The organism is Trichococcus sp., assembly GCF_055118575.1.
Genome location: NZ_JBSQPW010000002.1, coordinates 1 through 115,343, shown reverse-complemented (window position 1 = coordinate 115,343; position 115,343 = coordinate 1). Strand labels below are relative to the sequence as shown.

The following is a 115,343-nucleotide window of genomic DNA, read 5'->3' as shown; positions in this document are numbered from 1 at the left end:
TCTTCGTCCATAGGCAAAGAATTTTCGACTTTCGTCAAGCCTTCCGCCAAATAGATTGTGATTTTTTCATCTAAATAAGCCGGTGTCGGATAAAAAACCGTCAATTCAGACCATTTTTCTGCGCGATAATCGGTCTCTTCCTCCAGCTCACGGATCGCTGCCAGCAAAGGTTCCGCATCGGAAGTCTCCAATTTGCCAGCCGGTATTTCGACAACGGTCCGATCCAATGGTTTCCGGAACTGTCTGACCATGACCATTTTCCCGTCGGAAGTAAATGGTATCATCGCTACCGCACCTGGATGCCTGATCATCTCTCTGACTGAAGTTTTTCCGTTAGGAAGCAGCACTTCTTCCCTAACTAAATGCAACAAGACACCGTCGAATATTTTTTCGCTTTTCAATGTTTTTTCTTCAAATTCCATTTTATGTTCCTCCCAATCTACTGTCCTGATCATGTATTATCATAACCTATCTTTTCCACTATTTACAATAGCCGCAAAAGATTCAGCCAGAACGGCTATCGGCAGTGAAAATCATCCTTTCGGCCGATAGGTGCTCAATATGCTTTTATGCTAGAATAATAGCATAAGCGCAGACAAAGTGAACAGCACGTTATCAGAGGAGGAAAAATTTATGTGGAGCAACATCAAGGATATTTTGAAATATACGTTTTCCAGCGTAGTTTGCCTGATTGCATTGGTGGTATTCTTTTTCATATTCGGATTCGATTTCTGGACTTCGATCGGGATGACCATCGGCTTGGGCATCTTTTTGTACTACGTCCAAAGCGGTGGATGGATGCAGTGGACGAACAAGCCTAAGAATCAAAGGGGCACATTCGGAAAAGTCAGCGCCGACAAAGAAGCTTTCTACCAGTCCAAAGGGATGACCAAGGAACAGATCGCCTATTTCCGCAGCACGATGAATCAAGCCAAAACGACAATCCAGGACGTCGAAACCAACCTGCAGCAACGCTCAAAACTGAAGGCTATTGCGGCACGGAACGATACGGTGGATATCCTGAAGGACTTCTTCAAAAATATCGTCAATCAGCCCAACCGTCTGCACGAAGTTGATAAGTTTCTGTACACGAATCTGCCCACCCTCAAAGAGCTGACGGAAAAATACATCGCCATCGATGGCCACGTTTCCAAAACGAAAGAAACATACGCAGCCCTGGAAAACTGTGCCAAAACGATTGATGACATGAGCCGCCTTATCGGCGAAGATTACGTCCGCTTCATGTCCAATGATATCGAGGATATGGATATCGAGTTGGAGCTTGCAAAGCAAGTTTTGAAAAGGGATAATGAAGGAAAGAACAAAGAAAATGCTTTGGACGAAGAGATATAGGGGGAATACTGATGGACGAATTTGATGCTACCGGACAAAACAAACAAACTGTCAGCAAGGATGTCAATCAAGAATTGGACGATTTGCTGGCCAATCCTTTTTCGGATCCATTTGCGCAACCAGCAGTGGTCGTTGAAACTGCCAACACTGCGCCCGAGGTGATCAATCCGGATCGGCTGATCGACCGTTTACCGGAAGAAAGGCAAAAACAAGCTTTGGCATTAGCCAATCAAATCGATGAAACCAACATGCAGGCAATCATCAGCTACGGTGCTGCCGCTCAAAAACAACTGGGAGAATTTTCCCATTCGATGTTGGATCATGTTCAGAATCAGGACACTGGCGAAATCGGCGATTCCTTGAACGATCTGATGTATCGCCTCAATGAGGCCAAACCGGAAGACCTCCGTGCGGAAGACAACAACGTCTTCCGCAAAATCTTCGGAAAGGTAAAACAATCCGCTTACGAAATGACGGCAAAGTACCAGAAGATCGGCGCCCAAATCGATAAAATCGCGATAAAACTGGATAAGGAAAAGAATGGCCTGCTCAATGACAATGTCACACTGGAACAGCTTTACCAAAAAAACAAGGATTATTTTGAGGCGCTGAACATCTACATCGCTGCCGGTGAAGTGAAAATGGAGGACCTCCAGAAAAACGCGATCCCGAAAGCGATTCAGGCTGCTGAGGTTTCCCAAAGTCAAATGGATGTGCAGATCGTCAACGATCTGAAACAGTTCCTTGACCGTCTCGAAAAACGCACCCACGATCTGCGCTTGACCAGACAGATGACGATCCAACAAGCGCCGCAGATCCGTTTGATCCAAAATACGAACCAGGCGTTGGCCGAAAAAATCCAGTCCTCGATTCACACTGCCATCCCGTTATGGAAAAATCAAGTGGCCATCGCCCTTACGCTTCTCCGCCAAAAAGATGCAGTAACTGCACAAAGGCAAGTATCCCAGACCACGAATGATCTGATGCGCAAAAATTCCGAAATGCTGAAAATATCAGCCATCGAAACCGCTAAAGAAAATGAACGGGGTGTGATCGATATCGAAACACTCAAACAGACGCAACAGGATCTGATCGAAACATTGGAAGAAACGCTTAAAATCCAACAGGAAGGCCGAATCAAACGAAAAGAGGCCGAAAAAGAACTGTCTCTTATGGAAAACGATCTGAAAGTCAAATTGCTGAATATCCATCAACAAGAACAACAACTCGATTAAATTCTCAATGCTGCCCCGCCTTTGGGGCAGCTTTTTTTCGGATAATCTCTCATCGCGAGGGCATATTATTTGTAATGTGGCTCATTTTTTATATAATAGTAGTATAGTTAATTGGAAATAACTATATTGTTACTGCATTTTTATTCGAAAAAAGGAGGAAAAGAAATGGACTTTATTTGGTCTTTAATTGTCGGTGGTATCTTAGGCGCATTAGCAGGATCGTTCTTGGGTAAAGATGTTCCCGGAGGCATCATCGGAAATATCATTGCTGGTTTCATCGGTTCATGGCTAGGAACAATGTTATTTGGAGCATGGGGTCCTGAAATCGGAGGGTTCTTCATCGTTCCGGCACTAGTCGGGGCAGTCATCCTGATTTTCATCGTTTCCCTTGTCATGAAAAACATGAAAAAATAACTTCTCTACCAAACATAAACAGACAACAGTCTGATTTTGATAAAATCGTTGTTTCGCGGTCCAGCAAAGGACTGTCGAAGCAACGATTTTTTTTGCATAGTAGGAAAGTATAAAATTTTTCGAATTGAAAAGTGCTTCACCATAGGTGTTTAACAGATTCGCAACATGTTTCATGCAATCAAATTTGATAGCCAGCCTCACGGTTAAGCCCTTCGGAAATTAGATAAATCTGACCAATCGCGCTCTTCGATGCTCAGTTGCATGGGACTCCTTGGGATTCATCCCTTTGAGCCCCAGTACAAGGTGACCGCAGGGAACGTTGCGTGGCACGATTTCCTGAATTGTCATGACTCTTGCGATTTCAATCGCTTAGTCCTGTCATGAGGCCATCCAACCGGTCTCGCAGTGTTTCCTCAATCAGGGCTGAACGAACCCGTTCAGCTTTTCTCGCATGTAAAAAGCGCACCCGGAGAAACTCCCGATGCGCTTTGAATTCGCTAATGTTAAAAAATAGGATTATAATTTTACTACGTTAGCTGCTTGAGGACCACGGTTGCCGTCTACGATTTCGAATTCAACATCTTGGCCTTCTTCTAATGTTTTGAAACCTTCGCCTTGGATAGCTGAGAAATGTACGAATACATCGTCTTTTCCATCAACTTCGATAAATCCAAAACCTTTTTCGCCGTTAAACCATTTTACTTTGCCTTGTTCCATAATTGTGTAATACCTCCAAAATTTTCATTGGTAAAATGCTAATACAAATAAATACTATCATATTAGTACAAGTTACTAATATAATTATAACGAATCTCTCTTCCAATTTCAAGAAGAAGTTATGCGCTTTCTTTAAAAAAATGATCAAACAATGGAAAATCTCTGCACTTTCGGTCCAAAATCAAAACAAGCACGCAAGAATGGCGTCAGAAGACGTCCTCTTGCGTGCTCTTTACTTGTTTTTTACATTTCCAACTATTTTTTTCCGGGTTGAAAGATCAGGCTTCTTCCTGCACGAGCGCTTCCGGATATTCGGATCTGACGATATCTGCACAACGTCCGCAAAGGGTCGTAGCATCCTTTATGGTTCCGACCTCTTCCTTGATGGCACGGCATCTTTCACAGGTTTCCCCATGTGCGTGTTCCACCAGAATGGCAAGATTGTCGAATCTCATCGCTTCAGCTGGAGCAGCAGATAATTCATGGATGTCAAGCTGCGAAACGATGAATAATTGTTCCAGATTCGCATCAAGCGACGCGAATAATGCTTTTGTTTCTTCATCAACGAACAAGGACAGATGTGCTTCAAACGATTTTCCGATCGTCTTTTCATTACGCGCAACTTCCAATGCTTTCAATGCCGCGTCGCGGATGTCCATGAATTTTTCCCATTGGCCTAAAACCTCTGCTTGGCCTTGACGCACGCTGATTTCCGGCAATTCAGCCAGTTGTGCGTATTGTTCCTCTTCTTTCAGGAAACTCCAGATTTCTTCTGTTGTGTGTGGGATGATCGGCGTCAAGAGTTTAGCCAACTTAACCAATACTTCATAGAATACGGTCTGCATGGCGCGTCTTTCTAGATTATCCTCTTTTTCGATATATACGACATCTTTCGCAAAGTCAAGATAGAACGCCGATAAATCAACTGTACAGAAGTTCATGATTGTTTGGTAGATGGTCGAGAACTCGTACTCTTTATAAGCGGTCACACAGGTTTCAACTACTTGATCCAAGCGCGCCATCATGTACTGATCGACACTGCGCAGCTCCTCGTAAGCTACTGCATGTTCTTTCGGTTGGAAATCTTCCGTGTTGCCGATCAGGAAGCGCATGGTATTGCGGATCTTGCGGTACGTTTCGGAAACCTGCTTCAGGATGTCGTCACTGATTCTGACATCGGATTCGTAGTCGACACTGGACACCCATAAACGGATGATGTCAGCACCCATATTCTTGACGACTTTTTCCGGCAGAACTGTATTGCCCAGTGATTTGCTCATCTTGCGGCCTTCCCCATCCAAAACAAATCCTTGGGAAAGAACTGTTTTGTATGGTGCAACACCGTTGATCGCAACGCTAGTCGTAATGCTGGAGTTGAACCAACCGCGGTATTGATCTGAGCCTTCCAAGTACATGTCAGCAGGAAATGCCAAATCTTCTCTTGCGCGCAGCACAGCCTCATGAGAGGATCCGGAATCGAACCAAACATCCATGATGTCCATTTCCTTGGTAAATTCCCCGTTCGGGCTGCCTGGGTGTGTGAACCCTTCAGGAAGCAGGTCCTTCGCTTCCCTTTCGAACCAAACGTTTGAACCGAATTCACCGATCAATTTCGCAACATGGTCGATCGTTTTCGGCGTGATGACCGGTTCTCCGTTTTCCGCATAGAAAATCGGCAACGGAACACCCCAAACACGTTGACGGGAAATGACCCAATCGCCGCGGTCACGGATCATGTTGAACAAGCGTACTTTTCCGGATGGATGCAGCCACTCTACATTTTCGATTTCGTCCAGAATGTCTTGACGGAATTTATCGATGGATGCAAACCATTGCGGCGTTGCGCGATAGATGACAGGTTTCTTTGTGCGCCAGTCATGCGGGTAGCTGTGGACGAAGAAGTCCAGTTTCAGCAAAGCGCCTTTTTCAGCCAACAAATCGGTGATCGGTTTATTGGCTTTATCGTAGAATACACCCTCGAAACCTGGCGCTTCAGTCGTGTAGCAACCTTTGTTGTCGATCGGCGATAATACTTCAAGACCATATTTTTTGCTGACAATGTAGTCGTCCTCACCATGTCCGGGAGCAGTATGGACCAAACCGGTACCTGCTTCAAGCGTGACATGATCGCCCACCATGACCAAAGACTCACGATCATAGAAAGGATGCTGAACGGTCATATACTCCATATCTGAGCCCTTCAGTTCTTGCAGAATTTCCACAGTTTCCCATCCGATGGCTTCCTTGACTGTTCCCAGCAATTCCTTAGCGACGACAAATTTCCTGCCGTCAGCGGAAACAACCACATATTCAAAAGCAGCATTTACGGAAATGCCTAAGTTAGCAGGCAAAGTCCACGGTGTAGTCGTCCAGATGATAAAGGCAGTATCGTTGTCCAATAGGCCTTTGCCATCTTTGACCTGAAAAGCCACATAGATTGAAGGAGACTTCACATCTTTATATTCGATTTCAGCTTCCGCAAGGGAAGATTCACTTGAAGGCGACCAATAGATCGGTTTCAGGCCTTTGTAGATGTAACCTTTTTCCGCCATTTTTCCGAACACGCGGATTTCAGCCTCTTCATATTTCGGCAAAAGGGTCACGTAAGGATTTTCCCAATCGCCTGCGATACCCAATCGTTTGAAGACGGTTCTCTGTCCGTCAATCTGTTTCCATGCGTAATCTTCGCACAATTTACGGAAATCGGCCAAACTCATTGCTTTGCGGTTCACGCCTGTATTCGTTAAGGCTTGTTCAATCGGCAGACCATGCGTATCCCAACCCGGGACAAAAGGAGCTCGGAAGCCTGACATGGATTTTGAACGGACGATGATGTCCTTGCTGATTTTGTTCAAGGCATGTCCCATGTGGACCGCACCATTGGCATATGGAGGGCCATCATGAAGGACAAAAGTCGGTTTATCCTCATTTTTTTCTTGTCGTTTTGCATAAATATCTTTTTCTTCCCAATCCTTTTGCCATTCCAATTCCCGGACAGGCAAGTTGGCCTTCATAGGAAAAGCCGTTTTCCCTAAGTGTAGCGTGTCTTTCATTTTCATTATCGAAAGCTCCCTTTTATTTAATTTTTTCTACAAAAAAAGACCCGTCTCCAAAAGGGACGAAGTCTTCGTGGTACCACCCAAATTCAAAGCGAAAACGGCCGGAAAAGGCTGTTTTGCTTCCTCATTCAAACCGTTAACGCTGTTCAGGCGACCTTTTCTACTTATGTTTGTTCAAAAAGATTCTCATGGAGGATCCTTAAAAAAGAGGGACTTATTGGCCTTTCACCATTCGCCAATTCGCTGGAAGTTTCTTGATTGCGGGTGTTCCATTCTTCAATACATAGATTTTACTTGTTTTCTTCCGGAATTTCAATAGCCTCCACAGCAGCTTCAGCAAGTTTCTCTTCAGCCCTGGCTTCTTCGGCCAATCTTCCGCCGACTTCGAATTCAGCTGCATCGTCAGAATTTGCGACCAGTTCATCGATGATACGTGTGCGGTTGGATAAAACTTCATTCAAGGTAGGCGTCGAAACCTGGCCTTCCGGTGAAGCGTTCAATAAATTGTTCCATTCATCATTCATGATGAGGTTCAATTGAGACTCGACCAAAAGTTGCAGTTTCTGTTTGAAGTTGCGGCTTTCCTTGCGGACGCCGTCAGTCTCTTCATTGATTTTCGTAGCTTTCCCGGCAGCTTCATGCAACAAGCGGTCCGCACTTTTTTCGGCTTCGAACAGAATGATTTCAGCTTCTTTACGTGCATTCTCTTTCAGTCTGTCGGCAGCGTCCTGCGCCACTACGATCGACTTGTTCAAAGCATCCTGCAGGTTGCTGAAATACTGGAGTTTTTCTTCGGCAAATTTCAGTTGCTTTTGCAGGTCTTTATTTTGTTTGATGACTTCTTCAAATTCCTTCGTGACATTATCCAAAAAGTCATTGACTTGTTCTTTATCGTACCCTTTTATTTTGACAGGGAATTCCTTGTGCTGAATATCTAATGGAGTCAAACTCATTTTATACACACCTTTCGTTCTTGTCATTCTTATTTGTACAATACGCCGAATTCGACGCGCCATTTGTCTTTCTTGGATTTTCCTTCAATGGCCTTTATCTGGATCCGGCCGTAACCGCGGATAGATACGATATCCAACAGACCCAATTCGAAATCGGGACGTTCAAATACGGCCCAGTTCAATTTCACTTTTCCGCCGGTCACCAATTCTTTAGCCCGTTGTCTCGATATGTTGTAGATGGCGGCAATCACTGTATCCAATCGCAGGGAACTGACAGTGTCATGCACAATCGTCCAATCATCGATAGGTGTGAGCAGATCAGTATAGGTCCGGCTCTCCAAGCGGACACTGACCTTGCCTATCTTGGTGACCTGCGAATGCACATAGCTAGCTATATTCGATGCCAACAAAAACTGCCAGCGTGTGCCGTCAGACAGGATATCCCCGAACAGTTCCCTTTTCATGCCGGTACCGATCAGCGTTCCCAGTATTTTCCCATGGGTCAGACTGGCGAATTTTGAAGGGTACACAACTTCAGTAAGCTCCATTTCAAAGTCGCTTTGGGTCGGACTGAAATACTCGGGGCAAATGATTGCCCGCTTGCGTTCCGCCGCTTCATATCCACCGTAAAATTGGACATGGATTTCACCTTTTTTACCGACCAGCATCTCAAGAATGTACTGCTGTCTCGGATCCAAGAAATCCGTCAAATACGGTGTATAGGTTTCCTCCGCTTGCGTAATCCAGGATTGGGCACTGTCGATGAACGGCTGCTCTTCCTTACGGAAATGTTGATAAACTTCTTGCATACAAATCCCTCACTTTTTCGTTTGATGAAAAAATGTCCGTCAATTCAGCATTCTGATCAGGAACAGGATAACAACCTGCGCTCCATACTCCACCAAATTCAGGAATAGGATGCCTGCCACTACACTGAAGCTCACCATGCCTACAGATGGGATCAATCTTCTGAATATATCCAGGTAAGGCTCCACAATGCTGGAGATGAAGTAACCGAATCTGGAACTTCTGGCTCCCGGCAACCAACTCATCAATGCGTATACCAGCAAGACAGTCGAATATGCGGATATACCCCAACGGATAATCTGTAAAAGCCAAATCAATATTTGTGTCATTTTGCTTCCTTTCTAGAAGAACGAACGCTCTTCCTCAAGTGTTTCGGCCAGTGCGCCTTCGACTCCGACTGAAGCAGGAGTGCATAAAAAGATTTCATCGCCCACGCGTTGGATTTCTCCACCGATTGCATACACCGTACCTGTCAGAAAATCCACGATGCGTTTTGCCTGTTCCGCGTCTATCCTTTTAAAATTAAGGAGCACTGCCTGATTCTTCAGCAAATTATCGGCAATCTTCTCCACCTCGGAATAGACTCTGGGCTCCACGACATGTATGCTGGCTTTTTCGGTCATTGCTTGTTGATTCATAGGAATTACCTTTGCTTTCGTCGATCTTTTTTGGGTGCTCCGTAAAGACGGGGCCCCTTCTTCATTGCTCTCGGACCTGCGGACTGGAACGACAGACGATGGTTCATCGACTTCCTCATATCCGTCATCGTCATCTTCAATGACAAAGTACTTTCGGAATAAATCTTTCAGACCCATAAGACCCCTCACTTCTTTGTCTAAGCTTCTGTTTCAGCAAAGAATGCCGATCCGACGCGTACAAAAGTTGCACCTTCGGCAATCGCTGTCGGAAAATCTTGACTCATGCCCATGCTCGTCTCCGTGCAGGGGGCGTGAGCTAAGTTCAACGCCGCTACTTGCTCTTGCATTATTTTCAGATCTTTAAAGCATTGATGCAACTCCACGTCTGTTGCATCAATGGGTGCCATCGTCATTAAGCCGACAACGAGGATATTCGGAAACTCTTTCAGACTCTTGATGAAAGGCACTGCCTCGGATGCGGAAAGCCCATGTTTTGAACTCTCCCCTGTCACATTGACCTGAACGAAGCAAGAAACAGGCTGTTTCGCCCGCTCGTTGATTTCCTTTGCCAATGATGGTCGATCCAACGCGTGGAAGTAGGCGATGTGATTGATCACCTGCTTCACTTTCCTTGTCTGTAAGGTCCCGATGTAATGCCAAATGATGTCTTCTTGTGGAAGCGCTGCTTGCTTTTCAAGCAGACCCTCGAGGCGATTTTCTGCAAAGTGGCGGTAACCTAAGCGGTACAATTCCTCCACCTGCTCTACAGGTTTTGTCTTCGTGACGGCGACAACCGTCACCTCTTCCCGTTTGCGACCGGCTGCCAAGCAGGCCGCTTCCACAGTTGACTCCACTTTCCGGCAATTTCGCTCAATATTCATTCTTATCTGCGTCTCTTGCGGAAGAAAGGTGGCGTATCCAATGAATCCTCTCCACCGTTTTTATCTTCTCTATTTTCATGATAACGTGGATAATTGTCTTCTGTTGGTTTGACAGAGTATTCTTCTGGCTCAGGTTGGATTTGTTGAGGTGCCTGTTCCCTCACGCTTGTGTCTCTGCGGATATCCCAGTCGCCGAAAAGATCTTTGGCTGGTTTTTCCTCCGCTCTCTCAGTCGGATGTTGCTTTTCTGGGTATGAAACAGGTGCGGTTCCTACTTCTTTGCGGCCTTTGAAAGCACTGCCTCCGCGATTAGCGGTTTTTTTTTCATCTTTTTTTTTGTCGTCGATACCTGTAGCGATTACTGTAACGATAACTTCGTCACCCAAGTTTTCATTGATGGAAGTACCGAAGATGATGTTCACTTCGGATGTTGAAGCTTGTGCTACGATATCACTCGCGTCTTGGGCTTCAAACAACGTCAAGTCCGATCCTCCCGTGATGTTCAACAAAATCTGCTCAGCGCCATCGATGGAAACTTCCAACAATGGTGAAGAAATAGCTTTTTTGGTTGCTTCAGCCGTGCGGTTTTCACCTGAAGCGATACCGATACCCATCAGTGCAGAACCTTGGTCTTTCATGACTGTTTTCACATCGGCAAAGTCCAAGTTGACGTATCCTGGAGCTGTGATCAGATCAGAGATCCCTTGAACCCCTTGACGCAATACATTATCCGCTTCACGGAAAGCTTCCAGCATAGGCGTCTTTTTGTCCACGATCTCCAAGAGGCGATTGTTGGAAATGATGACCAATGTATCCACGTTTGCTTTTAATTCAGCGATACCTTCTGCAGCATAGCGGCCTCTTTTTGGTCCTTCAAAAGTGAACGGACGCGTCACAACGCCGACAGTCAAAGCGCCTAAGTCTTTGGCGATTCTGGCTACGATAGGGGCCGCACCAGTACCGGTACCGCCGCCCATTCCGCATGTTACAAAGATCATATCTGCTCCAGCCAAGGCTTCAGAGATTTGTTGTTCACTCTCTTCTGCAGCTTTGCGGCCTACTTCAGGAATCGAGCCTGCGCCCAATCCTTTTGTCAATTTAGGTCCGAGTTGGATTCTTGTTTCTGCTCTTGATGCATTCAAGGCTTGCGTATCCGTGTTGGCAACGATGAATTCCACACCTTGCACGCCCTCTTCGATCATACGGTTCACGGCATTGCTTCCCGCTCCACCGACACCGATAACTTTAATTTTTGCTCCATCATTCATGCTTGAATCGAATTCCAATTCCATTTCATTTCCTCCTATTTCATACCATTCTTTTTATGTTCAGCGTTATTATTCAAACAGGTTATTGAACCAACGTTTTAATTTACCGACTAAGCTTTCTTCGTAATGATCTTCATCGGCATAAGTCTCTATTTCATAGGCCGCTTCCTCAACGACTGGCGGTTGTTTCACAGTTTTCGATTGCAAAGGGATCACTTTGCCTGTTGCTTGTATTTTCCCCTTAGCGACACGGTAAATGTCATCCAATCCTGCTGCATACTTGATCAGGCCTATGCTTGTTGCATAGATAGGATTGCGCATCCCCATCTGTTCTGGAATGTACAGTTTTACGTTGATTTCGAAGATTTCTTTCGCCAAATCGACAACTCCCGGCAATGCCGCTGCGCCTCCGGTCAAAATGATGCCACCGGGAAGGTCGCGTGCTTCAACTTTGTCCAAGGCACGTTTGATGTTTTCGAAGATTTGCACCATGCGCGCTTCGATGATTTCAGCCAGATATTTCTCATCGACTTTCACTGGTTCTTCTTTCCCGATCGTTTCGACAGGGAAAAATTCCTCATCGGACGTATCCTCGGAAATGGCGTAGCCATATTCGCGTTTTACGCGCTCTGCGTTCTCCAACGTCGTATTCAAAATGATGGAAATGTCTTTGGTCACGAGATCTCCACCCTCGGGATCAACGAATGAAAATTTCAATTGATCATCGTGCATGACAGAGGCGCTTGTTTGACCACCACCCATATCGATAAGGATGGTTCCGAAATCGCGCTCACCTTTATTCATGGCTACGCTTGAAATGGCCAATGGCTGTACGACCATATCTTCAATCTGAAGCCCTGCTTTTTCGACGCAACGTTTGATGTTATGGATGATTGTTTTTGGACCAGTGATCATGCTTGCGTACAATTCAAGCCGAACACCGATCATGCCTCTCGGGTCTCTGATGCCGTCGAACCCGTCTACGATGAACTCTTCAGGGATGACGGAAATGATTTCTCTTTCTGGCGGAACGGAACGGACTTTTGCGGCAGCAAAGACGTTTTGGACATCCTTGTCTGTGATTTCCTTATTTTCGCTTGAGACTGCATACATCCCGTGGCAAGGTTCAATGCTGATTTGGTTGCTTGGTATGCCTACGATGACGTTTGATATCTGAATATTCGCTTTTCTTTCAGCTTGACTGACTGCACTGCGGATTGATTCGACCGTTTCATCGATATCAACGATGACGCCACGGCTAAGACCTTTGGAAATTTCATTCCCGACTCCAATAATGTTCATTTGATCTTTCACATATTCTGCGACGACAACTTTTATTGAAGTGGTTCCAATATCTAGACTGACGTATATTCCTGAATTCTTCATGGTTTTATTGAAACCTCCGTTTGACATAATGGCTTGTGTAAACATCCGCATTGTTCCGAAAAAAACTGTCGGTTACTGATACGTGATGCCAGAAAGCTATACCTTATCATTTTATCATAATAATTCTTCATTTACGAAGATTTTTACAAATAATTCTATCAGATGGAAGTCTGACAAAAGTTATTCAATCCCTCAACAATGACTGGAATCATTGTTCAAGGATTGACTGCAAGTCAATCCTAATCTCTTTCAAGTCATTCGGTTGGAGTAGCAGAATCTGCCGAAGCGGACACTCCCTCTTCCACCGATTGCGCAAAAGGGGTAAAGTAGACACCCACTTCCAGGTCGATGGTCCCTTTCGTCTCGCCCAATTGGCTCACGATGTCGGGGTAGTATAAGATTTTTTCGGCAAATGACGGTAAAATCGCCTTCACTTCATTCCCATCGTTCATGTATACAGTGATTGCGTACGGATTTTCTTCCGTCCCGGTATATTTGATTTCAGAGATGCTGTTCTGGACACTGACAGTCAATTGCAAGTATTGTTCGAGCAAATCATCGAGATTCTGGTTCATTTCAAAACTCGTGATGATCGGATTATTCCCGATCGGCACCTTCAGTTTCGTGTCTGCCACTGTCCCATTCTCCAGGACATTATAGTAGCTGCCGTCTGAATAAACATAGGCTATGGTTTCGTGTTCCGTCACATGGATCGTGACATCATTCAGCCCGCGCAGCGTCACTTCCGCTGTTTTGACTTGGGGTAACGCATTCGTGATGTATGCATTGATTTTTTCGTCATTCCAGACGGCACCCAATGTTGTCAGCTTTCCGGTAAGCCGGCTGGCATCGATAATACTTTGCTCCGGAACAGCCTCGGCCCCTTCCACATAGATATCCTTGACTTTTCCGTACGGAGAGATCAGAAAACCACTGCCGATCGCCCCGATCAGGAAAATGCCGTACCAGACAAAATATCCTTGCCGGTTGCCGGTTTTTGCGGATTCGGAAAGGTGTTTGCTTGTCTTCTTCTTCGCTTTTTTCCCTTCCAAAAAAAACTGCATGCCGGATTTTTTTGTGGTATGCAGCTTTTCCTGCTCCTTGCGTTGCCTTTCCAATTCAGCAGTCGCCCGCTGCCAGGGAGTCCCTTCCGACGAACTCTTATTCTTCAGCTTCTGCCGGATTCTTCCGAAAACCATCTGGCCTCCCTCCCTTTCTCATTTCTTCAAAGTCAAGATGACATCGATGATCCGGTCTGATGCATCCGTTATGCCCATCTGTTTGGCTTGGATAGCCATTGTTTTTCGTGCCGTTTCATTGATCATCAGTTTATCGATGGCTTCAAACAATGACTGTGCCTTCAGGTCCTTCTCGAGGATCATTTCAGCAGCACCATTTTTCACTAAGCTTTCGGCATTTTTTTGTTGATGGTTGTTTGTGACATAAGGGCTCGGGATCAGGATACTCGGCAAACCCAAGGCCATCACTTCCGTCAAAGTGGTTGCGCCGCTGCGCGACACAATCAAGTCGGTGCGCTTGAACAATTTCGGCATATCATGGATGTATGGCACAATGCGGACATTATCCAAACGGTCGGTCAGCGCGCTGATTTCTTGCTCCACCGCCTTGTAGTGGACTTCACCGGTAGCCAGCAGCACTTGATAGGGCTTGTTCTTGAAAAGCGGGTAGGCGGCTGTGAAAGATTCATTCAGTTTTTTTGCTCCCCGGCTACCTCCAAAAATCAAAACGGTCGGCAGTTCTTCCCCCAATCCGTATTCCTTCAGGTCGGCGCTTTCCTTCAAGGAAGCTACTTCCTGCGCCCTGGGATTCCCCGTGAAGACTATTTTTTCCGGATAGGAGGAGAAGTCACTGCGTGCATCCTCAAAACAAATGCAGATGCGGTCCACGACTCTGCTCAAAAATTTATTGGTGACGCCTGCCACTGAATTTTGCTCGTGGATTATGGAAGGCACACCCAGTTTGGACGCGGCATACAGAACGGGTGCGCAAACATAGCCACCGGTCCCGATCACGACATCCGGCCGGAATTCCTTGATGATTTTCTTCGAGTCCGAAATGCTCTTGATCATCAAATAGATCGTCTTCAGGTTCTGAAGCGATAAACTCCGGCGCAGACCTTGGATCTTGATGGATTTGAAGGCAACACCGGCCTTTGGTACGATTGTGCTTTCCAAACCGCGGTCCGTTCCCACATAAAGGAATTCGCTGTCGGGATATTTTTCTTTGATTCGGTTCATCAGGGCCAACGCCGGGTAGATGTGCCCGCCTGTTCCCCCACCGGATAATACTATTTTCATACGCGTATAGGTTCTCTAGAAAGAACCCTCCTCCTCACTCGTGGCTTTGACCAAGGAATGGACAGCATCCGTGAACGTTTTGCCGCGCACTTCAAAATTTTTGTACTGATCCCAACTCGCGCAGGCGGGGGACAACAGGATTGTGTCTCCTTCTTCGCTGTACTGGTAACTGATCGGTACCGCACTGGCGACATTGTCGGTCAGCACGATTTCTTCGATGCCGGCTTTCTCGCCTGCATCCTTCAATTTTTCAGCTGTTTCTCCGAAGACGATCAACGTCTTCACGTTTTCAAGGAAGGGGACAAGCTCATCGAAACTATTCCCACGGTCCAGGCCTCCCGCCAAAAGGATGATTGGCGTCTTGAAACTTGCCAAAGCTGTTTTGGTTGCAAGAATGTTCGTCGCTTTCGAATCATTATAGAATTTCCTTCCGTTCAGTTCGGCCACGAATTGGATCCTGTGCTCGACGCCGTAAAAGAGATGAAAAGCTGATACGATAGCCTCATTGGCTATACCGGACAGTTTCGCTACAGCGATCGCGGCCAATGCATTTTCGATATTGTGTTCACCAGGAACCCTCAAATCGGAAATAGCCATCACTTTCTCGCCTTTGAAATACAGCGAACCCTCCGATGCATAGGCTCCATCCTTCAGGATCTGCGTGCGGGAAAAAGGAACGATATGGGCTTTTGAAAACTGCGACATTTCACGCAGTTCTGCCTGGTCCCAATTCAAAACGAGGTGATCGGCCTCTGTTTGGTTCTCGGTTATGCGCCACTTCGCTTTGACATATTCGTTGCGGTCGCCGTGATAATCCAGATGCGCTTCCGTGATGTTCGTGATGACCGCAATGGCAGGCCGCATCGCCTCGATGCCCATCAACTGGAAACTTGACAACTCCATCACGACATCGTCGTCGACAGTCGCCACACGCGCCACTGCCGATGCAGGCACACCGATATTGCCGGCTTTATAGGCTTTGCCTATTTTTCTGCCCGCATTCAACAGTTCCGTGATCATTGTCGTGGTCGTAGTCTTTCCGTTCGTGCCTGTCACACCGATCAGTCGGCCTTCCAGAATCTCCGCCGCCAATTCGACTTCTGTCAACACGGGAATGCCTAATTCAAGCGCCCGTTTGACCATCGGATTGTTGTATGGGATACCCGGATTCTTGACCATGAAGGAGAAAGATTCATCCAAGAGCTCAATTGGATGGAATCCGGCGATCACTTTGATGCCGGATGAAATCAACTCTTTTGCATCCGGATTGTCGTTCAATTCCTTTGCGTCATTGACCGTTACCATTGCGCCGAGTTCCAGGAGCAGTTTTGCCGCATTCATTCCGCTGAGCGCCAAGCCCAGCACCAATACTTTTTTATTTTCGAATCGATTATTTGTTTTCATGTATTTCTCTCCCTTCGCTTAAACGAGCAGCCACAAGGCTAAGATTGCAGAAATCAAACCGACCGCCCAAAAAGTAAGGACGACGCGCCATTCGCTCCACCCGCTCATTTCGAAATGGTGGTGGATTGGTGACATCTTGAAGATGCGTTTGCCGCGCAATTTGAAGGAGCCGACCTGCAACATGACACTGGCCGTTTCGATGACGAAAACAAGACCGATCAGCAACAAGGACCACTCCAGATGCAACGCCAACGACACAACTGCGAGCCCTGCACCCAATGCCAACGAACCGACGTCTCCCATAAATATTTTAGCCGGTTTTTTGTTGAAAAAGAAGAATCCGATCAGACCACCGACAATCGCGATACAAAACAACAATACTTCCAGTTGTCCCTGACGGTAAGCCAATATGCCGTATGCCGTATAGGCGATGCCAGCTGTTCCGGCTACCAATCCGTCCAAACCATCGGTCAAGTTGACTGCGTTCGAAAAGCCGGTGATCCAGATGATTGTGAATACAGCAAATACCAACCAGTTGTGGATTTGTCCAAAGAAAGGGATTGTGATCAACGGGTCTGAACCCGACAAAAAGAACAGTGCCACAAAGACAAAGGACCCAACCAATTGCGAAAGGAACTTTTGCTTGGAAGTCAGCCCTTCATTTTGTTTTTTGAATATTTTCAGGAAATCATCCAAAAAGCCGATAGCGGCAAAAAACAACAGCACGAACAGCAACATCGCCAGTTTTACGGTAAGAACTTCCTTCCAGATGGCTGTCCCGATCACTGTAAGGATCGCAGCGATGATGAACACGACACCCCCCATCGTCGGCGTGCCGCTTTTGACTTGATGCCATTTCGGTCCTTCTTCCCTTGTGACCTGTCCGAACTGTTTCACTTTAAAATAGCCGATGAAGATTGGCATCATGCTGATTGTGATGGCGAAGCTGATCGATAAAGGCAACAGCATTTCTGTCCAATGCATATGATTTCCTCCTAATAGGTGTTTTACATTTTTGATTGATTGATTGTGAGTGTTGCTTCTGAAGGTTTATTCCAGGATTACCTGAACTTCCTTGGCAGCATTCAGGATGGATCCCGTTTCCAGACTCTGGAAAACGACATATCCTTCGCCTTCAAAAGTAAAGTTTATACCTGCGATTTCTGCTACTTTCAGGACATCATCTTTTGACCAGCCGTAGACATCAGGCATTGTCATCGCGCCCTCCGTCATGAGAATCGTTTTTTGGTTCGTGATCGTCTGCGTCCCAGCGTACGGGTATTGTTGGACGATCCGGCTGCCGCTGCCGATTACCGCTGTATCATTATAGCCTACTGCGGTCAGGGCTGCTAAAGCCTCATCTTTCGACATATTGGCCACTTCCGGCATCAAGGCTTGATTAACGTCCCCGGTAACTTCCGTATTCAGGTTGTCATATTCGATTGCCCTTGTCATGAATGGGTTGAATATTTCCGCCAGATACTTCGAACCGTTCAGACTGTCCAAGTTTGCAGGCCGTTTCATTGTTAAATACAAGATGTAGCTGGGATCATCCGCCGGCGCGAATCCGACTACTGAGTAAAGGTAGTTGGAATAGCCGGTGTAATATTCACCTGTCGTGGAATTAACCACTTCTGCCGTACCCGTTTTGGCGGCGATTTCTGTTCCTTCGACTTGGTAAGCTTGACCGGATCCATTCTCGTTGTAGACGACTTCTTTCAGATAGGTCAGCACCGTTTGGGCGGTTTCCGCCGTGATCGGGGATCCTAATTCTTCAGGTTCGGAAACAGTGACTTCACCTGTGTTTGAATCTTCTGTTCGATCCAGATAGTTCAGTTTCATCATGGTGCCATCGTTTGCGATTGCCGTGAAAGCTTGCATCAATTGGAAAGGCGTAACCGTTACCCCTTGTCCGAATGCCGTATTCGCCTTTTCCAGCGGATATGTATAGCTGTAATTCCCTGTTGCTTCATTTTCAAGTCCTGAATCGGTTGATTGGCCGATGCCGAAAGCCTTTATGTAGGATTCCCAAACATCGTACCCCATCGCTTGCACCAACTTCACGAAAGCCACGTTACTTGAGCGGGCCAACCCTTCAAGATAGGTGATATTGCCCCAACCATCCTTATTGTAGTCACGGATGGTTCCGCCCTCTACCTCCACACTTCCGGAAGTGTATGTCGCAAACGGACTGAATACGCCCTCGTTCACGGCCGCGGCCAAAGTCAGAATTTTGAATGTGGAACCCGGTTCATAGGTATCCTCCACCAACAGATTTTGCCATTGGGCATCGATGCCTTCCTTGGTCGTAGCGTTGAAAGTGGGCCGCTGGGAAGCAGCAAGGATTGCGCCGGTTTCGGGATCGACCAACATAGCTGTCATCGATTCCGGTTCAGCCTCCGCATACACTTGCGACATCAGACTTTCCAGATAAATCTGCAGGCGGCTGTCGAGCGTCAGGTAAAGATTATCGCCTTCGATAGGTTCCTCTTCCTGAATTTGCGTGCCCGGAATCAGGTAGCCGTTGGAATCCTCTTGATAGGTGACTTTACCATCACTGCCGTCCAAATCATCATCATACAGAGACTCTATGCCCATCATGCCGACCAGCTTCTTTTCTTCATTCGTGTCAGCTTCCTCTTCGCTGACTGAACTTTGCGCAAAGCCGACAAGATGGGAAGCAAAAATCCCATTTGGATAAAGCCTGGAGGGTGTCTCTTCGAACGTGATCCCCGGAAGCTCTTCCGCTTCAATACTGGATTTTGTAGCATAGTTCAGGTTAGTCCCTGCGCTTCCGAATTCGACCTGCTTCAGATCGGCTTGGTTCAGGATAGTCAGAATCTCGCTTTCGCTCATGCTGATGTATTGTGCCAGAACTTCAGCTGTTTTTTCCTTGTCGACGATATGGTTCGGATTTTCCGTATCCTCACTCCATTCATCGGTCAAAACCGCCACCAACGAATAAGAAGTAGCATCCAAGGCAATAGGATTACCACCTATGTCATAGATGGTACCTCTTTTTGCGGCAAGGATACTACTTCTGGTATATAAGTTATTAACATGCTCGCTTAGATTCTCGCCATTTACCTTCTTGGTGATCATGATCATAGAAAAACGAAAAATAAATACAAGAAATAGTAAACCTGTCAACCCAACCATGATACGAGTCATTTTTTTTCGGTTTTTTTGAGGATTAGCTGTTTTTTTCATCGCGTAACATTCCTAACGTTTGCTTCATTCATTTCCAGACCAAGTTCTTTCGCTATCTCAATGATGCGGTCATATCTTGAAAGTTCCTGGACTTCCTGTTCCAAATTTTGATTTTCCAGACTGATCGCAACGCTATCATTTTGTAAGTCCTGCAACGCTCTATTCTGATTGGAGAGGGTCACTTGTGTAGCCAGAGACAACAATACTACGATCAAAGCACTTAACAAAGTGATGGTGATGGCAAATTTTTCAATTTTTATATATTTATCTCTAACGGCTCTATAGCCTTTCGGATCAGGCTGGCCTTTTCTAGGTTCTGTCAATTCTTTTGGCAGCTTCGGTTCTGCAATCGCCGCCCTATATTCAGGTAATGCCACTTAATCCTCTCCTCCCCCGCAATAAATCGTGCGTCTATGGCACAATTCATTGGTTCCGACTGATGATCTTTCGTTACAGAGCTGCTGTGCTCCTGTTATTTCTTGACTCTTTCGATGACACGCAATTTAGCACTTTGGGAGCGCGAATTCTCATTCAATTCCGCTTCATTGGGCAAGATTGGTTTTCGGCTGATCAACTTGTAATCCGCTTCATATTCCTCGGGAAGAATAGGCAACAGCGGCAAAGTCTCCTCTTTCGAGCTGGCTTCTTTGAAAAGGACTTTAACGATCCGGTCTTCCAAGGATTGGAAGGAGATGACGCTCATGCGCCCTCCGACGTTCAGCATCTTCAATCCGTCCTCTATCGAATCTTCAATCGCGGACAATTCGTCGTTGACGGCGATGCGTAAGGCCTGAAAAATGCGTTTGGCCGGGTGTCCGCCTTTTCTTCTGGCCGGTGCCGGAATGCAATCTTTGATGATTTCGACCAATTCGCCGGTCGTCTCGATCGGTTGGGTTTCCCTGATATTTTCGATTTTACGGGCAATCTGTTTTGAGAATTTTTCTTCGCCGTAACGATAAAAAATCTTCATCAACTCAGCAAAAGGCCACTCATTCACAATGACGCGGGCCGTCAATGCCTGCTCCTGGTCCATGCGCATGTCGAGCGGGGCATCATAACGATAACTGAACCCTCGTTCCGCTTGATCCAATTGTGGGGAAGACACTCCCAAATCGTAAAGGATGCCGTCTACGCCATAGACGCCACGTTGCTCCAGTTCTTCCTTGATGTTCCGAAAATTAGCCTTGATGAGTGTCACCATGCCTTTTTCGATATAAGTCGCCAACATCACTTCAGCATTTTCGATAGCGATACGGTCTTGGTCAAAGGCATAAAGATGCCCATTTTCATTTAATTTTGATAAAATCACGCTGCTATGTCCGGCACCACCTAAAGTGCAATCGACATAGACGCCATCCGGCTTGATATTCAATCCATCGATAGACTCGTTCAGCAACACGCTATAATGTTCAAATTTTTCCATTTCTGCACCTACAATCCAAAGTCAATCATCGTTTCAGCAATATCTTCGAAGTTTTCGGCAGCCTCATCGGCAAATTCTTCCCACTTCTCATTGCTCCATATTTCAATACGATCGGCTACACCGACTATACGACATTCTTTTTCAATCTTCGCGTAATCCAATAGTGTTTGAGGGATATTGATGCGCCCTTGTTTATCCAGTTCAGCTTCCATAGCGGCTGAATAGAAGAAACGGGTAAAAGCACGCGCATCTTTTTTTGCAAGGGGCAGCTGTTTTAATTTTTCCTGAAGCAGCTCCCATTGACTTAACGGATAGCCGAACAAACAGCCGTCCAATCCGCGGGTGATGATGAACGTATCGCCTAATTCCTCACGAAATTTTGCGGGCATGATCAATCTGCCTTTAGCGTCGATATTGTGTTTGAATTCGCCCATCAACATAAAGACACTCGCCCCCACCCTCAAATATGTTTTCAGTCTACCACATCCCCCCACTTTCTACCACATTTTCCCGAACAATTCATAAAAAAAACAAATTGATTTCGATTATTTCTCGAAATCAATTTGTTCTCACTTGTCATCTATCATTTTATTTACAGGGGCAAGAATCATCTACCTTCGGACCCATGCAACCGGATGGCTGTCTCATAAGCGCTTCGTAATTCAGAACCGATGCAGCTGAGATCCTTCTGGCGGATCCGCTCCTGCCCTGCAGCTTTCAAAGAAGGCAGTTCGCCTTCCAGAATGCCGCTGATCAGTCTGCGGAAATCGTCGTTCGTCTTACCTTTGTAGACGTGCGTGCCATCGATCAGATCATCTTCGTAGATCGGTATATCCCGGACCAGGATCTCTTGTCCCATGGCGAGTGCCTCCAGAAGGACGATTCCTTCCGTTTCTTCGTAAGTTGGAAAGAAAAACAAATCAGCACCACAATAGGCGCTCCTGAGCTCATCAGGAGCCACATAACCGGCAAATTGCAGATTGGGCAATTTGGTCTCCACAGCTTCGCGGATTTCCCGTGGGACTTGATGGAGGTTCAAATACCCGAACCAGATGAACTGGTAAGCGGGCATCGCTTTTGCTAAGGCGACAAAATCAAGAATTCCTTTGCGTTTGATGTAAAGGCCGACAGACATGACAACTTTATCTGCTGCCTTATACCCATACTTCCTGCGGAAAGACATGCCCATCTCCGCAGTTGCTTGGTAAAAGGCCAGATCGATTCCATTCGAAATCGGGATGATCGGTTGTTCCAAACCAGCCTGCTGCAGCAATTGTTTTGAATAAGGCGTAGGCGTCAATACCACATCGCCATGGCTGTAGCAGTGCAGAATCCACTTGCTGAACAACGGCGCAGCCGCATTGGAGAAGATAAAGGAATTCTTGAAGTCCTCCTTTGTGGAGTGAGCATGATACACGATCGGCTTCCCTTGCTTTTTGACTTTGTGCAGCAAACGGTAGGACTGTCCAAAGTATGTATTGATGTGCATCAGATCAAAATCATCTCTGTAGTCTGTCGTGAAAGATATCCCTTCCAGTGCAAGCGCCTTTTTCTGGTGTTCGATTGCTCTGCCCAGACCGGATTTCCCGATGTATTTCATTCCTTCAGAATACAATAATACTTTCATGATTTCGTGCCACCTCATTCTTCAATTTTAGGACTATCCTCTTATGAGGAAATAAATACGCAACAGCACCAACATATAATAAAAAAGCAGCGCCATCAAAAACAGTATTTTTATGAAATGACGATAAAATCGCTTCGGCCGTTGGATCTTTCTGCGTTTGTCGAAATACAGCGTCTGCAGCAAGCCGACGAGGCAGGCCGCCAACAAAAAATGCGGCAACAGCGAAAAAGTCAAACTGTAGACACTCAGCAAATGGATCCCTACCAGCAAAAACGGCATGACGACATCCGCAACCGTCAATCGGATAATTTGTTTATACCTGAGATACGACCTAAAAAATTTATTGATCAGAATGATTTCTAAAATCGGAAAAACGTACAACAGAATTTCAAAATAATGGAAGTTTTGCATCCCAACGCTCCTTTATGAAAATATGGCATCCATGCCGCATAAACTCATTTTACCTCATTCTGGAAAATTATGCCTCCTGAAAAATGAAAACAAAAAAAGCCAGCAGAAAATTCATTCTGCTGACTGAAATTGCGGATGGCATTTCATGATTAGTTTGTTTTTTCAACAACTGCTTCTCCATCATAGTAACCGCATGATGCACAAACGTGGTGGCTCTTTTTCAATTCGCCACAGTTAGGGCATGCGTTCAAGCCTGGAATCGCTAATTTGAAGTGCGTACGTCTTTTTGCTTTTCTCGCTTTAGATGTTCTTCTTTTAGGTACTGCCATTTCCTTACACCTCCCTGTAATAATCGCTGTATTTATTTAAAAAACCAGCGTCAAAAATTTCACTCTGTCTTTTCTTCGTCTTCTAACAGGGCCTTCAGACCAGCTAATCGCGGATCGATCTGATCAGTTTTTTCCTCTTGTCTCTTTCTTGCGAAAGATTCTTCGGAAACAACTTCCCATTCAGCGCCACTAGGCATTTCCTCGGACACCATCTCTTCCGGCGTGAAGACTTGTAGAGGCAGATTCAGCAGAATGTTGTCCTCGATAGCGGGGACCAGATTCACTTCATCGCCTTCAAGCGGCAACACAACATCCGCAGGGTTATCCTGCTCGAGATAGAGTGATTCACTTTCAGTGTACACTTCTTCGATTGCTATTTGCAAGGGTACCTCAACTAATTCCAACGACCTTGACGAAGGCAGGGTAATCGTTAAATCGATTCGGAAATTGGCAAGCACAGAATGATTTTCGTATAATAAGAAACCTTCCGCCTTAATCGGCGACACTGCTTTGATTTCATTATTTCTTTGCATCAATGAACTTTCCCGGTCTATCATCCGAGAAAAATAGTACGGTTCACCACGATGTTCTTGTAATTCTTTTAATGGCCACTTCATTTCCATCACCCCTAAAATAACAAATTGAATTATACTAGTGAAAAAAAACTTTGTCAATGTATTTTCCTTTACATCCAAAAAAGGAAAACGTTTTTTTACGCTTTTAACTCTTTGGCCAACGAAATCGTTTTGTCCAAAAGTACCTTTTCCGCATCGACAACCGGATAACGTCGTTCTTTATCTTCGCTGTTCATCAACGAAACTTCCGTGCATCCCAATAACACAATGTCCGCACCGCAATTTTTGAAGTCTTCCAAAATTTCGTAGTACAAAGGGAAAAATAAATGCGATCTCTCTTTGATGTAATAATAAATCATTTTATTGATTTTGTCTTGTAAAGCTCTGTCCGGCAATACTACTTGATAGCCTTTTTCAATAAGCCGATTTTCGTAGATGCGGCTCTGATGCGTTCCTTCAGTGGCAAATAATCCGACTTTTTTTGCGCCCTCATAATGTTCCGCAATATAGCCGACTGTAAGATCAACCATATTCAAAATCGGAATATCCGTTTCCTTTTGAATATCATCGAAGAAATAATGGATAGTATTGCAGGGCATGATGATGAATTCTGGCTGCAGAAGATTCAACATATGAACATCTTCTATCACTGCTTCCACCGGATTCGGTTTGGTCGGATCCAAAATGAATTCCGTACGATCGGGAATATCAGCGTGATTCATCAGAACGTAATTGAAATAATCCTGGTCGTTTTCGGGGAAATGACGCTTATTCATTTCAACAAGAAAGTTGGTCGTCGCCAGCGTTCCCATTCCTCCAAGAATGCCAAAAAATTTTTTCATACTTTCTCATCCCTCGTTTCCCGTTTGTTTCTTGTTTCAGTTCATTCCTCTGGAGGATGCTCCCTGAATTTTTTGTAATAATTGAATTTGGAAGCCAACACATAGAATTTTCTTTTCGGGCTGACTTCAAAAGGCGCATCCAAAGGGTGCACTACTTTCCCTTCTTTGTACAGCTCTTTTACTTTTTTCCTCAATACATCGGACTTGACATATTTCAACAAAAGATTTTTTGGTGTCATCGTGAAAAGAGCTTCGTTTTTGTTGATGGTCATCCCAAGTTTTTTCTTGGCTATATAATCTTCAACGTAGTATTTCGCGACATTGTTGCCACTGGCGGTAACATAGTAGTTACTGACACCCAGTCTTCCGTTCAGTTCAAAGAAAACATAGTCATCCTTGCGCTCATCGTACTTCACATCGAAATTGGAGAAACCATAAAACTCGGTTTCCGCAATCAGTTTTTGAACAGAAGCAACAATCTTCTGCTCCTCCCTGGCCCAAATCGTCAGATGGTTTCCGATGGCGGATGGCGTATGGTCTTCCAAGAGGATATGGCCGAATGCAATCAGCTTGATTTCCTTGTCACGTGGCGATGTGTACACCGTCACGACGCCAAGATAGGTGTCATCGCCGGGAACGTACTCCTGCAGGATCAGGTTGTCCGTATAGCCATTGTCACGCACTAAATGGTAGATGCGTTCAAGATCCTTCTCATCGCGTCCGATGAAGACTTTTTCTTTGCCTTCAAAATGTAACCCCTGGTACATGATGGCATTCGATGGCTTGATGATGATCGGAAATTCAAACGGCAAATCAAGGGAAAATTCATCCATGACTACAGTCTTCGGATAGGGAACGCCTGCTTTTTCACAAATGGCGTAAAAACTTTCCTTGTTGGTCGCCCGTAGGAAAACTGGTTCATCCACATACGGAATGATCCAATCACTACCGAATCGGTCTTTCGTGCGGATCAGCAGTTCCGCATAGCGATCGTCTGCCCCGAAGATGATTTTTTTCATATTCGGATAGTCCCGACCAATCTGATGGATGGTTTCAAAAAAAAGATCCAGGTCATCGATTCCCGGTTGAATGTAATGCTTGATGATGCGGGAATTGCCGATAGGCCCTATAATCATCGGGCTGATGAGATTCGTTTTAACTTGGTACGCTTCATAGAAAGCTCTCGCCAAACTATAGGCTCCTCTGTTCCCCCCTACGATTACGGGAACGAAACTGACGGAGTTGGCTTCTTCGCTCATTTGTTTGTCCTCCTTAGTGCCTAAAACCGAATATTGAAGGCTCTAGCATCTATTAACCTATCCATTATATTTCTTTGGTTGTGGTCAGTCAAACGCTTCTTGCAATTTTTCATTAAAGTTTTCATGAAATTCCGGAAACGTCTTATTACGGTTTCTGCTGATCATTCCGGATATACACAGGCGAACGGGTGAAATTCTGCTCTTCCAGAAGCGGAAGCCCTCCCAAACGATAGATGCGGTCGCTCCGGATTTCAAGTTCCAGACCCGCTCTATGCGGTTCACCCACTTTCGTGACGATCGGAATATCCGTGTTTTTTTTCAAGGTGTTCAGATAACGTCTTCCGGCCTCCGTAAATCCAAGCAAACGGATAGTAGCCGCTTTGCCCTGGAAAGAATTCGCTTCTGCTTTTGTTATCCCCAACAAAATGTAGGTGCAGACACGCTGCAGTCTGGCCCATGTCCAACGCTTGGTCTTCATGCGTTGAATGAAAGCTATAAAATCAGCTGCATCCTCGGCTTCTTTTTTTAGTCTGTATTCGATGCCTTCCTCAACTTGATAGATGTTCCGGAGTTCCGTATGCGAAAGCAACATGAGTTGATATTGCAGCATCCCCCAGTATGGGGCCCAATCCAGCAGAGGACGCCTCTCCAGCGCCTCTGACGTCTCTTGCGGCACAAACCTGCCCATGTCCTTCCCTTCGGTTTCTTTCCCCTGGTGGAGCGCCCATTCGCGAATGGCGGTGCCGCTTGCGAATTCCTGTCCGGAAGAATCGCTGTCATTGTGTCCGGCGCCTTTCCTTAGCACGATGGCCGTTTCCATAGGGTCGGAGAATTGTTCGTTTTCTTTGACATATGCCAACCCGAGTTGATTATTGGGCGTTGAAAAGGAAATAGCAGAACCTTGTGGGCGCAAGACTTCGGCGATGGCCGTTTCCATTTGCGCAGCATAGGTTCTGCCATCATTTCGGTACGTCTGAAAAATCCGATCGATTTCCGCTTCGTGTTCGCGCAAGAAACGACTGTGCGAAATGAAATCTTCCGCCGTCCCTTCTTCAGCACCGAACACAAAGGCATCGCACTGCATCGCCTGCAATAAGCGGATGCCTGCTCTTGCGAACAGATCCGCGGACTGCACACTCCCCAAAATCGGCATTTCCACGACGATGTCGGCACCGTTCCGCAACGCGATTTCCGCACGCGTCCATTTATCCAACAAAGCGGGCGCGCCTCTTTGGACAAAATTGCCGCTCATTGCGACAACCATGACATCGCTCTTGGTCATCCGCCTGGCTTCCGACAGTTGGTAGCGGTGACCGTTATGGAAAGGATTATATTCTGCGATTACTCCACAAGCTTTCATCGAAACGCTCCCTTTGGTTTCATTGTATGGTTGCGCAGTTTTTTTGCCTTGGCTTGCTTAAGCTTTTTTGCAGGCAAAAAACCAGCGCGGACTGTCATCGCGCACGTCAGCTTCACCAAATTCGGCAGTAGCCGTCACATCGGTGAATCCGGCTTCTTTAATGAGCCGCTTGTAGACTTCCAGCGGATACGTTCGTTCGCGATGGTATTCCGAATGGCGTTCAAACAATTCCGGATTACTCTGGGATCCCACGAAGAAAGTCAAATCATGCTCGACACTGTTCGCAGCATCGCCGGCAAAACTTTCCCAGAGGAAGGCTCCCGCTTCATCCTGATAGATGTATTGATATCCAGGAAAAACGTCATTCACTTGATGCATCGAGTGGACGTCGAACAAAAAAACACCGCCGGGAGCGAGATTCCGCATGACGCTTTGAAAGACTTCCGCCACTTCAGCTTCATCAGACATGTAGCAAAGCGAATCAGAGAAGCACGTCACGACGTCAAAATCCCCCATCGGCTCCAGGGAACGCATGTCCCCTACCGCTAAGGAAAGCGTAACGCCTTCTTCCTGCATCCGGTTGTAGGCAAGCGAAAGCATTTCGTCGGAGAGATCGACCCCTGTTACCTGATGGCCATTTTTCGCCAAATCCACTGCAATCTTCCCTGTCCCGCAAGCCAGTTCCATGATGTTCAGGCCAGATTGGCCGGCTGTGTATTTTTCAACATAAAGAAGCCAGCTGTCGTAGACAGACTGGTCCATTATTTCATCATAGTAATGGGCAAAGATGTCATAGCTCATTGCTCAGAGACCATCCCCGAGATGTCGACCATTGGCGCATCACTCCATAATTTTTCGATGTTGTAATAACCGCGTTCCTCATGATTGAATACATGCACGATAACGTCATTCAGGTCAATCAATGTCCACTTGCCCGAATCTTTGCCTTCAACGTTTTTGATTTCGCCTTTGTTTTTGTGCACGTTCTCCACAATAGATTCAACGATTGCAGCAACTTGTTTCTCATTACGGCCGTTCATGACGACAAAGTAATCCCCGATCGATGTCAAACCGCGTACATCCAATGCCATGATGTCCTGAGCCAATTTGTCATCCGCAGCTTTAACCACTACTTCCAATAATTCTTCACTTGTCATTTTCATTCTTATTTCCCCACTTTTCTTTGGATCCAACTGTTGTAGACATGGATCGTGCCGGGATAAATCGGCAGTTCCTTCTTCACCAGATGAATGATTGTTTTTTCTATTTTAAAATAAGCTGCCTCGTCCAGACTGATTTCCGCCAGTCTTCTGGCTTCATCCACGCCCGTGAACGTACGGCCCGGTTCGATGTAATCCGCTATGAATAGGACTTTTCCGATCAGGGTCATCACCTCACCGCCGATTGTATGCTGACGGATCGCGTCAAGGATAGCCCTATCCATGATTCCGAATACCTTTTCAGCATAATAAGCACCGACAGGCCCATGCATGATTTCGCTGCCGTAACCGGTCATCTCGCTGTCCAACGCTTGGGACAGGACGATTTTCTTCATACTTTTTGCATCATGCTCTTTTGCAAAGTCGTGCAGGAGAGCGGCCAACGAGCACGCTTCCAAAGATGCACCATATTTTTTCGCCAACGCGATGGAACAGGCTTCAACCCGCAGCACATGCTGGAAGCGCGATGGCTTCATCTGTTTTTCCACTTCCGCCAAAATGGCTTCCCGTGTCCAATCCGTATAGCGTCCTGTGTATACAAGCTCAGTCTTCGTCCTCAAGATAGAGTCCTTCTTCCAAAATGTAATCTTTGACATCCTCTTGAACCAAATACCGGATCGAACGGCCCGTTTTGACCATCTTACGGATTTCCGTTGAACTGATGTCGATCAGCGGCGCATCGACCCAGATGATCGGATAGATGCTCTCCCTTGGGTATCCTGGTCTTGCGACGCCAACGAACTGCACAAGTTGTACCAATTCATCGATGCTTTTCCACTTCGGCAAGTATTCGACCATGTCTCCGCCAATGATGAAATAATAATCGGTGTCCGGATGCATAGAAGTCAATAATTTCATCGTATCGATCGTGAAGCTCTTTCCGCCCCGCTCCAATTCGATAGTCTCGATATCGAACAACGGATTGCCCGCAATGGACAACCGCACCATCGACTCGCGATGCTTCGCCGAAATCGATTCTTTTTCGTCGATGTGAGGCGGCTCGGCATCGGGCATGAAATAGATCTTATCCAAGCCGAGTTGTTCCCCCACTTGCTGTGCGACGATCAGATGGCCTAAATGGGGCGGACTGAAGGTCCCCCCCATGATGCCGATGCGCTTCCGGTCCTGAAAGGCGATCTGCGTCTCGACCTCTGTTTCTTCGATGATCATGTAATCAGTTTGTCCGATCAAATTTAAAGTTGTGATCAATTCTTTCTCACCTCAATAAAATATGGATTGGCCTGCCTTTAGATTTTTTCAACGACAGTCGAATAACGACGATTTTTTTCTTTTGATGAAGGTTTGAACAACACTAATGTACGTCCAATCTGTTGGACAACAGTCGCCTGCAGTTTTTCTTCGATTGCCGCAGCAACATCATCCGTTTCCTCATCCGTGTTCTGCAGAAGAGCGACCTTCAGCAGTTCTCTTTTTTCCAATGCTTCCCCGATTTGGACCAGCATCTCTTCGTTCAATCCGCCTTTACCCACTTGAAAGAGCGGATTCATATGGTGCGCTTCTTTTTTCAAATATTGCTTTTGTTTACCTCTTAATTCCATTTGACACCTCAGTCTTATTATTCTAAGAAAATATATTTTTTTCAAAAGTGCATCACCGTTGGTGTTTTATTTATTCCCAAAGTAATTCTGCACCTCATATGATGGCTAGCGATCCAAGCCTGCCTCTCGGAAATTAGATAAATCTGACCCATTGCGCTCTACGATGCTCATTCAGGGGCAGATTTCCTAAATTTCTTTCGAGGCAGAGCGGGCTTGTACCGCTTTTCTACTTAAATGATCGGTTTGCGCATGACGGCGTCCACACCTTGCGGCACCCATGCTGCGACTTTGCCTGGTTTGCGGACGGTGATCCAGCCTAAACCGGAAAATACGATATCGGACGGAACCTTGACGTTGAATTCGCGCCTGACCAACGGCGGGAAATTTTCCGCATCATCCGCAGACGGCGGTTGCAGAAGGCCGCCGAGATGTTTTGCATAGAATTCATCTGCCTTCTCCAATTTGGTGCGGTGAATCTTCAAGTCGTTGGAAAAGTAACAAGTGAAGGATGATTTTTCCCCACTGATGAAGTCAAATCGTGACGCTCCACCCAAGAACAGCGTCTGTTCCGGGTTCAACTGATAAGTAATCGGTTTGATTTCGTGTTGCGGCGCTACGAGCTTTAATTCTTTCGGGCTCAGTACATGCGCCATTTGATGATGATGGATGATTCCCGGCGTATCGATGAGGAAATGCCCATCGTCCAAAGGAATACGGATCTGATCCAGCGTTGTGCCCGGAAATTGGGAAGTCGTGATGACGTCTTCCTTGTTGCCTGTGGCCGCACGGATGATCTGGTTCATGACAGTGGACTTACCGACATTCGTAACACCAACGACATAGACATCTCTGCCATCCCGATGTTCTTCGATGGTTTCCAACAGATCGTCGATGGACGTCGCTTTCTTGCCGCTTACAAGCACGACATCAACCGGCCGCAAGCCTACCGACTGCACCTGCTCCGTCAACCATTGCTTCACACGGGACAGTTTGACCGACTTCGGCAGGACATCCACTTTATTCCCGACCACCAACACTTTGTTTTTTCCCGCAAAGCGATGCAAGCCGGGGATCATGCTGCCGTATACATCAAACAGATCGATAACGTTGACGATCAAGGCCTCTTCCATCGAGATGGTGTTCAGCATTGCCAAAAACTCATCGTCCGTTACGGATACTTTCTCCATCTGATTGTAATGACGCAATCTGAAACAGCGTTGGCAGTATAGTTGCCCGGACTCCAATCCCTTTTGCAGAGCGGCCGCCGGGGTATACCCTCGTTCGGTCGGATCATCGGTCTGGATTTTAGCCCCGCAGCCGATGCAATAGAGATCTTCTGTTAATTCTTCTTTAGTCAAGTGATTTCCTCCATATCATTCCTGGATCATTTTTCAACAAACGTTTCAGCAGCTTTCTTTCAAAGAATCGGTTAATGCGCGTATTCCATCCGTCCGAATTGATGATCGGCATGACCCACACATTTTTGACACCTGCTCGATTTGCTCCAAAAATATCCGTAAGCAATTGATCTCCAACCATCAGACATTGATCCAGCGGAAGTTGCAACTGTTCAGCCGCCTTGACGTAACCACGGCGAGAAGGCTTCATCGACCTTGGTACATAAGCCAATTGCAACTTATCCGCGATGATTTTGATGCGCTTATCGCTGTTGTTGGAAATGATGACGACAGGGAGCGCATTTTCTTTCATCAAAGCGATCCAATCCTTCAATTCCTGCGTTCCTTCTGGATTATTCCAAGCAATCAAGGTATTGTCCAGATCAGTCAGAACACCTTTAATGTTGTTCTTTTCGAGTTGTTCCGGAGTAATGTGATAGATGGATTCCACCATCCATGTCGGTTTGAATTTATTTAACATAACGTCTCCTCATCAAAAAAATAAGAGGACGGGAAAAAGCAACAACGTCACTTTTCAAGCAGAACCCGAGAGAAATCCCTCCCAAGTCGCGCCCCAAAACCGAAAAACTGCACGGCACAAAATCCGAAACAAGCATCCTGTACCCCACAAAAAAGTTTTGACCCAGCCTCACTACTATCCAATTGTATATTATAACCCCATTCCAGTAACATTATAAAGCATAAACCAAAAAATACAAGAGCGCGATGCTATGCGAGAGTGTGATGATTTGCGGTAGGGGATGAGCACTAAGAGGCTATTACGAGAACGGCCGTTTTTTGGCCGTGACGTAATAGCAACTTAGGCGGAGTCCCCTGCAAATCAGAACACGTTTAAATGAGGGGGCGAGCACTAAGCGGACTAGCCGCAATGGGCTGCTTTTTGCCCATGTAGTCTAGTCAGATTAGGCGGAACCCCCTGCGGACACTGCCCAAAAACACAAAAACCCGAGGATTTCTCCACGGGCCAACTATCATTTGATTACTTGCACACCATTTTTTTCGACATGCAGCAGCTTGACTTCGCTGTCTTTTACAGCGGCTTTGGCCGCGGAAACGAACGCTGCTGCTTTTTCAGGATGGATCATCGTGAGGATCGTCGTACCGGCACCACTCAGATAAGTACCGTACGCACCCATCTCATGCCCCAATTCCCGGACTTGGCTCAACTCCGGAACCAAGGTGCCGCGATAAGGCTCATGGAAAACATCCTGTTCCATCAATGCGCCCGCTTTTTCGATATCACCCGAAAAAACAGCCGCCACCAACATATTCGAGATACTGCTGCCTTTGACAGCTTCCTTGAACGGAAGCGAATCCGGCAAAACGGCTCTGCTAGCCTTCGTCAACAATTCCTTTTCCGGAATCGTCACTACCAAAGCAACCTCAGGGAAACTCACCTTCGTCCAGTATACTTTGGAATCCAAAACGGTTCCGACCGTGAAATCACCGGTGATGGCAGGCGTCACATTGTCGGGATGGCCTTCGATGCGTGTCGCGATCTGAATTTTGTCATCGATGCTCAATTCCAGATCTGCGCATTGATTGGCCAACTCTATTCCCGCAACGATAGCTGCAGAACTGCTGCCCAATCCCCTGGCAGCTGGCACTTCGCTCGTCATCGTGATTTTCCGCGGCGTCATGTGCGGCGCCAAAGACAATGCAGTCTCAATAATCAGATTTGTTTTATCGGTTGGGATCCCCGCTCCCAAATCATGGAGAATTTCCCACTCGTTGGCCTCTTCCTTTACGGTCAACGTCAAATACAATGATACGGCCAATCCCAGGGAATCAAAACCTGGTCCCAAGTTGGCGGAAGTTGCCGGTACACGGATATCAAACATCCTACTAATCAATCCTTTCCAAAAGAACGACGGTTCATCATTTCTTGATCTTTAATGTGTTCGGGATACGGAATTAGTCCGATCAGTGTTCCAATACTTTGAAATGGACCTTCAATTTCATATCCTCATTGTCTTCCATCGCCTGGATGATTTCATTCTCTTGCGCTTTCGACATCGGATGCGTAACGATAACAATGATGGCTTTACCGTTCGCTAATGGCTCTTGGATGATCTTGTCAAAGCTGACTTCCGCAGTTGCAAAAATTTTCGCCAATTCCAAGAACTGGCCGGCACGATCGGTAACTTCCAAGCGCATGAATACCGGATTGATGACCTGCTCAGGTTTCGCGATCAAAGTCTCTACCTCATACTCGTTGAAGATATTTCCGGTTGTCTCCAAAAGGATGTTCTTAGCGATATTCATTACATCGCTGACTACGGCTGTTGCGGTAGGCAACTCGCCAGCTCCTGCACCATAGAACATCGTTTCCCCAAGAGCTTCTCCGGCGACAAAGACAGCGTTCATTTCATTATTGACGCTGGCCAAAGGATGTGACTCCGGAACAAACACGGGTCCGACTTCCACATTGACGCTGTCGTCGATTTTTTCGGCAGTACCGATCAGTTTGATTTTGTAGCCTAAACGGTTCGCCAACTTGATGTCATTGATGGAAACATTGCGGATACCCGTCACAGCTACATCATCCAACGTCACATCATTCGTCCCGAAAGCAAGGCGAGCCAAAATGACCATTTTGCGCGCTGCATCCAATCCATCGACATCGCTTGTCGGGTTCTTCTCGGCAAATCCCAATTCCTGTGCCAATGCAAGAGCTTCATCGTAAGAGTAGCCCTCTTTGTCCATTTTCGTCATCATGAAGTTGGTTGTGCCGTTCACGATTCCCATGACTTTTTGGATGTTGTCGGAAGCGAAACTTTCCGTGATCGCACGCAAAATCGGAACCCCGCCCGCAACAGCTGCTTCATACAAGAAATCGCATTTGTTTGCTTTAGCCAGGTTGACCAATTCTTTGCCATGTAAAGCCACAAGATCTTTGTTTGCTGAAACGACATGCTTCCCGGCCGATAATGCTTTGGAAATATAATCTTTTGCTGCCGGAACATATCCGATCAATTCTACGATGATTGAAATTTCTTCGTCATTCAAAATATCATCAAAATTATCAGTGCAATGGACAGCCTCACCGAAGAAAGTTTTGCATTTATCAATATCGCGATCCAAAACCGTTTTGATGACTACTTCCTGTCCGACGACTTGCTTGATTTTATGCTGGTGGCCATCTATGATGCGGGCAACGCCAGTCCCTATTGTTCCTAGTCCTAATAAACCTATATAAATCTTCTTTGCCATTATTCCACCTCTTCAATTATTTCCTTATTACACAGTATACTGAAAGTTACAGAATTACTCTACATAAAAATTAAAAACTTTTAATGTTTGCCACTTTATTCCAATGAAAATAAAAAAAAAAAAAGGCAGCGGAAAAATGAGCCGGCTCATTTTTCCGCTGCCTTAGTTCATGCAAGGATGGATGAATTAATCTTGTAATAATTCGTAAATTTCAATGGCAACTAAATCAAGATCATCAAATTGATAAGTTTGGTTTGAATCGTGTTCTTCCAATTCAAAACTTTCCGTATCGCGGTTGTATTTTACGACGCAACGTTCCACGCCTTCTTTTTCAAAACGACGGATCTCGACATCACCATTGTCTTCCATCATTACTTCTAGGCGACGAAGGATCGCTGAGAGCTGTGAAGGTTTCATGATATTTCCCCTTTCAAGACTAACTTCTTATTTATTCTAGCACTTTTTTTCTGACTTCGCATCAATTTACTGTAATTTATGCAAGAAAAACAATATTTGAGTAATGCACCATTAGGTTTGTGCAAAACCCGCCGCAACGATATATCCTAATAAGGGGTTTCAGAAATCCGTCGACCTCCAAGTCTAGATTTCAGCGTACTCTCCCCACCAAAGCTTCACCAAGGCTTGCGTCCCATCGTCGGCGAAACCTTTGTTCGCCAATTGTTCATACAATTGTGCAGCCTGTCTCGTAGCAGGTAAATCGATACCCAGCTTATCTGCTTCATCCAATGCAATCTTAAGATCTTTGACAAAATGTTTGACGAAGAAACCTGCACTGTAATCATCTTTCAGGATCCTAGGGGCATAGTTCGTCAAAGACCAGTTAGCGGCGCTTCCGGAACCGACTTGTTCGATCACGCGTTCCAAATCCAATCCTGCCGCTTTCGAATAAACAAGCAATTCGGTCATGCCGGTCATCGTGCCCGCCACCATAATCTGGTTGGCCATTTTTGTGTGCTGACCACTGCCGGCCGGCCCTTGCAGCATCACTTTGCTCGAAAAAACAGACAAAACTCCTTTAACGGCATCAAACGTTCCTTCCTCACCACCGACCATCGTTGTGAGCGTTCCATTTTGAGCACCCTTATCTCCTCCTGAAACTGGAGCATCCAACGTGCGGACCCCTCTTTCTTTGCCCAAAGCAGCTATTTTCCTGGCCAAAGTCGGCGTACTGGTCGTCATATCAATGAGAATATGGTGGTCGTCCGCTTTCGAAAAGATACCGCTCTCCCCAAAATAAGTCTCTTCAACATCTTTCGGATAACCCACCATCGTGATGACGATGTCCGATTGCGCCGTAACAGCAGCAGGGGTATCACACCACACTGCTCCTTCAGAGACAACAGCATCCGCCCTGCTTTTCGTCCGATTATAGACTCGGACTGGATAACCCGCATTCAAAAGATGTTTGATCATGGATGAGCCCATGACACCTGTTCCGATAAAACCAATTTTTTCCATTTATAAAACCGCCCCTTCTAAACACTATGTCAACAGTATACCTTACGCTTAACTCAGATAAAAACAAAAAAACACCGGGAAACAGATTATCCAAGCAATCTGTTTCCCGGTGTTCCGACTCAACGTTTGATTTTTTCCAAAAGATTCACTTTTAATTTCAATTCTTCACGCGGCTGTGATTCATAAATGTCAATACTCGCCTGATAATAGCTCAATACAGCTTCCGCAAATGCCTTTGAAGAAATCTCTTCCATAAGTCCATCCCATACTTCTTGATTTGTCGCAACATCTGATTTGTGATAAAAATCCGCATAGGCATTGATAGTCTTGCCGATTTGGTCATCCTCGTCGAACAACATTCCCAGGCTGTCTTCTTTAATCAACCCTGATAAATAGTCATTCCGCTTAGCGATGACCGGACAACCGTTTACGATCGATTCCAGATAGGTCAAGCCTTGGGTTTCCGAATCCGAAGCATTTATATAAATATCTGCCATTTGATAATACTCGCTCACATCTTCATTTTTGACTTCTCCGACAAAAATGACATTTCTGGTCAAACCCATTTCCGACACCTGTGTCTCCAACTCGTGACGCATCGGTCCGTCACCAACAAAAATAAGCTTCGCGGAAGGATAGGCTGCTACGACCTCAGGAAAGGCGTGAACAAGTTTATCCAGTTTTTTTTCCGAAGACAGCCTACTCAAAGAGAGCAACACCAATTCGGAATCCGAAATCCCCAGTTCTTCGCGCTTTTTGGCTTTGATGCCGTCAATCCGATCCGGTATCCGAACGCCCGTTGGGATGACGCGAATTTCCTTATAGATGTTGTAGGAAGCTAATTTCTCTTTCATTTGCTGACTTGGAGCAATAATGCCCATCGTTCGATTGCAAAAGTAGCGGGAAGCAATTTTAACTGCCTTAGGTTTCACCACTCTTCCATTAGCGATGTAATGCAGATATTTTTCGTACATAGTGTGGTAGGTATGCACGGTAGGAATCTGCAGCATGTAGCCGATAAATTTGCCCGTCAAACCTAAACTGAACTCCGTATGCGTGTGCACAATATCTATCTTCTGTTTCTTCGCTTCCCTAAGCGCTTTGTTCATACCTTTGACAGCAATCCTGCGATCTTTGAAAAACAAGAACGGGATACTGGTCAAACGGATTATATTTTTTTCATCTTCATCGGCTTTTGGATCTGTGGTGGTAAAAATGATGACCTCATGCCCCTCTGCCTCCAATTCCTCTTTCAAGGTGCGGATTGATGTTGACACGCCGCTCACTTGAGGAAAATACGAATCTGTAAACATGCCTATTCTCATGACTTCACCTCGAAAAAATCCCATCAAATTTATAATGACTCAATATGTTCAGTATATAGAACATTCTGATATTTGTCACTCCTCCCTACTCCCTACTTGCAAAATATATCCACAGGAACAAGCCTGCGGAAATGATGGATTCAGCTTTTCGAAATCGCTTTGAATTCACTGGCACGCAAAAAGACCAGGCATGCAAGCATGCCCGGTCTTTTTGCGCCTGAATCGGCTTAAACTAATTTAGCTTTCATTTCTTCAACTAATGCGATGACTTCTTCGACAGTCGTACATTCGTTGATTGCTTTGTCCGCTAATTTTTCCATTTCTTTTGAATCCAAACGTTTCATCAAGCTGCGTGTTTTCAGGACGCTGGATGCGCTCATGGAGAACTCATCCAAACCAAGACCCACCAACAACGGAACCGCTGTTTGGTCACCAGCCATCTCGCCACACATACCAGTCCATTTGCCCTCAGCGTGAGAAGCATCGATAACATGCTTGATCAGCGTAAGGATAGCTGGGTTGTATGGCTGATACAAGTAAGAAACCTGTTGATTCATGCGGTCTGCCGCCATTGTGTATTGGATCAAGTCGTTTGTTCCGATACTGAAGAAATCTACTTCTTTAGCGAATTGATGAGCTAATACAGCAGCTGCTGGGATTTCGATCATGATACCTACTTGGATATCATCCGCAACTTCTACGCCATCGGCTAATAGATTCGCTTTTTCTTCCTCCAACATCGCTTTAGCTGCTCTAAATTCGTTCAGAGTAGCAATCATCGGGAACATGATACGCAATTTACCGTAAACGGAAGCACGCAACAAGGCACGCAATTGCGTACGGAACATTTCCGGTTCAGCCAAGCAAATCCGGATAGCACGATAACCTAAGAATGGATTCATTTCTTTCGGTAATTCCAAATAAGGCAATTCTTTATCCCCACCGATGTCCATTGTGCGAACAACGACAGGATTGCCTTCCATGCCTTCCAAAACAGCTTTGTAAGCATCAAATTGCTCATCTTCTGTCGGGAAGTCCGAAGAGTCCATGTACAGGAATTCAGTACGATACAACCCTACCGCTTCAGCGCCATTAGCGACAACGCCTTCCAAATCTTTAGGCGTTCCGATGTTAGCTGCCAATTCGATATGTTTACCGTCTGCAGTAACTGTATTTGCATTTTTCAGTTTGTGCCATTCTGCTTGCATTGCAGAAAACTCTTCAGCTTTCTTCTTGTATGCAGCTAATGTTTCTTCATCAGGATTGATGAAGACGTCGCCGTCCAAACCATCCAAAATGATGATATCGCCATCTTTGACGATTTGTGTGATTTCTTTTGACCCTACGATTGCAGGAATTTCCAGAGAACGGGCCATGATTGCGCTATGGGATGTGCGTCCACCGATATCAGTAACGAATCCTTTAACATAATCACGGTTCAATTGAGCTGTGTCACTAGGAGTCAAATCTTTGGCAACGACGATCACTTCTTCAGTGATTGTCGATGGGTTAGGGATTTTGACACCCAACAAGTGGCTCAACACACGTTCCGTAACGTCGCGGATATCCGCAGCACGTTCTTGCATGTATGGGTTGTCTTCCATCGCTTCGAACATACCGATGAACATGCCGGCAACATCAGAAAGTGCCGATTCAGCATTGACACCGTTGTCTCGGATGTTGGCGTTCATCGATCCGATCATTTCCGGATCGGACAATACCATCAAATGTGCATCAAAAACTTGTGCTTCTTCTTCGCCAAGTGATACTGCCGCTTTTTCTCGGATTGCACTTACCTCTGATTTAGCGGTTTCAAAGCTTTCCAAAAGACGAGCAACTTCGCCTTCTGAATCTTCCACTTTACGCTTTTCAAAGGACAGATCCGGTTCAGTAAGCAAATATGCTTTCGCAATTGCAATACCATCACTAGCTGCTATTCCTTGTAAGTGGTTTTTCATATTACTCTGCTAGCCCTTCTTTTACCATAGTTTCAGTGATTCCAGCCATAGCGTCTGCTTCGTCCGGACCTTCTGCAGTGATGACAACATCAGCGCCTTGGCCTACGCCTAATGACATTACACCCATGATGGATTTTAAGTTAACAGATTTACCTTTGTATTCTAAATTAATATCAGAATTGAATTTGCTTGCAGTTTGCACCAATAAAGTTGCTGGACGTGCATGAATCCCTGTTTCTGCGATTACGTGATATTCTTTTCTTTCCATAGTCATGAACCCCTTTGAGATGTATTTATTTAAGGTACTTTTGATACGCTCCCATTATAACAGAAAAATCGAAAAACGTATGAAAAATAACCCTTTCATTAAATAAGATTAACATCTTTCGCTTTATACTACAACTGTTTTAAATAGAATCGTTCAAATTTTTGTCATAATTGCTGAAATAGCACTCATTTAATACAACCCCCGTTTGGATAAAACTGTCCCGGAATGAATATTTTGCTTCATTCCAAGTCAAACCTCTTGAAAGTCAAAATAGGTCAATGTATAATGGATCCATAAGGTCAGAGTTGGTCAGTGAACCTTCTTGTGAGTGTCCCTTAGCCGTTACTACTATAATATACATGTGACTATGATCCATATAGAAAGGAAGATTGCCATGCTTTGTCAACATTGCGGAAAAAAACAAGCCTCCATTCATCTGTATGCCAGCGTGAATGGACAAAGACGCCAAATCGACTTATGCCAGAACTGCTACCAAGAGTTCAAAAATGCTCAATCGCAACAAAATAATCCGAACCCAAGATCTCAAGGACCTGTAGACCCCTTTTCTTTCGGTAATCTGGATTCTTTCTTCAAACAAATACAACAGAACCAAGAACAGAATTATCAACAACCCCCTGCCTCGGAAGTTGCTCGCGGCGGTAAAGGTGGCAAAGGCGGCTTACTGGACGAATACGGCATCAACTTGACCCAACTGGCCCGCGATGGCGGTATCGACCCTGTCATCGGAAGAGACAGCGAAATCGCACGCGTCATTGAGATTCTGAATCGCCGAACAAAAAATAATCCGGTACTCACAGGGGAAGCGGGTGTCGGCAAAACTGCGGTAGTGGAAGGTCTTGCCCAGAAAATCGTGGACGGCGATGTCCCTCAGAAATTGTTGGACAAAGAAGTGATCCGCTTGGATGTCGTCTCACTCGTCCAAGGAACCGGCATCCGCGGTCAATTCGAAGAACGGATGCAGAAACTGATGGATGAAATCCGCGCGAACAAACAGATCATCCTCTTCATCGATGAAATCCATGAAATCGTCGGAGCAGGAAGCGCTGAAGGAAGCATGGATGCAGGCAATATCCTGAAGCCAGCCCTAGCAAGAGGCGAACTGCAATTGGTCGGCGCAACAACACTGAACGAGTACCGCAGAATCGAGAAGGACGCTGCACTGGAACGCCGATTCCAGCCCGTCCGCGTGAATGAACCAACACCCGAACAGACGTTGATCATCCTCCAAGGAATCCGTCCGAAATATGAAGATTATCACCATGTCAAATATTCGGATAAGGCGCTGGAAGCGGCAGTCAAATTGTCGCATCGCTACATCCAGGATCGTTTCCTTCCCGACAAAGCTATCGACCTACTTGATGAATCCGGATCCAAAAAGAACTTGACGATCAAGCCCATCGATCCGAAACAGATAGAGGAACGCATCGAAACGGCCGAAAGGGAAAAACAAGCCGCCCTGCATGCGGAAGATTACGAAAAAGCTGCCTATTATCGCGATCAGATCACGAATCTTAATAAAATGAAACAGAATCCGGCCCCAGCCGATGGCGATCCTGTCATAACAGAGCAGGATATCCAAAAGATCATTGAGATCAAGACAAATATCCCGGTCGGTGAGCTACTTGAAAAAGAACAGACGCAATTGAAAAATCTTGATGCCGATCTGAAGAAAAACGTCATCGGTCAAGATGAAGCCATCGACAAAGTATCGAAAGCCATCCGCAGAAACCGAATCGGATTGAGCCGTAAAAACCGACCTATCGGTTCCTTCCTGTTCGTAGGGCCTACCGGTGTCGGTAAGACCGAATTGGCCAAACAGTTGGCAATCGAAATGTTCGGAACCGAAGACGCGATCATCCGCTTCGACATGAGCGAATACATGGAAAAGCATGCCGTCTCTAAATTGATCGGATCGCCTCCGGGTTACATCGGCTATGACGAAGCCGGTCAATTGACCGAACGCGTCCGCCGCAGCCCGTACAGCATTTTACTGTTGGATGAAGTCGAAAAAGCCCATCCGGATGTCATGCATCTCTTCCTGCAGATTCTTGACGACGGTCGCCTGACGGACTCCCAAGGCAGGACTGTGAGCTTCAAAGACACCATCATCATCATGACCAGCAATGCCGGTACGGGCGTCCAGGAAGCCAGTGTAGGTTTTGGCGCAGCCATGAAAGGCAAGACGCATTCCATTCTGAATCGCTTGAGTGATTACTTCAAGCCTGAATTCATCAACCGCTTCGATGCGATTGTCGAGTTCAACCAGCTTTCCAAAGAAAATTTGAGCAGAATCGTCACCCTTATGTTGGATGACGTCAACGAATTGCTGAAGGACAAGGAAATCAGCGTCACCGTCTCTCAGAAAGCAAAAGATCGCCTAATCGATCTGGGATATGACCCAAGCATGGGCGCTCGCCCTCTGCGCCGCGTTATTCAAGATCAGATTGAGGATCAAGTAGCTGAATTCTACTTGGATAATCCGAAAATCAAAGATTTATTTGTCGATGCAGACGAAGAAGGTAATCTGATGGTCGTCAGCAAAGTCGACCAAGCAGAAACAACGACTTCTGAATAATATTCGGTTCCGAAAGGCAAGAGCCCAAAAGTCAGCTCTTGCCTTTCTCATCTTAAAAATCCAAGAAAATTATTCATTTGTTTGTTTACTCTTTAAATAAATTAACAGTTGTTATATAATTATTCTATAAACAGCCAACCTAAGTTAGGGGTGTTCGTCCATGAAATTGATCGATGTTACAAATAGCCACGCTGATCTTGTACGTGAGCAATTGGCCAACACCGATGCTCAATTTGTCAAAGTTTATTCTTTGGGACAAACTACAGTCATCTTTACCGGTGCCACAACGCATGAGGATGTCATTATCCTCAACAAAAACCGTCGTGTGAAGCAAAGTGAAATCGACTTTGTGCTGACGAAATTGTTGCATCTTACCGTTGATGACGTGGAAGTTATGCCTGGTCATAACTTCGTGGAGCTATCTCATCTCAAATGATTGACATTTTTGGCACTCAAAAAAAACTCTTCTTAACACAAAAACGCACACTGCTTTTCAGCAATGTGCGTTTTTTGTTTCTTTGATCAAATTAAAGTAAAGATGTCAATTTGACTTCTGGATATTTATCCTCGAACCAACGCATAGCAAATTGATTTTCAAAAAGGAACACAGGATCCCCAAAACGGTCGCGACACAATAAGTTACGGCTGGATGACATATTCGGATCCAAATCTTCCGGATCGATCCATCGCGCAATTTTTGAGCCCATCGGTGTCATTTCTACTTCTGCATTGTATTCGTGCAACAAACGGTACTGGAACACTTCAAACTGCAATTGACCGACTGCACCCAAAATATAATCTTCTGTATGGTACGTTTTGTACAACTGGATGGCCCCTTCTTGAACCAACTGCTGCACCCCTTTATGGAAAGATTTCTGTTTCATGACGTTTTTCGGAGTGACTTTCATGAACAGTTCAGGTGTAAATTGCGGCAACGCTTCAAACTCAAGTGCTTTTTTGCCTTCATGGATCGTATCGCCGATCTGGAAGTTCCCAGTATCGTAAAGTCCGATGATATCACCTGCTACAGCGGTCTGGACTTGCTCACGGGAATCGGCCATGAACTGCGTTGTATGCGCCAACTTGATTTTTTTGCCGGTACGGGTCACAAAAACATCCATCCCGGGTTTGAATTCACCGGAGCAGACACGCACGAAAGCAATCCTATCTCGGTGAGCGGGATTCATATTTGCTTGGATTTTGAAGATGAAGCCGGTGAAGTTTTCGTCAGTAGGTTCAACGATTTCATCCGCCACCGTCAGATGCTCACTTGGACTCGGAGCAAAATCCACAAAGGCATCTAAGAACGTCTGAACGCCAAAGCCAGTTAAAGCGGAACCGAAGAAGACCGGCGTCAGTTTACCTGCTGCAATAGCTTCTTCAGAAAAATCGTTACCAGCCTCTTTCAATAATTGGACATCTTCAACCGCTTGGGTATAGATGGTTGATTGCGTCACTTGATAATCGCCTTCGATTTCGCCGTCTTCATTCAGCGGAAGAAAATCATTGTCTTGATTCTCTTCAGGATGAGTCAATTCTACGCGGTTATTGTAAATATCATACAGACCCAACAAATTTTTACCCATGCCCATCGGCCAGTTCATCGGATACGCATCGATCTCCAACACTTCTTCCAATTCCGCAATCAGATCCATCGGCTCGCGGCCATCACGGTCCAATTTATTGATGAAAGTGAAGATCGGAATCCCTCGCATACTGCAGACTTTAAATAATTTCTTTGTCTGCGGCTCAATCCCTTTCCCGCTATCGATGACCATCACTGCACTATCCACAGCCATCAGTGTACGGTATGTATCTTCCGAGAAATCCTCATGTCCGGGCGTATCCAAAATATTGATCTGCTTTCCGTCGTAATCAACTTGCATGACCGAACTGGTTACAGAAATACCCCTTTGTTTTTCAATATCCATCCAATCTGATTTGGCGAATTTTCCTGATTTTTTTCCCTTTACCGTCCCGGCTTGACGGATTGCGCCCCCAAACAACAGCAACTGCTCCGTGATGGTCGTTTTACCGGCATCCGGATGGGAAATGATGGCAAATGTTCTTCTTGCTTTAACTTTATCTGCTAATGTATGAGTCATATTTTTCCCCTTTTTTCCAAATATCTCTATCGTGAATGTAAGAAAAGCTGAGCGAGTTCGCTTAGCCCTGAGCATGGAAACACTGCAATCTGATCGTTTTCATTTCCGCAGGGCAAACCCGTGGAGCTAGCCATTTATATTGGAAGCAGGAGACATTTTGAAAAACCATCACACGTCTGCAGCGGCGAACGCTTAGTTTCAAAATATCATCTGCTTTCCTTTACACAAAAAGATAGCATGAGCAATATGCACACGCTAATCCACGACAATACCTTTGTTATTATACAAGAAATCCGAGCATTCCACAAGAATTCCCTTGCGAGAGCATATGGAACCAAAAAAACAGCCCCTCCCGGATCGATGTTCATCGATCCGGGAGGGGCTGCTCACCATTCAGTCTCTTTCTTCTGTTTCTTCCGCTCCATCGGCAGTTTCAGCTGCCTCGTCCTCTTTGAAACGTTCTTTTGCAGGCCGATCATTCTCATTGATATAAGACACGCCAACTTTTAAAAGCCGGCGGTTATCGAACGCCAATGTTTTGATGATCAATCCGTTCTCCTCGATGGATGCTTGCTCATTTTCTTCCGGAAACTCACCCAACTCCGTCAACAGATAACCGGCGATCGTATCGACATCCGCTGACTCAAGTTGCGTACCAAAATAATCATTGAAGCGATGCAAAGGCGTAGCCCCATCGGCTTCGTATACATTATCTCCAATCCGTTCGATCAGAACATAACTTTCATCATACTCATCCTCGATATCGCCAACAATTTCCTCAAGAATGTCCTCCAAGGTCACAATCCCGACCATACCGCCATACTCGTCATGAAGCAACGCCAACTGGTTATGGCTTTTCTTCAGGTAAGACATCAACTCATCCGTGAGTATGGTTTCTGGAACAAATAGTGGCTCATTCATGATTTTCCGCAAATCAATCTGTTCGATGGGCGTATTTTTGGATTCCTTCAATAAATTTTTCAAATGCAACACACCAATGATATTATCCTTGTCGTCCTCGTAAATCGGTATGCGTGTATAAGGAGAATCCAGCGCGGCTTCTATGTTTTCTTCGACATCATCGTTCACATCCAGCATGAAAGTATCCGTCCGGGGTACCATTACTTCCCTAGCCATCTTATTGTCCATGGAAAGCACACCTTTAAGCATATTGAATTCCATCCGTTCGATGGTCCCTTCATCACTGCTCTTTTCCAACAATTCACGCACCTCTTCACGCGAAAACATGTCATTTCCGCTTGTGAAAGTGATCGGTGTCATTTTCTCAAGAACACTCGTTGAAAAAGACAAGAACCAAACGAAAGGTCTCATCAGTTTTTGTACGACAGTGATGAAACCAGCACCGGCACGCGCCACCTCTTCCGGCCGTTGCAGTCCCAGTTGTTTCGGATACAACTCACCGAATACCAAGGAAATGTAGGAGAGTGCTAACGTCACGATCAGGATGGCTACCTGTTCTGCTCCTGGTATATTACTCAGGTAGGGATCGAGTTTGGCTGCGAATGTATTGGCAGCCGAAGCACTGGAAAGGAAGCCCGCGAAAGTGATGGCAACTTGGATGGTCGCCAAAAAGTCATCGGAATGATCCAAAAGCGCCAAAATTTTGCGTGCTTTTTCATCACCTTTGATTGCCTGGTTCGCCACCCTGTTTTTATTCAATGAAACAAATGCGATTTCAGATGCCGCAAAAAATGCGTTCACCAATGTCAATACCGCAATCAACAACAATTGCCAAAGCAATGTCTGATTACTGGGGTCTGTGGTCATAGAATGTTTCTCCTTCGTTTTTTAGATCTCTTTGAAAGTTGATTGTTATCTTTCATTATCTAATGACCCGGCAAAAAAAACAAGTATTTTATCCGGATATACCCTTTCTCCAACAAAAGAACCCCTCCGATAATCAACAAGCGATCACGGAGGGGTTCCAAATTATGGAATTGAATTATTTAGCAGCTAATTCAGCTTCTTGTTCCAAAGCCTTTTGAGCCAACAAGTTCAAGTAGTTCCAAGGACGGTCAAAATGAGGTTGGAAGAAGAAGTCAACAAGTGCCAAATCTTCAATCGTCATTTTGTTTTGGATAGCCAATGATAATGTGTTGGCTGATTGTGTAATGTCATATTTGGACATCAGTTGTGCGCCAACGATGCGGGTTGTGCCTACTTCATAGACAAGTTTCATCAATATTTTTTCGTTTGATGGCATGAATTCAGGACGGTAGAAATCCTCCAGAATTACGGAACGTGTTTCAAGACCGAATGCTTCGGCACTTGCGGAATTCACACCTGTTGAGCCAATGTTGAATCCGTTTAGGTATAAGCCTGAAGTGGACTGGGTTCCACGGTATTTCATTTTAGGTCCGTTGATGTTTTTCCCTACCAACATTCCCATACGTACTGCATTTGTTGCTAACGGAATATAAGCGTGCCCACCATTCGGATTATAGTTTACCGCACAGCTGTCTCCTGCTGCATAAACATCAGGCACGCTTGTTTGCATGTAATCATTCACGATGATTGCGCCATTTCCCATCATTTCCACTTGGCCTTTGACAAGCTCAGTGCTCGGTCTGAATCCGACACAAAGAATGACCAACTCAGCGTCATATTCTCCGCCAGTAGTAACTACGGTAGTGATGTCACCCGCTTCGTTGTCTTTGAAACCTTTAACCATTTCGTTCAATTGAACTTTTACGCCATGTGCGCGCAAGTCATCTTCAAGGATATCCGTGAATTCAGTATCCAAATATTTATTCAGAATGCGATCTAAACCATCAACTAATGTTACTTCTTTTCCATCGTTGGCAAATGCTTCCACCAATTCGATACCGATGTAACCGCCGCCGACAACAACGATTTTCTTTTTATCGTCTTTACGTGCGATGATTTCTTTTGCTTGGTTGTAGTTTTTGCAAAGCAAAACATTTTTGCTCTGGATGCCTTCGATTGGCGGGATGATTGGCCATGAACCAGTAGTCAGAACCAATTTATCATAAGTGTCTTGGATTTCTTCCCCAGTAACTAAATTTTTCACAGAAACAGTTTTTGCCGCTGTATCAATGTTTGTTACATCATGTTGCATGTTTACGTTTGCGCCCAACGAAGCAAGTTCCTCAGGGTTAGAATAGAATAATCCTTGTGGATCTTTCACGACACCGCCGACGTAAAGCGCAATCCCGCATGACAAGAACGAAACGTTATCGTTTCTTTCGTATACCGTTACTTCAGTCCCTGGATTCTCCTTCAAAATTGTCTTCACTGCTGATGTTCCGGCATGTGTACATCCCACTACGATTACTTTCATTGTACTTCCTCCTAAATTTTCCGCATTAATATATTTTGCACAAATCAACCGCAACGATTCTCATAATTCATAATAAAAACTGCACAAATTGATTCGTTATGCTCTTAATACTTTTTATATAATAAAGGATTCCAAAGGTAAAAAGCAATCAATAACCCTTGGAATCCATATTAATTTTCATTATTCTTTATATAACACTTTTTTCTTCCTGTTTTTAACGTATCTGTGGACATATTGAACGATGGTTTTTACGACTGCATACGTAGGAATCGCCAATATCATTCCCAGAACACCGGAAATCTTGCCGACAGCCAACAACAAAAAGAGAATCGTCAGCGGATGCATATCCAATGTTTTGCCCAAGACGTTTGGTGAAATGATGTTCGATTCCACTTGCTGTACTACTAAGACAACCGCACAGACCAAGAGCGCTTTCGCCGGCGAGACTGTCAATCCAATTATTGCGGCCGGAATTAAGCCGATGTAGGGTCCAAGATAAGGAATAATGTTTGTGACGGCTGCAGTGACTCCAAGCAGGAAGGCGTAAGGCAATCCGATCAGTAGATATCCGATAAAGGTGAATGTCCCTACGAACAAACAAACGAGTGCCTGTCCGCTGATATATTTGGCGATTGTTTTGTTGATTTCCTTCAGGAGCGCCAAAACATCTGCTGAATACTCCTGAGGCAATAACTGAGCGACCGCTTCCGGAAACTTATGTCCATCTTTCAGCATATAGAAAAAAATCAACGGAATGATGACGACAAGCAAGGCAATATTGGCTACGGCCGACAGAACAGAACCGATGCTGCCAGTCAGGCCATTGAGAAAGGCGGTGATACTGCTTTGAATATTTCCGCTCAACTGGGACAATTGGGTCGGAATGTCCAGCCGCGCAACCCATTCCTGTTCAATCACTTGCTGATAGATATTATTCAGGGAACGGATAACACCAGGCAAATTTGTCAGCAACTCTCCGATCTGGTTTACAAGATTCGGAATGAGCGCCAAAAACGAGAAGATGACGATGCCGATCAGAAGCAACATGACTATCAGGATGCCTATCGGACGTTTGATGTTCAGCCTGTGCTCAAGCAGTTCGATGAACGGCGTGAAGATATAATACAGAAATCCTGCCACAAGAACTGGTGTAAAGATCGTAGAGATGAAGGCCCCGATCGGATAAAAAATAAAATCGATTTTTGTGGAAACCCAGACTAAGCACGCCATCACTAAGAGCCAAATACTCCAGTAAAGCAGATTTGTTTTCTTTGACTTTTCCATTGAATATCCCCTTTTTGCGAATCTAGTTTTCGATCATCGGAGCGGACAGATACGCTTCCAACAAGCTCGCGCACGCATCGAGAGACTTCCGATGGGTCCGCTCGTAGGCATGGCTTGCATCGATTCCCGGTCCGATCAAAGCATGGCGAACATCCCAACCCGCTTTCATGGCTGCAGAGGCATCACTGCCGTAAAAAGGATAGATATCCAACTTGTAAGGAATGGCCTTTGATTCGCACAATCCGACCAATTGTTGACGAAGTCCGAAGTGGTAAGGGCCCGATCCGTCCTTCACGCAGATGGACACGGTATACTCGTCAGTCTGCTGATCATCGCCCATCGCACCCATATCGACAGCCAAATATTCCATCGTGTGCGGTGGCATATTCGAGTTGCCGCCGTAGCCGATTTCCTCGTTGTTCGAAAAGAAGAAACAAGTCGTATACGGTAACATCAGGTTTTCGTCCGCGATACGGTGCAGGAACTGCAGCAAGATAGCCGCACTCGCTTTATCGTCCAGATGTCTTGACTTGATGTAACCGGATGGCGTAATCTCTGTCCGGGGAGCAAAGCTGATGAAATCCCCTACCCCTATGCCAAGCGAAGCGACATCCTTTGCAGAGTGCACTTCCGCGTCCAGACGAATCTCCATATTGTCTTGACTGCGTTCAGCCGTTCGCGCATCTTTGTATACATGGACACTGGTTTGGTGCAACAATATCGTACCCGTCCACTCTTTTCCGGTAGCAGCACTATGGATCGTGCAGTATTCACCATCAATTGAATGGTAAGTGAACCCGCCGATCAGCTCTATTTTTAAGCGACCATCCGGTTTGATTGCGCGCACCATCGCCCCCAGCGTATCGATATGCGCAGTCACAAAACGCCTTTTGTGGTCTTCGTTCCCTTTAACCGTCACCATCAAACTTCCTTTATGATTCCGTTCAGGCTGATATCCCTTTTTTTTCAGATTTTCATCCAAGAATCCGATGATTTCCGCCGTATATCCTGTTGGCGATGGAATGTTTGTCAATTGTTGGATTGTTTCAATTATGTCAAGCATACTATTCCTCCTCTAGCTGATTATATAAGTATAGCAAAAGAAAGGCTTTAAAAAAGACAAAAGCAATTATTTCAGACAAAAAATGCTGATTCAGGTAAAATAAGAACAGAGGTTCCAACGAACCTAGTAAATTTTGAAAGCGAGGAATACGCGTTGTTGCATTTTGAATGGACACAAAATCTAAAATCCAAAACCTACAAGGATGCCTTGGACATCCGCAAAGAAGTATTCGTGGAGGAGCAGCAGGTACCGGTCTCGATAGAAATTGACGATTTGGAAGATAAAACCCTACACCTCGTTGGCTATCAAAAATCCATTCCGGTTGCCACTGCCCGCATTTATCCGATGGAAAACGGTAAATACAAGGTGCAGCGCGTTGCCATCCGCAAAGTCGCAAGAGAAAAGAAATACGGCAGCATCCTCATGCAAGAAATCGAAAGATACATACGTGAGCTCGGTGGCAAGCGCCTGTTCCTCGGCGCTCAGAACCATGCCATCGGATTTTACGAAAAAGTCGGCTATACCATCTGCGGCGAAGAATACGAAGAAGCTGGAATACTGCATCATGACATGGACAAAATATTAGAGCGTGATGAATCCCGGGTAGAAATCGAGCACTAAGAGGACTAACACTAAGCGGACGTTTTTTGTCCGTGTGTGGTAGTCAGCTTAGGCACAGATTTCTGGGATTCAGAACGCGTTTGATAGAGCGTGATGATTCGCGTTTAGGGGATGAGCACTAAGAGGCTATTACGAGAACGGCCGCTTTTTGGCCGTGACGTAATAGCAGCTTAGGCGGAATCCCCCGCGAATCAGAACGCGTTTGATAGAGCGTGATGATTCGCGTTTAGGGGATGAGCACTAACCCCGTTAAAAAATAGGCAATGGACAAAGCGTTTGCTTGTTCATTGCCTATTTTTGCACCTACATAAGCGTGTTGATAAAATGTTTTGCGATATTGAAATAAATCAAAACGGATGTTAAATCGCTGAATGTCGAGATGAACGGTCCGCTTGCGACGGCAGGATCAAAGCCAAGACGATCCATCAATACCGGAATCAAGCTGCCGGCCAGATTCGCAACCGTGATGGCAACCAACATGGAAATGCCGATGATCCCACCCAAAATGAAATTCTGTTTCCAAACACCGATGACGAGCGCAATCGTGACACCAGTAACCAATCCGGAAATCACCCCGGTCGCCAACTCGGATAAAATGGTACGGAACAAATTTTTCTCCTCATCATCCTGCATGCCGATCTTGCGGACTGCGACGGCAAGCGATTGTGTCCCCGCATTACCGGATGTTCCGGTGATCAAGGTGACAAACACGGAAAGGATCGATGCATCCGAAATCAAACCTTCATATTGGCTGATCAAAGTGGATGTTCCCATACCCAAGAATAATAGCGTAATCAACCACGGCAACCGCTTGGATGCCGCCACAAAAGGATTTTCCGATTGCTCCTCAACGTCGACCCCGGCCAAACCGGAGAAGTCGCTGACGGCTTCCTCATCGATGACGTCAATGATGTCATCGACGGTGATGATCCCCAGCAATACATTGTTTTCGTCGACTACCGGTACAGCCAGAAAGTCATAGTCCCTGATTTTATGAGCTACATCTTCTTGCCCTTCGTTTACGTTCACGGAAACGATCCGCTCGCTCATGATATCGCCAATCATCATATCTTCATCGTTCACGATCAGATCCCTCAAGGAAATGACGCCGACCAGTACATTATCCACATTGACGACGTAAATATAGTAGATGGTTTCCGCATCAGGCGCTTTACTCTTGAGGATGGCCATCGCTGAACGAACCGTTTGGTTGGCGACGATCGAGACGAATTCCGGCGTCATGATGGCCCCGGCAGTCTCATCTTCATAATTCAACAGGGCGCGAATTTCTTTTGCCGCCTCTATAGGCATAAGGCGCAGATACAACCAAATCCGCTCATCCTTCAGCTGTTTCAGCATATCAACGGCATTATCGGCATACATGTTGGCCAACATATCAGCTGCATATTGATTGTTCATTTCCAAAAGATACGCTTCGATCGACTCGACATCTTCTTCGATAATTTCGAACATGTCAGCCATTTCATTTACGGAGAGATAATTGTACATCGCAATACGTTCCTCAGGCGCCAGGGCTAGATAGATCTGGGCCTGATCGTAGAGGTGATAGTCCAAAAAATCGGAACGGAATTTTTCCATATCCTCGCCTTGGAGTGATTCGCGGATTTTCGCAAACGCTTCGTCCAGTTCAAATTCATATTGTGGTTCCAACACGGACATCAGCCTCCTTGTCTCTCTGTCTGCTTTCCCATTTGATGAAATCATCCGGCAACGGCGCTTCTATCTTTAAGGGCTCCCCACTGATCGGATGCACAAATGCCAATGACTCACAATGCAGGGCTTGCCGTAATATTTCTGGGTCAGCCTTTCCTCCATAAAGGTCATCTCCAAGCAGTGGCGCACCGATGGAGGTGAAATGCACCCGAATCTGATGGGTCCTTCCCGTATGTAACTTGATTTTCACAGTCTGCCCATCAGGATAGGTCTTATCCAACCAATATTCCGTCAGCGCTTGTTTACCGTCTTCCCTGACCATTCGCGTCATGATCGAATCCTCTGTCCTGCCGATGGGGGCATCGATGAATCCGTGGGGTTGCGTCAGCACCGGTTCGGATAAGATCGCTCGGTACGTTTTGTCGACTTCCTTGTTGCGCAATAACGTGTCCATCAGAGCATGCGCATACCCATGCCTTGCAAAAAGCATCACACCGGTCGTATCGCGATCCAATCGCGTGACAATATGGATGACTTGGTCCACGTAGCCTTGACGTTGGTAGTAGCCTTTGACGCGATTCGCCATTGAAAGACGCGGGTGCACCTTTGATGGTATGGAGGCAGCGCCAAATGGTTTGTTCACAATTAAAAAGTGGTCGTCCTCAAATAATATGTCCAAAGGCATATCCACTCCGACAGTCGTTTCATGCTCCCCTTCATCCGGAATCCGGATCATTACTTTATCGCCCTTTTTCAAGGTCGCCAAGACCGTTCTTTCTTTACCGTTCAGCCAGATACTGCCACCATCAAATTTGATCGTAGCAAGCAGACTTTTTGATATACCCTTGGAACGTAAAAAAGTCTTCATTTGTATCGTCTCTTCTTTTTCATATATCCAGCTAAAAATCACTACACACTACCCCTACTCTATACCAAATCTCTACATGCGGATCAGCCGGATTGATTGTTTCTTTGCTGGTCCGGATATTGAACAGATCACCAAGCATTACAATGATCCTGAAAGCTTCAGGATTCAGCCTGGTAACATACATTCCTATTCTAACCAAAATGAGCACATTCCACAACTCATGCCCCGCCGTCATGTGAAAAAAATTGGCAAAAAAGACCACACCTGCCAAGTCGCTGGTGCAGCCCTTCTTTATCTGTTAATATTTCTTCCCAAAATCAATCAGATTACGGCTTGGTTTGCCGTCTTCTTTGTAACTCTTTGCGTTCTCCAAGACAACTTCAAACAGACTGTCCCGGAAATGTTCAACCACACCCGAAAAGTGCGGCGTAATCAGTACCTTTTCATGCCTCCATAATGGACTTTCTGCCGGCAACGGTTCCTCGTCGAACACATCCAAAGCCGCGTAGGCCACCGTCCCATTGTCCAACACTTTGATGAGACTATCGCTGTCCACCGTGGCGCCACGCCCTACATTCACGAATAGAACACCCTTTTTCATGCGCGAGAATAGAGCATCATTGAACACACGATAGGTTTCATCCGTTTGGGGAAGGATATCCACGACAACATCCGCAAAATCGATGACTGTAACAATATCATCCATTTTGACCGTCACATCCATGCCAGGTAAATCCTTACCGCTGCGATTGACAGCGATGACTTTCATACCGAATGCTTTGGCCAGTTCTCCCAGCCGATTCCCGATGTGACCCGCACCTACGATCATCATCGTCTTGCCTTTCAGTTCCTGGAGTTCCATGGTCTGTTCCCATTTGCGTTGAGGCTGATTCAGGATCGCAGCCTTCAATCCGCGCATATGCGAAAGCAATACGCCGATGACGTATTCAGCAATCGGTTCAGCATGGATGCCGCTCGCGTTCGTCAAGTAGATTCCCTTTCTTTCAAAGGTTTCTAAGGGAAGACTGTTCACGCCTGCCGAAATCGCTTGGACCCATTTCAATGAAGGCAACTTTCCTTCCTCCAACAGGTTGGTCAATTCGTCGTTCCATCCGACAGTCCATTCGACTGCACTGAAACCTTCTGTTTCCGCGTCATCGGTAATCATCTCATAATCCGGGTAGAGCCCCTTCAGCGCTTCGATGTGCTGTTCCTTCAAACGCGCCTTCAGCAGCCACTTTTTGGTTGACATATTCACCGCTCCTTTGTCCGTTCGTTCCTATCGTTTTTCTTCACGCCGATGAACGCATCCTCCACCCGATCCCAGAAATGCGTGTGACGGTAACGCGCAAAATGCACGCGCTCCTGAGCAATCCGGTAAAACAGTCGTTCGATGCTTCGTTTCTTGAATGTCAAATGATCCACAGACAAAATCAAGCGATCTTCCTTGTGAGGATAAATAACAATCCATTCGTCTTTCGCTATGATCATGGGTGAACTCAGCGTCCGATAGATGCGGTTATTCACCGAGGCCATCTCGGTCAGCTGGATAGCTTCCGTGCGAGGATGGATAACGGCTCCACCAAGCGATTTGCTGAACCCGGTCGAACCTGTAGGAGTGGAAACACAAAGACCATCACCCCGGAATGTCTCGAACAGCTCATCCTTCACGTAGATATCGCAAACCATTGTTCCGTCCATTTTCTTCAAACTTGCTTCGTTCAGAGCAATGTAGCGGGTTTCTTCCTCCTCATCAGCATACTTGACGCGCACATCGAGCAGTGGATAGCTGACGCTTTCCCCTTTGTCATGCTTCAGGCTTTCCACAAGTTCCGGCAGTTCATAAGTACGCCAATCCGTATAGAAGCCCAGATGTCCAGTATGGATTCCCACAAATCGCACATGGTTCAATTGTTCTTCGTATTTATGGAAAGCCGAAAGCAATGTGCCATCGCCCCCGATCGATACCACAAGATCCGGATGGTCCGTGATAATTTCAATTTTTTCAGAGAGGCACATCTCTTTGAACTTCGCCGCAACGGATAACGTCTCTGGCGTCTGGTTATGGACCAGTGCAATTTTCATATCCGATCTCCTCTCGAATAATTTTATCGTCCATCTTCTTTCTTATCGGAAAAATAACGTTGCGCATCCTTGATTTCTTCGCGTATTTCCGACATTTCTTCGTCAAGACGAAAGGCAGCTTCTGCCGCGCGTATCAGACGGTCATGCAATTCTTCAGGATATTCGCCTCGATATTTGTAGTTCAACGAATGTTCGATCGTTGCCCAAAAATTCATGGCTAATGTCCTGATCTGAATTTCGACGAGTATTTTTTTCTCTTCATAAATGCGTTGGACCGGATATTCGATCACCATATGGTACGAGCGATAGCCGCTCTCTTTTTTATGCGTAATGTAATCCCGTTCTATGATGATCTTAAAGTCTTTTCTTGCGCGCAAAAGGCGCACAACTTCGTGTATATCCTCTACAAATTGGCACATGATCCGCAATCCGGCAATATCCTGTACGTCTTGTTCCAGTCTGGTCAAGTCGATATCCCGGACTTCCGCCTTTTCCAATATGCTTTCCTTTGTTTTGACACGTCCCGTAATGAATTCGATGGGGGCGTGCGTATTCTCATCGCGATATTGCTTGCGGATTCCCTTCAGCTTAACTTTTAGTTCCTCTACCGCTTGTTCGTACGGCGCTAAAAATGAATCCCAGTTTTCAACTTCCTTATTTTCCATAGAACGACACCCTATCATATAGTATATGCTACTTTATTTTATCACAATTATTTATGATTCTATACAATTCTTGTCGAAAAGGGACGAATTCATTTTTTTTCATTTTTTATTCAAATATAAACAATACGCACTTTACATCAGTATCGCTAAATGATAACCAATGCAAAACTTATGATACAATATGATTAAGATTTTGCATCACCTACTCGATTATGTGCTGATGAATGGATTTGACGCACATTCGAATTTTGATCAGCTACCGCGATCAAAACGACCCTCTTAACAGAAAGGAAGTACCGACAATGAGCCAAAATATTGAAAAAGAATTCAAAAACCTATTAAATAAAGAAGAATACGAAGCGTTGATCGTTGCCTTCGACCTTGATGAAACTGAACCGACCAAACAAACCAATATCTATTTCGATACACCTGACTTTAAACTGAAGGGTCTGAACAGTGGACTGCGCATCCGGATGTATGAAGATAAAGGTGAAATTACACTGAAGACGCCTATCCAAGAAAATGAAAAATTGGAAACGAATGATGATTTGACTCTCGATGAAGCAAAAACATTGGTCGAAGCTCATCTGATGAAAGCAACAGGGAATGTAGCCGACAAATTGAAGGGATTAGGTATCGCGCCAGGGGACCTTGTCATAATCGGACAACTCTCGACCATCCGCTATGATTTCCCGGGTGACAAAGGTACCTTCTTCTTGGATAAAAGTTTCTACCAGGATCAGATGGATTACGAATTAGAATTCGAGTCCGAGTCTTTGGAAGAAGGAGCCCTCATATTCCAGAATTTTCTGAAGCTCCATGGCATCAAAGTCCGAAAAGCGAAACAAAAAATCGAACGTATGCTGGCCTATCCAAATTCGACGACACATCATTAGTAGTTAATTTCCGCCGATCCATTCTATATAAAAAGATCCATTCTCCGCAGAATCGAACGAAGAATGGATCTTTTTGCTTATTTCATCGCGTAAAACAGACAAAAGCGCAAAATTCTTCTGTTTGAATCGAATCTCAAGCTATACAAGATAAAAAAAATCAATCGATTTAGTTGCAAATTAGTTCATTGTCTCGTAAAATACACCTTGACAATGAAACAGCCGATACTGAACAAGAAAAAAGAAGGTCATAAGGAAGAACTATTGCCGGTCTTCAACAGGCAACTCTTCGGGAAGCCTTATTGCTACTTGTTTGGGATTTTTTTTGGTAAACTAATAGTAAGCAAAACAGGAAAGAGGGAGGATTAAAATGTATAGGTCAAAACAGAATACAGCTGATTCTATCTCTTCTCCTCAACAGATTTTTGAGCTTTATCTATTCGTGAACCCGATAGGCCACAAGTGCTACCTTACCGAACAAGAAGTTCTGAAATTCATGAGTTCATTGGAAGGCCCGAAAGTTCACTTCCACTTCATCACTTTCCATAATTTCAATACCGTGACGCAGTACATGAAGAGATTAAATTTGCCGGAAAAAGATTTAACCTTACGCAATCAAATATACAGTTCCATCTATGATGCCTCTTTGGCATATAAAGCTGCCTTGATGCAAGGCAAAAAACGCGGCCGCAACTTTTTGCTTCACCTGCAGAAATCACTTGCGGACGGTAAGACCGCCTACTCTAAAGAACTATTAACGGTAGTGGCTATCAAAGCTAATCTGGATGTCGACATGTTTTTTGAGGACAAAGAATCGCCTTTCGTAAAAAGCAGCTATGAAGCAGATCAGCATATCGCCCAAGAGATGAACATCAAAACGAATCCTTCGCTTGTCATCTTTGATAATCTGAATTATCAATACGGCCTCTTGTTGGAAGACAACATCACTGCCGAAGTATTGCATGAAGTAATCAAGGATTGCTCGGTAGCGTGCGACCAGAAGAATGCCAACCTGAAGAAAACAAACATCACGACAATCGGAAAAAACTACCAACGCATCACCCACTGATTAAGAAAAGCTTCGCGACCCTCGGAGGGCCGCGAAGCTTTTTCTAATGAAGACTATTATTAGAAGGACTCATTTGATTAAGCCTGTTGCGCTGCAATCAATTGTTCGAGTTCATTCAGACGTTCCTCGAACACTTTCATAGCATCCTCGATGTAAGCTGACTGAGTCATGTCCACGCCTGCTTTTTTCATAACTTCAATCGGATAGTCGCTGTTTCCTGCTTTCAGATAGGAAAGGTACTTCTCTAACGCGCCCTCTTCACCCTCCACGATGCGTTTAGCCAATGCCGTCGCAGCCGAAAAGCCGGTAGCGTATTGGTAGACGTAATAATTATAGTAGAAATGCGGAATACGGGTCCATTCGATGCCGATTTCAGGATCCTTTTCGACGCTCGGACCATAATACTTGGCATTCAATTCCGCATAATAAGAAGTCATGAAATCTTGCGTCAACGGAACACCTGCCAAGGCTTGCTGATGGATATAGTGTTCAAATTCGGCAAATTGGGTTTGGCGGAATATCGTTCCTTTGAAACCATCCAGGTAATGATTCAAAATATAGATGCGGACTTTAGGATCGGTTTGCGTCTTCAACAAATAATCGGTCAAAATATTTTCATTCGTTGTCGAAGCGATTTCGGCCAGGAAAATCGAATAATCTCCGTACACATAAGGCTGGTTCTTTCTTGTCAGATAGCTGTGCACGCTGTGTCCCAATTCATGGACCAATGTATACAATTGATTCAACGAATCTTGCCAATTCATCAGGATATACGGATTCGTGTCGTAGGCACCGGAAGAATAAGCTCCGCTGCGTTTCCCCTCATTCTCAAGCCAGTCGATCCAACGATTGTCAAATGCTTCCTGGAGGATAGCCAAATAGTCCTCTCCAAGCGGCTGAAGACCTTTCAAGGTTTCTTCCATCGCCGCCTCGATGCTGTATTTGATTGGGGCTTCCCCTGTCAATGGCGTATACATATCGTACATATGCAACTCCTCGACCCCCAACAAGTCTTTACGCAAGTCCACATAGCGATGCAACAAAGGTAGATGTTCATTCACCACATCCAACAACGTGTCGTAAACGGATTCCGGAATGTGATTATTCGCCAGAGCGGCTGCACGGGCGGATTCATATTTATGTACTTTGGATTTGTAATTGTGCGCCTTCACGTTAGTCGATAAGGTAGTCGCAAACGTATTTTTCAGACCATCATATGTCTTGTATAGTGCTTTGAAGGCTCCTTCACGGACTTCCCGATCCGGGCTTTCCATCAACTTTCCATACAAACCATGAGTCAATTGGACCTCCTGGCCCTCTTCATTTTTCACTTTCGGGAATGTCATGTCAGCATTATTGAGAACGGAAAAAGTCTTGCTTGGCGCAGCAAAAATTTCTCCCGCACCCGCCAATAACTCTTCTTCTCTGGCGGTAAGGACGTGCTCACGAGCAGAGGTAAGGCTATCCAATAAATGCGCGTAAGGTTTCAGCTTATCGTTTTCTGCTAAGTACTTCTCCAGTTCATCCTCCGGAATCTCCATGATTTCTGGCTCGAACCAAGAGGTAGCTTCACTGACGCTCGTCAAAATCGACAAGGCTTTATCGTGCAAATTCTGATACAGACTGTCCGCCGTATCCTGATCATTCTTCAGATGGGAATAGACATAGACCCGTTCCAACTTTTGATTGATTTCGAGGACTTCTTCAATCCCTTTCAATAGAGCTTGACTGCTCGAGCCGATGGTTCCCTGCAAAGCCCGTACGAAAGGAACCGCTCCCGCTAATTCATCCAACTCTTTCTCGAAAGCTGCATCCGTCGGAAAGATCGCTGTCAAATCCCACGTGGAAGCCTCAGGGACTTCCGCTCTCTTTAAATGTTTCTCTGTGTTTGTCATCCACTTTCCCCCTAAAATTATTTCAATAGTATAATTTTAGCATACCTTAGGGCCGAAAGGGTACTGGCAAGAATATACAGATTCTAACTCAAACACGAATGATGATCCGTTTCATTTCTGTTCAACGGCTCGGATAGCAGGACCCATGCTTCCCTGCCAATGGCTGCGGCGTGGCCATCCTCGACCAACCGCATCATGAATTGGAGCAAGGGTTCCCATAGAAGTTCCATGTTGGCCTCCATCGCAACACGTGTCCGGATTCTGTTCGTGCGTATACAAGTTGACAGCCACTCGAGAAGGTGTTTTTTTGTGAGAAGCTTTGCCGTTTCCGGATTACTGAAGTCTTTAAGAAGATAGTAACGCCAGATGTATGCCGGCGTTCGGATGCCTAACGTTCGACAAGGTAACTCAAACAGGATTGCCGGCAAATGATACAAATCCTTCCGATCGAGATAGACCGCCAAAAGAAATTTCCGATGCTCCGGATCGGTTCGATACCGCAACAGATTGATATCCTTCGCCTGCATATGTTTGCGGTCAACGATTTTGCCGGCAGACGACAGCAGCATATCTTTGTACCCGGGCAAGCAACCTTTTGCGTAAAGACTTTCTAAAGCAACAACTTTAAGATCATCCACCGGAATCGCAATCTTCATAAAATGAAAGCGATCATCGCTGCTCAACTTTAGATGGTGATGGATGGCTATCTCATTCGCTGCTGTATCCAAAATACAAATCCAATTCCCGAGTGCATCGGAATGATTCAAGAATTGGCAGACCGACTGCGTTATTTTGATGCCCCCCGGTTGATAATGCGTTCCACAAATCCACCACACTTCGTAGCCGAATCTTTGGTACCCCTGTGTACGTGCCCTAAGATCGGCAGGCGAAATCGGACTGCATTGGTACTCCACAGCAATTTTCTTTCCATTTTCCAGAACCAGCAGGAGATCCGGACGCTGCTGCAATTCCGGAAGCCAACACTCCAAAGTGACAGCAACCCCTTCACGCCGAAATTTCTCCAGAAGCATTTGTTTTCCCATCAGGTGAGGAAGTGTTTCACCTTCCGAAAAAACGGCGCAATCCGATTGTTGGTGATGGGCAAAATGAGCGATCATGACATCCCCTTTTTTCAGCACCAACCTCCCCTTACAGGCCGGGCAATAATACTCCCCGATAGTTTTGCCTTTTTGTTTTGAGGCTTGATAAGCTGGAATCAATTCCCCACTTGCATTTCTAGCGATCAACATAAACAACCGCCCTTTCTTTCTGTTTCCCATAATATCCGCGAATGGACAAGAAAAAATCCGACCCAGTCGAGGGTCGGATCAGATTTTTTTATTTATTTGAAGTAATGTCTGGCTGATTCCAATGCGTTGTCTTGGATAACCAGCTTGCCGTATTCGCCAAGTATCTCAACAGCGATATCAGATTCCTCAGAAAATTCCAGCGCCTTCAAGATTTCGTTGTCGATATTCGTTTCCGTCATCTCATCTATGAAATAGACAACCGCCAAATAATACTGATTATCATAGTAGTAAAGCGAAGAGACGCCGCTCTCCAAAAACATCCGTTTCGCCAGCTCCAAAAAGTCGTCAAAACTCTGGAATTTGAATACGACTTCCAAAGGTGCCATATCATCTTCTTCAGTAGCCGCAGCCGTTTTGTCACGTTCATTGAAACTCTTCGTCTGTTTTTTGATGTAATCCACTACATGCTCCAATTGATTGGAGCCATTCGCCATATCGAAGTCGTCTTCGTTATTCATACCTTTACTGATGAATAACTCTAACCCATTTCCATTAGGCAGCACTTGGAAAGTAATTGCATCTGATTCATGAAATTGATTATCGACATCTACTTCCTCGAGGATGCTGTAAAAAAAGCTCTCGATTTGCTTTTGATTTCCTAATAAATCCAGAAAGGTGATACCTCTTTCCTCCAAATCAGAATTCTCAATCAAAACGCGAATTGTGTTTTCGTTGATGTTTTCCATTTCCATCATGCTTCACCCCACTTTTCTTTCCCTATTTTTCTTATACCCATTGTAAATCAAATCGCAAAAATGTAAAGACAAAAGCACAAAATCTTTCAACTTCTCATTTACTTTCTCATCTATTCGTTTCTTTCCGTAAAAAAGACAAGTACAACCGTTTTTCCGGTGCACTTGTCTGTTGATTCTTTTTTGATTGCTTTTGACTAGAAGTTTGCCAATCTTTGCGCTTTTTGTAATTCCAGCGCGCGGACTTCCCTTGGCAAGAAACGACGGATTTCATCTTCGTTGTATCCCACTTGCAAACGTTTTTCGTCCAAAATGATCGGACGACGCAACAGACCGGGATTATCCTCGATCAAAGTGAATAATGTATTTAAAGGTAATTCGTCTAAGTCGATGTTAAGTTCTTGGAATGCTTTGGATCGAGTGGAAATAATCTCCTCAGTGCCTTCTTCAGTCATTTTTAGGATGCTCTTGATTTCAATTTCTGTCAAAGGTTCGGAGAATATATTCCTTTCAGTATAAGGGATGTTATTTTCTTCTAGCCATGCACGTGCCTTGCGACATGAGGTACAACTTGGGGAAGTATATAATGTTACCATCTCTGATCTCTCCTTTATTCGTAAGTTTTGTTTGTGAATCACTTACAAGACTTATTATAAACCAATCTAAGCACAATAGCTATCCTTTTTTTAAGGACTCTACAAATTTCAGACACATTTCAGACACATTTACACTTTTTTAAAGTCAGCAAAAACATTGTGAAACCTTTATTTAAAGGCTTTTTTACATCGGGCACCTTTCTTATGAAACTTTATAATTTATAATAAATATCGTTTGATAATTATTTTTTTTCGAATTCAGCCTAATTAATAAAAACGCTTCCACTCGTTCCGCAATCGTTCAACTTTGTGCATTCGAATAAAATCGTGAATACAAGCCGGATTTGCGTTATAATAAAAAGTGACGTACTTAACCTAGGAGGCATTTATGAAAAAGAAAATATTTTCCGGCGTTCAGCCCAGCGGCATCCCGACAATCGGGAACTATATCGGAGCGATGAAGCAATTTGTGCAGCGTCAAGAAGATTATGACTGCACCTACTGCATCGTAAACCAGCATGCGATTACCGTTCCACAAGATCCAGCCACCCTTACAGAAAGGACACGTGGGTTGGCAGCTCTTTATCTGGCGCTTGGAATCGATCCGAACAAATCGACTATTTTCATCCAATCGGAAGTCCCTGCGCATGCTCAAGCTGCTTGGATCGTCCAATGCAACACTTACTTGGGCGAATTGGAGAGAATGACCCAATTCAAAGATAAATCTTCCAAACAAGAGACCGTTTCGGCCGGATTACTGACTTACCCTCCATTGATGGTAGCTGATATCATTCTTTACAATACGGATTTCGTCCCTGTTGGCGAAGACCAGAAGCAGCACATGGAATTGACAAGGGACTTTGTGCAACGTTTCAACAACAAGTATGGAAAAGGCAACAAAATCCTGTCGATGCCGGAACCGATGATTCCAGAAGACGGCGGACGGATCATGAGCATCCAAGACCCTACCAGCAAAATGAGCAAATCCGACAAGAATACCAAAGGATACATTTCCTTACTGGATGAGCCAAAAGTCATCCGCAAAAAAATCAAGAGTGCCGTCACCGACTCAAGCGGCATCATCGAATACGATAAAGAAAACAAGCCTGGCATCTCGAATTTGTTGACGATTTTCTCGGCCTTTACTGATCGCTCGATCGATGACTTGGTCAAAGAATTTGCGGGCTCAGGCTACGGTAATTTCAAAGAAAAACTGGCGGATGCCATCATCGCTGAATTGGAACCGATGCAGAATCGTTATTACGAGTTATTGAGTTCCAAAGAACTGGATGATATATTGGATGCAGGCGCAAAACAAGCGAATACTGTTGCCTCCGAAACACTGAAACGCATGGAAACAGCAATCGGCCTCCACAGATAGAACAGAAATGCTGAACGAGTTCGTTTAGCCCTGAAAGAAATTTAGGAAATCATACCGTATGAGCATCGTAGAGCACAATAGGTATGATTTATCTAATTTCCGAAGGGCTAACTCGTGAAGCTGGACAAGAAATGCTGAACGGGTTCGTTTAGCCGTAAAAATCTAAAAGAGAAGCTCCGCAAACATTGCGGGGCCTCTCTTTCTTTATCAGTACAACTCTTCTAACAACTCTTCGGCTGTCACATTGCCGAAGTATTTCTTGATGTCAAGTTCATTCAGTTTGTCCAGGATGTCCTGTTTGGCATATTTGACGCCAATAAACGCTTCTTCAACATCTTTGATTTCACCCAAACCGAAGAAATCACCAAAAATCTTCAACTGTTGGATATGCCCCTCTTCAACATTCAAGCGGACTTCAATGGAGCCGATGGGGAAGCGATGATGTTTTTGGATTTCGAATTTAGGCGATTTACCGTAATTCCAATCCCAGTTGCCAAAGTACTCTTCGCGGATTTCATATACGCGTTTCCAATCTTCATCGGTCAAGTGGTACTCTTTTACTTCTTCACGCGTTTCGACATCAAAAATCGACAGCAGCATCAAGTCACGGAATTGTTCCGTAGTCAGATTTTGATAAGCCTCATCAACAAATGGTTTGATGTTGGTTACACGACTACGGATCGACTTGATACCTTTCGATTCGATTTTCTCTTTGCGCGGTTTCAACGCACTCGTTACGGCATCCAAATCAGAGTCGAATAGGATCGTCCCATGGGCAGTCATTCTTCCGTTTGTCGCGTACATGGCATTCCCTGAGAATTTTTTTTCTCCGATAACCAAGTCGTTTCTTCCTTTTAATTCAGCTTCCTTGACGCCTACGCTGTGCAAAAAGGAAATGACCGGCTTAGTGAATTTTCCGAAATCGCGGAAAGAATCGCCATCATCTTTCGTGATGAAGCAGAATGAAAAGTTACCTAGGTCGTGGTATACTGCGCCCCCTCCGGACATGCGGCGGACGATATGGATTTTATTTGCTTCGACATAGTCAGCATCGATTTCTTCGATCGTATTCTGATTGCGTCCGATGATGATCGACGGTTCATTTATATAGAACAACAGAATCGGCTCGTCCAAGATCTTTTCCTTCAATAAAAATGTCTCCAACGCAATATTAACGCTTGGATCCAACTGTCCTTGATTATCTACAAAATACATATGCCTGTTCCTCTCCCATTCTTCATTATGATTTGTTGTTTCATTCCGGATTCTGAATCCGGTCAGATGGTGATGATCCGATCTTTTTCAGCCAACGTCACGGACACGGATGGCGCAGCCTCTTTCGCTTGGTCCAGGAGCACAGACAGCGTACCTTTTTGCGGCAAATGAGTCAGGATCAATTGTTTGACCGCGGCTTCTTCAGCTAACGTCCCGACTTCGCCTGCAGTCATATGTGCATGGTGACGCTCGTTTCCGTTGAACAGATTGGCATCAGCCAAGAACAGGTCAGCATCCTTCACGAAAGGCACAAATGCCGGTAAATAGGCTGAATCCGCCCCGAAAACGAAGACTTTTCCGGTTGCGATTTCCTCGATCCGCAACGCATAGCACGGAACCGGATGGACGGTTTTCAAAAAACGGATCCGGAAAGGTCCCAACTCCAACGTTTCTTCCGGAGCATAGGCAATCCCTTCGCTCACCCCCGGCATCTCCAACAAGCGGAAAAATTCCGATTCGACATGACCGTATATCGGCAATATTTTTTTAGATTTACCGACTGCAGGCTCTTTCAGCTGGAAAGTGTACTGCAGAACACCCAAATCCGCAATGTGATCCGCGTGATAATGGGTCAAAATGACCGCATCCAAATCCAACGGATCCAGATGATGTTCCAGAGACAATAAAGCATTGCTGCCGACATCGATCAATAGTTTAAAGTCATCGGATGTCAGCAGATAAGCTGTCGTACCGACATCTTTTGTAGGATAGCCACCCATGCAGCCCAAAATAGTCAATTCCATTAAACATCCTCCAATCCAATATCTGATAAGCAAAGAATCTTATTCAGATTATAACATGCCTTCAGCTTTCGACGATCGAAAATCATTTCACCCCTGTAGAAATAAACAGTTTTCCGGTAAATAGGTAACAGTTAAACATCATTGGATTTATTATAGCACCAAACAAAAATAAACACTATATGAATTTAAAAAACAGTCCACCCTCCTTTGTAATCATACAGATAGGCGAACTGTTTCATTTTTAATTCGGACTGTTGTTCTTTTCCATTTCTTTCATGTAGCGGATCGCCTCATCAGCCAAGCGTTTTCCCTCTATGATGGCATTTTCCATTCCATAACCCGTCATTCCGTTCCCTCCGACAAAAACGCCTCTTTTTGCATACTCTCTATCGACTGGATAATCATCATCCAGCATCTCTTGTCTTTGCTGCAGACTGAAATGCGGTACGGCTTTTTCCCAGCGATAAAAAATGACCTGTAGAGGTTCTTCAGCCAAAGTCAAAATTTCCTTCACTTCATTCTTGATGATCTCCATCACGAGAGCATCAGCTAATTCTATCAAGGTTTCTTCCAAACGTCTGCCGAATTCCACAAGTATATAATAGTGTTCAGCCTGCTCAAGCAACGGCCATTTGTTGTTCAGGACAACAACCTTGGTAGTATGATAGGAACTTTTTCGCGGAATCACAAATCCTTGTCCCTCAGGCGGATTTTTGACTGCTGTTTTGTTTATTTTGAAAAAAACGGTTCCGACACTGGTACTTTCGGCTTTCGGGATAGCAACCTCACTGGTAAGACCTTCCAAAAAACTTAAGGATTCCTGAGGGTTTGTTGTGACGAGAACACTTCCGGCACGCATGGATTCACGTCCATTCAATTCAATCAGCAGCAAGTCTTCCGCAACACTGCTCAATGATTTCACTTTCTGATTCACATACAGATGGCCTTCCGAGTGCTGGGCCAAAGATTTGATTAAGGTTGTCAGTCCGCCTTTGAAGGTATACTCCTGACCGGATCCATCCGCAAAACGCAACAACTGTTCTTTTTTATTTTTTCCGATATGTGCCCTTCCGAAAATGGTCACCAAATTGTCATCGAACAATTTTACCGGCATTAATTCCATAGAGCCGTAGACGTTATCAGGATAATAGGGCTCAGCCATATAGTCGACCACTTCCCGTCCCAAACGAAATTCCAAAAAGTTGTCGGTTGAATACTCAGGGTTCTCATGCAAGTTTTTGGACAAAAACAGACTATTCATGAACGCTCGGAGCTTTGCATCAAAGGTCAATCCATTGGCTTGCCAAATACCATTCGGAAAAAGTGGTATGCCGTGGTAGGTAGGCATACCGTCATCGATGACTGCATTCCCATCGAACAACACCAGTTTCCCACCTTTGCTGAATTGAATTTCGCTTTCCAAGCCTAATTCCCGAAAAAACCCGGAAATATCCGCTCGCCTTGAATCGAAAGCTGATGCGCCTACATCAAACGCATACCCGTCCATCTCAATCGTATGGATCATACCGCCCACTGCGGATCGATCCTCCAGAACGACATACTCAAACGGAAGGTTTTGTTTCCAGATGGCTTTATCGATTTCATAAGCAGCTGTCAATCCTCTAAGTCCACCGCCGATGATTACGATACGTCGCTTCAACTTCTCCATCCTTCCATCCCCTCCTCTTGCTTTCTTGACACCTACTTTATCACTATCTATATCTTACTCTATCACTCCGCAAAAATATGTGGATATTTTTTGACAGATGTTCATGTTTTGCATATTGTCAGACGTTTTCGCGGATCTGTCTGACTGTTTCCGCATCCAAACGTTTGACTATTTCAGTGACTAATTTGACTGCGTTCAAATAGTCATCCTCATGGATCATGGAAGTGTGTGAATGCAGGTATCGTACCGGAACAGTAATAGCAAAAGATGGAATACCATCCAGGCTCTGATGCTGAGCACCAGCATCTGTTCCGCCACCTGTGATGACCGTGTACTGGAACGGAATTTCACATTCTTCGGCAACACCAACAATAAAATCGCGTAAACCACGATGCGGGATCATCGATGCATCATAAATCAACAATTGCGGCCCTTTGCCTAATTCGGAATCCGCTTCTTGAGGCGTCATTCCCGGCGTATCTCCAGCAGTTCCTGTATCCAAAGCAAAGGCGATGTCCGGACGGATCATATGTGTGGCTGTCTTTGCACCACGCAGCCCCACTTCCTCCTGAGCATTGCCGCCACTGAAAATTACATTCGGATGCGCAGTATTTGCAAGATTTTCCAATACTTTCAGTGCAACGGCAAGTCCGATGCGGTTATCCCAAGCTTTCGCTAAAAGAAATTTGGAATTGTTCATGCGTTTGAAAGAAATGTATGGCGTGATCATATCGCCAGGTTTGATGCCCCATTCCGCTACTTGCTCCTTCGAAGAAGCACCGATATCGATGAACATATCTTTAATTTCATAAGGTTTTTTGCGCGCTTCCGGCGTCAGTACATGTGGCGGTTTACAACCGATGACTCCGTGGCAACGTTCGCCTTTAGAGTTGGTGATTTCCACTTGTTGGGCCAGCATGACCTGATTCCACCATCCACCTAATGTTTGGAATTTGACGAATCCCTTCTCGGTGATACTTGTGACCATGAACCCGACTTCATCCAAGTGCCCCGCCAATAAAATGGTCGGCCCATCTTCTGCTCCTGTATGTTTTGCAAAGAGCCCGCCCAATCCGTCCTGCGAAAAACTTTCAGCGTAAGGTTCCGCGTAGCGTCTGAAGACTTCTCGGACCTCCCCTTCGTTGCCTGGAACGCCTCTAGCATCCGTCAGATCGATCAACATCTGTAATTCTTTCTCTTCCAAATTGATACCCCCATTAATTTACTGACATAACATCAGTATAGCATTTACTCTATGAAAAATAAAAAATCGCCGCACTTCCGGCCAAAGACCGGAGGGCAGCGATTAGAAAATTATTTTGCCAAAGCAGCTTTAGCTTGTTCAGCTACTGCAGCGAATGCCGCAGCGTCTGTAACAGCCAAATCAGCCAACATTTTACGGTTCATTTCGATACCAGCAAGTTTCAATCCGTGGATCAAAGTGCTGTAGCTCATGCCGTTGATACGAGCAGCCGCGTTGATACGGGCAATCCATAATCTACGGAAGTCGCGTTTCTTTTGACGACGGTCTCTGTAAGCATAAGTATAAGATTTCATTACTTGTTCTTTAGCTGTTTTGAATAATGTATGTTTTGAACCGTAATAACCTTTAGATAATTTAATAATCTTTTTGCGGCGTTTACGGGTTACTGTCCCACCTTTAACACGTGGCATAGTGATTTCCTCCTTATTAGAACCATGGTTCTATCTCTTATTGTTGTTATTTAGAATTATTTCATTTGTGATAATTGTTGGCTGATACGTTTGATATCAGATGCGCTAACCATTGAAGCTTGACGCAATTGACGTCTTTGTTTCTTCGTTTTTCCGTGGAATCTATGGCTTGTAAAAGCGCTCCAACGTTTTAGTCCGCCGTTACCAGTTCTTTTGAAACGTTTAGCTGAACCACGGTGAGTTTTTTGTTTTGGCATTTGTCTTTCCTCCTAAATTAAGTTACAAATTTATTTATCGGCTTTGGGTGCCAACATCAAGAACATGCTTCTTCCGTCCATTTTAGGATGAGATTCAATCGTCGCAACGTCAGTAAGCTCAGAAGCAAGGCGATCAAGGACCCTTTGTCCGATTTCTTTGTGGGTGATCGCACGTCCTTTGAATCGAATCGATGCTTTCACTTTGTCACCTTTTTCCAAGAATTTGCGTGCATTCCGCAATTTCGTTTGAAAATCATTTTCGTCGATGGAAGGACTCAAGCGTACTTCTTTAAGGCTTACCACTTTTTGGTTTTTACGGGCTTCACGTTCACGTTTTTGTTGATCGAAACGGAACTTGCCGTAATCCATAATACGGGCAACGGGCGGGTTTGCATTTGGCGATACCAAAACTAAATCTAAATTAGCTGCTTCTGCAATCTGCAATGCATCACTTTTCGATTTGACTCCTAGTTGCTCGCCGTCACTACCGATGACGCGTAGTTCGCGGGCACGGATGCCGTCGTTAACCATCATATCTTTTGCTATGGTCGTTCACCTCCATGATATTTGAGAGAAAGAACGCAGAAAAAAGTCGGCGGGTCATACTAACCCCGCCGACAATACTCGCATTGCTGCAAGTTACTTGTACATATCTGGCCCAGGGACGCAATTGTCCACTTAGGCGAGAAGCGGGTGCCTCTGCTTAATTTCTCAACTTTTAAAGTATACCTTGTTGAAATGAAAACGTCAAGAACATTTCAACAAAAATCTTCATTTTCAATATACGTTCAGACATTCAGGATTCCGGTGCGTATTTCCAGATTTCTTCGAGATCCTTCGATGGCAATTCCGCCACTAATTCATTGACTGTCTTGTTCCATTCCGGAACGACATACTCCGGATTCAGTTCCTGCAGCGGCAACAGTACGAAGGAGCGCTCCTGCATTCTCGGATGCGGCACAGTAAGCCGTTCTTCATCGATACTCTCCACTCCGTACAAAACAATGTCGACATCCAGGGTACGCGGTCCGAATCGAATCGTCCGTACTCTACCGAGCTCCTGTTCGATAGTTTGGCAGCTGTCCAGCAAATCCAAAGGTAACAATTCCGTTTCTGCTTCAAACACTAGGTTCAGAAAATCAGGCTGATCGAGATAGCCTACCGGTTTCGATTCATAAATGGAAGATACGCGCTTCACTTCGACACCCGACAAGGAGTGGAAAAGCTCCAAGGCTTTATCAAGATGGGCTGCACGCGGCTCCAGATTCGTGCCTAATGCAATGTACACGATAGGCATGCGCTTAGCTCCCTTCCCTTTCGCGGTAGATCTCCACCGCAACGGAATCGTAATGGCCGACGATCGGTGGATCCGGCTTGATCACTTTCACTTGGCAGGCTTGCAACCCATCAAAACGCGCAAACAAAGCGATGGCAATATGCTCGGCCAAAGCTTCGATAAGGTTGAAGTTTTCGCCCTCCACTACTGCTTTGACCGCCTTGTAGGCATGTCCGTAATGGATGGAATCCTCCATCTTGTCGCTGTAACCGGCTTTTTTTGCATCAGTATGCAGCACAACATCTACGTTAAAACGTTGTCCCAACACTTTTTCTTCCGCATTCAATCCATGGAAAGCATAGAACTGTAGATTATTCAAATAGATTTTATCCAATCGGGCTCTCTCCTTTTTTTAACATGATATCCATCATCCTTGCCATTTCCGCATTGGCCTTTACATTATGCACGCGGAATATTTGCGCACCGTTTACGATGCCTAATGCAGTCGTGGCGGCTGTCCCCAGATCGCGCTCCTTGAAGGGGATATCCCCCAATGCCGTTCCGATGAACCGTTTGCGGGACGTTCCCAGCAGCAACGGGTAGCCGAGATCCGCAAACCGCTTCAGATGATGGACCACATTCAGATTGTCTTCATAGGTTTTTCCGAATCCGCAGCCGGGATCGAGAATGATGTTTTCCCTTTTGACGCCTGCGGACACTGCGATCCGCACACTCTCCGCCAAATCAGTCAACATATCTTCGATCAAAAAGGCATAATCCGGCTTTTCCCGATTGTGCATCAAAATGATCGGCACATCAAATGACGCCGCCACAGCTGCAATCTGAGGATCGTACCTGCAGCCCCAAATGTCATTGATGATATCAACGCCGGCTTCGCAAGCCGCTCGAGCGACCGCCGACTTGTAAGTGTCGATTGAAAGCGGCACATCGACCGCTTTCTTTAGCGCTTCAATGACGGGCACAATCCGCGCAATCTCCTCTTCATCAGATATCTGCGTGTGACCAGGACGGGTGGATTCCCCGCCGATGTCGATGATATCGGCGCCATCAGCAACCATCTCCAGCGCGTGGGCGACAGCTTTTTCGACCGTGTTCCACTCTCCGCCATCGGAAAATGAATCCGGCGTCACGTTTAGGATTCCCATAATGTAACTGCGCTGTGACAGTTCATATACTTTCGTCTTTGTCGTTAATTTCAAGGTCCATTCTCCTCATCAGCGTGTACTTCGTTTAAAGTTTGATCAATTCCAGTACTTCACTTCTGGATTTGAAGGATTGTTTGAATCCACCACGGACTGCGGATGTCACAGTCTTGCTGCCCGGTTTTTTCACGCCGCGCATGGTCATGCACATATGCTCGGCTTCCAAAACGACCATGACTCCCTGCGGTTCCAGATGCTCCATCAGAATATCCGCAACCGTCGTCGTGATGCGCTCCTGTATCTGCGGTTTTTTGCTGACTTCATCCAGGATGCGGGCAAGTTTGCTCAAACCGATCACCTGTCCATCTTTCGGCATATAAGCGATATGCCCCACACCAAAAAACGGAACCAGATGATGTTCGCAAGTTGAATAGAAAGGAATATCCTTCACTAACACGATTTCGTCTGTATCTTCATGAAAGATCACTTTGGCGTGATCGGCTGGATCTTTTTCGAGACCGGAAAAAATTTCTGCATACATGCGCGCCACGCGCTTCGGTGTATCCTGCAGCCCTGAGCGCTTCGGGTCTTCCCCGATCGCCTCCAAAATCATTTGGACAGCGACTTCTATCTTCTCTAAATCCATATTTATCCTCCTAAACGCTCATTTTGCGGATAACGCCGCAAGGGTGATGTCAGCGACTGCTTTAGCTGCGACCAATAGAGCTTTTTCATTGATGTCGAATTTTGGGTGATGATTATTGAACACTTCTGCCTGGTTCGGACGGGCACCGACATTCAGGAAAGCGCCGGGGATTTTCAACAGATACTGTCCGAAATCCTCCGCTCCAGTGTTGGCAGAAGTTGCGATGACTTGGTTCAAATAAGAACCGACACCGTTTTGTTCCAGAACAGCTACTGCTTTGGCAGTCTCTTTTGGATGGTTGTATAAAGGCGGGTAATCGGAGTTGTAGTCGATTTCTACCTTCACGTCATACATCTCCTCAAGACCGCGACCGATCCGGTGGAAGTGTTCCTCGATGACTTTTCCCACCTCAAGATCCATATAGCGGGCATCCCCGCGCAGAATCAGACTATCCTTGATGACATTACTGCTGCCGACCGCCTCGAAAGAGCCGATCGTCACGACAGCCATGTCATAAGGGTTGATGCGCCGGGAAACGATGGTCTGCAGGTTCATCACGAAACTGGAGGCTGCCACGATCGTATCGTTGGAGCGGTGCGGTTGCGAAGCATGCCCACCAGTCCCTTGGATCGTGACTTTGATGTCACTGCAGCCAGCGTAGGCGAATCCGCTCGTATAAAAGACGGTACCCACTTCATAGTCCGGATAGAAATGGATGCCATAGATTTTATCGACATCATCTAATAAGCCGGAGTCCATGATGCTCTTGGCACCGGCCGGAGCCATCTCTTCGGCATGTTGGTGCACAATTTTAACGGTTCCTTCCCATCGGTCCCGCAAGCGGATAAGACAATCCGCCAAGATCATCAGGTAAGCGGTATGCCCGTCATGGCCACAAGCATGCATGACACCGTGATTTTTCGATGCGAACGGCAGACCGGTCTGCTCCTCGATCTGGAGCGCATCGAAATCTGCCCGAAGCGCGATGGTCCGGCCGGGTTTATTTCCTTTGATCGTGACGATGATGCCATAGCCGTTCCCGACGTTCGTTTGTACATCAACCGATTTATTTTCATAGAAACGGGCGATGAACGCAGCCGTTTCTTTCTCGTCGAATGACAATTCAGGATGCTCGTGGAAATGACGGCGCAAAGCAATCATGTCATCTTCACGGCCATCCAGCATTTTCATCAATTCTTCTCTTAACATAAACCCTTCATCCCCTATCCAGCAAAATATACTAAAAAAAAATTTTATACTTGCCTAGTTATATAAGAAAATAAAGGCCCGGAACACAAACTGCCATGTTCCGGGCCTTCGTCAAGCTAACAGAATCAAAGCTACATCACTGAAACTTATTGTATCATGATTTGCTCAGAAAAATGTGGATTTGATAAGATTATTTGAAGTTTTTGATTTCAGATTGAATTTCAGCCAAGAAATCATCCATGCTGAAAGTAACCATTTCTTTCGAGCCGTAGCGGCGGACAGTGACGGTTCCGTTCACCAATTCCTGGTCACCGATGACCAATTGGTAAGGGATTTTTTGAGTCTGGGAAGCACGGATCTTGTAGCCCATCTTCTCGTTGCGGTCATCGACTTCGACGCGCATACCCAACTGTTCCATTACGGTTTTCAGTTCAAAAGCTTGATCAGCATGCAGGTCCAAGTTTACAGGGATGATCGTCGCTTGGACAGGAGCCAACCATACCGGGAACGCACCTTTGTACTCTTCAATCAAATACGCCACAAAACGCTCCATTGTGGAAATGACACCTCGGTGAATAACGACTGGACGATGGTTATTTTCGCCGTCTTCGCCGACATAAGTCAGGTCGAAGCGCTCAGGCAACAGGAAGTCCAATTGAATCGTGGACATCGTTTCTTCCAATCCCATCGCTGTTTTGAACTGCACGTCCAATTTAGGGCCGTAAAACGCTGCTTCTCCGATAGCTTCGAAGTATTCAAGACCGAATTCATCCATCGCTTCCTTCAGCATCGCTTCCGCTTTATTCCACATATCATCATCATCGAAGTATTTCACTTTGTCTTCAGGATCGCGGTAGCTCAAACGGAAACGGTAATCAGTGATCTGGAAATCTGCATAAACATCCATGACCAACTGCAGTACGCGTTTGAACTCGTCCTTGATCTGATCCGGACGGACAAATGCATGGGCATCATTCAGAGTCATTTCACGCACGCGCTGCAATCCGGACAAAGCGCCACTCTTTTCGTAACGGTGCATCATACCCAACTCAGCGATGCGGATCGGCAATTCACGGTAGCTGTGGATGTCGTTTTTATAGACCATCATATGATGCGGACAGTTCATCGGACGCAACACCAACATTTCGCCATCACCCATGTCCATCGGTGGGAACATGTCATCATGATAATGCTCCCAGTGGCCGGATGTCTTGTACAATTCCACATTGGCCATGATTGGTGTGTAGACGTGTTGGTAACCCAGGCTCACTTCTTTGTCGACGATGTAACGTTCAAGCGTACGACGGATCGTCGCACCTTTCGGCAACCAGAATGGCAAGCCGGAACCGACTTCAGGAGCGATCATGAATAAGTCCAGCTCTTTTCCCAATTTGCGGTGATCGCGCTCTTTTGCCTCTTCGCGCATTTTGATGAACTCTGCCAAGGCTTTCTTGTCGAAGAAAGCTGTTCCATAGACACGCTGCATCATTTTGTTGTTCGAATTCCCTCTCCAGTAGGCGCCCGCCAACGATAATAACTTGAAGACTTGGATTTTGCCTGTTGCCGGTACGTGGACGCCGCGGCAAAGGTCCGTGAAGTCATCTTGCGTGTAGACAGTGATGACGTCACCCTCAGGCAATGCTGTGATCAATTCGACTTTGTAAGGGTCGTTTGCGAAGATTTCCAACGCTTCCGCGCGGCTCACTTCACGTCTGACGATCGGATAGTTCGCCTTCACGATGTTCATCATTTCCGCTTCGACTTTCGGCAAGTCCTCTTCGGCAAGCTGCACTTCCATATCGGTATCATAATAGAAACCAGTTTCGATCGCTGGTCCTACACCAAAATGGATTTCAGGGAACAGGCGCGTCAAGGCATGCGCCATCAAGTGGGCAGTCGAGTGACGCAGGACACCCAATCCGTCTGCGTGATCCGGTGTCACGATTTCAAGCGATCCATCCGTCTCCAACGGACGGGTGAAGTCGACCAATTCCCCATTGAATTTTCCGGCCAAAGCTTTTTTGGCTAGGCTGTTGCTGATGCTTTTTGCTACTTCTTCCACTGTTACGCCGGATTCGAATACTTTTACGGCGCCGTCTGGAAAAGTGATTTTGATTTCTGACATGCTGATTCCTCCAGTTAATTAAATTCTGTACGTGCCTAAATGTTAAAAAAGGCAATAAAAAAAGCCCATCCCCAGCTTGTGCCGGAAATGGGACGTGTCTACGTGGTTCCACCCAAATTCAAAGAGTGCGACAGCCATCCGCTTAAGATTCTGCCTCATCCTTACTTGAACGCGATAACGAGCGTACCGTTTCCCCCTACTGCAGTTTCAGGGAATCTCTCGAAAGGGGTCGATACATGATTGATTAGGATGTTTCACCAAGCCATCCCTCGCTAAAAATCAGTTCATCCACCGGTGTCTTTCTCATCGATTTGTCTTTCGTTTCATCTGTAGTCCATTTAAACACAAAAAATAATTGTTTTCAAGTTTAAAATATTAAAAGCTGAACATGCTTACCCGTGAAGCTAGCCAACTTTTTTTATTGCAGCACAGCGCTCCGTCAGCCTATTGCTCGAAGCGACGGTTCTTCCCGGTCATAGGAACCTCGCGCGACAGGAAGCGGATCCGCTCCATCAGACGTTTCGCCTTCATCGGTTCATCGTCGCCTCGGTTGCCCATGCGCAAATGTTCCTCCAACTGCTGCATCGTAAAGTTGGAACTGAAGAAGGTCGGCAAGTCTTCCTGCATCCGGTACTGAAGGATGACACCGAGCACTTCATCACGGATCCAGGTGGAATTGGCTTCCGCTCCGATGTCGTCCAACATCAGAATCTCAGCTTTCTTCACGGCATCAATCTTTTCGTTGACCGTGTTGCTCTGGATCGCCTGCTTCATCTCCATCGTGAAGGTCGGATAATGCATCAGTGTCGTCAGATGGCCGCCCATTGCCAATTCATGCGCAATCGCACCAAGCAGATAAGATTTCCCTACTCCGAAAGGCCCGTAGAAATACAAAGCTTGGTGATGCTCTTTCGGATTCCCATTGAATGAATCAATAAAATTCAACGACTCCAGAATGGCGGGCATCCGCTCGTTTGATTGGACAAACCGCTCCAACGTCGCCGTACGGACATCCTTCGGCATCGACATGGAATGGACCCGGCTCCGCAATTCCTTTTCTTTTTCCCTCGCCATTGTCTCGTCCGTCGGTGTATAGACGACATCTATGTAACCGGCATTCAAGACGAGGTTCGGCTCATAACCGGGATTCTGCGATTCTTTCCCCAACTTGATTTTCTCTTTTTCCTGCACATATTCGTGCAATTTCGAATAGCTTCTCTCGACGATTTCCCGCGACAGTCGCTCTTCGTGTTTCTGGAAGAACGTCTGCACATCGGCATCCTTCATGATTGTGTCGATCATGCCTTTGTAGCGTTGGCTGATTTCGGGATTATTCATATATTTGTAAAATGCTCTTCCGATATGATCCATCACTCATCCCCTGCCTTTCCGCTACTTTTTAATTTTTTGATGCGTTCATTCAATTTTTGTTGCGCTTCCGGCGTCAGCGGTGTTTCCACAACCGCTTTTTGCTCATCTTTAGCCCAATCCGGCAAGTTTTCTTTCTTGCGCGCCACCGTTTTCCCGTAATTCTTCGCGGTTGTTCGGCTGGCTGCCCGCTTCTCAGCTTTCGCTTTCATCTCGCCGGCGAATTGTTTCGCTTTCGCCAACGCTTTTTCCGGCGAATCGACACCATCCTGCAGCCAATCGTTTGCGATGGCTTCCACATAGGCCTTGGAAAGATGCGGATTGTTGAGGATGACCAACACATAGTGCGTCAGTACATTGAGCACACCCGGCTTGAAATCGGCTTTCTCCATCAGCGTGCGCAGCAATTGCGTCTCCGAAGCGGTCACGATGCCGCCTTTCTGCTTTTTGATGCTCGTCAAAAATTGATGCGGCGTCAATTGTTCACACGCCTTGATGAACGAGATCTCTTCACTGGAAAAGCGTGCCTGGATCAATTTTTGTTCCCGGCCTTTTTCAGTATCTTTAGCCAGTTGGATGCTCTGAGTGACTTTGTCCTTAACTTCCAAACGATTGCTGTGTCGCTGTTCATAGGCATCGGATACAATTTTTTTGAGCGTTTCTCCGTCTACTTTGCCGGATTCGATATCGGCGGCCTCCAGAATAAACTGGGCCATCTGAAGTTCTTCGCAACCATACAGGGTGTAGAGGATAGTGATTGTGTGCTCCAATTCCTTTGTGATGGATTCGCGTTTAACAAATTGTTTGTTCAACAACTGCCGGAAAAACGAGAAGTCAAAACCATCATTCTCGATAACGGGCAGACTTGCCGCATTATCACCCAACAACGTATTATCGTTCTGCCTCATCCGCGCTTGCTCCGTAAAGGCGCTTTCTGAGAAAGAAAAAACATCCAAAAAGGACTTGGTGATATTTTCTGCATTTTTTAGGTCACGGACTTGCCGACTGAACCGTTGCTGCAACTCACGGTATTTCCGTTCGCCGACTTTTTCGTACAACAGCAACCCCATCAGGTCATCACTGAAAAAAGCATAACTGGACAGCGGCTGCTGCAATTCGTAAAGGTATTGCTTCTCAGGCTCGTTTACCAGAAATGTCTTCAGCAAACCGATCCCTTCCAATTTCACGCGCGCTTGATAGAACTCTTGGATTCCGCTGTTTGATAGAGCCAATAATTCGGTGTGAAGCAACTCCTTGCTCCAATAGCTCTCCTGCGGAATCTCCGCAAGCAGCGTCAAATAAAGGCTGAACGCTTGCGGCCCGATGATGGGCTGATACAATTGCGTCAGGATTTTGCGGTCCACATCGGAAATTAAGTTCGTCTGGCTTGCTCTGAAAGCATCCTTAGGACTTATATTTTGCCATGGATAACTCATTGTTCATTGTCTTCCTTTCCGGGGGCTGCCTCGTGGGGAGGAGCATCGGATGGTTGGATGTCTGAAGCTTCAGCAGCCGCTTGTTCGGCTTTTTTCTTCTCCATATTCTTCAATTCATCAAGGAAGGTTTTCCGGTCCGAAAATTGGCGGTAAACACTTGCGAAACGGATGTAGGCGACATCATCAATTTTGGCCAACTTGTCCATGACGTATTCCCCGATGACGATGCTGGATACTTCGTTTTCTCCGAGCGCTCGGATTTCGGCTTCCACTTCATTGACGACAGTCTCCAGCTGTTCAAGGGCGATCGGCCGTTTTTCGCAGGAGCGGATCAATCCCCGCAACAACTTTTCACGGCTGAATTCTTCGCGCGTGCCATTTTTTTTGATGACAAGCAACGGCGTTTGCTCGATCCTTTCGAATGTAGTGAAACGGAAATGGCATTGTTCGCATTCGCGACGGCGGCGGATGGCTTTCCCGTCATCAGCCGGACGACTATCGACAACACGCGATCCGTGATAGTGACATTTTGGGCATTGCATCGGCTTTCCCCCTTTTCTTTCGTTTATTATCGCTTCATTATAACATACTTGTGGCTCAAAAACCTTGAAAAGATGGTCTTTATGGCACTTTCAGGCTACACAGTTCTATGTTTGAGCAGCCAATCGTTGACTTGTTTTTTTGTTTCTTCAATTGTTCCGGAATTGTCGATGACAAAGTCAGCCAGTTCTTTTTTCTTCTCGATCGATAGCTGACTTTGCATCCTCCGGGTAGCTTCATCCGCATCCAAATGGTTGCGGCTCATCAGCCTTTGCACTTGAAGTTCTTCTGGAACATAGACGACCATCACAGCATCGCAACTGTCCTCATTCCCGCCTTCGTACAGCAATGGGATATCCAGCACAATCAGTTTGTGCCCTTCCGAAATATAACGCTCTTTTTCTGCCTGTATCCAATCATTGATGCGCTCCTTCAGCAACACATCCAGTTCTTTACGCTTCTCCCTATCCGAAAAGATCAGCGCTCCCAAACGTTTGCGATCCAACGTACCATCAGACAGCAGATAGGCTTCCCCAAAATGTTCGATGATGTCCGCTAACCCTGGTGCACCCGGAAGAACGACAGCCCTTGCTCCTAAGTCTGCATCGACAACCGGAATGCCCGCAGACAAAAACAGCTTCGCTACAGTCGATTTCCCTGTAGCGATGCTTCCTGTAAGTCCTAATATATAGCTCATGTTCGTTTATTTCGCCCCTTTGTAGGCAATATCAGTGATGTCTGGTGCCTTTGAACGCGTCTTCGGCAGTTGTTGACAATGCGGACAATAATGCGTTCCTCGCTGTGCAACCCTTATCTTTTCGATCGGATGACCACAGTTCGGACAAGGTTGCCCGGTTTGACCGTAAACGGCAAGAGAGACTTGGAATTTACCGGCCTCTCCTAACGTATTTTTGTAGGTCCGGATCGTCGACCCTCCGGCCTCCACTGATCTACTGATCACATCCATGACGGCTTCATGCAGCCTTTTGGCTGCAGCCGGGCCGATTGTATCGGCGGCTTGCAGGGGATGGATTTTAGCTTGGAAAAGTGATTCATCTGCATAAATGTTCCCGACGCCGGCCACAATATTCTGGTCCAGGATGACCGCTTTGATTGCGCGATGCGACTTGGAAAGATCCTTTTTGAATTTGCTCAATTTGAAGAAATCCGCGGTCGGTTCCGGCCCCATTTTTTTGAAAGGTTCATACTCTTCTCGCTTTTCGATCGGCAACAACGTAAATTTACCGAACTTGCGCACATCAAGGTAACGCAATTGGCGGCCATCGGCGAGATAAAAAATGACATGCGTATGCTTCTTGATCGGTTCACCGGCTTCGCTGACCTCATATTTGCCTTCCATCCGCAGATGGGAAATCATCGCCCAGTGGTCCAACAAAAAGATCAGATACTTGCCGCGGCGTTCGATGGTGTGGATCTGCTCCCCCCGCAGAACCGTCTTGAAACGTTCCGTGGAGAAAGGCGGCGTGATCATACGATCCCAAAAGACGGCTACATCTATGATGACGGCTCCTCCGACAAGGTTGATGAGTCCTTTGCGGATGGTTTCTACTTCTGGTAATTCCGGCATAAGCAGGCCCCTTTCATTTATCGGTTTGTTCCTTGTTTATTTTGCATCATACCAGCTATCTCCGGAGTTGCTGTCCACTTTGAGCGGCACAGCCAAGTCGACTGCATGCTCCATGATTTCCGGCACCAATTTTTCCAAGACCGGAATCTCTTCTTCCGGGCATTCGAAGATCAATTCATCATGCACCTGCAACAACATATTCGCTTGAAGCCCTTTTTCCTTAAGGACTTTATCCATCCGGACCATCGCCACTTTGATGATGTCGGCGGCAGTGCCTTGGATCGGCGAATTGATGGCCGTGCGTTCGGCAAAGGAGCGCAGATTGAAATTGCGGTTATGGATATCAGGCAGGTAACGGCGTCTGTGGAACAGCGTTTCGACATAACCGGTCTCTTTCGCTTCCTTGACGATATCCTCCATGAATTGCTTCACACCCGGATATTTGTCGAAATAACGGTCAATGAATTCTTGAGCAGCTTTTCGGGTGATGTTCAGGTTTTGGGACAAACCGTAGTCACTGATGCCATAAACAACACCAAAATTGACGGCTTTCGCTTGTCGGCGCAGATTGGCAGTGACGTCTTCCGGTTTCTCGATGCCGAATACACGCATCGCTGTCGAAGTATGGATATCCTGGCCTTCCAGGAAGGCTTCGCGCAGATGCTCATCCCCGGAAATATGCGCCAGCACACGCAATTCGATTTGTGAATAGTCGGAGGCGAACAGCTTCCAACCTGCTTGTTGCGGAACGAAAGCTTGTCTGATTTTCCGGCCTTCCTCCATCCGGATCGGGATGTTCTGCAGGTTCGGATCGACGGAACTCAAACGACCGGTCTGCGTCAATGTCTGTTGATAACGGGTATGGATCTTTCCGGTTTCCGGTTTGATGAATTTCAGGAGTCCCTCCACGTAGGTGGATTGCAGCTTGGCCAACTGTCGGTAATTCAGGATGTGCTCCACGATCGGCGCTTGCGCCTGCAGCTTCTCCAATACATCCACCGCTGTCGAATAGCCCGTTTTCGTCTTTTTGATGGCGGGCAAGCCCATCTTCTCGAACAGGATGACACCCAGCTGCTTCGGTGAGTTGATGTTGAACTCCTCACCCGCCTCGGCATAGATGGTTTTTTCGATTTCAAGCAAGCGGCCGGCAAATTCCTCTTTCATTGTCAAAAGACGCTGCGGTTCCACTTTGATCCCTTGGATTTCCATGTGCGCCAAGACAAACGACAACGGCAGCTCCATTTCGTAATACAAATCTTTTTGCACGTTGCTTTCCAGTTCAGCGTTCAATTGGGCAAACAGCGCCTGGATCGCTTTCACTTTGCGCGCTAAATGGTCATGCAGTATTGCATCCTCGGGAACCGCCGTTTTAGCGCCTTTTCCGTAGATGGCCTCATCAAAGGAGACATCGTTGTAGCCGTATTCCTGGGCGACTTGCGCAAGGTCTTTGCTGTTGTCCTTCGCATTCAGGATGTAGGAAGCCAGCAGGATATCAAAGTCGATGCCTGCCAGCGCGATACCGGCGTAATGCAGCATGACCATCGTCCGTTTGCCATCGTAAACAATTTTATGGGCTCCCACATTTTCAGCCCATTCCTCGAAAGCAACACTTGCCAGCACTGTTTCCAAAGAAGCTGTGTAAATCTTTTCATCCGTTCCCCAGCTGACTGCGAGGATTTTCCCATCATGGTAGTTGTCTTCAAGCATCTCTACATACAGTGCCATCCGGTCCGTAAAATGCTCGGGACGGATTTCCGTCAGGACTTCGAAATGGATGTCCTCGAAGGATTCCGAGCGGTCTTCCGAGGCCACGCCCAGTTTGTCCAAGAAGCCATTGAAATCCATTTCGCGGTAAAAGTCGGTCAGTTTGTCGATCTGTTTGCCTTCAACCGCCAGTTCATCAAGCTTCAATGTCACCGGCGAGTCCAGATCGATTGTAGCCAAAGTTTTGCTCATGAACGCATTCTCTTTGTCATTGATAAGGTTCTCTTTCATCTTGCTTTTCTTCAGTTCATCGATATGCTCGTATAGATTTTCGATGGAACCGAATTCGGTCAAGAGTTTCAAAGCAGTCTTCTCGCCGACTTTGGTGACGCCCGGATAATTATCCGACGAGTCGCCCATCAGACCTTTCATGTCGATGATCTGTCTCGGTTCGATGCCGTATTCTTCACGGATGACGTCCGGGGTGTAGGATTTCAATTCCGACACGCCTTTGACGGTGATATCGACCCGGATATTATCCGTCGTCAATTGGATCATATCCTTATCACCAGAAATGATGACGACATCATAGCCGGCTTGGTCGGCCATCCGCGAGTAAGTCCCGATGATATCGTCAGCTTCATAATTAACCAATTCATATGTCTTGCCACCAAAAGCATGGACTAGGACGCCAAAATAGGGCCACTGCTCGGATAACTCCGACGGCATGCTTGCACGCCCGCCTTTGTAGTCGCCATAAAGGGCATTGCGGAAAGTCGTTTTTCCTGAATCGAATGCTACCAACAGATGCGTCGGCTCTTCTGTCTGGAAGATGCGTTCCAATATATTATTGAAGGCGTAGAGCGCGTTCGTATGCAAGCCGTTTTTGTTGCGGAACCCGTCCAGATTCGGCAATCCAAAAAAGGATCTGAAAGCCACACTGCTGCCATCCACCAATAGTAATTTTTTCTTTTTATCAGTCATCTGTTAACATCCTAACTCTGCTTATTCTGAATCGTCATCTGTCATCGTTGTAGGATAAACTACCTTATCTGCATTCTCCTCGACTTCAGTTCGCTCGTTCATGATCACGTTCTCTGCCTCATCAAAAATCAATTTACGGGGTGTCTCTACGATCAATTCGGCATCCAATACTCGTTCATTTTCCATATTCGTCCCGACAACGCTGATTGTAACTTGTTCACGGCGCTCGTCCACGCGTTCCACTTCAAAATTGAAGGTTATCATGTTGTTATGGTAGATCGGTTCGATCACATTCAAAGAAACGTCCACAATATGTGAACCTGGACCCGGTAAATGTTTGGAAACGTTGCTCGTCAAAATCCCCACCAATAATACGGTTGGCACGATCGGTTTATGAAACCGAGTCGTCTGCGAATAATCATGTTGAATATAGAGCGGGTTCCCGTCATTCGTCAACCCAAGATACAGCAAAATATCTTTGTCTTCGATGATTTCGGTGACAGTCAACGAATCCCCCTCTTGAATTTCATCAATCGATTTCCCAAGCTTTATATCTTTCAGACCCATTTTCACTTTTCCTTTCTTTGAACACATATATGTCTATCATATCAAAAACCCCGTTCCGATAAAAGCCGTTTAACCGTTTGGGCCTATTTATTCAGATAACCGGACCAAGCCTGCTCTGTCTTGCATCAAAAAAAGCCCAAGAATTGCTTCCTGGACTTTTTTGATGCATTGAATTAATTTTTCGTCGGCACACTGTGGCTCAACAGTTCTTCGTAAGCCAATTCAAACTTCTGAACATCCCCTGCACCCATGAAAATGGCGACAGCATCATGAAACTGCAAAAGTGGAGACATGTTGTTGACGTTCAACACAGTTGCGCCTTTTTCGATTTTTTCGGCCAAATCACCGATCGAAACCTGTCCGTCCTTTTCACGAGCGGAGCCGAAGATGTCGCAAAGGAAGACCTTGTCGGCCAATTCCAGCGCCTCGGCAAACTCACTAAGCAGAGCAACCGTACGCGTGAAGGTATGCGGTTGGAAAATCGCAATGATTTCCTTTTCAGGGTATTTCTGTCTGGCTGCATCGAGTGTAGCGCGGATTTCGGATGGATGATGGGCATAATCATCGATGACGACCATATCCGAAATATATTTTTCGCTGAAGCGACGTTTTACGCCTGAGAAAGTCTTCAGCTGAGCAGCGACCTTGTCTTTGTCCAAGCCTTCCAACCAACAGAATGTGATGATGGCCAATGAGTTGAGGATGTTGTGCGTGCCGAATGATGGGATTTCAAAATGACCGAACAACTCGCCATTTATTTCCACATCGAACTGACTGCCGTTTGTGTTTTTCGTGACATTTTTGGCGACAACATCATTGTCTTCAGCGAACCCGTAAAACGTTACCGGATATTTGCCTTTCAGTTCACGGACATAGGCATCCTCCCCACACGCGATGATGCCTTTTTTTACTTGGGATGCAAACGCAGCAAACGCGCTGTAAACATCATTGATATCCTGGTAGTAATCCGGGTGATCGAAATCGATGTTCGTGATGATGGCGTAGTCCGGTGAATAGGCCAAGAAATGACGTCTGTACTCGCAAGCTTCCAACACAAAGTACTCCGCATCTTCCCGGCCGAAGCCAGTGCCATCGCCGATCAAATAGCTAGTCGGAGCAATCCCGTCCAACACATGGGACAACAAACCGGTTGTGCTTGTTTTTCCGTGAGAACCGGTGATGGCGACGCTCGTATAGCTTTTGGTCAATTCGCCTATGAAATCATGGTAGCGAATAACCGTCAAACCAAGTTCTTTCGCTTTAGCGATTTCCTCATGGGAATCAGGGAAAGCATTCCCTGCGATGACCGTCAGACCCGGTGTGATATTCGCTTCGTTGAATGGCATGATTGTGATGCTTGCATCATCCAAACCTTTTTGCGTAAAGAAATAAGTTTCGACATCGGAACCTTGGACTCTATAGCCTTTTCCATGCAGGATCAATGCCAACGCACTCATCCCGGAACCTTTGATGCCGACAAAATGATAAATCGTTTCCGTTTCCATAATTACCTCCAAATGAATAAGGAAGGTTAGTCTTTCGGCTACCTTCTGATGTTTGTGCCTCAAAACACTCTCTTAGGACATGATGACTTGCTGTCCATTTATTGAACCGGAACCAGTATAGCACGCACGAATTAAGAAAATGCATGAAATTATTTAAAATTTGATGTCAAACATGTCAATAATTTCATTATGCCACCAACCGCAGCATACAAATCAAGTTAATGTTACAATGCCATGACTAAAAATAAGAATGACTTGCCGAATCAGCTGCCTCATGGACAAATTTCCCGGCTGCATCGTAAGAGCGTTCCTGCTCCATGATACCCAACAACGATCGGTTCATCGCCCGTTTGGATTTGCCTTCCAACGGCTGCAACTCACTTTCTCCCACGTTGTCCTCTTTCAAAACCGCATCGTCTTCAACAGGTGCCCCCAATTCGAAAAGAAGCAAATCTGAGCTATTTTTTCTCAATAAGGCTGCGATCGCGCGATAGTCGATTCTCTTTTCATGCAGGTTTCCCCAACCTTTCAACGGTTCCGGCACTTCGGTCAGTTGGAAAGGTCTTCTGCTTTTATAGGATGCGAAAGGATGCATGCCCAATTCCGTGCGGCGTTCCTTCTGCTTTTCTTCCTTTAGTCTTTTTTTCTCGACTGCAAAAACATCTTCGGCAGGCTTCACAACTTTGTCCCTGAAGGAAACGAATGCCTCTTTGTTGTGGCGGATGTAAGGTACAGTATCCATCGGATGCAGCAAATCTTGTGAGATATAGGAGGACGGTTGTGCAGAATCGCCTTTTTCTTCCAACATGCCATGCTCTTCATCCTCTTTTTTCAGGTAATTCGGAAAATCAAACTTATTTGTTGCAGGATGACTTCCATCCATCCCTGAACGATGGTCATGCCGAAAAAAACTGGGTCCATCATAGCGACTCATCCAGTCAACTCCTCTCTTGTTTTGCTTCAGGCAATGCGCTGCCTGGTTTCAATGGAATTCCTTTATTATAGTACTTCTTTTTCCGACAAAATTCCATAGGGTTATTTGGAAAACGCTGCGCCTGTTGCATAGCTGTCATCCAATACGAGGATGCCTTTTTTAGGGCTGGCGTTCTCCAGTTGCAATTCTTTGGCTGAACAGATCATGCCGTGGCTGGCTACGCCGCGCAATTCACCCGGCCAGATGATCAAACCGTTGGGCATGACCGCGCCTGGTTTGGCCACGACGACGCGTTGGCCTTTTTTGATGTTGGCTGCACCGCAGACGATCTGCAGCACTTCACCGTTGTCCACTTCCGTTTGCGTAACGGACAGGTGGTCGGAGTCTTCATGCGGCACGCATTCCTTGACGTAACCCACAACAAATTTAGGCGAACGATCGACGACGATGGCGTCACTGAAACCTGCCGCTTGGATCAAAGCATTCACTTTTGCCGCTTCTTCATCGGATAACAGCACTTGTCCGTTTGCATCCAACGCCAGCGTGTCTGAAATCGAAAATAGATTGTAGCCCATCGTTTCATTTGTACGGTTGTTGAAAATGCGCGTCACATTGCCTTTTGATTCGCATGCTTGTTCTTGGCGGACAGCGATATCCCCTTTCGTCAACATTAATGTATCCCCGACTGCTTCACGATTATAAAAACTTAACCACATTTTGTATTTGCTCCTTTATGCTTCTTCATTTATTTTTCCCAAACGAAATAGTATCACAATTGTTCCAAAAAGGCTTCAATCTCTTTTTGCGTCTTCCGGTTGCGTGAGACGAAACGACCCAATAGTTCTCCCTCAGCATAGACGACGAAGCTCGGGATTCCGGAGATCTGTAACGCTTCACCCAGCGTGCCGAAATCATCGCGGTCTATCTCGACGAAACGAAAATCCGCAAATTTATTCTCCACTTCAGGCATGAACGGGCGGATGTAATGGCAATCCGGACACCAACCGGTCATGAAGACGAAGACCGTTTTTCCCGAATCGCGCAGTTCTTTGAATTGATCCAGATCTTTCATTTTGTCCATAATCAAGTTCCTCCTTAGTTCATGGCCATGATCGTTCCATAAGTGCTCTTGTCCAATGCTTTGATGACTTGCGCAACCATTTCCTTGGCTGCCGCGTAATCGTCGATGTGGAACATTGTCTGATGTGTGTGGATATAGCGGGCGCAGACGCCGATGACCGCGCTAGGCACCCCGTCATTCATGACATGGGCGGCACCCGCATCCGTTCCGCCTTTGGAAACAAAATACTGATAAGGGATATCATGCGTTTCCGCCGTATCCAACAGAAATTCGCGCATCCCTTTCAAGGTGATCATGCCTGGATCCTGGATCCGCAAAAGGAAACCGTCCCCCAGATGGCCGAACGTATCCTTGGTCGTCGTCAAATCATCCGCAGCCGAACAATCCACCGCGAAGAACAGATCCGGCTTGAACTTGTGCACGGCCCCTTTTGTTCCACGCAGTCCGACCTCTTCTTGGACGTTGGAGCCGGCTATCAAAGTGTTCGGCAACTTTTCATTTTTCAATGCTTCCAGCGTCTCCAAAACGACCGTATTCCCGTAGCGGTTGTCCCACGCTTTTGAAATGATTTTCTTCTTGTTGGCGGTCCAGATCGTTTCCACTTGGGGAACAATCGTATCTCCTGGACGGACTCCGAAAGCCATCGCCTCTTCTTTTGTATCGAACCCCGCATCGAACAGAATGTCCGTCACTTTGACTTTTTTGCCTTCACCCTCCCCGCGCAATAAGTGCGGCGGAACCGAAGAGGAAATCACAGGAATATCGCCTTTGGACGTCTGCAGGGTATAGCGCTGAGCCGAAACGACATAAGCATTCCAACCGCCGAGCGGCACGACCCGGAACAATCCGCGATCCGTGATGCCGGACACCATGAAACCCACTTCATCCATGTGTGCCGCGACCATGATGCGCGGTGCCGTTTCATCTTCATGCTCTCTGATTCCGAAAATTCCGCCCAAGCCATCCGTTTCGATGCGATCCACCAAAGGCGCCATTCTCTCGCGCATATAGTTACGGATGTTGCGTTCGTTTCCGCTTGTTCCCTGCAATTCCGTCAATTCTTTGATCATAGCAAATGTTTTATCATCCATATTTGAATGGAGCAGGGCATAAATTTAGCCTTATGCCGCTCCCGATCCCCCTTAAGTGTCTGATTATCCTATCCATTATAGCGCAGCATCCTTGTCATAGCAACGATTCCATTTGTTAAGAAAGCTTGCCCAGTACAGGAAACGTTTCCTTTGCGCATCCTGGCGCTTCTGACATTTCCCTATTATTTTTTTCGTATTATTGCTATACTGAAGGAGAAAATGAGTAAGCGCATTACTTTGAGGAGGAACATAAGATGAACTTTTTGGAAAAATGCATGTGTAAAAAACACAAAGAAGAAATCTTGGGCGGTATTCTGTTCGGTGCCGGACTCGTACTCGGTTCAGTCGTGACAGCCCTTTGCTACGAACAGAAACGGACCGTCAACGGCGATAAAATCCTGGAAAACGTCAAAAAGATGTTCTTGGCTGAAGCTCCGATCGAAGGATCTTGGATCGAACTGCACCCCGTCCCGCTCAGTCGTTATTCTTCAAAGACGGATGTGTATTACGGTGGCATATCCCGCAAAGAGGACGGCGTGTTGGTGCAATACGAATTCATTGCTGACGCCTACACGGGAACTATCTTGGATCTTTATAAATTGTAAAAAAACAGAAAAAGGAAGGAACAAAGCTGCGAGTGCTTCGTTCCTTCCTTTTTGTCTGGGTTCTAATTTTCAGAAACAGCCGTTGCTTTTTTCGGGAACGCTGCTTCGACGCGGTAAATGCGGTCTCCTCGGGAAGAGAACTTCGCTTCGTACTCCGTCATGATGTTTCCCTCAAAGTCGCTCTTGTGCAGATCCAACCACACTTGCTTTAAAGTCATTCCGTATTGCGAGAAGCTCGCCAACGAATATTCGAATAAGCCTTGGTTATCCGTCTTGAAATGGATTTCACCACCGGAAACCAGGATCTGTTCATAGTTCTGCAGGAATTTTTTGTAGGTCAAGCGGCGTTTGTCATGTTTGGACTTTGGCCACGGATCGGAAAAGTTCAGGTAAACGCGATCCACTTCGCCCGCCTCAAAGAAATCTGCTACATTCTCTCCATCCGTATTCAGCAATTGGACATTTTTCAGACCTGATTCAATCATTTTATCGAGTGTCATGACCGCCACGCTAGTCTGGCGTTCGATTCCGATATAATTCACTTCCGGGTGCATGCGGGCCATCTCGACAATGAACTGTCCCTTGCCTGAGCCGATTTCCACGTGGATTGGTTGGCTATTGCCGAAACGTTCCTGCCATTTCCCTTTCCAATCCGCTGGTTCCATCACAACATATTGGGTACTTTCAGCCAATTTTTCGGCAGCCCATGGTTTATTTCTTACGCGCATAATTCTCCTCTTTCTTATCTGTTTTTTTCAAAAAAAGAAATCCTTTCCGTTCGTATGATGACGAAGAGGATTTCATAAGTAACTGTTCAAGCGATTCTGATAGAGTTGTTTCAGCAACAGAATCAGTTGGTTCATTTCCACATTGCGTTCCTGGGAATGGCTCTTTTTGATTAGGCATAGGCACACCATCATGCTGTACCACTCCAAACGGCGTTCCATATTGTCATTCATCTGCAAGCCATACTGCTCCAACCATAATCTCCATTCTTCATGGGGAACGTATTGTACCAGCAAGGTGCTGATGTCCGAGAACGGATCGGCAATTTTGACCATTTCCCAATCCACCAGATACAACCGGTCTTCCTCATCCAACAGGAAATTTTTCCGATTCACGTCTCCGTGGCAGACCGTTTTTTGCGAGTCGTCGATGCTGGCGATGCTGTTCTTCACATATTCAGCAGCTTGTTGCAGTACTGAATTGGATTTAAGGTCATCCGGCAGATCCGCCATATACAGGTTGTAGAAATTGATCGGGTTGAAAATTTCGCCTTTTACCTTCTGAAGCATCTTCAGGAGGTTTTCGGAATGATGGATGCGATGCAGGATATCCCGAACGCTCTGCCCTCTCATTTCATCCGGATTCAACTCCCTGCCGTTGAGCCATTCTTGAGCTGTCAGGACGTCCCCATTGCCGACCCGTTTGGTCCAGATCAACCGCGGCGTGATCCCCTCAACAGAAAGCGCGGCTAAGAAAGGTGAAGAGTTTCTTTTCAAAAAGACTCTTTCCTCGGCTCTGGTGCCCATATAAGCTTGTCCTGTGTCTCCTCCGATGGGATGTAGCCGCCACCCTGAGTCCATTTTATAATCCATCGAGCTCATTCCTTACTCTGTCATTAATTTTGAAAAGCGGTACAAGCCCGCTCCTGCCTAGAAAGAAATTTAGGAAATCTGGCCTCGCAACGTTCCCTGCGGTCACCTTGTACTGGGAATCTAAGGGATGAATCCCTAAGACTCCCATGCAAATGAGCATCGCAGAGCGCAATGGGTCAGATTTATCTAATTTCCGAGAGGCAGGCTTGGACCGCTAGACATCTTTTTAGGTGCATGAAATATTTTGCAAACTTGTGAAGCACCAAAGGTGATGCACTTTTAATTTGATAAATTTATATCATTGAAAAGAAGGAGCCGGGACGAAAGCCCCAGCTATCTCGGTCTGCTCTTCTGTTCATGCGCTACTTGTTCATTTGGCGACGTAGCTCGTTTAGCTCTGAAAGCGCAACGGTTCTCACTCGCGTACAATTCTTATTTTAGATTTCTTTACATATTCAGTCAAGAATATTCCATATGGTTTCGGAACTGAATCTATTATAATCTGTAGATCAGTAATTTGTCGTTTCTCTTTTTCGAGTACGGCCGCCTATATAAAACTGAATGAATAGCCACACGAAACCGGCGTTCAAGCCGACTGCAGCCAAGCCCATCTGCCAACTGTTATTGATGAAGATGATTCCCGCAAAGAAGAAGCCTTCCACTCCCAATAGGTAAGCCAGAAAATGCTTGAATCCGGCAAATTTATCTTCGTGCTGCGTCGGATATAACCGATACAGCATATTCTCATTGAAATGGAAATACAGCGGCAACAGCTGAAAGCCTGTCAAGTAAAGGAACAACAGACTGAGGCCTAGAGAAAATCCGGCTGATGGCGTAAACAGAAGCAGCAGCGCTCCGATGACCAATAAGCGGAAAAACAAGCCGCTGTAATCTGTCCCGCGCAAAAATGCCCGCGCATATAAATACTGATAGGAATTGCTGTTGCCTTCAATCTGACGCAACAAGCCGTCGAAATATTTTCTTCTTTTTGCTTTGCTCTTCACTTGAGGAACATCTGTGAAAAGATTGATGATTCGGTTTACGCGTGCTTTTCGTTGTTCTTCCGAGGCGATCATCTGCTCCCATTGATAGAGCGGATAGCGCGCCTCATACGCCACTTGTACTTTTTTACGCAGAAACATAGTATACAGCGTTACAAGTACCGACGCAACCCATGGATTGAAAAATATCGCGATAGTGACCGATAATATCGCCGCGCTTGCCAGATACAGTTTGTTTTTTCGCCGGATCTTCTTATCGCCTATCTTCAGACCCAACTCCTGGAGGTCCAAATCGACGATTTTTAAGAGAAGCAAAGTTGCATAAATCGGCAGCAAATCATTTGCTCCGATTGTTCTTCCCGCAAAAAGCATCGGCATTGCCGCGGCTGCCACAAAGAACAAGAGAATCGCCGGAAGGATCAAGCTATATTTTTTTGCTTTGCTGAAATAGCCCCCCCATTCCTTTTCCTTAGCCAAAAGGAATACATGGTCGGCCGGCTCCAAAAAGGTAGCCAGCTTCCCGATAAAAATGCTGCCGGAAAAAATGATCACTATCAGCAGCTTTCCCCAAAGGAAATCCGGCGTCACTGTTTTCACAAATTCGGAATATTGGTAAGCCAAAGCGCCCAGTAGAAATAGTAGCACAAGGACGAAATGATCATTGAAGATATATTTGCTGTAACGGCTGAATTTTTTCAGGTGCAGTTGTTGCCTTCTTTTCCAGATACTTTCCAGATTCATGGTCGATCCACTTCTTTCGTCAAGCTGATGTAAAGCTCATCGAGACTTGCTCCCGGCATGCCCATTTCGTGCTGCAGGTCTGCCATCGTGCCTGTCACTTTGACCTCACCATGGTGCAGCAGGACGAAATTATCACATTCTTTCTCGGCAGAAGCCAATACATGCGTGGACATCAGAATAGCTGCACCTTGCGCCTTTTTCTCCCTGACCATCTCCAGGAAAGAGTGGATACCCAACGGATCCAACCCAAGGAATGGTTCATCGATGACGTACACCGGCACATCCAGCATGAACGCGCAAACGATCATCACTTTTTGCTTCATGCCTTTTGAAAAATAAGCAGGAAACCAATCCAGCTTGTCCTCAAGACGGAAATCCCGGATGTAGCGCATCGCCTTTTCCATGGCAACTGCCTTCGGGATTCCGTAGGCCATTGCCGTGATTTCCAGATGTTCCCGTAAAGTGAGCTCTTCATAAAGCACCGGCGTCTCGGGAATAAAAGCGAAGGACTGACGATAACGCTCCGTATCTTCGCGCAACGTCCGGCCATCGATCGCAATCTTTCCGCTGAAAGGCATCATCAGACCGATGATGTGTTTGATGGTCGTACTCTTGCCTGCTCCGTTCAATCCGATCAATCCAGTCAGTTCACCAGCTTTGACCTCAAAATTTATATTTTTTATGACGGGCAATTGTGTATAGCCGCCCGTGACATTCTCCAATAATAGTGACATTTAACCGTCCCTTTCGCATGCGTTTGTGCCTTATATTATAGCACAGCCTTGCCCCATCCCAAATATCTTGCTGAGAGAAGCGCCATTTTGCCCTCAGGATATCAAAAAAAACGCAAATATGATAAAGTTATGCTATAGAATAAAGTAGATAATGGACAGAAAGAGGTCGAGCCTATGACAGATTGTATTTTTTGCAAAATCGCGAACCACGAAATCCCGAGCAGCATTGTCTATGAAGATGATGTCGTCATTGCGTTTCTGGATTTATCTCAAGTGACGAAAGGTCATACACTGCTGGTACCCAAGAAGCATGTCGCTGATATTTTTGAATATGATGAAGAATTGGCGAAGGAAGTCTTTTCGCGCGTCCCTAAAATCGCACGCGCAATCGAACGTTCCAGCGATGACATTTTAGGGCTGAATATTCTGAACAATAACCGTTCGATAGCTTATCAGTCTGTTTTTCATTCGCATATCCATTTCTTGCCGCGTTATGAAGATTCGGACTCGGATGGTTTCGGTTTGAAATGGAAAACGCATGAAGGAAAATACTCACAGGAAGAATTGGCAAAAGTAGTAGCATCCATCAAAGAGAGTCTGGAGGAATAGATATGCGCTCATTTATGGAAGGAATAGTATTCGGTACGGTAGTCGGCGGTCTGCTGGGGTTGCTGAACACCCCGCGCAGCGGAAAAGAAAACCGCGCGAAAGCAAAAGCTTACCTTGAGGACAACACACTTGCGGTAGAGGATCTCAATGAGAGCGTTCAAGGTTTGCGCAAAGCGATCCAATCCTTGACCAACGAAGGATTGGCTTCCGTCAATGCCGTTTCAGAGGAAGTCACCAAATCGATTGAAAGCTTTACGCAACAGGCCCAACCAAGAATCAACCGCATCAACGATAAGCTTGCCATTTTGACTGATGATATGGAAAAAGTCTCTGCAAGCATGGAATCGCAAATGCCTGCAACGACAGATGGGCCATCACAATAATGTACATTAAAAAAACGACTTGCCAAATGCACACCGGATCATCGGTCATTTGGCAAGTCGTTTTTTTTACTTCCTATCAAAAAGACTCCAATCAAGAAGCTCTACTTATTTTGAATATCATCTTGTTTAAACAGTATTTGGATTGGCATTTCCGAAAAAGACTCCGTGAGTACCTGCTCCACCGTCGCAGCCGCTGCAGCCAGTTTCGTGGCACCAGTTTTCGTCAAGGACGTATAGATGATCCGCCGATCCTGCTCGCAGACATTCCGCTCCAGTGCTCCGCAGCCCTTCGCCTCGAATTTGCTGACCAATCTCGAAACTGCGCTTTGGCTTAAACCGACCTTTTCCTCCAGATCCTGGAGTTTCAGTTTTTGATCCGCTTCCTGTGACAGGAAATAAAGGACGTAGAACTCTTTCAGAGAAAGGTTATGGTTCGTCTGCAAACTTTTTTCCAACGTGCTCTCGACTTTCAGATGAAAATTGTTGATCTCCAGCCATTGGCAAAACGCAGAACTCATTTCACATTTCACAAAGTTCCCCCCATTCCTTTCTTTTTATCAGCTTATGATACCAAATATTGGCATTATGAGCAATCTGCCACGACTGGACGCAGATGATTTGTATACTTCCGGTTCTATCTGCAGATATGAATTTTCTGAGAAGTTTGCTAACGTTTTTAAGGAATATTTTCCATAATCACGGCGTTTATGATATATTTATAAATGGTTATTCATGGGATAGATAAATAGAAATAGATTGGAAGTGCCACATTCATGAAAAAGAAATTTGCATTGACGTCCGTTGCTTTCTTGACGGCCATCACATTAGCAGGCTGCGCGACTAGCGAAACTGTCGCAACGACTCCAGCAGGCGATGTCACGAAAGATGAATTATATGAAGCAATGAAGGCCTCGATCGGTGAAACCGTCTTGCAACGTCTGATCTTGATCGACGTATTGAACGATGCGATCGGCAAGAATGAGTTGGAAGCAGAGACGGAAGCTGAACTGTTGACTACCATCGAACAATACGGCGGAGAAGAAACATTCAACTACATCTTGTCACAATCAGGATTTGCAAATAAAGACGAATACCAGGATGTCTTATATTTGAACAAACTGATCGAAGCAGCTGTCAGAGCTGAAACGACTTTCACGGATGAAGAAGTGGAGGCTTATTATGAAGCTTACCAACCACAAATCAACGTACAGCATATCTTGGTTGCGGATGAAGCGACTGCTGTAGACTTGATCAACCAGATCAATGAAGGCGCGGATTTCGCTGAATTGGCAAAAGCCAACTCGACTGATACCGGAACAGCTTCAAATGGCGGAGAAACAGGATTGTTCGGAAAAGGCGAAATGGTCGCAGCATTCGAAGAAGCTGCTTATGCGCTTGAAGTCGGTGAAGTGACACAAACACCAGTCGCTACCGAATACGGCTACCACATCATCAAAATGATCGAGAAGACAGAAAAAGGAACATTGGAAGAAGAACGCGAAAACATCGAAACAGTGATGATGGACGAAAAACTTGCCGACAATGATTACCTGACATCCGTAATGTCCACAATCGTCCAAGCCGCGAACGTTGAAATCAAAGACGAAGACCTGGCAGCAGCGATCGATCAATTCTTGCCTGCTGAAGAAACAAGCTCATCAGACGCAACATCCGAATCTGCAACTTCAGAAGAAGCTAGCTCAGAAGCAACTTCTGCAACTGAAGAAGCGGAATCAGCTACATCCGAATCTGCAAACTAATAACTATAATGTAAAACACGCAAGTTACCGGCTCTTGATTCCGGTAACTTGCGTGTTTTTGTTATTGCCCTTCTTCAGAAGGTTGGACAAAGAGCGGCTTATAGAAGCTGCGGTTCTCCAACCCGAAAATGCGCTCGCTGAACGTTCCTGGCGTCGTGCGCAACAAAGCCGTATCGATCATATTGATGGAAGCATCCAAATTGTCCAGGTGATGGATAATTTCGGCTTCCAGGAGATGCGGCGTTACCGGCGAGCCGAATTCCTGTTTGCCGTGATGCGCCAGAACAATGTGTTTCAACAGGATGACTTCTTCACTGTCCTCATCGATGTTCAAAGACAGGCAGGCTTTGGTGATTTCTTCATCAATCAGGACGATGTGCCCGATCAGATTCCCTTTCAGGGTATACTCCGTCGACATACTACCACTCAACTCAATCGTTTTTCCGATGTCATGGAGAATCACGCCCCCGTACAACAAAGACTTATTGACTGATGGATAGTGTTGAATGACCGTTTTCGCCATCCGCAAAATCGATACCGTATGGAAACCCAGTCCGCCCACGATGGCATGATGATGACGCTTCGCAGCGGGATACTCGAAAAATTCCCGTTGATATTTTTTGAGTATATGCCGGACAATCCGGTTGATCGGCGCGCTCGTGATCTCAAACAAGATTTGGCTGACTTCTTCCACCATTTCTTCCGATTTCAACGGAGCACGTTCCATATAAAGTTCAGGTCGGCTTGGTTCCCCTTCCCTAGCGAGCCTTAGCTTTGTGATGCGCAGTTGGGGATTGTTCTGATACAGTTCCCGTTTGCCGGTTACGGCAACGACTTGACCAGCTTGGAATTGCTGGATGTCCTCCTCTTTTGCGTCCCAGTATTTCCCATCGATCTGACCGCTGCGGTCCTGGAAAGTAAAGGCAATGAATTTCTTGCCGTTTTTCGCCAGGCGGATATCCGCACTTTTGATCAGTACATAAATTTCAAAATTATCATCGATTTCATGTTCGTATATTTTTTTGGCCACCCCTGTCAGCCCCTTTCACTCCTATTTTAACATGTATACTTGTTTCTGTGAAAAACGTTGAACGCAAGCGTCATCGAATGTGAAAAAGAGTACCTGCACGTCTTCGCTCAGCTCCTCCAGCAAAGTAAACATGATGTTCTTCCTGTCCTCGTCGAAGTTCACAAAACCATCATCAATCAAGATCGGCATGCTGACGATATCGGCAGTGTTCTTCACAAACGCCAGCCGCAGCGCAATGTACAACTGTTCCACCGTCCCCTGCGACAATTCATTCGGGAAAAAGGTTGTTCCATCCTTACGCTGCACCTTCATACCGTTCTTTTGGAACGCGATGCCGGTGTATGCACCCTCCGTCAAACGACTGAAGAAGGTTATCGTATCGTCGAGCATCAGCGGCAGGCGATCCTCTTTTCCATACCGCAGTGCCCGTTCTATCCATTCTCCGGCAGTGACCAAGCCGGCCCACTCGACGGCAAGATCCCTCAGCTCGGTTTCGGCCAAAGCAAATTCCTGCAGCAAGGCGCTGTATGTCCCGCCTTCTTCCAATTGTTCCAGCTGATGCTTCAGTTCTACTTCCGTTCTTTGCAGTCTAGACAATTCTGCCTTCAGCTGCTGCATTTCCAGTTCATTCTTTTCGTAAAGGCCCGTACTTTTCTTCGCATCGCCGTATCGATCCAGAAGTTGCTCGCGGCCATTGACCTGTTCGTCCAGAAATTCCTTGCGCTTGAGATTTTGTTCTTGCTTCTCCTTCAGCGCCAGCAACTGGTAGAACTCGGCTTCGGTCTTTGCGTTGGCCTGATCCAAGAGCTGCTGCCGCTGTCGATGGGACTCAGCAAGGTCGCGTTGGATCAGTTCCAACTCTTGCTTCAGTTCGTTGATTTTATCCTGAACATTTGCAGCCATGCTTTCTTCCAAAACGACGGCATTCAGTATCTCGGGGAAGCGTGCGGCCATTTCAGTAACCGTCAGATGTTCAAAATGGAAACGGCTGCGGATGAACGCAGTCTGCTCGTTCCATTTATCCACAGCGAGACTCAGATCGTCCATTTCGGCTTCCTGTTTGATGATCAAGGTGGATTTCTCCGCCAACACGGCACCGGGATCCAATTGCAGGAGTTCCGGTGCCGTCATACGGGCCGGATAGCCTTTCTGCTGCAGGAAGATCTCCCATTCGGTTTTGAGCATCTTTCCGCGCTCTTCCAGCTCTTCACGGTCGTTCAAAAGCTCCAGGAATTTATCCTGCAACTCTTCGAGCTCCCTTGTTATTGCCGAGATCCTTTCGCGGACGGCAGCCTGCTTCAGAAATTGCTCCATCGTATTTTCGGGGGAGCCTTCTGGGGAGGCAACGTCCTTCGTTCGTGTCTGTTGTTTTCTTCTGGTCAGGATAGCACCACCGACAGCAAGCACAGCAGACAACGCCCAAGCAATTACCCTGAAATCCGCCAGCACAAAGGACAGGACCAGAAATACAGCTGCAGCCACAAACAACAGGCCGAGCGGACTTTTTTTCGTAACTGCAGGCGTAGGCCTCCTTTGGCTCGGCTGTTGCACATCGCTTTGCAGCGCCGCATAAGCATCATCAGCCAACTTCTCGTTTTGGAGACGCGTCTCTTCTTTCTGGAGCGTTTCCAGCTGGTCCTCATGGAAGCCGATGTTGTGGTCCAAACGCAGTAGTTGTTCTTCGATCTGTTTGAAGTCCTGGGCAAGCCGCTGCAGTCGGACGCGTTCTTCTTCCTTAAGCGGCTCCGGTGTGGGAAGGGCCAGATTCAACCCAAAGGCCATTTTTTGTTTGGCCAAATCGGCTTTGTTGTTGCTGACTTCATTTTCCAGATACGTGATCTTATTCAGATCCGCTTGCGTTTTGGCGACACTGTGCTGCAAAGCAGCAAAATCGGATTGGTGCTCTTTGTACCATTCCACGTGGACAAATTCGCCCAACTGTTTCTGCATTTGCGCTAATTTTTCCTGAAGCTGCGTCTGCGCTTGGATCGAAGTGGCCATTTTTTCCTGCTGGCTCTGCCATTGGTAGCGGGCATCTTCCGGCACTTCGCTGTAATCGACTGCCGTGATTTCCTTGTTCAGCCGTTTCCACTCCTGATAACTGTCCGCCAACCGTAAGCTCTCTGCGATTGCAGTTTGTTCCTGCTCCAGTTCCTGTTGACGGGCTAATAGTTCGGCCTGCTGTTTTTGACTATCCGACAAATGCAGCAGCGACGTTTCATAAGTCGCATTTTTCGCTTTTGCTTGCTGAAGCTTCCTTTGCAGTTTTTCAGCAGCCTGTATTTTCTTGTTCAATGGCGGGACGCTGCCTGTCGGTTTGAAACGTTTCGCCGCTTCGTCCCGGTATTCTTTCGCTAATTGCAGCAAGCGTTCACTCCCACTGGTGCCGATGCTCAGCAGATAATGATTGAGATCTTCTTTTTGAGTTTTTTTCAAGGAAAGCAAGCTGTCTATTTTGAATGTATAAAGGGACTCGAAAGTCTCCCTGTCCATCCCCAATAAAAACCGCCCGAGATTTTTTGTCGTCTGCTGCACGCCATCTGCCAGCGTAACGACTGCTTGCCCCTTATTGCGATCTTTCACCCGCTCCACGATGACATCACCGAACCGCGTGTCCGCCAAAAACAAGCGACCACCGTATGCTTGCGCTTGCTTCGGAACGTACAGATTCTGATCTTTCTTGCGGGCATTGGGGAACCCGAAGAGGATACTGTTGATGAAGGATGACAAGGTACTTTTGCCGGCTTCGTTTTTGCCGTGGAAGACCTGCAGATCCTGCACATCATCAAAGGTTCGGTTCACCCATTTTCCGTAGCCGTATATTTCAATCTTCCGTATCTTCACTGTCTTCCTCCTCAAACGCGACGGCCTGCACGATCCTCTTTTTGGCAGCCGCCAACGCTTCCTCTTTGAAGCTTCGGTCTTTTTTTAAATCAGGGAAAGTGGTCCTGATGAGCGGATGCTGGAAAAAGTTGTCCAGCTGTTGATAGAATACGTCATTTCCGCTGATTTCCGTCCAACTTTTCGAAAAACTTTCCTTCATGACCTGATCGAACGAAAACAGTTCTTTTTCCGTATCGACTGCTATTTTCAACTGGTACAGGTAAATGAAAGGCTGTTCCAACCTTTGTCGGACACCATCCAGTATCTCTTCGTCCTCGATTTTTTTGACGACATCGGGATGTAGCCCTTGGATGTCTGTAAACTGTAACGAAAACAGTACGCTCGATTCACTCATAGCACGATGCTGCTCCATACGTTCCTCGATGCGCGCAAGCACATCATTCAAAGTTTTACAGCCACGCAACGACATCATTTCTTTTTCCCAAACAATCGGCGCCGTTGGGAGAAAAGTCAATGTCGGTAACATTCCTTTCCGGAGTGTCACCAAATACGCACCTTTTGCTTCCGTCTCGTTCGGATTACGCCCTTGCGTATTTCCGCAATAGACGACAGGAGGAGCCTCCTGAAGCTGCTGTCTTTTGTGGATATGTCCCAAAGCCCAATAATCATAGTTTTTCGTGTTCAATTCGCCTAAAGAAAACGGCGCATAGACACCTTCGGAAGAGTTCAACCCTTCGAGGTAGCCGTGCAGCATCCCGATGTGGTAATCCACTGTATGATTCCGGTTCGGATAATCGACAATCATCCGCTCTTCAACCCATCTGGACGGGTAACTGAAGCCGGTGATAGCCACCCGCTCTCCTGCTTTCGTAGTCAAAATTTCGGTGGTGACCTCTTTTTCGAAGACAGTTACGTTTCCGGGAAGCTGCAGTTTAAGCGACTCCCTTCCGAGGAAATCGTGGTTCCCATGCGACAAATAAACCGGGATACCCGCCCGATCCAGACGTCCCAATTCATCCCTCAGAAAAGCCTGCGCCTTCACACTCTGATTCTCCTCATCGTAGATATCCCCGCTGATCAGGAAAAAATCGACTTCTGCCGAGATGGCTTGCGTCACCAATTCCCGAAAAGAAGCAAAAGTGGACTGGTAAATCGCATCAAAAAGTTGCGGTTCCAGCTGTTTGATTCCTTTAAAAGGGCTATCCAGATGGAGATCCGCTGTATGGATAAATGTAATCACAAGCTGTCCTTCTCTCTGCATTCTATGCTAAATCTGTTAAATAAGAAAAGCTGAACGGGTTCGTTCAGCCCGGAAAGAAATTTAGGAAATCTGTCCGACTGAGCATCGAAGAGCGCAATAGGACAGATTTATCTAATTTCCGAAGGGCTTACCCGTGAAGCTAGCCATCTATATTGGATGCATGAAATATTTTGCAATCCTGTGAAAAACCTACGGTGACGCACTTTTGATTCTAAAAATTTTTATATGATCCTAGAAGCATCAAAAAAGCTGCGCCATTTCTTCCAAATAGCGGATGAAGACGTTGGATGGCATTGATCGGCAATGCGTTGAATCCTGTCCTTGTCTATCATCCGGCCATTCTTTCGGAAATGGTCACAGCTTGTCGTCAAAAATTAAGTCTTAATCTTGTGCAGGCGCGTATAGTTCTTGCAACGGTTTTGTGATGATGGCATTGATTTCTTCCATCAATTGGCTCAACTGTTGCTCTTTAGCCATCAAAGATTGGATAACTTCGTTGCCGGATGCTCTTTCAGCGATGGTCTGAGCAGAAGCCACATCGTCATCAGTGATCGCTTCGCCAGTCATTTGTTTTTGTTGCAGTCCTATTTGCACATTACGGAACTCCTCAAACAATTCAAACGCAACTTGATCTTCTCTCATTGCAGTATAAGCTGCAGACAACTCCGTAAAAACAGAAGCCTCACGCAGATTTTTTTCCAACTCATAAGCTGTATCATAAATATTACTCATTATCTCATTCCTTCCATTCGCATATTACATAAACTATAACATTATCCGAACAATAAAGCCATCAAAAAACACGAAAATATGTTCGGAAAATAGAGCGTGATGATTCGCGCTTAGATACCCGTGCGTTGGAGCATCCAGCTGCCGTTCACCTCTTTTGTGGACGACAGCTGGGTGTGAAACGTTAGTGGTATCTGCGAATCAGATCGCGTTTACGGAGAGCGTGAGAAAAGTCGTTTTTGCAGAGCGTGATGAATCCCGGATAGAAATCGAGCACTAAGAGGACTATTACGAGAACGACCGCTCTTTGTCCGATTCTTCCGCCTTATCGGACAACACGCAGGTCATTCGCTCTCCACTTGTCCGATTCCCTACAATTATCGGACTCTCTTTCAACAAGCATGTAAAAAAAAGACAAGCCGTCACAGCCTGTCTTCCCCTTAAATCAATTCTTACTGCCCGAAAGCCTCGTTGGCCCAATCGAACAATTTTTTTGAACCCTCACCTAGGCTTTGACCGAACGAACCCATGTCATTCATGAACTCATCCAAGCCATTTTTCAGCCCATTAATGATGCCGCTATCATAGGTTTCTTCGGCAGCAGCGACGGCAAATTCTGTCTGCGGGCTGATCGACAGCAAAGCCCCCATCTCGGCACTGTATAAATTTGCCATCGTCTTGCCGGCATTGTTAAGATTATACATTTCATTGGTTTTATCATATCCCAACCAGGTAGTAACAACAAGATCCGGTGTGTATCCTACCATCCATTGTGACTTGATGTAGCCTGTTTCCCGATCAAGCTCCGTCGTTCCGGTCTTGCCGGCGATCACCATGCCGTTCGATGGTTGCGCCGATGCCCCAGTACCGCCATCTGCATACACGCCCATCAGCATGCTTGTCATTTCTTCCGCAACCGCGGCGGTCGTAACCCGGTTCGTCTTCGGCTTGGTATTGTCAACGATCACCGCTCCGGTCGCATCGACAATCTTCGTGATGAAACGTGCTTGCGTGCGCACCCCTTCATTCACGAAAGTCGTATAGGCACTGGCCAGTTGCACCGGTGTCACGCCCTTGCTCATCCCACCGAGCGCAATAGCGCCCAAATTCTCATCCGCTTCGCCGATCGAGATTCCGAAATCTTCCAGTTTGGAGATTCCTCTTTGGATACCCAGTTTATCCAACAGCCATACTGCAGAGGTGTTCTTGCTCTCGGCAATCGCCTGGTACATCGGTAAAGTGTCATACAAGCTGTTCCGGTCATAGTTCGAAACAGAATAAGCATCATCACCGTAAGTCAAGGAATCATCGTCCATCACTTCCGCATCGACTGCGTATCCGGCCTCAAGAGCCGGTGTATAGACGGACAATGGTTTGATGGTCGAACCAGGCGCCATTGGCATCTGCGTTGCACGGTTATAGGTCCGGAAACCTTCATATTTTGTCGCTCCGACAACCGCGAGTACATCCCCGGTTGCCGGTTCCATAGCCACAGAGGCACTCTGTACAAGAGTCCCATCTTCCGCGGTCGGCAGATAGGCATTCGCATAGGCATTATCCATCTGAATCTGATAATCCTGATCCAGACCGGTGTAGATTTTGTAGCCCCGGTTCAGCAGATCCTCTTCATCCAAGCCGTAGGTATTGACGGCCTCGTCGATGACCGCATCGAAATAGTAGGGATAGTTGTAACTGCTGTTTGCGTAATAGGTACCCACCACATTGATGTCTTCAGCCATTGCCGTATCAGCGGTAGCTTGATCGATGAACGCGTTGTCCGCCAACAGTTGCAGAACCGTGTTCCTTCTAGCAATGCTCGCTTCTTTATTGTCGATTGGATTGTAGTAACTCGGCGACTTCAGGATTCCAGCCAGAATCGCTGCTTCCGACAAGCTGACTTCGCTCGCCGGTTTTCCGAAGTATTTCTGCGAGGCATCCTCGACACCCCACACCCCGGAACCAAAGTAAGCGTTATTCAGGTACATCTCAAGGATTTCATCCTTCGTGTATTTACTTTCGATTTCGAATGCCAAAAACAGCTCTTTGGCTTTGCGGATCAATGTCTGATCCAATGTCAAGTAGGCATTTTTTGCCAACTGTTGGGTAAGCGTCGAACCCCCACCGACAATATTTCCGCCGTTCAGCACGAAACCTACAGCGGCACGGCCGATTCCGATCGGGTCAACACCGGTGTGCTTATAGAAGCGTTTATCCTCAGTTGAAACGACGGCAGTCTGGATATTCGGAGAAATCTGATCGATCGTCACGAATGTCCCTTTCTGCGAATAGAGTTCCCCGGCTTCATTGCCATAGCGATCGTAGATGACAGTTGTCTGTTCCAGACCTGCCTTGAGATTTTCGACATTGGCGGTCTTAGCCAAAAATACTAGATAAGTGCTGCTGATCAATGTCCCGATCAACAAAAACAAGATGATAAACTTGTTGATCCGGTATTTCCGCCAGAGGTTCTTGCGTTTCTCATTGAAACGGGCCCATCCGGCTTTCAAGATTTCTTTAAATGGTTTATTTTGCATTTTTTGATCCTTCTTCATTTAATACATCCCCCAGCTTGCTGCAATGCCTTTGCGGTGCGCGTGGCAGTGGAGACACAACCTAAGCTTTTCACATGAAAGCACATTGCAATAACAGATTCCGTATCATAGTAACAGGAATCGCTCAAATAAGAAACCCACTTAAGTCGCAGAAATGCTCCCGTATTGCAATTTCTCTATTTTGATTTATAATTTTAGCATAAGTATCGTTTTGAATTAACCGAATTTTGCTTAAATAATTATTAAGGTAGGTGGCACCAGTGGGACAGAACGCATCAGATGACAACCATCTGTAGACCAAAAGAATTTTCGAAAACGCGTATTTTCAGGGATTCTTTTGGTCGCTTTCATTTGTTTCAGCGTGAAACCAGAGATCTCGTGAAGAAATTTCCTATTCAGGATCATTATTTCACAGGAGGTGAAGTCTGCTCTCTATAAAGGAAGCAGGCAATCAATTATGTCAATTACAACCGGTTTACTATTATTTTTCCTCATTCTTTTCATTGCTTCTTTTTTCGTTGTGTCCGAATATGTGCTCGTGAGGATCCGTCCTTCCCGGCTGGATTTCCTGGTTGAAGAAGGAAATCCGCAAGCAAAATTATTAAAAAATATGACCGTTAAACTCGACAGCTATCTTTCAGCGACGCAACTGGGGGTTACGATTACATCTCTTGCCCTTGGTTGGTTAGGGGACCCTACCTTTAAGCGCCTGTTCGATACGCTTTTCGGTAACTTGCCGATTCCCGATGCAATCGCGACCATCCTGTCCTTCGTTGTTTCCTTCGCTGTTTTGACTTCCATCCAAGTCATCATCGGTGAACTCGTTCCCAAAAACGTTGCCTTGAGCCGCACGGAGAAAATGGGATTGCGTATCGCAAGACCGTTGAATATTTGGTACCGCTTGATGTTTCCCTTGATTTTTGTGCTGAACAAGACGGCCAACGGCATTTCCAAAGCGATCGGGATGAAAACGATCGGCGAATCGGACGACAATGTGTCCGAAGAAGAACTGCGCTTGATCATGAGTCAAAGCTTGAAGAGCGGTGAAATCAATCGTGAAGAGTATCAATTCGTGGAAAATGTTTTCAACTTCGATGAGCGGATGGCGCGCGAAATCATGGTTCCGCGTACAGAAATCGTAGCGGTCGACTTCGACATGTCACTGAGCGATATCGCAAATGTCGTCCAGCAGGAAAAGTATACCCGCTATCCGGTCATGCGCGAGGACAAAGACTCGATCGTAGGCGTCATCAACACTAAAGAAGTATTTGCCGCCTTTGTCGAAGCAGTCCAAAACAAGGACGAAAGCAAATTCACCGTCACCGATTTCGTTCGCCCGGTCATCACGGTCATCGAAACGATTCCGATCAAGGAACTTTTGGTGAAGATGCAGAAGGAACACAACCAAGTCGCCATTCTGATCGACGAGTACGGCGGCACAAGCGGCCTCGTTTCGATGGAGGACATCGTGGAGGAAATCGTCGGCGACATCAGCGATGATTTCGAGACGAAAGATCAACCTGAATTCATCATGCTTGGCGAAAACCATTATCGCATCAGCGCCCGCATGTTGATCGACGATGTCAACGACCTCTTCGGCTTGGACATCGACAACGAAAACGTGGATACGATGGGCGGCTGGTTGCTCGACCAAAAGTATGACGTCAAGGAAGGCGAAGAAATCGAATACCACGGCTACCGCTTCAAGGCGATCCAAAAAGAAAAAAATTCAATCATTGTCATCGACATTTTCACGACAAAGAAAATGAAGAACCAAGTCGAATCTGCAGATTCGGAAGAAAATGAAGAACCCGAAGTAACCGAATAAGCAAAAAAAACTTTGTGACCAGGCTTTTGAACGCCTGTCGCAAAGTTTTTTTTGATGAGATTTCTTAATGAAGATGCCCTGTATCCAACTCCGGACGCCCTTTGAAGAAAGGCAGCACGGTCTGTGCGATCAACGGCAGTTTGCCGACTGCATCGCTTTCGATTGTCCATACCAACAACGGTTCATGAAGGCTCAACCGCAGGATGAACCAGCCTTCCCCGTACTGGCCACTCAGATTCACGCGCACGCCCTCAAGATGATCTGCAACCAATGCCATGTCCTCGGTCGCAGCGATGAAAGCCGCAAAATCCTTAATGATGGCATTACCCACTTCAAAAATCGGTTCTTCGATGATCGTAAAGCGATACTCCATCGTTTCCGCCGGTTGGCCAAGTGTCGCGATCAAATCACCCAAGCGTTTTCCTTCCGTTGACAACTGCGCATCTGCGATCAGCAGCTTTGCAATCAGGTAGGCACCGTCATCCAGGAAATAATTTTCTTTCAGCGCCGCATGTCCGCTCGTTTCAATCGCCAACACTGCATTGATGCCCGCTTCATTCAATTCGATGCCGCGATTGATGACATTCCGGTAGCCGGTCAGATAACGGTCCTGAACCCCGCCAAGTCCCGTGATGAATGTATCAAGATGGGAAGAAGTCGCGGAATTTGTTACGATTGTCGCACTTGGCTCTGCATTCAACAACACCGCCGAAATCAACGCAATCAGATTGTTGCGGTTGAACGCTTTTCCGTCGCTGTCGACGATCGCGGAACGGTCCACATCCGTGTCGAAGATGATCCCAAGATCGGCCTTGTTTGCGATCACCGCATCCTGGATGCTCTTCATTGCCGCTTTGTTGTCCGGATTCGGGACGTGATTCGGGAAAGTGCCGTCCGGATCCAGGAATTGGCTACCGGAAGTGTCGGCCCCCAAAGGCTGCAGCACCCGTTCCACAAAGAATCCGCCCGCTCCGTTACCGGCGTCCACGATGATGTGGCGTCCAGTCAATGGTTTCTCAGGATTTTCCGCTGAAGCGATGCCTTTGCGGATTTTTTCCTGGAGATCGGCTGCATAAGTCGAAAGTAGATCCATCTCGGTCACAACTGCGGTTTGTTCTTCTTCAGCGAATGCTTCCGGTATTTCGTAGGCGTATTCCAAAATTGCCTCGATGTCCTCGTGCTCCGCTCCACCTGTTTTAGTGAAGAATTTCAGTCCATTGTATTCAAAAGGAAGATGGCTGGCGGTGATCATGATCGCTGCATCCGTCGCGTAATCTTTGTACTGCGTCGACATGAACATCGCCGGTGTAGTGGAAAGGCCCACATCGACGATTTCGATGGCAAAAGGCGCCATCCCAGCCATCAGTGCAGTTTTGATGTCTCCTCCGGATAAGCGGCTATCCTGTCCGATCGCAATTTTGACTTTCTTTTCGCTGTTCAGATTGATATTTTTATCTTTTTGCAACCACTCCACGAAACCGTAACCGATACGCGTCACTTTGTCCGCCGTAAGCGTCGCTTCCTGTTTTTCCGTCGAAATCGCAATCCCGCGGACATCCGATCCATTCTGTAAGGCCAATAATGCAGCTTTATCCATTATTCCATCCCCTTTTCAATTTTACGTTACATCCATTATACCTAGTCACTGGAAATAAAAAAAGAACGGCCGAAGCTTTTTCGCTTTTGGCCATTCTTTTTGTGAAATTATCAACTGGGTGAGGCTTTAGCCCTTCAATTTATCGTTCTCATACGTGTGAGTCAATTCCAGATTCGGGAATCCTTGCTGACGCAACGCCTCGTAGACCACCATGCAGGCTGTGTTCGAAAGGTTCAGGGAGCGTACATGCTCATCGTTCATCGGAATGCGCAGGCATTTTTCAGCGTTTTCCTGCATGAAAGATTCAGGTAGGCCCGTCGTCTCTTTGCCGAAGATGAAGAAGATGTCCTCGTCCTTCGTGAAGTCGGCCTCGCTGTAGATGCGGTCGGCGAACTTGGTGATCAGATAGAGCTGGCGATCGCCCAAATAGTCGAGAAAAGCCGCCAGATCCGCATGATGGATGATGTTCACGTCATGCCAATAATCAAGCCCGGCACGTTTCAGCTGCTTATCATCGGTTGAAAAGCCCAAAGGTTCGATCAGATGTAAAGTTGTATTGGTTGCAGCACAAGTGCGCGCGATATTGCCTGTATTCGCAGGGATCTGCGGTTCAAATAGTACGATATGGTTGGTCATAAGTGAGACTCCTTTATTCTGTTAGATTAATCTGCTTCTTTGATATCAAGTATTTTCAGATAAGCCTTCTCCATTTCGGCTTTGGTTTCTTCGTCCGTTTCGATTATAAGTCGTTCGGAGAAAAAAGCCAACAATTCCGGATTGGCTTCGCGCACAATTTCCGCGATGGCCCAAGCAGCCGTCCCGCGCAGAACCGGCCGGGGATCCTGCTCAACCATCCGCAGCAGTTCCGGAATCGCCGTCCGGTCGCGGTAATTCGCCAAGGCGATGACAGCGTTGCGCTGCAGCGGTTTTTTGCCGCGCCATGAGCCTGCCAGATGACCGAACTGCTCCTTGAATTCCCGATTCGAAATCGTCAACATCGGTTGCAACACGGGCGTGACGCTTGCTGGTTCAGGCTCCATTTCGGGATGTAAATGATGATCCATACCGCGGTTATACGGGCAGACTTGCTGGCAGATATCACATCCGTAAATGACATGGCCAATTTTTTGGCGGTATTCTTCCGGCATGTACCCTTTTGTCTGCGTCTGGTAGGAAAGGCAAATGTTCGGGTTCAGTTGGCCGTTTCCGAGGATCGCTCCGGTCGGACAGAAGTCCACGCAACGCGTGCACTCCCCGCAGCCGAAGACACCCGGGTCATCCGCAGGAAAAGGGATATCAGTGATGATCTCCCCCAAATAGACGTAAGATCCGAACTCGCGCGTAATCAACAGCCCGTTGCGGCCGATGAATCCCAATCCGGCCCGCTGTGCCACCACGGTATCAATCAGCTCTCCCGTGTCCACCATCGGCTTGAAGCGGGCTTCCGGAATTTTTTCCTGGATGAAGACAATCAAGCGGTCCATCCTATCGCGGAGGATGACATGGTAATCGGTCCCCCAGGAAGCGCGCGAAAAATTACCACGACGTTCGCCGCGCGTCCGCTCCGCCTTTTCGGTCATTCTGCTCGGGTAAGCCAACGCAATCGAAAGGATTGCTTGCGGGTTATCGAATATCCGGTCCGGATAGATCCGTTCCTCCAGAACCGGGTGCTCAAAACCGACAGTGTGGCCCTTTGAATGTTGTTCCTTCAGACTTTCCAACATATATTCAAAAGGTTCGGCAGTCGTGAAACCCAGTTTATCGATACCCAACTTTTTGCTTTCTTCTATTATTTCAGCCTTCAATGCGGCAAAATTCATTTTTTCATGCTCCTGACAGTCAGTATTTTTTTACCGTTCGGCGCCTTCGTTCGGTCCGAAAAAGATTGCGAAAATACGCACAAAAAAACGTATCGTTTCGGTGTCAGGCACGGCGAATGCGATACGTTGGTCAAGGTCATTTTGTGGAACAAAACGATAATAATGGCTACAAAATGATATACGTATTATAGCATATCACACCGCTGTGTCAATATTTTTCGGAAACTTGGGCTATGTTCCGGTTACGCCAAAATCAGACAGCTTTGCTGGCGACCAAAAGTGTGACTGCCACAGTGACAGAATTCAACGGATTTGCCGATGCATTTGCTAGTGATTCTTCAGATGCGCCCCATGATAGTGGCGTCATCTCCATCAACCAGCCATAGCTTTTAGCATCAAGATCCACGGTATAGATGACTTCTTCACTGACAGCATCCGGATAAATATCGTAGAATCGGTCAACCACTTGTTGATTGTCGTACTCTCTTTTTGTCGTATCCAAGGCATACAACTGCTCCCGCAACTCGATCAAATACTGTGCATTCGGCACAACTTTGATGACCTTACCGTCTGGTTTCAAAACACGGTCGAATTCCTGGTACTGCGATGGTGAGAAGATGTTCAAGATGACATCAAAGGCACTTTCTGCAAAAGGTGAATGCGCCAGATCGGCCACGCACCAGAAGGCATCCGGGAAAAAGTTGCTGGCCGCCAACTGGATCGCATCCTTCGAAATATCAAATCCAATTTTTGTCCCCTTCAAGCCTTTTTCGGTCAAATAATGCAGATGCGATCCTTCCCCGCAACCGACATCCAGAACCGCCGCCGTCTCCGGCTTGTCGATATGGGCATAGACGGCATCCAGCAACGGATGGAAAAAGCCGGTGTCCGCCAAATTTTTCCGGCTCGACAGCATCTCTTTGCCGTATTCATTCTGGCCGCCCTTCATCAACAGATGCAGTGTTCCCTTTTTTGATACATCAAAATGATGTCCATTTGCGCAGACGAGGCTATGCCCCTCCACCGTCTCAAATTTCCCTTTGCAGATAGGACACTGGAAAAGATTCCGATGCTGTTTCAGATAAAGACTGCCCGCTTCAATTTTTTTCATAAATACTACCCTTTCTCGGTCTCTCTCGTTCACGCGGTGTGAGGCGTTCACTGTCTCAAAACTCCTTTAACAGTTTACCATAGAACCCGTTTGGAATCAGCTTTTGCTTCATTTCCGCTGTTTGGAACCGGAATCATTTCAGTGGAATTCCGATGCACGTAAGTTTATACTGAGGGTGAATAAAAGCTTCAATTAAAAGAAAGGAGATTTTTCAAATGTCAAATGAGTTACGCAAAAGCAACAGTTTCTTCGACCTGCTGTCGGACACCGGATCGATGTTCCAAAATCGTTTTTTCCAGGAAATAAAATTGGACGTACATGAAACCGAGGACAACTATCAAGTGACAGCCGATCTGCCGGGCTACGCCAAAGAGGATATCACTGTGGATTATGACAACGACATTCTCTCCATTTCAGCCGTCCGCAAATCGGAAAAAGTCGAACAAGACGATAAAGGGCAAATCATCCGCCAAGAACGTTCTTCGGGTTCCGTACACAGGGAAATTTATTTGAAAGGCATCAACGACGAAGATATTACAGCTACTTTGACGGAGGGCGTCTTGAACTTGGTGCTTCCTAAAAAAGAGCCTACTCCTCCAACTAAACGCAAAATTGAAATATTCTGATAATTAAGGAAAAGACCGAGCAAACCGCCTTTTTGGCTTGCTCGGTTATTTTTTTGCATCACAATCATAAACTTTTTCTTGAACAATTCTTTATTGAGCGATAAAATACATCCATGGATAAAATATATCTACGAAAGAAGGCGAAAATAATGAAAATGAAAGGCGGCGTGGAACAAGCCATTTGCATACTGATCATGTTAGCGACTCAAATCGATAGACGCCCGATCAAGAGCGCTATCCTAAGCAGGCGTCTGTCAGTTTCCGATTCCTATCTCAAGAAAGTGATGCGCTCCCTTGTCGTTTCAGGCTTAGTCGATTCAGAGTCAGGCAAAGATGGCGGATTCCGATTGAACCGGATGCCGGAAGAAATCACAATGCTGCATATCTATGAAGCAATCGAAGGAACCCACAGCTTTGTCCGCCCCACCAATCTGGCCGAAAAGGTGTTCTTGCGAGCGGATAAAATCAAGAACAAAAAGAAGGAAGTCCTCTTAGTATTCTTCGATGCAGAGCAGCAATTCAAAGCCCGCTTGCAGAAATATACACTTGATTCCCTCTTGGTCGAAGGATCGGACAGGGTCGAAAACGTAGATTGGGAAGCCATCATCCTGTCTGCAGAAATTTAAATGAAGGAAGTGCACGATCTTGTTGAAGCAAGAATGGAAATCTGTTTTAAAATCGAAAAAAATATTAATCATCCTGTTCGGGATCAGCCTAATCCCTTCCCTTTACACCGTACTCTTCCTCAGTTCCATGTGGGATCCTTACGGTAAACTGGCCGAACTGCCGGTCGCTGTCGTGAACCAGGATAAGGCAGTCAATTATAATGAAGAAACATTGGCTGTGGGCGACTCGCTTGTCGCCGGCTTAGAGGAATCCGATTCCTTGGATTTCGATTTCGTCTCTCAGGAAGAAGCGGAAGCCGGACTGGCTGACGGCAGCTACTACATGGTACTCACTATCCCGGATGATTTTTCTAAAAATGCGACTACCTTGTTGGATGAATCGCCGAAACAAATGGAATTAACTTATCGGACCAGTGCAGGCAGAAGCTATATCGCTTCAAAACTGACGGCTTCTGCCGCCAAAGAAATCAAGGATACCATCTCAGATGAGGTGACGGCCATCTACGCGGAAACCATCTTTGATAAACTTCAGACGGTCGCAGACGGCATGCAAACGGCAGCGGATGGTAGCGCACAGCTCAGTGACGGCACCACCCAGATTAAGCAAGGCAACGAAAGTTTGAGCGAAAATCTCCACGTGCTTGCGGACAGTTCCCTAACTTTCAGGGATGGTGTCGATACATTGGCTGTCGGCCTACAGACCTATCTCGATGGTGTCGGCCAACTGGATGCGGGCGCCTTGGCATTGAACGAAGGCGTGGGTACCTTGACTGCCGCAATGCCGGATCTGGAAGCCGGTGTCAGCCGACTGACTGACGGCGCGGTTTCTGCGGCTGCCGGCAGCACATCGCTAAGCAATGGTCTTTCCAGCTTGGCCACAAACAGCCTCACATTATCGACAGGCATGAACAATTTGAACAACGGCATGAACCAATTGGCAGCTGGCAGCGCCGCCTTGACCGACGGCTTGACCGCACTGAACTCGAATCTCACGAGTGCTGAACAACAAGCCAAACTTGCTGCGCTGCAGGGCGGACTCGACCAAATAAAAACCGGCATCGAAACACTCGACAGCCAGCTGCAGCAATCTGCACTATCAGGAGACTTGACTGCCGTATTGTCCCAGCTGAATAGTCTCAGCACCACCCTTTCGTCGTCCCAATCAGAATTGAACACCATCATCGCTGCCGCGGATCCCGCCAGCAACACAGCTGCCATCATGGCTGCAATCGCCCAAAGCGGAACCGAATTGACAGCCGAGCAGGAAGCGGCTGTCAACCAAGCTGTCTCAGCGCAAATGGCGATCATTGCGAATGAACAATCCAGTTCCATACAGACGATCACAAATGATCTCTCCGCACTTTCCAGTTTGAACGGTATTGATGCTTCAGCGATCACACAACAAGTGACAGCACTCCAAAACAGCATCAGCGGCCTGTCGGCAGGCTATGCCACTGTTTACGGCGGCGCGACAACCCTCGTTTCCGGATACGGCCAGATTGGTGCAACCACCCAAGCCCTGCTTACCGGTGGCAAATCGCTCCAGGCTGCCATCGGAAGCGCTCAAAGCGGCTCCCAAAAACTTGCTGACGGCCTGTCCCAACTCAGCAACGGTTCCGAACAATTGGCTCAAGGTGGAAAGAGCCTGAGCGAAGGCAATACCCAAGTAAGTGCAGGCTTGCAGACTCTGAATGAGCAGACCGGCCCCCTGGCAGCAGGCGCTGAAAAACTCAAGGACGGAACAGAGGCACTTGCCAACGGTACGACGGAGCTTGTCGAAAAAGGCAGTCTACTGACCGATGGTATCAGTCAACTTGCAGCCGGCGCTGAAAAAATCAGTGACGGCTCCGGCCAATTGGCGGATGGATCAAGCCAGCTGAATACCGGCCTGATCAGTTTGCTTAGCGGCACGAATGAACTCGGCGCCAAACTGTCGGATGGCAGCGCTGCTCTGAATGAAGTCGATGCCACGGAAAGCACCTATGCCATGATGGCTGAACCGGTCATCACGAACCAGATCGAAACGGCTCCGGTCGCCAACAATGGCACCGCGATGGCACCCTATATGATGTCCGTTGCGCTCTTCGTCGGCGCCATCAGTCTGAACTTAATGTACGACATCTTCACTCCTCGGAATTATCCGAAAAATGGCCGCAGTTGGTGGGCCAGCAAAATCTCAGTCCTTTCTGCTGTCGGCATCTGCCAATCCCTCATCATGGTCACACTACTGGTGAAGGTGAACGGTTTGGCGCCGTCGTCGATCGATAAGACGCTGTTGGTCACCCTTTTGACTGCGTTCGTCTCGATATCGATCGTCATGCTCTTCAATCTGTTGTTTGATAAAGTCGGCTCCTTCCTGATGCTGATTTTCCTCATCCTGCAGCTATCAGGATCCGGCGGCACTTATCCGATTCAGCTGTCCAACAGCTTCTTCGAGGCGATCCATCCCTACCTGCCGATGACGTATTCGATCGATGCCTACCGCCAGCTGTTCGGCATCGGCGGCAGCATCTCCATGGATCTATTCATCCTGTTGGGGATCCTAGTTGCCTTCAATCTGCTGATCATCGTTTTCTACGCGATCAAACGGAAACAGTTGCGGAAGCAAGATTTCAAGATCGACGAAAAATCAGCCTCTATGGAAACCCAAACTGCTTAAAAACTCTATGAATGCCAAAACACGCACACCGGTATAGGCTGTGCGTGTTTTCTTTGTCCTTTTCCGGGTGCGTGCAGCACGGCGGACGCTGCTGTTGCGCCAGCTCCGGTGAACAGCGGCTTCGCCGAAGTTCAGCTAATATTCTGAGTTGCCAACTCCGATGAGGAGACCTTCGCCGGAGTTGCGGCTAAAAGTTACCCTCGTACTCCGGTGTGCAGCCCTTCGCCGGAGCTGAGAACCATTTACTTTTTATCCATCTGAAAATTTTGGAAAATTGTAAAATGAAATGCATAAGGAAATAAACAAAAAAAATCATGTAGATACGATATACTTGTTAGCAACCAAACCAAAAGTATAAGGGGTATC

At 46.3% G+C, this 115,343-nt stretch carries 109 protein-coding genes (1 of these 109 running past the window's edge); 17 read left to right on the top strand and 92 right to left on the bottom strand.

Going from position 1 to position 115,343, the window contains the following annotated elements:
• Positions 1 to 422 carry the 5' portion of an NUDIX domain-containing protein gene (locus tag ACTCCX_RS01110; protein ID WP_463274318.1) on the bottom strand. 139 nt of this gene lie to the left of the window's left edge, so 422 of the gene's 561 nt are visible here — the first part of the coding sequence; the start codon lies at positions 420 to 422; the stop codon falls past the left edge of the window.
• Positions 423 to 633: 211 nt separating this feature from the next.
• Here ACTCCX_RS01110 and ACTCCX_RS01105 point away from each other — a divergent pair, with 211 nt between their 5' ends.
• The 3 genes from ACTCCX_RS01105 (at position 634) to ACTCCX_RS01095 (ending at position 3,002) form a co-directional block, all read left to right on the top strand.
• Positions 634 to 1,353 (top strand): 5-bromo-4-chloroindolyl phosphate hydrolysis family protein, encoded by a 720-nt coding sequence (locus ACTCCX_RS01105; RefSeq protein WP_463274317.1) that lies wholly within the window; start codon positions 634 to 636, stop codon positions 1,351 to 1,353.
• Between the two features lie 11 nt (positions 1,354 to 1,364).
• Positions 1,365 to 2,588 (top strand): toxic anion resistance protein, encoded by a 1,224-nt coding sequence (locus ACTCCX_RS01100; RefSeq protein ID WP_463274316.1) that lies wholly within the window; start codon positions 1,365 to 1,367, stop codon positions 2,586 to 2,588.
• A gap of 165 nt (positions 2,589 to 2,753) precedes the next feature.
• Entirely contained in the window at positions 2,754 to 3,002 is a 249-nt protein-coding gene (locus ACTCCX_RS01095) for a GlsB/YeaQ/YmgE family stress response membrane protein (protein ID WP_463274315.1), read from the top strand.
• A 516-nt stretch (positions 3,003 to 3,518) separates the two neighbouring features.
• Here the strand turns inward: ACTCCX_RS01095 and ACTCCX_RS01090 are convergent.
• The 38 genes from ACTCCX_RS01090 to ACTCCX_RS00905 all read right to left on the bottom strand — a co-directional run bounded on the left by ACTCCX_RS01090 (position 3,519) and on the right by ACTCCX_RS00905 (position 39,909).
• Positions 3,519 to 3,719 (bottom strand): cold-shock protein, encoded by a 201-nt coding sequence (locus ACTCCX_RS01090; RefSeq protein ID WP_068560061.1) that lies wholly within the window; start codon positions 3,717 to 3,719, stop codon positions 3,519 to 3,521.
• 278 nt (positions 3,720 to 3,997) lie between these two features.
• A complete protein-coding gene (gene ileS, locus ACTCCX_RS01085; RefSeq protein ID WP_463274314.1) occupies positions 3,998 to 6,778 on the bottom strand; it encodes an isoleucine--tRNA ligase in 2,781 nt (926 codons plus the stop codon).
• Between the two features lie 290 nt (positions 6,779 to 7,068).
• Positions 7,069 to 7,731 carry a DivIVA domain-containing protein gene (locus tag ACTCCX_RS01080; protein WP_463274313.1) on the bottom strand — a complete coding sequence of 221 codons (663 nt, stop codon included), beginning with the start codon at positions 7,729 to 7,731 and terminating at the stop codon, positions 7,069 to 7,071.
• 29 nt (positions 7,732 to 7,760) lie between these two features.
• The gene (locus ACTCCX_RS01075) at positions 7,761 to 8,540 is read right to left on the bottom strand and encodes a YlmH family RNA-binding protein (RefSeq protein ID WP_463274312.1); all 780 of its coding nucleotides are present in this window, start codon (positions 8,538 to 8,540) and stop codon (positions 7,761 to 7,763) included.
• A gap of 39 nt (positions 8,541 to 8,579) precedes the next feature.
• On the bottom strand, positions 8,580 to 8,867 hold the full coding sequence (locus ACTCCX_RS01070) for a YggT family protein (RefSeq protein ID WP_463274311.1): 288 nt from the start codon (positions 8,865 to 8,867) through the stop codon (positions 8,580 to 8,582).
• A 12-nt stretch (positions 8,868 to 8,879) separates the two neighbouring features.
• Positions 8,880 to 9,353 carry a cell division protein SepF gene (locus ACTCCX_RS01065; protein WP_463274310.1) on the bottom strand — a complete coding sequence of 158 codons (474 nt, stop codon included), beginning with the start codon at positions 9,351 to 9,353 and terminating at the stop codon, positions 8,880 to 8,882.
• A gap of 20 nt (positions 9,354 to 9,373) precedes the next feature.
• Positions 9,374 to 10,057 carry a YggS family pyridoxal phosphate-dependent enzyme gene (locus tag ACTCCX_RS01060; RefSeq protein ID WP_463274309.1) on the bottom strand — a complete coding sequence of 228 codons (684 nt, stop codon included), beginning with the start codon at positions 10,055 to 10,057 and terminating at the stop codon, positions 9,374 to 9,376.
• A gap of 2 nt (positions 10,058 to 10,059) precedes the next feature.
• A complete protein-coding gene (gene ftsZ / locus ACTCCX_RS01055; RefSeq protein WP_463274308.1) occupies positions 10,060 to 11,349 on the bottom strand; it encodes a cell division protein FtsZ in 1,290 nt (429 codons plus the stop codon).
• A 45-nt stretch (positions 11,350 to 11,394) separates the two neighbouring features.
• Complete coding sequence (gene ftsA, locus ACTCCX_RS01050; RefSeq protein WP_463274307.1) at positions 11,395 to 12,711, bottom strand: cell division protein FtsA; 1,317 nt, start codon at positions 12,709 to 12,711, stop codon at positions 11,395 to 11,397.
• 254 nt (positions 12,712 to 12,965) lie between these two features.
• Positions 12,966 to 13,910 carry a cell division protein FtsQ/DivIB gene (locus ACTCCX_RS01045; RefSeq protein ID WP_463274306.1) on the bottom strand — a complete coding sequence of 315 codons (945 nt, stop codon included), beginning with the start codon at positions 13,908 to 13,910 and terminating at the stop codon, positions 12,966 to 12,968.
• Positions 13,911 to 13,928: 18 nt separating this feature from the next.
• A complete protein-coding gene (gene murG / locus ACTCCX_RS01040; RefSeq protein ID WP_463274305.1) occupies positions 13,929 to 15,029 on the bottom strand; it encodes an undecaprenyldiphospho-muramoylpentapeptide beta-N-acetylglucosaminyltransferase in 1,101 nt (366 codons plus the stop codon).
• Between the two features lie 15 nt (positions 15,030 to 15,044).
• Positions 15,045 to 16,433 carry a UDP-N-acetylmuramoyl-L-alanine--D-glutamate ligase gene (murD, locus tag ACTCCX_RS01035; RefSeq protein WP_463274304.1) on the bottom strand — a complete coding sequence of 463 codons (1,389 nt, stop codon included), beginning with the start codon at positions 16,431 to 16,433 and terminating at the stop codon, positions 15,045 to 15,047.
• An 18-nt stretch (positions 16,434 to 16,451) separates the two neighbouring features.
• On the bottom strand, positions 16,452 to 17,417 hold the full coding sequence (gene mraY, locus ACTCCX_RS01030) for a phospho-N-acetylmuramoyl-pentapeptide-transferase (protein WP_463274303.1): 966 nt from the start codon (positions 17,415 to 17,417) through the stop codon (positions 16,452 to 16,454).
• Between the two features lie 66 nt (positions 17,418 to 17,483).
• The gene (locus ACTCCX_RS01025) at positions 17,484 to 19,592 is read right to left on the bottom strand and encodes a penicillin-binding protein (protein ID WP_463274337.1); all 2,109 of its coding nucleotides are present in this window, start codon (positions 19,590 to 19,592) and stop codon (positions 17,484 to 17,486) included.
• A gap of 47 nt (positions 19,593 to 19,639) precedes the next feature.
• Positions 19,640 to 20,020 (bottom strand): cell division protein FtsL, encoded by a 381-nt coding sequence (gene ftsL2 / locus ACTCCX_RS01020; RefSeq protein WP_068560021.1) that lies wholly within the window; start codon positions 20,018 to 20,020, stop codon positions 19,640 to 19,642.
• Positions 20,021 to 20,115: 95 nt separating this feature from the next.
• The gene (gene rsmH, locus ACTCCX_RS01015; RefSeq protein ID WP_463274302.1) at positions 20,116 to 21,066 is read right to left on the bottom strand and encodes a 16S rRNA (cytosine(1402)-N(4))-methyltransferase RsmH; all 951 of its coding nucleotides are present in this window, start codon (positions 21,064 to 21,066) and stop codon (positions 20,116 to 20,118) included.
• An 8-nt stretch (positions 21,067 to 21,074) separates the two neighbouring features.
• Complete coding sequence (gene mraZ / locus ACTCCX_RS01010) at positions 21,075 to 21,506, bottom strand: division/cell wall cluster transcriptional repressor MraZ (protein WP_086943378.1); 432 nt, start codon at positions 21,504 to 21,506, stop codon at positions 21,075 to 21,077.
• 167 nt (positions 21,507 to 21,673) lie between these two features.
• Positions 21,674 to 22,693 carry an LTA glycolipid anchor biosynthesis glycosyltransferase, IagA/BgsA family gene (locus tag ACTCCX_RS01005; RefSeq protein WP_463274301.1) on the bottom strand — a complete coding sequence of 340 codons (1,020 nt, stop codon included), beginning with the start codon at positions 22,691 to 22,693 and terminating at the stop codon, positions 21,674 to 21,676.
• A gap of 33 nt (positions 22,694 to 22,726) precedes the next feature.
• Positions 22,727 to 23,104: a DUF3397 family protein gene (locus tag ACTCCX_RS01000; RefSeq protein WP_463274300.1), complete on the bottom strand. Its 378-nt coding sequence runs from the start codon at positions 23,102 to 23,104 to the stop codon at positions 22,727 to 22,729.
• Positions 23,105 to 23,253: 149 nt separating this feature from the next.
• A complete protein-coding gene (gene rpmF, locus ACTCCX_RS00995; protein ID WP_463274299.1) occupies positions 23,254 to 23,433 on the bottom strand; it encodes a 50S ribosomal protein L32 in 180 nt (59 codons plus the stop codon).
• Between the two features lie 59 nt (positions 23,434 to 23,492).
• Positions 23,493 to 24,050: a YceD family protein gene (locus ACTCCX_RS00990; protein WP_463274298.1), complete on the bottom strand. Its 558-nt coding sequence runs from the start codon at positions 24,048 to 24,050 to the stop codon at positions 23,493 to 23,495.
• 95 nt (positions 24,051 to 24,145) lie between these two features.
• A complete protein-coding gene (locus ACTCCX_RS00985) occupies positions 24,146 to 24,850 on the bottom strand; it encodes an aspartate/glutamate racemase family protein (protein WP_463274297.1) in 705 nt (234 codons plus the stop codon).
• Positions 24,851 to 24,891: 41 nt separating this feature from the next.
• Complete coding sequence (locus ACTCCX_RS00980) at positions 24,892 to 26,109, bottom strand: carboxylate--amine ligase (protein ID WP_463274296.1); 1,218 nt, start codon at positions 26,107 to 26,109, stop codon at positions 24,892 to 24,894.
• A gap of 145 nt (positions 26,110 to 26,254) precedes the next feature.
• A complete protein-coding gene (locus tag ACTCCX_RS00975) occupies positions 26,255 to 27,469 on the bottom strand; it encodes a nucleotidyltransferase (protein ID WP_463274295.1) in 1,215 nt (404 codons plus the stop codon).
• Positions 27,470 to 27,526: 57 nt separating this feature from the next.
• A complete protein-coding gene (locus ACTCCX_RS00970) occupies positions 27,527 to 28,270 on the bottom strand; it encodes a class I SAM-dependent DNA methyltransferase (RefSeq protein WP_463274294.1) in 744 nt (247 codons plus the stop codon).
• Positions 28,267 to 28,632 (bottom strand): ribosome silencing factor, encoded by a 366-nt coding sequence (rsfS, locus tag ACTCCX_RS00965; protein ID WP_068560007.1) that lies wholly within the window; start codon positions 28,630 to 28,632, stop codon positions 28,267 to 28,269. Before rsfS ends, ACTCCX_RS00970 begins: the two co-directional genes overlap by 4 nt.
• Before the next feature lie 2 nt (positions 28,633 to 28,634).
• Positions 28,635 to 29,249, bottom strand: a complete 615-nt coding sequence (gene yqeK / locus ACTCCX_RS00960; protein ID WP_463274293.1) for a bis(5'-nucleosyl)-tetraphosphatase (symmetrical) YqeK — start codon at positions 29,247 to 29,249, stop codon at positions 28,635 to 28,637.
• Positions 29,233 to 29,859, bottom strand: a complete 627-nt coding sequence (locus ACTCCX_RS00955; protein ID WP_463274336.1) for a nicotinate-nucleotide adenylyltransferase — start codon at positions 29,857 to 29,859, stop codon at positions 29,233 to 29,235. The genes yqeK and ACTCCX_RS00955 overlap by 17 nt, the downstream gene beginning before the upstream one ends.
• 77 nt (positions 29,860 to 29,936) lie before the next feature.
• On the bottom strand, positions 29,937 to 30,248 hold the full coding sequence (gene yhbY, locus ACTCCX_RS00950) for a ribosome assembly RNA-binding protein YhbY (protein WP_463274292.1): 312 nt from the start codon (positions 30,246 to 30,248) through the stop codon (positions 29,937 to 29,939).
• Between the two features lie 230 nt (positions 30,249 to 30,478).
• Entirely contained in the window at positions 30,479 to 31,606 is a 1,128-nt protein-coding gene (gene yqeH / locus ACTCCX_RS00945) for a ribosome biogenesis GTPase YqeH (RefSeq protein ID WP_463274291.1), read from the bottom strand.
• Complete coding sequence (locus tag ACTCCX_RS00940; RefSeq protein WP_463274290.1) at positions 31,599 to 32,126, bottom strand: YqeG family HAD IIIA-type phosphatase; 528 nt, start codon at positions 32,124 to 32,126, stop codon at positions 31,599 to 31,601. Before ACTCCX_RS00940 ends, yqeH begins: the two co-directional genes overlap by 8 nt.
• Before the next feature lie 511 nt (positions 32,127 to 32,637).
• On the bottom strand, positions 32,638 to 33,507 hold the full coding sequence (thrB, locus tag ACTCCX_RS00935; protein WP_463274289.1) for a homoserine kinase: 870 nt from the start codon (positions 33,505 to 33,507) through the stop codon (positions 32,638 to 32,640).
• An 82-nt stretch (positions 33,508 to 33,589) separates the two neighbouring features.
• A complete protein-coding gene (locus tag ACTCCX_RS00930) occupies positions 33,590 to 34,879 on the bottom strand; it encodes a homoserine dehydrogenase (protein WP_463274288.1) in 1,290 nt (429 codons plus the stop codon).
• Between the two features lie 186 nt (positions 34,880 to 35,065).
• Complete coding sequence (locus ACTCCX_RS00925) at positions 35,066 to 35,296, bottom strand: YkuJ family protein (RefSeq protein ID WP_068559993.1); 231 nt, start codon at positions 35,294 to 35,296, stop codon at positions 35,066 to 35,068.
• A 183-nt stretch (positions 35,297 to 35,479) separates the two neighbouring features.
• Positions 35,480 to 36,358: an NAD(P)-dependent oxidoreductase gene (locus ACTCCX_RS00920; protein ID WP_463274287.1), complete on the bottom strand. Its 879-nt coding sequence runs from the start codon at positions 36,356 to 36,358 to the stop codon at positions 35,480 to 35,482.
• A 119-nt stretch (positions 36,359 to 36,477) separates the two neighbouring features.
• Positions 36,478 to 37,671, bottom strand: a complete 1,194-nt coding sequence (locus tag ACTCCX_RS00915) for a glycosyltransferase (RefSeq protein ID WP_463274286.1) — start codon at positions 37,669 to 37,671, stop codon at positions 36,478 to 36,480.
• Between the two features lie 239 nt (positions 37,672 to 37,910).
• Complete coding sequence (gene ptsP / locus ACTCCX_RS00910) at positions 37,911 to 39,641, bottom strand: phosphoenolpyruvate--protein phosphotransferase (RefSeq protein ID WP_463274285.1); 1,731 nt, start codon at positions 39,639 to 39,641, stop codon at positions 37,911 to 37,913.
• A gap of 1 nt (position 39,642) precedes the next feature.
• Positions 39,643 to 39,909, bottom strand: coding sequence for a phosphocarrier protein HPr (locus ACTCCX_RS00905; protein WP_068559983.1), 267 nt, complete (start codon positions 39,907 to 39,909; stop codon positions 39,643 to 39,645).
• 394 nt (positions 39,910 to 40,303) lie between these two features.
• Between ACTCCX_RS00905 and ACTCCX_RS00900 the strand changes: the two genes are divergently transcribed.
• Positions 40,304 to 42,505 (top strand): ATP-dependent Clp protease ATP-binding subunit, encoded by a 2,202-nt coding sequence (locus ACTCCX_RS00900; protein ID WP_422270359.1) that lies wholly within the window; start codon positions 40,304 to 40,306, stop codon positions 42,503 to 42,505.
• A gap of 160 nt (positions 42,506 to 42,665) precedes the next feature.
• Positions 42,666 to 42,941, top strand: coding sequence for a DUF1827 family protein (locus ACTCCX_RS00895; protein WP_068559979.1), 276 nt, complete (start codon positions 42,666 to 42,668; stop codon positions 42,939 to 42,941).
• 91 nt (positions 42,942 to 43,032) lie between these two features.
• Here the strand turns inward: ACTCCX_RS00895 and ACTCCX_RS00890 are convergent, their stop codons facing one another.
• The 5 genes from ACTCCX_RS00890 to ACTCCX_RS00870 form a co-directional block, all read right to left on the bottom strand.
• Positions 43,033 to 44,610 (bottom strand): peptide chain release factor 3, encoded by a 1,578-nt coding sequence (locus ACTCCX_RS00890; RefSeq protein WP_463274284.1) that lies wholly within the window; start codon positions 44,608 to 44,610, stop codon positions 43,033 to 43,035.
• A 393-nt stretch (positions 44,611 to 45,003) separates the two neighbouring features.
• Positions 45,004 to 46,398: a hemolysin family protein gene (locus tag ACTCCX_RS00885; RefSeq protein ID WP_463274283.1), complete on the bottom strand. Its 1,395-nt coding sequence runs from the start codon at positions 46,396 to 46,398 to the stop codon at positions 45,004 to 45,006.
• Between the two features lie 175 nt (positions 46,399 to 46,573).
• Positions 46,574 to 47,932: an FAD-dependent oxidoreductase gene (locus ACTCCX_RS00880; RefSeq protein ID WP_288926791.1), complete on the bottom strand. Its 1,359-nt coding sequence runs from the start codon at positions 47,930 to 47,932 to the stop codon at positions 46,574 to 46,576.
• A 180-nt stretch (positions 47,933 to 48,112) separates the two neighbouring features.
• The gene (locus ACTCCX_RS00875; RefSeq protein WP_422255337.1) at positions 48,113 to 49,216 is read right to left on the bottom strand and encodes an AI-2E family transporter; all 1,104 of its coding nucleotides are present in this window, start codon (positions 49,214 to 49,216) and stop codon (positions 48,113 to 48,115) included.
• Between the two features lie 22 nt (positions 49,217 to 49,238).
• Positions 49,239 to 50,279, bottom strand: a complete 1,041-nt coding sequence (locus tag ACTCCX_RS00870; protein WP_086988323.1) for a M42 family metallopeptidase — start codon at positions 50,277 to 50,279, stop codon at positions 49,239 to 49,241.
• A gap of 153 nt (positions 50,280 to 50,432) precedes the next feature.
• On the opposite strand from ACTCCX_RS00870, the gene ACTCCX_RS00865 reads away from it, so the two are divergent.
• Entirely contained in the window at positions 50,433 to 50,900 is a 468-nt protein-coding gene (locus ACTCCX_RS00865) for a GNAT family N-acetyltransferase (protein ID WP_463274282.1), read from the top strand.
• A gap of 303 nt (positions 50,901 to 51,203) precedes the next feature.
• On the opposite strand, the gene mgtE is transcribed toward ACTCCX_RS00865, so the two are convergent.
• The 5 genes from mgtE to ACTCCX_RS00840 all read right to left on the bottom strand — a co-directional run bounded on the left by mgtE (position 51,204) and on the right by ACTCCX_RS00840 (position 56,192).
• Positions 51,204 to 52,580: a magnesium transporter gene (mgtE, locus tag ACTCCX_RS00860; RefSeq protein ID WP_086988322.1), complete on the bottom strand. Its 1,377-nt coding sequence runs from the start codon at positions 52,578 to 52,580 to the stop codon at positions 51,204 to 51,206.
• A complete protein-coding gene (locus tag ACTCCX_RS00855; RefSeq protein ID WP_422302996.1) occupies positions 52,555 to 53,442 on the bottom strand; it encodes an RluA family pseudouridine synthase in 888 nt (295 codons plus the stop codon). The genes mgtE and ACTCCX_RS00855 overlap by 26 nt, the downstream gene beginning before the upstream one ends.
• A 298-nt stretch (positions 53,443 to 53,740) precedes the next feature.
• Positions 53,741 to 54,694, bottom strand: coding sequence for an NAD(P)-dependent oxidoreductase (locus tag ACTCCX_RS00850; RefSeq protein ID WP_463274281.1), 954 nt, complete (start codon positions 54,692 to 54,694; stop codon positions 53,741 to 53,743).
• Positions 54,695 to 54,696: 2 nt separating this feature from the next.
• Positions 54,697 to 55,527: an NAD kinase gene (locus ACTCCX_RS00845; protein WP_463274280.1), complete on the bottom strand. Its 831-nt coding sequence runs from the start codon at positions 55,525 to 55,527 to the stop codon at positions 54,697 to 54,699.
• Positions 55,528 to 55,550: 23 nt separating this feature from the next.
• Positions 55,551 to 56,192, bottom strand: a complete 642-nt coding sequence (locus ACTCCX_RS00840; protein ID WP_276646060.1) for a GTP diphosphokinase — start codon at positions 56,190 to 56,192, stop codon at positions 55,551 to 55,553.
• Positions 56,193 to 56,494: 302 nt separating this feature from the next.
• Between ACTCCX_RS00840 and ACTCCX_RS00835 the strand changes: the two genes are divergently transcribed.
• Both ACTCCX_RS00835 and ACTCCX_RS00830 read left to right on the top strand, forming a co-directional pair.
• A complete protein-coding gene (locus ACTCCX_RS00835; protein WP_276646063.1) occupies positions 56,495 to 57,088 on the top strand; it encodes a CYTH domain-containing protein in 594 nt (197 codons plus the stop codon).
• A gap of 367 nt (positions 57,089 to 57,455) precedes the next feature.
• On the top strand, positions 57,456 to 58,154 hold the full coding sequence (locus ACTCCX_RS00830; RefSeq protein ID WP_463274279.1) for a DsbA family protein: 699 nt from the start codon (positions 57,456 to 57,458) through the stop codon (positions 58,152 to 58,154).
• 77 nt (positions 58,155 to 58,231) lie between these two features.
• Here the strand turns inward: ACTCCX_RS00830 and pepF are convergent, their stop codons facing one another.
• From pepF to spxA, 4 genes are all read right to left on the bottom strand, one after another.
• Positions 58,232 to 60,049, bottom strand: coding sequence for an oligoendopeptidase F (gene pepF / locus ACTCCX_RS00825; RefSeq protein WP_463274278.1), 1,818 nt, complete (start codon positions 60,047 to 60,049; stop codon positions 58,232 to 58,234).
• Positions 60,050 to 60,132: 83 nt separating this feature from the next.
• Complete coding sequence (locus tag ACTCCX_RS00820; RefSeq protein ID WP_463274277.1) at positions 60,133 to 61,299, bottom strand: competence protein CoiA; 1,167 nt, start codon at positions 61,297 to 61,299, stop codon at positions 60,133 to 60,135.
• A 92-nt stretch (positions 61,300 to 61,391) separates the two neighbouring features.
• Positions 61,392 to 62,051 (bottom strand): adaptor protein MecA, encoded by a 660-nt coding sequence (locus ACTCCX_RS00815; protein ID WP_463274335.1) that lies wholly within the window; start codon positions 62,049 to 62,051, stop codon positions 61,392 to 61,394.
• A 197-nt stretch (positions 62,052 to 62,248) separates the two neighbouring features.
• A complete protein-coding gene (gene spxA, locus ACTCCX_RS00810) occupies positions 62,249 to 62,647 on the bottom strand; it encodes a transcriptional regulator SpxA (protein WP_068559948.1) in 399 nt (132 codons plus the stop codon).
• Positions 62,648 to 63,035: 388 nt separating this feature from the next.
• On the opposite strand from spxA, the gene trpS reads away from it, so the two are divergent.
• Positions 63,036 to 64,028, top strand: coding sequence for a tryptophan--tRNA ligase (gene trpS, locus ACTCCX_RS00805; RefSeq protein ID WP_463274276.1), 993 nt, complete (start codon positions 63,036 to 63,038; stop codon positions 64,026 to 64,028).
• Between the two features lie 207 nt (positions 64,029 to 64,235).
• Here the strand turns inward: trpS and ACTCCX_RS00800 are convergent, their stop codons facing one another.
• The 25 genes from ACTCCX_RS00800 to pepA form a co-directional block, all read right to left on the bottom strand.
• Positions 64,236 to 65,243 (bottom strand): lipoate--protein ligase, encoded by a 1,008-nt coding sequence (locus ACTCCX_RS00800; RefSeq protein ID WP_463274275.1) that lies wholly within the window; start codon positions 65,241 to 65,243, stop codon positions 64,236 to 64,238.
• Between the two features lie 62 nt (positions 65,244 to 65,305).
• Positions 65,306 to 66,046, bottom strand: coding sequence for an MBL fold metallo-hydrolase (locus ACTCCX_RS00795; RefSeq protein WP_068559941.1), 741 nt, complete (start codon positions 66,044 to 66,046; stop codon positions 65,306 to 65,308).
• A 241-nt stretch (positions 66,047 to 66,287) separates the two neighbouring features.
• On the bottom strand, positions 66,288 to 67,715 hold the full coding sequence (hemG, locus tag ACTCCX_RS00790; protein WP_463274274.1) for a protoporphyrinogen oxidase: 1,428 nt from the start codon (positions 67,713 to 67,715) through the stop codon (positions 66,288 to 66,290).
• A 118-nt stretch (positions 67,716 to 67,833) separates the two neighbouring features.
• Positions 67,834 to 68,919, bottom strand: coding sequence for a M42 family metallopeptidase (locus tag ACTCCX_RS00785; protein ID WP_463274273.1), 1,086 nt, complete (start codon positions 68,917 to 68,919; stop codon positions 67,834 to 67,836).
• 110 nt (positions 68,920 to 69,029) lie between these two features.
• A complete protein-coding gene (gene rplT / locus ACTCCX_RS00780; RefSeq protein WP_068559936.1) occupies positions 69,030 to 69,389 on the bottom strand; it encodes a 50S ribosomal protein L20 in 360 nt (119 codons plus the stop codon).
• A gap of 56 nt (positions 69,390 to 69,445) precedes the next feature.
• Positions 69,446 to 69,646, bottom strand: a complete 201-nt coding sequence (gene rpmI / locus ACTCCX_RS00775) for a 50S ribosomal protein L35 (RefSeq protein WP_068559934.1) — start codon at positions 69,644 to 69,646, stop codon at positions 69,446 to 69,448.
• Between the two features lie 30 nt (positions 69,647 to 69,676).
• Complete coding sequence (gene infC / locus ACTCCX_RS00770) at positions 69,677 to 70,180, bottom strand: translation initiation factor IF-3 (protein ID WP_463274272.1); 504 nt, start codon at positions 70,178 to 70,180, stop codon at positions 69,677 to 69,679.
• Between the two features lie 262 nt (positions 70,181 to 70,442).
• Positions 70,443 to 70,943, bottom strand: a complete 501-nt coding sequence (gene folK, locus ACTCCX_RS00765; RefSeq protein ID WP_463274271.1) for a 2-amino-4-hydroxy-6-hydroxymethyldihydropteridine diphosphokinase — start codon at positions 70,941 to 70,943, stop codon at positions 70,443 to 70,445.
• Positions 70,944 to 70,947: 4 nt separating this feature from the next.
• The gene (gene folB / locus ACTCCX_RS00760) at positions 70,948 to 71,316 is read right to left on the bottom strand and encodes a dihydroneopterin aldolase (RefSeq protein WP_463274270.1); all 369 of its coding nucleotides are present in this window, start codon (positions 71,314 to 71,316) and stop codon (positions 70,948 to 70,950) included.
• Positions 71,309 to 72,088, bottom strand: a complete 780-nt coding sequence (folP, locus tag ACTCCX_RS00755) for a dihydropteroate synthase (protein ID WP_086988369.1) — start codon at positions 72,086 to 72,088, stop codon at positions 71,309 to 71,311. Before folP ends, folB begins: the two co-directional genes overlap by 8 nt.
• Before the next feature lie 85 nt (positions 72,089 to 72,173).
• Positions 72,174 to 72,731, bottom strand: a complete 558-nt coding sequence (folE, locus tag ACTCCX_RS00750; RefSeq protein ID WP_288924932.1) for a GTP cyclohydrolase I FolE — start codon at positions 72,729 to 72,731, stop codon at positions 72,174 to 72,176.
• Positions 72,732 to 72,749: 18 nt separating this feature from the next.
• Positions 72,750 to 73,940 carry an amidohydrolase gene (locus ACTCCX_RS00745; RefSeq protein WP_463274269.1) on the bottom strand — a complete coding sequence of 397 codons (1,191 nt, stop codon included), beginning with the start codon at positions 73,938 to 73,940 and terminating at the stop codon, positions 72,750 to 72,752.
• Between the two features lie 190 nt (positions 73,941 to 74,130).
• Positions 74,131 to 76,065 carry a threonine--tRNA ligase gene (gene thrS / locus ACTCCX_RS00740; RefSeq protein ID WP_422256108.1) on the bottom strand — a complete coding sequence of 645 codons (1,935 nt, stop codon included), beginning with the start codon at positions 76,063 to 76,065 and terminating at the stop codon, positions 74,131 to 74,133.
• Between the two features lie 444 nt (positions 76,066 to 76,509).
• A complete protein-coding gene (gene dnaI, locus ACTCCX_RS00735) occupies positions 76,510 to 77,436 on the bottom strand; it encodes a primosomal protein DnaI (protein ID WP_463274268.1) in 927 nt (308 codons plus the stop codon).
• Positions 77,436 to 78,869 (bottom strand): replication initiation and membrane attachment family protein, encoded by a 1,434-nt coding sequence (locus ACTCCX_RS00730; RefSeq protein WP_463274267.1) that lies wholly within the window; start codon positions 78,867 to 78,869, stop codon positions 77,436 to 77,438. The genes dnaI and ACTCCX_RS00730 overlap by 1 nt, the downstream gene beginning before the upstream one ends.
• A complete protein-coding gene (gene nrdR, locus ACTCCX_RS00725; RefSeq protein ID WP_086988299.1) occupies positions 78,866 to 79,411 on the bottom strand; it encodes a transcriptional regulator NrdR in 546 nt (181 codons plus the stop codon). The genes ACTCCX_RS00730 and nrdR overlap by 4 nt, the downstream gene beginning before the upstream one ends.
• 95 nt (positions 79,412 to 79,506) lie before the next feature.
• The gene (coaE, locus tag ACTCCX_RS00720; protein ID WP_463274266.1) at positions 79,507 to 80,106 is read right to left on the bottom strand and encodes a dephospho-CoA kinase; all 600 of its coding nucleotides are present in this window, start codon (positions 80,104 to 80,106) and stop codon (positions 79,507 to 79,509) included.
• 6 nt (positions 80,107 to 80,112) lie between these two features.
• A complete protein-coding gene (gene mutM / locus ACTCCX_RS00715; protein WP_276646533.1) occupies positions 80,113 to 80,997 on the bottom strand; it encodes a DNA-formamidopyrimidine glycosylase in 885 nt (294 codons plus the stop codon).
• 36 nt (positions 80,998 to 81,033) lie between these two features.
• Entirely contained in the window at positions 81,034 to 83,685 is a 2,652-nt protein-coding gene (gene polA, locus ACTCCX_RS00710; protein ID WP_463274265.1) for a DNA polymerase I, read from the bottom strand.
• A gap of 21 nt (positions 83,686 to 83,706) precedes the next feature.
• The gene (locus ACTCCX_RS00705; protein WP_463274264.1) at positions 83,707 to 84,252 is read right to left on the bottom strand and encodes a MaoC/PaaZ C-terminal domain-containing protein; all 546 of its coding nucleotides are present in this window, start codon (positions 84,250 to 84,252) and stop codon (positions 83,707 to 83,709) included.
• Positions 84,253 to 84,425: 173 nt separating this feature from the next.
• On the bottom strand, positions 84,426 to 85,757 hold the full coding sequence (gene murC / locus ACTCCX_RS00700; protein ID WP_463274263.1) for a UDP-N-acetylmuramate--L-alanine ligase: 1,332 nt from the start codon (positions 85,755 to 85,757) through the stop codon (positions 84,426 to 84,428).
• Positions 85,758 to 85,995: 238 nt separating this feature from the next.
• On the bottom strand, positions 85,996 to 86,691 hold the full coding sequence (locus tag ACTCCX_RS00695; RefSeq protein ID WP_068559905.1) for a hypothetical protein: 696 nt from the start codon (positions 86,689 to 86,691) through the stop codon (positions 85,996 to 85,998).
• Between the two features lie 101 nt (positions 86,692 to 86,792).
• Complete coding sequence (gene ytpR, locus ACTCCX_RS00690; RefSeq protein ID WP_463274262.1) at positions 86,793 to 87,407, bottom strand: YtpR family tRNA-binding protein; 615 nt, start codon at positions 87,405 to 87,407, stop codon at positions 86,793 to 86,795.
• 53 nt (positions 87,408 to 87,460) lie between these two features.
• The gene (locus ACTCCX_RS00685; RefSeq protein ID WP_463274261.1) at positions 87,461 to 87,772 is read right to left on the bottom strand and encodes a thioredoxin family protein; all 312 of its coding nucleotides are present in this window, start codon (positions 87,770 to 87,772) and stop codon (positions 87,461 to 87,463) included.
• Positions 87,773 to 87,786: 14 nt separating this feature from the next.
• Positions 87,787 to 88,863 (bottom strand): glutamyl aminopeptidase, encoded by a 1,077-nt coding sequence (pepA, locus tag ACTCCX_RS00680; protein ID WP_463274260.1) that lies wholly within the window; start codon positions 88,861 to 88,863, stop codon positions 87,787 to 87,789.
• A gap of 254 nt (positions 88,864 to 89,117) precedes the next feature.
• Between pepA and ACTCCX_RS00675 the strand changes: the two genes are divergently transcribed.
• Complete coding sequence (locus tag ACTCCX_RS00675) at positions 89,118 to 89,468, top strand: PepSY domain-containing protein (protein ID WP_232309280.1); 351 nt, start codon at positions 89,118 to 89,120, stop codon at positions 89,466 to 89,468.
• 62 nt (positions 89,469 to 89,530) lie between these two features.
• On the opposite strand, the gene trmB is transcribed toward ACTCCX_RS00675, so the two are convergent.
• The 4 genes from trmB to ACTCCX_RS00655 all read right to left on the bottom strand — a co-directional run bounded on the left by trmB (position 89,531) and on the right by ACTCCX_RS00655 (position 93,542).
• Entirely contained in the window at positions 89,531 to 90,196 is a 666-nt protein-coding gene (trmB, locus tag ACTCCX_RS00670; protein WP_463274259.1) for a tRNA (guanosine(46)-N7)-methyltransferase TrmB, read from the bottom strand.
• A gap of 72 nt (positions 90,197 to 90,268) precedes the next feature.
• Entirely contained in the window at positions 90,269 to 91,066 is a 798-nt protein-coding gene (locus ACTCCX_RS00665; RefSeq protein ID WP_463274258.1) for a phosphotransferase family protein, read from the bottom strand.
• A 509-nt stretch (positions 91,067 to 91,575) separates the two neighbouring features.
• Complete coding sequence (locus tag ACTCCX_RS00660) at positions 91,576 to 92,808, bottom strand: ABC transporter permease (RefSeq protein ID WP_463274257.1); 1,233 nt, start codon at positions 92,806 to 92,808, stop codon at positions 91,576 to 91,578.
• Complete coding sequence (locus ACTCCX_RS00655; RefSeq protein WP_463274256.1) at positions 92,805 to 93,542, bottom strand: ABC transporter ATP-binding protein; 738 nt, start codon at positions 93,540 to 93,542, stop codon at positions 92,805 to 92,807. Before ACTCCX_RS00655 ends, ACTCCX_RS00660 begins: the two co-directional genes overlap by 4 nt.
• 174 nt (positions 93,543 to 93,716) lie before the next feature.
• Here ACTCCX_RS00655 and ACTCCX_RS00650 point away from each other — a divergent pair, with 174 nt between their 5' ends.
• Together ACTCCX_RS00650 and ACTCCX_RS00645 are read left to right on the top strand one after the other, a co-directional pair.
• Positions 93,717 to 94,151, top strand: a complete 435-nt coding sequence (locus ACTCCX_RS00650) for an HIT family protein (protein ID WP_321434443.1) — start codon at positions 93,717 to 93,719, stop codon at positions 94,149 to 94,151.
• Between the two features lie 2 nt (positions 94,152 to 94,153).
• Positions 94,154 to 94,534, top strand: coding sequence for a YtxH domain-containing protein (locus ACTCCX_RS00645; protein ID WP_463274255.1), 381 nt, complete (start codon positions 94,154 to 94,156; stop codon positions 94,532 to 94,534).
• Positions 94,535 to 94,635: 101 nt separating this feature from the next.
• Here ACTCCX_RS00645 and ACTCCX_RS00640 read toward each other — a convergent pair whose 3' ends face one another.
• Positions 94,636 to 95,064, bottom strand: a complete 429-nt coding sequence (locus ACTCCX_RS00640) for a MarR family winged helix-turn-helix transcriptional regulator (RefSeq protein ID WP_463274254.1) — start codon at positions 95,062 to 95,064, stop codon at positions 94,636 to 94,638.
• Between the two features lie 243 nt (positions 95,065 to 95,307).
• On the opposite strand from ACTCCX_RS00640, the gene ACTCCX_RS00635 reads away from it, so the two are divergent.
• Positions 95,308 to 96,294, top strand: a complete 987-nt coding sequence (locus ACTCCX_RS00635) for a peptidylprolyl isomerase (RefSeq protein ID WP_463274253.1) — start codon at positions 95,308 to 95,310, stop codon at positions 96,292 to 96,294.
• A 61-nt stretch (positions 96,295 to 96,355) separates the two neighbouring features.
• On the opposite strand, the gene ACTCCX_RS00630 is transcribed toward ACTCCX_RS00635, so the two are convergent.
• From ACTCCX_RS00630 to ACTCCX_RS00610, 5 genes are all read right to left on the bottom strand, one after another.
• Positions 96,356 to 97,324, bottom strand: a complete 969-nt coding sequence (locus tag ACTCCX_RS00630; protein ID WP_068559883.1) for a 3'-5' exoribonuclease YhaM family protein — start codon at positions 97,322 to 97,324, stop codon at positions 96,356 to 96,358.
• Between the two features lie 21 nt (positions 97,325 to 97,345).
• The gene (locus ACTCCX_RS00625; protein WP_463274252.1) at positions 97,346 to 100,168 is read right to left on the bottom strand and encodes an ATP-binding protein; all 2,823 of its coding nucleotides are present in this window, start codon (positions 100,166 to 100,168) and stop codon (positions 97,346 to 97,348) included.
• Entirely contained in the window at positions 100,149 to 101,408 is a 1,260-nt protein-coding gene (locus tag ACTCCX_RS00620) for a metallophosphoesterase family protein (RefSeq protein ID WP_463274251.1), read from the bottom strand. Before ACTCCX_RS00620 ends, ACTCCX_RS00625 begins: the two co-directional genes overlap by 20 nt.
• Before the next feature lie 402 nt (positions 101,409 to 101,810).
• Positions 101,811 to 102,161 carry a YlbF/YmcA family competence regulator gene (locus tag ACTCCX_RS00615; protein ID WP_068559877.1) on the bottom strand — a complete coding sequence of 117 codons (351 nt, stop codon included), beginning with the start codon at positions 102,159 to 102,161 and terminating at the stop codon, positions 101,811 to 101,813.
• A 449-nt stretch (positions 102,162 to 102,610) separates the two neighbouring features.
• Positions 102,611 to 104,692: a PBP1A family penicillin-binding protein gene (locus ACTCCX_RS00610; protein ID WP_463274250.1), complete on the bottom strand. Its 2,082-nt coding sequence runs from the start codon at positions 104,690 to 104,692 to the stop codon at positions 102,611 to 102,613.
• A 475-nt stretch (positions 104,693 to 105,167) separates the two neighbouring features.
• Here ACTCCX_RS00610 and ACTCCX_RS00605 point away from each other — a divergent pair, with 475 nt between their 5' ends.
• Positions 105,168 to 106,538, top strand: coding sequence for a hemolysin family protein (locus ACTCCX_RS00605; protein WP_068559869.1), 1,371 nt, complete (start codon positions 105,168 to 105,170; stop codon positions 106,536 to 106,538).
• Between the two features lie 64 nt (positions 106,539 to 106,602).
• On the opposite strand, the gene ACTCCX_RS00600 is transcribed toward ACTCCX_RS00605, so the two are convergent.
• From ACTCCX_RS00600 to ACTCCX_RS00585, 4 genes are all read right to left on the bottom strand, one after another.
• Entirely contained in the window at positions 106,603 to 108,135 is a 1,533-nt protein-coding gene (locus tag ACTCCX_RS00600) for a phosphohexomutase domain-containing protein (protein ID WP_463274249.1), read from the bottom strand.
• Between the two features lie 126 nt (positions 108,136 to 108,261).
• The gene (gene trmL, locus ACTCCX_RS00595; RefSeq protein ID WP_068559865.1) at positions 108,262 to 108,771 is read right to left on the bottom strand and encodes a tRNA (uridine(34)/cytosine(34)/5-carboxymethylaminomethyluridine(34)-2'-O)-methyltransferase TrmL; all 510 of its coding nucleotides are present in this window, start codon (positions 108,769 to 108,771) and stop codon (positions 108,262 to 108,264) included.
• Positions 108,772 to 108,797: 26 nt separating this feature from the next.
• Positions 108,798 to 109,955 (bottom strand): tRNA epoxyqueuosine(34) reductase QueG, encoded by a 1,158-nt coding sequence (queG, locus tag ACTCCX_RS00590; RefSeq protein WP_463274248.1) that lies wholly within the window; start codon positions 109,953 to 109,955, stop codon positions 108,798 to 108,800.
• Positions 109,956 to 110,208: 253 nt separating this feature from the next.
• Positions 110,209 to 111,066, bottom strand: a complete 858-nt coding sequence (locus ACTCCX_RS00585) for a methyltransferase domain-containing protein (protein WP_068559860.1) — start codon at positions 111,064 to 111,066, stop codon at positions 110,209 to 110,211.
• A 215-nt stretch (positions 111,067 to 111,281) separates the two neighbouring features.
• Here ACTCCX_RS00585 and ACTCCX_RS00580 point away from each other — a divergent pair, with 215 nt between their 5' ends.
• The 3 genes from ACTCCX_RS00580 (at position 111,282) to ACTCCX_RS00570 (ending at position 114,977) form a co-directional block, all read left to right on the top strand.
• On the top strand, positions 111,282 to 111,692 hold the full coding sequence (locus ACTCCX_RS00580; RefSeq protein ID WP_068559858.1) for an Hsp20/alpha crystallin family protein: 411 nt from the start codon (positions 111,282 to 111,284) through the stop codon (positions 111,690 to 111,692).
• Positions 111,693 to 111,841: 149 nt separating this feature from the next.
• A complete protein-coding gene (locus ACTCCX_RS00575) occupies positions 111,842 to 112,318 on the top strand; it encodes an RrF2 family transcriptional regulator (protein WP_463274247.1) in 477 nt (158 codons plus the stop codon).
• A gap of 19 nt (positions 112,319 to 112,337) precedes the next feature.
• Positions 112,338 to 114,977, top strand: a complete 2,640-nt coding sequence (locus ACTCCX_RS00570) for a YhgE/Pip family protein (protein WP_463274246.1) — start codon at positions 112,338 to 112,340, stop codon at positions 114,975 to 114,977.
• The last annotated feature ends 366 nt before the right edge of the window (positions 114,978 to 115,343 follow it).

Coding starts and splice junctions, on each gene's coding strand:
- ACTCCX_RS00660 (WP_463274257.1), bottom strand. CDS start 92,808: ATGAATCTGGAAAGTATCTGGAAAAGAAGGCAACAACTGCACCTGAAA.
- ACTCCX_RS00880 (WP_288926791.1), bottom strand. CDS start 47,932: ATGAAAGTAATCGTAGTGGGATGTACACATGCCGGAACATCAGCAGTG.
- ACTCCX_RS00820 (WP_463274277.1), bottom strand. CDS start 61,299: ATGTTGATCGCTAGAAATGCAAGTGGGGAATTGATTCCAGCTTATCAA.
- folE (WP_288924932.1), bottom strand. CDS start 72,731: ATGGATTTAGAGAAGATAGAAGTCGCTGTCCAAATGATTTTGGAGGCG.
- ACTCCX_RS00575 (WP_463274247.1), top strand. CDS start 111,842: ATGAAAATGAAAGGCGGCGTGGAACAAGCCATTTGCATACTGATCATG.
- ACTCCX_RS00665 (WP_463274258.1), bottom strand. CDS start 91,066: ATGGATTATAAAATGGACTCAGGGTGGCGGCTACATCCCATCGGAGGA.
- mraZ (WP_086943378.1), bottom strand. CDS start 21,506: ATGTTGATGGGCGAATTCAAACACAATATCGACGCTAAAGGCAGATTG.
- ACTCCX_RS01105 (WP_463274317.1), top strand. CDS start 634: ATGTGGAGCAACATCAAGGATATTTTGAAATATACGTTTTCCAGCGTA.
- ACTCCX_RS00600 (WP_463274249.1), bottom strand. CDS start 108,135: ATGGATAAAGCTGCATTATTGGCCTTACAGAATGGATCGGATGTCCGC.
- rplT (WP_068559936.1), bottom strand. CDS start 69,389: ATGCCACGTGTTAAAGGTGGGACAGTAACCCGTAAACGCCGCAAAAAG.
- ileS (WP_463274314.1), bottom strand. CDS start 6,778: ATGAAAATGAAAGACACGCTACACTTAGGGAAAACGGCTTTTCCTATG.
- ACTCCX_RS00980 (WP_463274296.1), bottom strand. CDS start 26,109: ATGAGCGAAGAAGCCAACTCCGTCAGTTTCGTTCCCGTAATCGTAGGG.
- ACTCCX_RS00830 (WP_463274279.1), top strand. CDS start 57,456: ATGTATAGGTCAAAACAGAATACAGCTGATTCTATCTCTTCTCCTCAA.
- queG (WP_463274248.1), bottom strand. CDS start 109,955: ATGAATTTTGCCGCATTGAAGGCTGAAATAATAGAAGAAAGCAAAAAG.
- trmL (WP_068559865.1), bottom strand. CDS start 108,771: ATGACCAACCATATCGTACTATTTGAACCGCAGATCCCTGCGAATACA.
- ACTCCX_RS00675 (WP_232309280.1), top strand. CDS start 89,118: ATGAACTTTTTGGAAAAATGCATGTGTAAAAAACACAAAGAAGAAATC.
- mutM (WP_276646533.1), bottom strand. CDS start 80,997: ATGCCGGAATTACCAGAAGTAGAAACCATCCGCAAAGGACTCATCAAC.
- ACTCCX_RS00695 (WP_068559905.1), bottom strand. CDS start 86,691: ATGAGTCGCTATGATGGACCCAGTTTTTTTCGGCATGACCATCGTTCA.
- murG (WP_463274305.1), bottom strand. CDS start 15,029: ATGAAAATAGTATTATCCGGTGGGGGAACAGGCGGGCACATCTACCCG.
- ACTCCX_RS00645 (WP_463274255.1), top strand. CDS start 94,154: ATGCGCTCATTTATGGAAGGAATAGTATTCGGTACGGTAGTCGGCGGT.
- ACTCCX_RS00930 (WP_463274288.1), bottom strand. CDS start 34,879: ATGGCAAAGAAGATTTATATAGGTTTATTAGGACTAGGAACAATAGGG.
- pepF (WP_463274278.1), bottom strand. CDS start 60,049: ATGACAAACACAGAGAAACATTTAAAGAGAGCGGAAGTCCCTGAGGCT.
- ACTCCX_RS01000 (WP_463274300.1), bottom strand. CDS start 23,104: ATGCAAAACTTCCATTATTTTGAAATTCTGTTGTACGTTTTTCCGATT.
- ACTCCX_RS00635 (WP_463274253.1), top strand. CDS start 95,308: ATGAAAAAGAAATTTGCATTGACGTCCGTTGCTTTCTTGACGGCCATC.
- ACTCCX_RS01005 (WP_463274301.1), bottom strand. CDS start 22,693: ATGAAAGTATTATTGTATTCTGAAGGAATGAAATACATCGGGAAATCC.
- ACTCCX_RS00875 (WP_422255337.1), bottom strand. CDS start 49,216: ATGGAAAAGTCAAAGAAAACAAATCTGCTTTACTGGAGTATTTGGCTC.
- rpmI (WP_068559934.1), bottom strand. CDS start 69,646: ATGCCAAAACAAAAAACTCACCGTGGTTCAGCTAAACGTTTCAAAAGA.
- ACTCCX_RS00580 (WP_068559858.1), top strand. CDS start 111,282: ATGTCAAATGAGTTACGCAAAAGCAACAGTTTCTTCGACCTGCTGTCG.
- ytpR (WP_463274262.1), bottom strand. CDS start 87,407: ATGTGGTTAAGTTTTTATAATCGTGAAGCAGTCGGGGATACATTAATG.
- ACTCCX_RS00615 (WP_068559877.1), bottom strand. CDS start 102,161: ATGAGTAATATTTATGATACAGCTTATGAGTTGGAAAAAAATCTGCGT.
- ACTCCX_RS01060 (WP_463274309.1), bottom strand. CDS start 10,057: ATGAATATTGAGCGAAATTGCCGGAAAGTGGAGTCAACTGTGGAAGCG.
- murD (WP_463274304.1), bottom strand. CDS start 16,433: ATGAAAACAAATAATCGATTCGAAAATAAAAAAGTATTGGTGCTGGGC.
- ACTCCX_RS00890 (WP_463274284.1), bottom strand. CDS start 44,610: ATGACTCATACATTAGCAGATAAAGTTAAAGCAAGAAGAACATTTGCC.
- ACTCCX_RS00915 (WP_463274286.1), bottom strand. CDS start 37,671: ATGTTTACAGATTCGTATTTTCCTCAAGTGAGCGGCGTGTCAACATCA.
- ACTCCX_RS00990 (WP_463274298.1), bottom strand. CDS start 24,050: ATGAAGTGGCCATTAAAAGAATTACAAGAACATCGTGGTGAACCGTAC.
- ACTCCX_RS00900 (WP_422270359.1), top strand. CDS start 40,304: ATGCTTTGTCAACATTGCGGAAAAAAACAAGCCTCCATTCATCTGTAT.
- ACTCCX_RS01095 (WP_463274315.1), top strand. CDS start 2,754: ATGGACTTTATTTGGTCTTTAATTGTCGGTGGTATCTTAGGCGCATTA.
- trmB (WP_463274259.1), bottom strand. CDS start 90,196: ATGCGCGTAAGAAATAAACCATGGGCTGCCGAAAAATTGGCTGAAAGT.
- ACTCCX_RS00605 (WP_068559869.1), top strand. CDS start 105,168: ATGTCAATTACAACCGGTTTACTATTATTTTTCCTCATTCTTTTCATT.
- ACTCCX_RS00975 (WP_463274295.1), bottom strand. CDS start 27,469: ATGAAAGCTTGTGGAGTAATCGCAGAATATAATCCTTTCCATAACGGT.
- ACTCCX_RS00585 (WP_068559860.1), bottom strand. CDS start 111,066: ATGAAAAAAATTGAAGCGGGCAGTCTTTATCTGAAACAGCATCGGAAT.
- ACTCCX_RS00840 (WP_276646060.1), bottom strand. CDS start 56,192: ATGGAAAATAAGGAAGTTGAAAACTGGGATTCATTTTTAGCGCCGTAC.
- ACTCCX_RS00730 (WP_463274267.1), bottom strand. CDS start 78,869: ATGAGTTATCCATGGCAAAATATAAGTCCTAAGGATGCTTTCAGAGCA.
- trpS (WP_463274276.1), top strand. CDS start 63,036: ATGAAAAAGAAAATATTTTCCGGCGTTCAGCCCAGCGGCATCCCGACA.
- ACTCCX_RS00655 (WP_463274256.1), bottom strand. CDS start 93,542: ATGTCACTATTATTGGAGAATGTCACGGGCGGCTATACACAATTGCCC.
- folP (WP_086988369.1), bottom strand. CDS start 72,088: ATGGGAATCCTAAACGTGACGCCGGATTCATTTTCCGATGGCGGAGAG.
- ACTCCX_RS00815 (WP_463274335.1), bottom strand. CDS start 62,051: ATGGAAATGGAAAACATCAACGAAAACACAATTCGCGTTTTGATTGAG.
- ACTCCX_RS00855 (WP_422302996.1), bottom strand. CDS start 53,442: ATGAAGACTTTTTTACGTTCCAAGGGTATATCAAAAAGTCTGCTTGCT.
- polA (WP_463274265.1), bottom strand. CDS start 83,685: ATGACTGATAAAAAGAAAAAATTACTATTGGTGGATGGCAGCAGTGTG.
- ACTCCX_RS00925 (WP_068559993.1), bottom strand. CDS start 35,296: ATGAAACCTTCACAGCTCTCAGCGATCCTTCGTCGCCTAGAAGTAATG.
- ACTCCX_RS00985 (WP_463274297.1), bottom strand. CDS start 24,850: ATGAAAAAATTTTTTGGCATTCTTGGAGGAATGGGAACGCTGGCGACG.
- folK (WP_463274271.1), bottom strand. CDS start 70,943: ATGCCTATCGTGTACATTGCATTAGGCACGAATCTGGAGCCGCGTGCA.
- ACTCCX_RS00970 (WP_463274294.1), bottom strand. CDS start 28,270: ATGAGCTATGACATCTTTGCCCATTACTATGATGAAATAATGGACCAG.
- infC (WP_463274272.1), bottom strand. CDS start 70,180: ATGATGGTTAACGACGGCATCCGTGCCCGCGAACTACGCGTCATCGGT.
- coaE (WP_463274266.1), bottom strand. CDS start 80,106: ATGAGCTATATATTAGGACTTACAGGAAGCATCGCTACAGGGAAATCG.
- ACTCCX_RS01070 (WP_463274311.1), bottom strand. CDS start 8,867: ATGACACAAATATTGATTTGGCTTTTACAGATTATCCGTTGGGGTATA.
- ACTCCX_RS00955 (WP_463274336.1), bottom strand. CDS start 29,859: ATGATCATCGAAGAAACAGAGGTCGAGACGCAGATCGCCTTTCAGGAC.
- hemG (WP_463274274.1), bottom strand. CDS start 67,715: ATGGAGAAGTTGAAGCGACGTATCGTAATCATCGGCGGTGGACTTAGA.
- ACTCCX_RS00800 (WP_463274275.1), bottom strand. CDS start 65,243: ATGTATTTTGTAGATAATCAAGGACAGTTGGATCCAAGCGTTAATATT.
- ACTCCX_RS00885 (WP_463274283.1), bottom strand. CDS start 46,398: ATGACCACAGACCCCAGTAATCAGACATTGCTTTGGCAATTGTTGTTG.
- ACTCCX_RS00920 (WP_463274287.1), bottom strand. CDS start 36,358: ATGGAAAAAATTGGTTTTATCGGAACAGGTGTCATGGGCTCATCCATG.
- ACTCCX_RS01075 (WP_463274312.1), bottom strand. CDS start 8,540: ATGCAAGAAGTTTATCAACATTTCCGTAAGGAAGAGCAGCCGTTCATC.
- spxA (WP_068559948.1), bottom strand. CDS start 62,647: ATGGTAACATTATATACTTCCCCAAGTTGTACCTCATGTCGCAAGGCA.
- ACTCCX_RS00845 (WP_463274280.1), bottom strand. CDS start 55,527: ATGAAAATTGCACTGGTCCATAACCAGACGCCAGAGACGTTATCCGTT.
- ACTCCX_RS00685 (WP_463274261.1), bottom strand. CDS start 87,772: ATGGACAAAATGAAAGATCTGGATCAATTCAAAGAACTGCGCGATTCG.
- pepA (WP_463274260.1), bottom strand. CDS start 88,863: ATGGATGATAAAACATTTGCTATGATCAAAGAATTGACGGAATTGCAG.
- ACTCCX_RS00850 (WP_463274281.1), bottom strand. CDS start 54,694: ATGTCAACCAAAAAGTGGCTGCTGAAGGCGCGTTTGAAGGAACAGCAC.
- ftsA (WP_463274307.1), bottom strand. CDS start 12,711: ATGAAGAATTCAGGAATATACGTCAGTCTAGATATTGGAACCACTTCA.
- ACTCCX_RS00940 (WP_463274290.1), bottom strand. CDS start 32,126: ATGTTAAATAAATTCAAACCGACATGGATGGTGGAATCCATCTATCAC.
- nrdR (WP_086988299.1), bottom strand. CDS start 79,411: ATGCAATGCCCAAAATGTCACTATCACGGATCGCGTGTTGTCGATAGT.
- ACTCCX_RS00745 (WP_463274269.1), bottom strand. CDS start 73,940: ATGTTAAGAGAAGAATTGATGAAAATGCTGGATGGCCGTGAAGATGAC.
- ACTCCX_RS00705 (WP_463274264.1), bottom strand. CDS start 84,252: ATGGGTCTGAAAGATATAAAGCTTGGGAAATCGATTGATGAAATTCAA.
- ACTCCX_RS00650 (WP_321434443.1), top strand. CDS start 93,717: ATGACAGATTGTATTTTTTGCAAAATCGCGAACCACGAAATCCCGAGC.
- dnaI (WP_463274268.1), bottom strand. CDS start 77,436: ATGGATCATATCGGAAGAGCATTTTACAAATATATGAATAATCCCGAA.
- thrB (WP_463274289.1), bottom strand. CDS start 33,507: ATGTTTGATATCCGTGTACCGGCAACTTCCGCCAACTTGGGACCAGGT.
- mraY (WP_463274303.1), bottom strand. CDS start 17,417: ATGCATTGGACAGAAATGCTGTTGCCTTTATCGATCAGCTTCGCCATC.
- ACTCCX_RS00895 (WP_068559979.1), top strand. CDS start 42,666: ATGAAATTGATCGATGTTACAAATAGCCACGCTGATCTTGTACGTGAG.
- ACTCCX_RS01090 (WP_068560061.1), bottom strand. CDS start 3,719: ATGGAACAAGGCAAAGTAAAATGGTTTAACGGCGAAAAAGGTTTTGGA.
- ACTCCX_RS01100 (WP_463274316.1), top strand. CDS start 1,365: ATGGACGAATTTGATGCTACCGGACAAAACAAACAAACTGTCAGCAAG.
- ACTCCX_RS00905 (WP_068559983.1), bottom strand. CDS start 39,909: ATGGAAAGAAAAGAATATCACGTAATCGCAGAAACAGGGATTCATGCA.
- ACTCCX_RS00795 (WP_068559941.1), bottom strand. CDS start 66,046: ATGGAATTGACTATTTTGGGCTGCATGGGTGGCTATCCTACAAAAGAT.
- yhbY (WP_463274292.1), bottom strand. CDS start 30,248: ATGGAATTAAGAGGTAAACAAAAGCAATATTTGAAAAAAGAAGCGCAC.
- rsmH (WP_463274302.1), bottom strand. CDS start 21,066: ATGGAAAAATTTGAACATTATAGCGTGTTGCTGAACGAGTCTATCGAT.
- ACTCCX_RS01025 (WP_463274337.1), bottom strand. CDS start 19,592: ATGGTTGGGTTGACAGGTTTACTATTTCTTGTATTTATTTTTCGTTTT.
- ACTCCX_RS01080 (WP_463274313.1), bottom strand. CDS start 7,731: ATGAGTTTGACTCCATTAGATATTCAGCACAAGGAATTCCCTGTCAAA.
- rpmF (WP_463274299.1), bottom strand. CDS start 23,433: ATGGCAGTACCTAAAAGAAGAACATCTAAAGCGAGAAAAGCAAAAAGA.
- ACTCCX_RS00835 (WP_276646063.1), top strand. CDS start 56,495: ATGAGCCAAAATATTGAAAAAGAATTCAAAAACCTATTAAATAAAGAA.
- ACTCCX_RS00870 (WP_086988323.1), bottom strand. CDS start 50,279: ATGCTTGACATAATTGAAACAATCCAACAATTGACAAACATTCCATCG.
- ftsZ (WP_463274308.1), bottom strand. CDS start 11,349: ATGGAATTGGAATTCGATTCAAGCATGAATGATGGAGCAAAAATTAAA.
- ACTCCX_RS01065 (WP_463274310.1), bottom strand. CDS start 9,353: ATGGGTCTGAAAGATTTATTCCGAAAGTACTTTGTCATTGAAGATGAC.
- ACTCCX_RS00610 (WP_463274250.1), bottom strand. CDS start 104,692: ATGCAAAATAAACCATTTAAAGAAATCTTGAAAGCCGGATGGGCCCGT.
- mgtE (WP_086988322.1), bottom strand. CDS start 52,580: ATGTCCGTGTTGGAACCACAATATGAATTTGAACTGGACGAAGCGTTT.
- thrS (WP_422256108.1), bottom strand. CDS start 76,065: ATGTCAGAAATCAAAATCACTTTTCCAGACGGCGCCGTAAAAGTATTC.
- ACTCCX_RS01045 (WP_463274306.1), bottom strand. CDS start 13,910: ATGGTTTTCGGAAGAATCCGGCAGAAGCTGAAGAATAAGAGTTCGTCG.
- rsfS (WP_068560007.1), bottom strand. CDS start 28,632: ATGAAAATGACAAGTGAAGAATTATTGGAAGTAGTGGTTAAAGCTGCG.
- murC (WP_463274263.1), bottom strand. CDS start 85,757: ATGGAAACGGAAACGATTTATCATTTTGTCGGCATCAAAGGTTCCGGG.
- ptsP (WP_463274285.1), bottom strand. CDS start 39,641: ATGAAAAACCACTTACAAGGAATAGCAGCTAGTGATGGTATTGCAATT.